98 protein-coding genes and 3 riboswitches (2 of these 101 only partly in view) are annotated in these 115343 nt (G+C 46.6%); of the genes, 42 read left to right on the forward strand and 56 right to left on the reverse strand.

What is annotated here, in order from left to right; genetic code table 11:
- The 4 genes from gltB to AC4EHJ_RS09080 form a co-directional block, all read right to left on the reverse strand.
- A protein-coding gene (gene gltB / locus AC4EHJ_RS09065; RefSeq protein WP_490975236.1) for a glutamate synthase large subunit crosses the window boundary here: on the reverse strand, positions 1-3176 show its 5' portion. Its footprint begins 1411 nt before the window's first position; 3176 of the gene's 4587 nt are visible here — the first part of the coding sequence; it begins with the start codon at positions 3174-3176; the stop codon falls past the left edge of the window.
- Positions 3177-3444: 268 nt separating this feature from the next.
- Positions 3445-5214: a DNA helicase RecQ gene (gene recQ, locus AC4EHJ_RS09070; RefSeq protein ID WP_490975237.1), complete on the reverse strand. Its 1770-nt coding sequence runs from the start codon at positions 5212-5214 to the stop codon at positions 3445-3447.
- 279 nt (positions 5215-5493) lie between these two features.
- Complete coding sequence (locus AC4EHJ_RS09075; protein WP_490975238.1) at positions 5494-6006, reverse strand: hypothetical protein; 513 nt, start codon at positions 6004-6006, stop codon at positions 5494-5496.
- A 244-nt stretch (positions 6007-6250) separates the two neighbouring features.
- The gene (locus AC4EHJ_RS09080; RefSeq protein WP_490975239.1) at positions 6251-6604 is read right to left on the reverse strand and encodes a helix-turn-helix domain-containing protein; all 354 of its coding nucleotides are present in this window, start codon (positions 6602-6604) and stop codon (positions 6251-6253) included.
- Positions 6605-7015: 411 nt separating this feature from the next.
- Between AC4EHJ_RS09080 and AC4EHJ_RS09085 the strand changes: the two genes are divergently transcribed.
- On the forward strand, positions 7016-8512 hold the full coding sequence (locus AC4EHJ_RS09085) for a peptide MFS transporter (protein ID WP_490975240.1): 1497 nt from the start codon (positions 7016-7018) through the stop codon (positions 8510-8512).
- Between the two features lie 50 nt (positions 8513-8562).
- On the opposite strand, the gene AC4EHJ_RS09090 is transcribed toward AC4EHJ_RS09085, so the two are convergent.
- The gene (locus tag AC4EHJ_RS09090) at positions 8563-9204 is read right to left on the reverse strand and encodes a pentapeptide repeat-containing protein (RefSeq protein ID WP_490975241.1); all 642 of its coding nucleotides are present in this window, start codon (positions 9202-9204) and stop codon (positions 8563-8565) included.
- A 68-nt stretch (positions 9205-9272) separates the two neighbouring features.
- Positions 9273-9962, reverse strand: a complete 690-nt coding sequence (locus AC4EHJ_RS09095; RefSeq protein WP_490975242.1) for a universal stress protein — start codon at positions 9960-9962, stop codon at positions 9273-9275.
- A gap of 273 nt (positions 9963-10235) precedes the next feature.
- Between AC4EHJ_RS09095 and AC4EHJ_RS09100 the strand changes: the two genes are divergently transcribed.
- The 11 genes from AC4EHJ_RS09100 to AC4EHJ_RS09150 all read left to right on the forward strand — a co-directional run bounded on the left by AC4EHJ_RS09100 (position 10236) and on the right by AC4EHJ_RS09150 (position 19744).
- The gene (locus AC4EHJ_RS09100; protein ID WP_490975243.1) at positions 10236-12638 is read left to right on the forward strand and encodes a Na+/H+ antiporter subunit A; all 2403 of its coding nucleotides are present in this window, start codon (positions 10236-10238) and stop codon (positions 12636-12638) included.
- Positions 12625-13047 (forward strand): Na(+)/H(+) antiporter subunit B, encoded by a 423-nt coding sequence (locus AC4EHJ_RS09105; protein ID WP_183736462.1) that lies wholly within the window; start codon positions 12625-12627, stop codon positions 13045-13047. The genes AC4EHJ_RS09100 and AC4EHJ_RS09105 overlap by 14 nt, the downstream gene beginning before the upstream one ends.
- 3 nt (positions 13048-13050) lie before the next feature.
- Positions 13051-13389 carry a Na(+)/H(+) antiporter subunit C gene (locus tag AC4EHJ_RS09110; protein ID WP_490975244.1) on the forward strand — a complete coding sequence of 113 codons (339 nt, stop codon included), beginning with the start codon at positions 13051-13053 and terminating at the stop codon, positions 13387-13389.
- On the forward strand, positions 13382-14869 hold the full coding sequence (locus AC4EHJ_RS09115) for a Na+/H+ antiporter subunit D (RefSeq protein WP_490975245.1): 1488 nt from the start codon (positions 13382-13384) through the stop codon (positions 14867-14869). The genes AC4EHJ_RS09110 and AC4EHJ_RS09115 overlap by 8 nt, the downstream gene beginning before the upstream one ends.
- 46 nt (positions 14870-14915) lie before the next feature.
- On the forward strand, positions 14916-15401 hold the full coding sequence (locus tag AC4EHJ_RS09120; RefSeq protein ID WP_490975246.1) for a Na+/H+ antiporter subunit E: 486 nt from the start codon (positions 14916-14918) through the stop codon (positions 15399-15401).
- On the forward strand, positions 15398-15682 hold the full coding sequence (locus AC4EHJ_RS09125) for a Na(+)/H(+) antiporter subunit F1 (RefSeq protein WP_490975247.1): 285 nt from the start codon (positions 15398-15400) through the stop codon (positions 15680-15682). The genes AC4EHJ_RS09120 and AC4EHJ_RS09125 overlap by 4 nt, the downstream gene beginning before the upstream one ends.
- Positions 15660-16028 (forward strand): Na+/H+ antiporter subunit G, encoded by a 369-nt coding sequence (locus tag AC4EHJ_RS09130; protein WP_490975248.1) that lies wholly within the window; start codon positions 15660-15662, stop codon positions 16026-16028. Before AC4EHJ_RS09125 ends, AC4EHJ_RS09130 begins: the two co-directional genes overlap by 23 nt.
- A 156-nt stretch (positions 16029-16184) precedes the next feature.
- Positions 16185-16880 (forward strand): DUF1538 domain-containing protein, encoded by a 696-nt coding sequence (locus tag AC4EHJ_RS09135; protein ID WP_490975249.1) that lies wholly within the window; start codon positions 16185-16187, stop codon positions 16878-16880.
- Positions 16877-17620, forward strand: coding sequence for a DUF1538 domain-containing protein (locus AC4EHJ_RS09140; protein ID WP_490975250.1), 744 nt, complete (start codon positions 16877-16879; stop codon positions 17618-17620). The genes AC4EHJ_RS09135 and AC4EHJ_RS09140 overlap by 4 nt, the downstream gene beginning before the upstream one ends.
- Complete coding sequence (locus AC4EHJ_RS09145; RefSeq protein ID WP_490975251.1) at positions 17604-18302, forward strand: P-II family nitrogen regulator; 699 nt, start codon at positions 17604-17606, stop codon at positions 18300-18302. The genes AC4EHJ_RS09140 and AC4EHJ_RS09145 overlap by 17 nt, the downstream gene beginning before the upstream one ends.
- A gap of 254 nt (positions 18303-18556) precedes the next feature.
- Positions 18557-19744: a CDP-glycerol glycerophosphotransferase family protein gene (locus AC4EHJ_RS09150; RefSeq protein WP_490975252.1), complete on the forward strand. Its 1188-nt coding sequence runs from the start codon at positions 18557-18559 to the stop codon at positions 19742-19744.
- Positions 19745-19953: 209 nt separating this feature from the next.
- On the opposite strand, the gene AC4EHJ_RS09155 is transcribed toward AC4EHJ_RS09150, so the two are convergent.
- The gene (locus tag AC4EHJ_RS09155; protein ID WP_490975253.1) at positions 19954-20709 is read right to left on the reverse strand and encodes an exodeoxyribonuclease III; all 756 of its coding nucleotides are present in this window, start codon (positions 20707-20709) and stop codon (positions 19954-19956) included.
- A 181-nt stretch (positions 20710-20890) separates the two neighbouring features.
- Here AC4EHJ_RS09155 and AC4EHJ_RS09160 point away from each other — a divergent pair, with 181 nt between their 5' ends.
- Positions 20891-22168, forward strand: a complete 1278-nt coding sequence (locus tag AC4EHJ_RS09160) for an MFS transporter (protein ID WP_490975254.1) — start codon at positions 20891-20893, stop codon at positions 22166-22168.
- Positions 22169-22221: 53 nt separating this feature from the next.
- On the opposite strand, the gene AC4EHJ_RS09165 is transcribed toward AC4EHJ_RS09160, so the two are convergent.
- The 3 genes from AC4EHJ_RS09165 to rlmN all read right to left on the reverse strand — a co-directional run bounded on the left by AC4EHJ_RS09165 (position 22222) and on the right by rlmN (position 25530).
- A complete protein-coding gene (locus tag AC4EHJ_RS09165; RefSeq protein ID WP_490975255.1) occupies positions 22222-23007 on the reverse strand; it encodes a YkuS family protein in 786 nt (261 codons plus the stop codon).
- 148 nt (positions 23008-23155) lie between these two features.
- Positions 23156-24292 (reverse strand): ABC transporter ATP-binding protein, encoded by a 1137-nt coding sequence (locus tag AC4EHJ_RS09170; protein WP_490975256.1) that lies wholly within the window; start codon positions 24290-24292, stop codon positions 23156-23158.
- A 167-nt stretch (positions 24293-24459) separates the two neighbouring features.
- A complete protein-coding gene (rlmN, locus tag AC4EHJ_RS09175; RefSeq protein WP_490975257.1) occupies positions 24460-25530 on the reverse strand; it encodes a dual-specificity RNA methyltransferase RlmN in 1071 nt (356 codons plus the stop codon).
- 160 nt (positions 25531-25690) lie between these two features.
- On the opposite strand from rlmN, the gene AC4EHJ_RS09180 reads away from it, so the two are divergent.
- Entirely contained in the window at positions 25691-26164 is a 474-nt protein-coding gene (locus tag AC4EHJ_RS09180; RefSeq protein WP_490975258.1) for a VOC family protein, read from the forward strand.
- A 52-nt stretch (positions 26165-26216) separates the two neighbouring features.
- On the opposite strand, the gene scpC is transcribed toward AC4EHJ_RS09180, so the two are convergent.
- Positions 26217-27731 (reverse strand): succinyl-CoA:acetate CoA-transferase ScpC, encoded by a 1515-nt coding sequence (gene scpC / locus AC4EHJ_RS09185; RefSeq protein ID WP_490975259.1) that lies wholly within the window; start codon positions 27729-27731, stop codon positions 26217-26219.
- A gap of 327 nt (positions 27732-28058) precedes the next feature.
- Between scpC and AC4EHJ_RS09190 the strand changes: the two genes are divergently transcribed.
- Positions 28059-29258: an MFS transporter gene (locus AC4EHJ_RS09190; RefSeq protein ID WP_490975260.1), complete on the forward strand. Its 1200-nt coding sequence runs from the start codon at positions 28059-28061 to the stop codon at positions 29256-29258.
- Positions 29259-29404: 146 nt separating this feature from the next.
- Complete coding sequence (locus tag AC4EHJ_RS09195; RefSeq protein WP_490975261.1) at positions 29405-30310, forward strand: MerR family transcriptional regulator; 906 nt, start codon at positions 29405-29407, stop codon at positions 30308-30310.
- Positions 30311-30443: 133 nt separating this feature from the next.
- Here the strand turns inward: AC4EHJ_RS09195 and AC4EHJ_RS09200 are convergent, their stop codons facing one another.
- Complete coding sequence (locus AC4EHJ_RS09200; protein WP_290212582.1) at positions 30444-30629, reverse strand: hypothetical protein; 186 nt, start codon at positions 30627-30629, stop codon at positions 30444-30446.
- 365 nt (positions 30630-30994) lie between these two features.
- Positions 30995-32290: an NCS2 family permease gene (locus tag AC4EHJ_RS09205; RefSeq protein ID WP_490975262.1), complete on the reverse strand. Its 1296-nt coding sequence runs from the start codon at positions 32288-32290 to the stop codon at positions 30995-30997.
- Between the two features lie 184 nt (positions 32291-32474).
- Between AC4EHJ_RS09205 and AC4EHJ_RS09210 the strand changes: the two genes are divergently transcribed.
- The gene (locus AC4EHJ_RS09210; RefSeq protein WP_490975263.1) at positions 32475-32621 is read left to right on the forward strand and encodes a hypothetical protein; all 147 of its coding nucleotides are present in this window, start codon (positions 32475-32477) and stop codon (positions 32619-32621) included.
- Between the two features lie 15 nt (positions 32622-32636).
- Here AC4EHJ_RS09210 and AC4EHJ_RS09215 read toward each other — a convergent pair whose 3' ends face one another.
- From AC4EHJ_RS09215 to AC4EHJ_RS09240, 6 genes are all read right to left on the reverse strand, one after another.
- Positions 32637-33848: a NupC/NupG family nucleoside CNT transporter gene (locus AC4EHJ_RS09215; protein WP_490975264.1), complete on the reverse strand. Its 1212-nt coding sequence runs from the start codon at positions 33846-33848 to the stop codon at positions 32637-32639.
- Positions 33849-34094: 246 nt separating this feature from the next.
- A complete protein-coding gene (locus AC4EHJ_RS09220; RefSeq protein WP_490975265.1) occupies positions 34095-37157 on the reverse strand; it encodes an efflux RND transporter permease subunit in 3063 nt (1020 codons plus the stop codon).
- 389 nt (positions 37158-37546) lie between these two features.
- On the reverse strand, positions 37547-37798 hold the full coding sequence (locus AC4EHJ_RS09225; protein WP_490975266.1) for a hypothetical protein: 252 nt from the start codon (positions 37796-37798) through the stop codon (positions 37547-37549).
- Positions 37799-37930: 132 nt separating this feature from the next.
- Positions 37931-39097, reverse strand: coding sequence for a TraB/GumN family protein (locus AC4EHJ_RS09230; RefSeq protein WP_490975267.1), 1167 nt, complete (start codon positions 39095-39097; stop codon positions 37931-37933).
- A 104-nt stretch (positions 39098-39201) separates the two neighbouring features.
- Entirely contained in the window at positions 39202-40050 is an 849-nt protein-coding gene (gene ypfJ, locus AC4EHJ_RS09235; protein ID WP_490975268.1) for a KPN_02809 family neutral zinc metallopeptidase, read from the reverse strand.
- A 67-nt stretch (positions 40051-40117) separates the two neighbouring features.
- A complete protein-coding gene (locus AC4EHJ_RS09240; protein WP_490975269.1) occupies positions 40118-40720 on the reverse strand; it encodes a class I SAM-dependent methyltransferase in 603 nt (200 codons plus the stop codon).
- A 105-nt stretch (positions 40721-40825) separates the two neighbouring features.
- Positions 40826-41004, forward strand: a riboswitch (Lysine riboswitch).
- Between the two features lie 157 nt (positions 41005-41161).
- Between AC4EHJ_RS09240 and dapA the strand changes: the two genes are divergently transcribed.
- Entirely contained in the window at positions 41162-42052 is an 891-nt protein-coding gene (gene dapA, locus AC4EHJ_RS09245) for a 4-hydroxy-tetrahydrodipicolinate synthase (RefSeq protein ID WP_490975270.1), read from the forward strand.
- A gap of 42 nt (positions 42053-42094) precedes the next feature.
- On the opposite strand, the gene AC4EHJ_RS09250 is transcribed toward dapA, so the two are convergent.
- The 4 genes from AC4EHJ_RS09250 to AC4EHJ_RS09265 all read right to left on the reverse strand — a co-directional run bounded on the left by AC4EHJ_RS09250 (position 42095) and on the right by AC4EHJ_RS09265 (position 44336).
- Positions 42095-42937, reverse strand: coding sequence for an STAS domain-containing protein (locus AC4EHJ_RS09250; RefSeq protein WP_490975271.1), 843 nt, complete (start codon positions 42935-42937; stop codon positions 42095-42097).
- A 119-nt stretch (positions 42938-43056) separates the two neighbouring features.
- Positions 43057-43371, reverse strand: coding sequence for a GGDEF domain-containing protein (locus tag AC4EHJ_RS09255; protein ID WP_490975272.1), 315 nt, complete (start codon positions 43369-43371; stop codon positions 43057-43059).
- A complete protein-coding gene (locus AC4EHJ_RS09260; protein ID WP_490975273.1) occupies positions 43329-43514 on the reverse strand; it encodes a hypothetical protein in 186 nt (61 codons plus the stop codon). The genes AC4EHJ_RS09255 and AC4EHJ_RS09260 overlap by 43 nt, the downstream gene beginning before the upstream one ends.
- A gap of 180 nt (positions 43515-43694) precedes the next feature.
- A complete protein-coding gene (locus tag AC4EHJ_RS09265; protein WP_490975274.1) occupies positions 43695-44336 on the reverse strand; it encodes a Yip1 family protein in 642 nt (213 codons plus the stop codon).
- A gap of 270 nt (positions 44337-44606) precedes the next feature.
- Between AC4EHJ_RS09265 and AC4EHJ_RS09270 the strand changes: the two genes are divergently transcribed.
- Entirely contained in the window at positions 44607-45500 is an 894-nt protein-coding gene (locus AC4EHJ_RS09270; RefSeq protein WP_490975275.1) for a DUF2382 domain-containing protein, read from the forward strand.
- A gap of 69 nt (positions 45501-45569) precedes the next feature.
- On the opposite strand, the gene AC4EHJ_RS09275 is transcribed toward AC4EHJ_RS09270, so the two are convergent.
- Complete coding sequence (locus AC4EHJ_RS09275; RefSeq protein ID WP_490975276.1) at positions 45570-47030, reverse strand: CoA-acylating methylmalonate-semialdehyde dehydrogenase; 1461 nt, start codon at positions 47028-47030, stop codon at positions 45570-45572.
- 12 nt (positions 47031-47042) lie between these two features.
- Entirely contained in the window at positions 47043-48245 is a 1203-nt protein-coding gene (locus tag AC4EHJ_RS09280; protein WP_490975644.1) for an iron-containing alcohol dehydrogenase, read from the reverse strand.
- Positions 48246-48592: 347 nt separating this feature from the next.
- On the opposite strand from AC4EHJ_RS09280, the gene AC4EHJ_RS09285 reads away from it, so the two are divergent.
- Positions 48593-49876 carry an ATP-binding protein gene (locus AC4EHJ_RS09285; RefSeq protein ID WP_490975277.1) on the forward strand — a complete coding sequence of 428 codons (1284 nt, stop codon included), beginning with the start codon at positions 48593-48595 and terminating at the stop codon, positions 49874-49876.
- A 331-nt stretch (positions 49877-50207) separates the two neighbouring features.
- Here the strand turns inward: AC4EHJ_RS09285 and AC4EHJ_RS09290 are convergent, their stop codons facing one another.
- The 4 genes from AC4EHJ_RS09290 to AC4EHJ_RS09305 all read right to left on the reverse strand — a co-directional run bounded on the left by AC4EHJ_RS09290 (position 50208) and on the right by AC4EHJ_RS09305 (position 55158).
- Positions 50208-51476, reverse strand: a complete 1269-nt coding sequence (locus AC4EHJ_RS09290; protein ID WP_490975278.1) for an ATP-binding protein — start codon at positions 51474-51476, stop codon at positions 50208-50210.
- An 11-nt stretch (positions 51477-51487) separates the two neighbouring features.
- Positions 51488-53392, reverse strand: a complete 1905-nt coding sequence (locus AC4EHJ_RS09295; protein ID WP_490975279.1) for a SpoIIE family protein phosphatase — start codon at positions 53390-53392, stop codon at positions 51488-51490.
- Positions 53393-53846: 454 nt separating this feature from the next.
- On the reverse strand, positions 53847-54599 hold the full coding sequence (locus AC4EHJ_RS09300) for an anti-sigma factor (RefSeq protein WP_490975280.1): 753 nt from the start codon (positions 54597-54599) through the stop codon (positions 53847-53849).
- Positions 54592-55158: an RNA polymerase sigma factor gene (locus tag AC4EHJ_RS09305; RefSeq protein ID WP_490975281.1), complete on the reverse strand. Its 567-nt coding sequence runs from the start codon at positions 55156-55158 to the stop codon at positions 54592-54594. Before AC4EHJ_RS09305 ends, AC4EHJ_RS09300 begins: the two co-directional genes overlap by 8 nt.
- 296 nt (positions 55159-55454) lie before the next feature.
- On the opposite strand from AC4EHJ_RS09305, the gene AC4EHJ_RS09310 reads away from it, so the two are divergent.
- Positions 55455-56786 carry a hypothetical protein gene (locus tag AC4EHJ_RS09310; RefSeq protein WP_490975282.1) on the forward strand — a complete coding sequence of 444 codons (1332 nt, stop codon included), beginning with the start codon at positions 55455-55457 and terminating at the stop codon, positions 56784-56786.
- A 54-nt stretch (positions 56787-56840) separates the two neighbouring features.
- Positions 56841-57794, forward strand: coding sequence for a class F sortase (locus AC4EHJ_RS09315; RefSeq protein WP_490975283.1), 954 nt, complete (start codon positions 56841-56843; stop codon positions 57792-57794).
- Between the two features lie 156 nt (positions 57795-57950).
- On the opposite strand, the gene AC4EHJ_RS09320 is transcribed toward AC4EHJ_RS09315, so the two are convergent.
- The 6 genes from AC4EHJ_RS09320 to AC4EHJ_RS09345 form a co-directional block, all read right to left on the reverse strand.
- Positions 57951-58283: a DUF1048 domain-containing protein gene (locus tag AC4EHJ_RS09320; RefSeq protein WP_490975284.1), complete on the reverse strand. Its 333-nt coding sequence runs from the start codon at positions 58281-58283 to the stop codon at positions 57951-57953.
- 76 nt (positions 58284-58359) lie between these two features.
- Positions 58360-58575 carry a DUF1048 domain-containing protein gene (locus AC4EHJ_RS09325; protein WP_490975645.1) on the reverse strand — a complete coding sequence of 72 codons (216 nt, stop codon included), beginning with the start codon at positions 58573-58575 and terminating at the stop codon, positions 58360-58362.
- Between the two features lie 313 nt (positions 58576-58888).
- The gene (locus tag AC4EHJ_RS09330) at positions 58889-59686 is read right to left on the reverse strand and encodes an SDR family NAD(P)-dependent oxidoreductase (protein WP_490975285.1); all 798 of its coding nucleotides are present in this window, start codon (positions 59684-59686) and stop codon (positions 58889-58891) included.
- A gap of 12 nt (positions 59687-59698) precedes the next feature.
- Positions 59699-60286, reverse strand: a complete 588-nt coding sequence (locus AC4EHJ_RS09335; protein ID WP_490975286.1) for a GNAT family N-acetyltransferase — start codon at positions 60284-60286, stop codon at positions 59699-59701.
- A gap of 54 nt (positions 60287-60340) precedes the next feature.
- On the reverse strand, positions 60341-61393 hold the full coding sequence (locus AC4EHJ_RS09340) for a GNAT family N-acetyltransferase (protein WP_490975287.1): 1053 nt from the start codon (positions 61391-61393) through the stop codon (positions 60341-60343).
- A gap of 895 nt (positions 61394-62288) precedes the next feature.
- On the reverse strand, positions 62289-63653 hold the full coding sequence (locus tag AC4EHJ_RS09345) for a copper amine oxidase (RefSeq protein WP_490975288.1): 1365 nt from the start codon (positions 63651-63653) through the stop codon (positions 62289-62291).
- A 281-nt stretch (positions 63654-63934) separates the two neighbouring features.
- A riboswitch (SAM riboswitch) is annotated at positions 63935-64042 on the forward strand.
- An 80-nt stretch (positions 64043-64122) separates the two neighbouring features.
- Between AC4EHJ_RS09345 and AC4EHJ_RS09350 the strand changes: the two genes are divergently transcribed.
- Positions 64123-64785 carry a sulfite oxidase-like oxidoreductase gene (locus tag AC4EHJ_RS09350; RefSeq protein ID WP_490975646.1) on the forward strand — a complete coding sequence of 221 codons (663 nt, stop codon included), beginning with the start codon at positions 64123-64125 and terminating at the stop codon, positions 64783-64785.
- Positions 64786-64837: 52 nt separating this feature from the next.
- Here the strand turns inward: AC4EHJ_RS09350 and AC4EHJ_RS09355 are convergent, their stop codons facing one another.
- Positions 64838-65896 carry an LLM class flavin-dependent oxidoreductase gene (locus tag AC4EHJ_RS09355; RefSeq protein ID WP_490975647.1) on the reverse strand — a complete coding sequence of 353 codons (1059 nt, stop codon included), beginning with the start codon at positions 65894-65896 and terminating at the stop codon, positions 64838-64840.
- A gap of 297 nt (positions 65897-66193) precedes the next feature.
- On the opposite strand from AC4EHJ_RS09355, the gene AC4EHJ_RS09360 reads away from it, so the two are divergent.
- Positions 66194-68548 carry a putative bifunctional diguanylate cyclase/phosphodiesterase gene (locus tag AC4EHJ_RS09360; RefSeq protein WP_490975289.1) on the forward strand — a complete coding sequence of 785 codons (2355 nt, stop codon included), beginning with the start codon at positions 66194-66196 and terminating at the stop codon, positions 68546-68548.
- A gap of 327 nt (positions 68549-68875) precedes the next feature.
- Positions 68876-70984: a sensor domain-containing protein gene (locus AC4EHJ_RS09365; protein ID WP_490975290.1), complete on the forward strand. Its 2109-nt coding sequence runs from the start codon at positions 68876-68878 to the stop codon at positions 70982-70984.
- A 127-nt stretch (positions 70985-71111) separates the two neighbouring features.
- Here AC4EHJ_RS09365 and AC4EHJ_RS09370 read toward each other — a convergent pair whose 3' ends face one another.
- A complete protein-coding gene (locus AC4EHJ_RS09370; RefSeq protein WP_490975291.1) occupies positions 71112-71831 on the reverse strand; it encodes a class I SAM-dependent methyltransferase in 720 nt (239 codons plus the stop codon).
- 18 nt (positions 71832-71849) lie between these two features.
- A complete protein-coding gene (locus AC4EHJ_RS09375) occupies positions 71850-72239 on the reverse strand; it encodes an RDD family protein (protein WP_490975292.1) in 390 nt (129 codons plus the stop codon).
- Between the two features lie 151 nt (positions 72240-72390).
- On the opposite strand from AC4EHJ_RS09375, the gene AC4EHJ_RS09380 reads away from it, so the two are divergent.
- Positions 72391-73014 carry a hypothetical protein gene (locus AC4EHJ_RS09380; protein WP_490975293.1) on the forward strand — a complete coding sequence of 208 codons (624 nt, stop codon included), beginning with the start codon at positions 72391-72393 and terminating at the stop codon, positions 73012-73014.
- A 70-nt stretch (positions 73015-73084) separates the two neighbouring features.
- Here AC4EHJ_RS09380 and AC4EHJ_RS09385 read toward each other — a convergent pair whose 3' ends face one another.
- The 4 genes from AC4EHJ_RS09385 to AC4EHJ_RS09400 all read right to left on the reverse strand — a co-directional run bounded on the left by AC4EHJ_RS09385 (position 73085) and on the right by AC4EHJ_RS09400 (position 75156).
- On the reverse strand, positions 73085-73504 hold the full coding sequence (locus AC4EHJ_RS09385) for a YybH family protein (RefSeq protein WP_490975294.1): 420 nt from the start codon (positions 73502-73504) through the stop codon (positions 73085-73087).
- Between the two features lie 137 nt (positions 73505-73641).
- Positions 73642-74319 (reverse strand): protein kinase family protein, encoded by a 678-nt coding sequence (locus AC4EHJ_RS09390; RefSeq protein ID WP_490975295.1) that lies wholly within the window; start codon positions 74317-74319, stop codon positions 73642-73644.
- A 77-nt stretch (positions 74320-74396) separates the two neighbouring features.
- On the reverse strand, positions 74397-74774 hold the full coding sequence (locus AC4EHJ_RS09395) for a DUF4181 domain-containing protein (RefSeq protein WP_490975296.1): 378 nt from the start codon (positions 74772-74774) through the stop codon (positions 74397-74399).
- Positions 74775-74811: 37 nt separating this feature from the next.
- Positions 74812-75156, reverse strand: coding sequence for a hypothetical protein (locus AC4EHJ_RS09400; protein WP_490975297.1), 345 nt, complete (start codon positions 75154-75156; stop codon positions 74812-74814).
- A gap of 223 nt (positions 75157-75379) precedes the next feature.
- Between AC4EHJ_RS09400 and AC4EHJ_RS09405 the strand changes: the two genes are divergently transcribed.
- The 3 genes from AC4EHJ_RS09405 to AC4EHJ_RS09415 all read left to right on the forward strand — a co-directional run bounded on the left by AC4EHJ_RS09405 (position 75380) and on the right by AC4EHJ_RS09415 (position 77226).
- Positions 75380-76246 carry a metallophosphoesterase family protein gene (locus AC4EHJ_RS09405; RefSeq protein WP_490975298.1) on the forward strand — a complete coding sequence of 289 codons (867 nt, stop codon included), beginning with the start codon at positions 75380-75382 and terminating at the stop codon, positions 76244-76246.
- A 216-nt stretch (positions 76247-76462) separates the two neighbouring features.
- Complete coding sequence (locus AC4EHJ_RS09410; RefSeq protein ID WP_490975299.1) at positions 76463-76825, forward strand: hypothetical protein; 363 nt, start codon at positions 76463-76465, stop codon at positions 76823-76825.
- Positions 76822-77226: a hypothetical protein gene (locus AC4EHJ_RS09415; RefSeq protein WP_490975300.1), complete on the forward strand. Its 405-nt coding sequence runs from the start codon at positions 76822-76824 to the stop codon at positions 77224-77226. The genes AC4EHJ_RS09410 and AC4EHJ_RS09415 overlap by 4 nt, the downstream gene beginning before the upstream one ends.
- 142 nt (positions 77227-77368) lie before the next feature.
- Here AC4EHJ_RS09415 and AC4EHJ_RS09420 read toward each other — a convergent pair whose 3' ends face one another.
- Positions 77369-78103 carry a glucose 1-dehydrogenase gene (locus AC4EHJ_RS09420; RefSeq protein WP_490975301.1) on the reverse strand — a complete coding sequence of 245 codons (735 nt, stop codon included), beginning with the start codon at positions 78101-78103 and terminating at the stop codon, positions 77369-77371.
- 144 nt (positions 78104-78247) lie between these two features.
- Between AC4EHJ_RS09420 and AC4EHJ_RS09425 the strand changes: the two genes are divergently transcribed.
- On the forward strand, positions 78248-78832 hold the full coding sequence (locus AC4EHJ_RS09425; protein ID WP_490975302.1) for a TetR/AcrR family transcriptional regulator: 585 nt from the start codon (positions 78248-78250) through the stop codon (positions 78830-78832).
- Between the two features lie 245 nt (positions 78833-79077).
- On the opposite strand, the gene AC4EHJ_RS09430 is transcribed toward AC4EHJ_RS09425, so the two are convergent.
- From AC4EHJ_RS09430 to AC4EHJ_RS09440, 3 genes are all read right to left on the reverse strand, one after another.
- The gene (locus AC4EHJ_RS09430; protein WP_490975303.1) at positions 79078-79527 is read right to left on the reverse strand and encodes a DUF4357 domain-containing protein; all 450 of its coding nucleotides are present in this window, start codon (positions 79525-79527) and stop codon (positions 79078-79080) included.
- A gap of 496 nt (positions 79528-80023) precedes the next feature.
- On the reverse strand, positions 80024-80881 hold the full coding sequence (locus tag AC4EHJ_RS09435) for a neutral zinc metallopeptidase (RefSeq protein ID WP_490975304.1): 858 nt from the start codon (positions 80879-80881) through the stop codon (positions 80024-80026).
- A 434-nt stretch (positions 80882-81315) separates the two neighbouring features.
- Positions 81316-82266, reverse strand: a complete 951-nt coding sequence (locus AC4EHJ_RS09440) for a ribose-phosphate diphosphokinase (RefSeq protein ID WP_490975305.1) — start codon at positions 82264-82266, stop codon at positions 81316-81318.
- A gap of 274 nt (positions 82267-82540) precedes the next feature.
- A riboswitch (cyclic di-GMP riboswitch) is annotated at positions 82541-82631 on the forward strand.
- A 46-nt stretch (positions 82632-82677) separates the two neighbouring features.
- On the opposite strand from AC4EHJ_RS09440, the gene AC4EHJ_RS09445 reads away from it, so the two are divergent.
- From AC4EHJ_RS09445 to AC4EHJ_RS09465, 5 genes are all read left to right on the forward strand, one after another.
- Positions 82678-83550: an amidase gene (locus AC4EHJ_RS09445; protein WP_490975306.1), complete on the forward strand. Its 873-nt coding sequence runs from the start codon at positions 82678-82680 to the stop codon at positions 83548-83550.
- A 251-nt stretch (positions 83551-83801) separates the two neighbouring features.
- On the forward strand, positions 83802-85406 hold the full coding sequence (locus AC4EHJ_RS09450; RefSeq protein WP_490975307.1) for a diguanylate cyclase: 1605 nt from the start codon (positions 83802-83804) through the stop codon (positions 85404-85406).
- Positions 85403-86455, forward strand: a complete 1053-nt coding sequence (locus tag AC4EHJ_RS09455; RefSeq protein ID WP_490975308.1) for a HEAT repeat domain-containing protein — start codon at positions 85403-85405, stop codon at positions 86453-86455. The genes AC4EHJ_RS09450 and AC4EHJ_RS09455 overlap by 4 nt, the downstream gene beginning before the upstream one ends.
- Complete coding sequence (locus AC4EHJ_RS09460; RefSeq protein WP_490975309.1) at positions 86455-87852, forward strand: glycosyltransferase family 2 protein; 1398 nt, start codon at positions 86455-86457, stop codon at positions 87850-87852. The genes AC4EHJ_RS09455 and AC4EHJ_RS09460 overlap by 1 nt, the downstream gene beginning before the upstream one ends.
- 17 nt (positions 87853-87869) lie before the next feature.
- The gene (locus AC4EHJ_RS09465) at positions 87870-88226 is read left to right on the forward strand and encodes a response regulator transcription factor (protein ID WP_490975310.1); all 357 of its coding nucleotides are present in this window, start codon (positions 87870-87872) and stop codon (positions 88224-88226) included.
- A gap of 73 nt (positions 88227-88299) precedes the next feature.
- Here the strand turns inward: AC4EHJ_RS09465 and AC4EHJ_RS09470 are convergent, their stop codons facing one another.
- From AC4EHJ_RS09470 to AC4EHJ_RS09505, 8 genes are all read right to left on the reverse strand, one after another.
- Positions 88300-91164, reverse strand: coding sequence for an ATP-binding protein (locus tag AC4EHJ_RS09470; protein ID WP_490975311.1), 2865 nt, complete (start codon positions 91162-91164; stop codon positions 88300-88302).
- Positions 91165-92668: 1504 nt separating this feature from the next.
- The gene (locus AC4EHJ_RS09475; protein WP_490975312.1) at positions 92669-95518 is read right to left on the reverse strand and encodes an endo-1,4-beta-xylanase; all 2850 of its coding nucleotides are present in this window, start codon (positions 95516-95518) and stop codon (positions 92669-92671) included.
- 482 nt (positions 95519-96000) lie between these two features.
- Entirely contained in the window at positions 96001-97002 is a 1002-nt protein-coding gene (locus AC4EHJ_RS09480) for a 2-hydroxyacid dehydrogenase (protein ID WP_490975313.1), read from the reverse strand.
- An 837-nt stretch (positions 97003-97839) separates the two neighbouring features.
- Entirely contained in the window at positions 97840-98151 is a 312-nt protein-coding gene (locus AC4EHJ_RS09485; RefSeq protein WP_490975314.1) for a hypothetical protein, read from the reverse strand.
- A 98-nt stretch (positions 98152-98249) separates the two neighbouring features.
- Positions 98250-99095 (reverse strand): LysM peptidoglycan-binding domain-containing protein, encoded by an 846-nt coding sequence (locus AC4EHJ_RS09490; protein ID WP_490975315.1) that lies wholly within the window; start codon positions 99093-99095, stop codon positions 98250-98252.
- A gap of 737 nt (positions 99096-99832) precedes the next feature.
- Positions 99833-100663, reverse strand: a complete 831-nt coding sequence (locus tag AC4EHJ_RS09495) for an STAS domain-containing protein (RefSeq protein WP_490975316.1) — start codon at positions 100661-100663, stop codon at positions 99833-99835.
- 537 nt (positions 100664-101200) lie between these two features.
- The gene (locus AC4EHJ_RS09500) at positions 101201-102376 is read right to left on the reverse strand and encodes a cytochrome P450 family protein (RefSeq protein WP_490975317.1); all 1176 of its coding nucleotides are present in this window, start codon (positions 102374-102376) and stop codon (positions 101201-101203) included.
- A gap of 455 nt (positions 102377-102831) precedes the next feature.
- Positions 102832-103449, reverse strand: a complete 618-nt coding sequence (locus AC4EHJ_RS09505; protein ID WP_490975318.1) for a cyclase family protein — start codon at positions 103447-103449, stop codon at positions 102832-102834.
- A 287-nt stretch (positions 103450-103736) separates the two neighbouring features.
- Between AC4EHJ_RS09505 and zwf the strand changes: the two genes are divergently transcribed.
- The gene (zwf, locus tag AC4EHJ_RS09510; protein WP_490975648.1) at positions 103737-105182 is read left to right on the forward strand and encodes a glucose-6-phosphate dehydrogenase; all 1446 of its coding nucleotides are present in this window, start codon (positions 103737-103739) and stop codon (positions 105180-105182) included.
- Positions 105183-105267: 85 nt separating this feature from the next.
- On the forward strand, positions 105268-106683 hold the full coding sequence (gene gnd, locus AC4EHJ_RS09515) for an NADP-dependent phosphogluconate dehydrogenase (RefSeq protein ID WP_490975319.1): 1416 nt from the start codon (positions 105268-105270) through the stop codon (positions 106681-106683).
- Positions 106684-106803: 120 nt separating this feature from the next.
- Here the strand turns inward: gnd and desB are convergent, their stop codons facing one another.
- Positions 106804-107889 carry a Delta(10) desaturase DesB gene (desB, locus tag AC4EHJ_RS09520; RefSeq protein WP_490975320.1) on the reverse strand — a complete coding sequence of 362 codons (1086 nt, stop codon included), beginning with the start codon at positions 107887-107889 and terminating at the stop codon, positions 106804-106806.
- 740 nt (positions 107890-108629) lie between these two features.
- On the opposite strand from desB, the gene AC4EHJ_RS09525 reads away from it, so the two are divergent.
- The 4 genes from AC4EHJ_RS09525 to AC4EHJ_RS09540 all read left to right on the forward strand — a co-directional run bounded on the left by AC4EHJ_RS09525 (position 108630) and on the right by AC4EHJ_RS09540 (position 113197).
- Positions 108630-110168, forward strand: coding sequence for a CehA/McbA family metallohydrolase domain-containing protein (locus AC4EHJ_RS09525; RefSeq protein WP_490975321.1), 1539 nt, complete (start codon positions 108630-108632; stop codon positions 110166-110168).
- A gap of 96 nt (positions 110169-110264) precedes the next feature.
- The gene (locus AC4EHJ_RS09530) at positions 110265-111317 is read left to right on the forward strand and encodes a HupE/UreJ family protein (RefSeq protein ID WP_490975322.1); all 1053 of its coding nucleotides are present in this window, start codon (positions 110265-110267) and stop codon (positions 111315-111317) included.
- 311 nt (positions 111318-111628) lie between these two features.
- Positions 111629-112438: a DUF5677 domain-containing protein gene (locus AC4EHJ_RS09535; RefSeq protein WP_490975323.1), complete on the forward strand. Its 810-nt coding sequence runs from the start codon at positions 111629-111631 to the stop codon at positions 112436-112438.
- 342 nt (positions 112439-112780) lie between these two features.
- Positions 112781-113197, forward strand: a complete 417-nt coding sequence (locus AC4EHJ_RS09540; RefSeq protein ID WP_490975324.1) for a hypothetical protein — start codon at positions 112781-112783, stop codon at positions 113195-113197.
- A gap of 284 nt (positions 113198-113481) precedes the next feature.
- Here AC4EHJ_RS09540 and AC4EHJ_RS09545 read toward each other — a convergent pair whose 3' ends face one another.
- A complete protein-coding gene (locus tag AC4EHJ_RS09545; RefSeq protein WP_490975325.1) occupies positions 113482-114738 on the reverse strand; it encodes a Y-family DNA polymerase in 1257 nt (418 codons plus the stop codon).
- 183 nt (positions 114739-114921) lie between these two features.
- Between AC4EHJ_RS09545 and AC4EHJ_RS09550 the strand changes: the two genes are divergently transcribed.
- Positions 114922-115343 carry the 5' portion of a ComEC/Rec2 family competence protein gene (locus tag AC4EHJ_RS09550; protein WP_490975649.1) on the forward strand. 397 nt of this gene lie beyond the right edge of the window, so only the first 422 of its 819 coding nucleotides appear in the window; the start codon lies at positions 114922-114924; the stop codon falls past the right edge of the window.

The raw sequence follows: 115343 nt of genomic DNA on the forward strand, positions 1-115343 counted from the left end.
CCGGTCCCGCCGTCGTATCCGCTGATGAGCACAACATCTGCTCGGCCTTTTGCAACACCGGCAGCTATCGTACCAACACCTACAGCAGAGACCAACTTCACACTGATGCGCGCTCGTGGGTTGGCATTTTTCAAATTAAAGATCAATTCCGCCAAATCTTCAATTGAATAGATATCGTGATGCGGAGGAGGCGAGATCAGTTCGACGCCAGGCGTTGAACCACGAACTTCTGCAACCCATGGATAAACTTTCTTGCCGGGCAGGTGGCCGCCTTCTCCAGGTTTTGCGCCTTGTGCCACTTTTATCTGAATTTCATCGGCATTAACTAAATAATGGCTTGTCACACCAAATCGGCCTGACGCAACCTGTTTGATTGCACTGCGTCGATTATCGCCATTTTCGTCCGGTGTAAAACGGGAAATTTGTTCGCCGCCTTCTCCTGAGTTGCTGCGACCGCCGATACGGTTCATCGCAATTGCCAGAGCTTCATGCGCTTCCTGGCTAATCGAGCCGAATGACATTGCGCCGGTCTTGAAGCGCGCGCAGATCTGTTCAATCGTTTCGACTTCGTCAATCGGCACTGGCGTCTGCTCCTTGAATTCCAGCAAGCCGCGAAGAGATTGCACATTCGACGTTTCAGCCGTCAGCAAGCCGCTGTATTTCTTGAACGTTTTGTAATTATTCGTCCGGCATGCCTGCTGCAGTGTATGGATGGTTACTGGATTGTATTGATGTGTTTCGCCGTTTGCACGGTATTGGTATTCGTCCCCCGGCTCGAGCGCGTGGTTCCCGCCTTCACGTTCCGGATAGGCTTGGGCATGGCGCATCAGCACTTCTTTCGTGATAATATCGAGGCCGATTCCGCCAAGGCGCGATGATGTACGGGTGAAGTAGCGATCGATGACATCCATGTGAATACCGACCGCTTCAAAAATTTGAGCGCCGCGGTAGCTTTGAATGGTTGAAATGCCCATTTTCGACAATACTTTAATGATGCCATCAGTCACCGCATTGATGTAGCCGGCTTCCGCCTCTTCATATGAAACACCGCCGATATCACCTGAAACTATTAGGTCGTCGATCGACTTGAACGCTAGATAGGGATTGATCCCTTCAGCACCATAGCCCAGCAAAGCAGCGAAATGATGCACTTCCCGCGGTTCACCTGACTCCAGGAGGATACTCATCCGTGTGCGTGTACCTTGGCGGATCAAATGGTGGTGAAGGCCGGATACGGCGAGCAGCGCCGGTATCGCTGCGTGTTGTATATCGACGCCGCGGTCGGATAAGATCAGCAATGTAGCGCCTGCGTCAAATGCCTCGTCCGCTTTGATGAAAAGCTCTTCCAGTTTCTGCTCGAGCGCTTGCGCTCCGCCTGCGGCTTCAAATAAAATCGACAGCGTCACTGCTTTGAATTCAGGCAGTTCCTGCTGGCGCAGCTTTTCCAACTGCCCATTCGTCAAGACAGGGGTTGCCAAGCGGATATGGCGGCAGCTTCCTGGGCCTGGTTGGACAAGATTGCCTTCCGCCCCGATTGTGGTCTGTGCTGCTGTAATGATATGTTCGCGGATTGCGTCAATCGGCGGATTCGTCACTTGAGCGAATAATTGCTTGAAATAGCTATATAAGAGCTGCGGTTTTTTCGACAACACCGCGAGAGGCGAATCGTATCCCATCGATCCCACCGGATCTTTGCCGTCTGTCGCGAGTGGTTTAATGATCTTTTGGACTTCTTCTGTCGTATAGCCGAATACCAATTGCTGTACGAGCAAGTCTTCCGTATCGGAATAGTTAGGCGCTGCAGATGGGTCAGGAATATCCGCCAGCTCCAGCATATTGTCTTCTATCCATGAACGGTAAGGCAGCTCAGCAGCTATTTGGAGTTTAATTTCTTCATCCGGGATTATTTTACCCGCCTCCAAATCGATCAATAACATTTTCCCTGGGCGCAAACGCTCTTTATAAACGATATCGTCCGCAAAAATATCAAGGGCACCAACTTCGGAACCAAGAACGATCATGCCGCTTTTGGTCACGTAATAACGCGCCGGGCGCAGGCCGTTGCGGTCCAGGCAGGCTGCAATCTGCTTGCCGTCGGTGAAGACTAGTGCAGCTGGGCCATCCCACGGTTCCATCAAAGTACTGTGATATTCGTAAAAATCACGTTTTTCCTGTTTAATCGTCGGATCATTAACCCAGGGCTCCGGAACCATCATCATGGCCGTATGGGCCAGCGAACGCCCTGATAAATGAAGGAATTCGAAGCAATTGTCGAACATGGATGAGTCGCTTCCGCTTTCATCGATGACAGGCAAAACTTTCTCTATATCTTTTTCCGTAAAATAAGGGGAGTCGCACAATACTTGCCGCGCGCGCATCCAATTGACGTTGCCGCGAAGTGTGTTAAATTCTCCGTTGTGGATAGAATAGCGGTTCGGATGCGACCGCTGCCAGCTCGGGAATGTATTCGTGCTGAAACGGGAGTGAACTAATGCCAGCGCCGATTTGAATTCGGGGTGGTTGAGGTCAATGTAAAACGAGTCAAGCTGTTCTGGAATAAGCATTCCTTTATAGACAATCGTGCCCGCTGACAAGCTGCTGAAATAGACATCGCTGTAATCAGGGTCACCTTCCATTTCCATTTCGATGCGCTTCCGGATAATGTATAATTTCCGCTCGAGCTCCATACGGTCTTCCAGCTCATCAGCCGCCTCGATAAACACTTGGCGGATAACTGGCTTAGTCTTGGCGGCTACTTTTCCGACAAACGAATCGTTTACCGGGACCGGGCGCCAGCCAAGGCACGTCTGTCCTTCTTCTTCGATGATTCGCTTGATGACACCTTTCGTCTGCATGCGCAAATCGTAATCCTGTGGCATAAAAACCATACCGATGCCATATCGGCCTTCAGCTGGCAGAGCGATTCCTTCTTTTTCGCATTGTTTATAGAAGAAACGGTGGGGAATCTGTGTCAGAATGCCGGCTCCATCGCCGGTACTGGTGTCAGAAGATTGTCCTCCACGGTGTTCAAGGTTACAAAGAATATTGATGGCATTCTGAACAATCGAATGCGATTTTTCTCCGTTGATATTTGCAATCATGCCGATTCCGCATGCTTCATGTTCTTGATCCGGATGATAAAGCCCTTGTGCGGCTGGATACTCTTTCTTTCTCATCAAATCGCCTCCTTTAACTCATTAGAGTGTCATAATATCAGAATATTATAGCATGGTTATTGAATATATATACGCTTTTATCAAATAAAATTAACGTCAGAATAATGAAAACGGTTTCATTAAAAGGCTTTGCACCTATGTATTTTCGATAAAATGCCGTTTTAAAGCCATTTTCACACTAAAAGTTATGCATAAAAAAATCAAAGTCTTTCTATTTAAATGAAATCAAAAAAGCTGCCGAGAATTTCTCGGCAGCTTGAACATTTATTCATTCAACATCTTTAAAGTCACGGACCGCAGTTAAGAACGCTTCTCCGTATTTCTCTAATTTGCTCGTTCCGACACCGTTCACTTCGAGGAACTCTTCCTCGGTCTTCGGTCTTCTCGAGCCCATATCCTGGAGCGTCTTATCGGAAAATATAACAAATGGCGGCACACCTGCTTCATCCGCAAGCTTTTTGCGGATTTTGCGCAGTTCTTCAAACAACGGATCGTTCTGGGTGATCTGCTTGGTTGCTACAGCGCCTTTGCGCAGAACCCGCCGCTTGCCTAGCAGCACATCCCGTCCGCCGTCCGGCACATAAATTGTCGGGAAAGAACCTTGCTCAACAGCAAGCAGTTCTTGGGAAATCATGAACTCGATCAAGTTGGATACTTCTTTGGCATTGTGATGCTTTAGTATACCGTACGTTGATAATTTATCAAATCCGAAATCGAGCACTTTTTTGTTTCGGGAACCTGTCAAAACTTGGGCCGTCATCATTTTGCCGAATTTTTGGCCCATACGGACGACGCACGACAATACCATCTGGACATCCGTAGTCACGTCGAGGCTTTCGCGGTCATCGCTGCAGCTGCTGCAATGCCCGCATGGTTCAGCCCCAGTGTCTCCAAAATAAAAGATGATGAATTGCTGCAGGCAATTTTCAGTATGGCAATAATCGACCATCCCCTGCAATTTGGCCAGCTCTCCCGGAATCCGCGCAGGATCTTGCGCTTGGTCTATCAGGAAACGCTGCGTTTGGACATCCTGTGAAGCGTAAAGGACGATGCATTCACTCGGAAGCCCGTCACGCCCCGCACGGCCTGCTTCCTGGTAATAGCTTTCCATATTTTTTGGCAATTGGTAGTGGATGACGTAGCGGATATTGGATTTGTCGATGCCCATGCCGAATGCGTTAGTAGCGACCATAACCGTCACTTCATCGTTTAAGAAACGCTCCTGGCCGCTTTTCCGCTCCTGGTCCGGCATGCCCGCGTGGTATTTGGCGGCTTTGACGCCTTTTTTAATCAGCATGTCATAAACCGAATCGACTGTCTTGCGCGTCGCCGCGTAAATGATGCCCGCTTCTTTTTCATTTTTTTGCACGTATTCTTTTACGTAGCGGTCCCGGTCTTGTCCGCGGATGACCGAAAACGACAAGTTGGCGCGTTCAAATCCGGTCATGACCGTATGTTCTTCTTCAATATCAAGGATGCGGCAAATATCTTCCCTGACCTGCGGCGTAGCAGTTGCTGTAAGGGCCAATACGGTCGGGTTATTCGGGAACAGCCCAGCCATGCGGCTGATCAGCCGATAGCTCGGGCGGAAATCGTGTCCCCATTGTGAAATACAATGCGCTTCATCGACCGCAATCAGCGGCACTTGAACGCCTTGCAATTCATTAAGGAACATTTCCGAATCCAGCCGTTCTGGCGCGATATACAATAATTTAATCGCCCCTCGCTGAACATCGTGCAAAGTTTCCCGTACTTCTTCAAAACCCAGCGAACTATTTATATAAGCAGCTGGGATGCCGGCTGCCAGCAACGCATCTACCTGATCTTTCATCAACGAAATCAACGGCGATACGACAATCGTCGTACCTTCCATGACCAAAGCGGGAATCTGATAACACATCGATTTACCGCCGCCTGTCGGCATGACGCAGATTGTATTTTGCCCTTCGAAAACCTGTGAAATCGCCTGTTCCTGCCCAGTCCGAAATGTCTCATAGCCAAAATACGTCTGCAGTAATTTCCTTGCTTCTTCCAACAAAATAAAACACTCCCAAAACTCGTCTCGTATCTAACAGCTTATCACATTCCATCGGGTTTTTTCTCTTTCCGAAATCACAGAAAACACTCTGCAACAAAAAACTGTTCCATCAGCCTACGCTTTTGGAACAGTTTCCCGAATTCCTGTATTTAAATTTCCATTCTCAGCGTTCCGCTTGGTTTTCATCTTCAAAGGAAGACCTTAAACCCTAGTGGTGAACCAAAAAAGCGGATTTTTCAAGCCACTTTTCAAACAATATTTGATAAGGTTTCTTCTATATTAATACCCCCATTCCTGAAAACTGAAATGCTGTGCAAAGCCAGCATATTTCGCCAAGCCGTTTTGCAGCTCCAGTTCATTTTTGGCCAGCATGCGTTCTCTCGTTTTTTTGCGTTTAAAGCGGCTGCTGTATGCTTGCTGGGCAGCTTCATTGCGGTGGGCAAGCTCTCTGAATTCCATCGCAACATCATCTTCAGGATCACTTAACAAAGATGCAAGCATCCCCGCCTTGCGGTACAGTTCCTTGGAATCGTATTGATCCCGGCGTTCATACAATAGTCCAGCTACGATACTACTTGGCAGCTCTTGGTCAACGCCTTTTGCAAGATCCGTCAGAAGTTCAAGCATGACGCGCCGATTGCTTGCGAGCGATAAAACGTAAAAAACATGCGGAATCTCTTCCACAGGGGTAGCCGTAATATAAAAGTCGATTTCCCGAATCAGCTCAGCAGGCTGGATCAAATCAATCAAAATAGCCAAACGGTATGTTTCATATAATATATATCTGTCCATCTGGGATCGCCTGCCTTACGGAAAAGTAGATTTGATAATTTTAACGAGCACCTCAATTATTGACAAAAATGACAACAACCAATCATTCGAATAGTATTTTAGTTCAATTATATCATTTTTTCTGAATATTTAGTTATTATAAGTAAATATTTATTTATCTTAAAATGCCTAATATTAACAAAAAGTCCACTCGGTAGAGAGTGGACTTTTTGAATGCTTTTGTAAAATAATGGTTTATCCCAGCTTAATTGGCTGCCCCATAGCTTCCCATGCGGCGTTTCACTTGGATGTAAGATGCTGCTTCCGCAATCTCGCTGTGATCGAGCGGTTTGTTATCGAGCATTAAATTATAATCACTTATAGTTGAAGCGTTTTGCAGGTCCAAGTCTATGACTTTTTCGGTGCGATCCAATAATCCGTCAACAGAAACTTCGAAGAAATCAGCTAAACGCGTTAAATGACTCACTGTAATTTGTTTCTTGCCGCTTTCATAAGCCCAAATTGCGCTTTTAGCAAATCCGATTTTTTCTGCCAACTGCTCCGGAGTCAATGCTTTCTCTTCGCGCAGGTCTTTGATTTTTCTTCCTAAATCGTTCATTAGTTTTCTACTCCTTTATATTAAATTCTAACTATTTAAAATATACAGTAACTTATAACATTATACAATATATTTCTATAATATTCGGATAAAAATGTGTACATTTGTTGACCTTTTTCGACAATTTTCGCGAAAATACCTAATAAATGGTTATTATGGTACATAAATGCTTACTATAATTTGTCGATTGCCTCGTTTGGCTAAAAATTTGTCATTCTAGGTGCATTTTTAGAAAAGTTCCATTTTTTTTAATTCATTTATTATTTTGATAAAACTTTTTTGACAGTATATATTAAATAGTCTTACGAAAAAGTTTAGATTCAGCGCCTATTTTACTAATTTACAAGTTTTTTTTGATTTTCAAACTTAAAGAAAGTATTATATTAGAATACGTAAAAAGGAGGTAGTAAGATGTCTGATAAATACAATCGCCAAGACATCGTAAACACAGTGCCACAAAAAGGTTTCTTCGGCCATCCAAAAGGATTGTTTACTTTATTCTTTACAGAATTTTGGGAGCGCTTTTCATATTATGGCATGAGAGCCATCCTGGTGTTTTACATGTACTACGAGCTTTCCGATGGCGGACTTGGCTTAGATCAAACAACGGCTCTTTCCATCATGTCCATTTACGGATCTCTTGTTTATATGTCCGGCGTAATCGGCGGCTGGTTGGCCGATCGAATATTCGGCACATCGAAAGCCGTCTTTTACGGCGGAATACTCATCATGTTCGGTCACATTGCTTTGGCCATTCCAGGCAGTCTGCCACTGTTCTTCGTTTCGATGGTGCTCATTGTCCTCGGTACCGGTTTACTGAAGCCGAATGTTTCGAGTGTCGTCGGCGAAATCTACGCCGAAAATGATAACCGCCGCGACGCCGGATTCAGCATTTTCTACATGGGGATTAATATGGGTGCATTTATTGCACCGTTGATCGTCGGTACAATCGGCATGAACATCAGCTTCCATCTCGGCTTTAGCATCGCCGCAGTCGGCATGTTCCTTGGGCTTGTCGTGTTCATGTTGACGAAAAAGAAAAACCTAGGCCTGGCTGGCACAATGGTAGCAAATCCGTTGTCCCCTTCCGAAAAATCAAAAACCATTAAAGTTTTCTCAATCGGCGCCATTGCCATTGCAGCCATCGTTTATTTCGGACTGCAAATCGGCTTCCTGACGTTCGACAGCTTTATCGCATCAGTCGGCATCCTTGGTATCCTGTTGCCGACAGCTTATTTTGTGGTCATGTACCGCAGCAGCAAAACGTCGGAAGTGGAACGTTCGCGCATCTTGGCTTATATTCCTTTGTTCATCGCATCCGTCATGTTTTGGGCAATCCAGGAGCAGGGATCGACTATCCTCGCAGCATATGCTGATACACGCACGGACCTTGAATTTGCGGGCATCACGATTTCTCCCGCTTGGTTCCAGTCATTGAACCCGCTGTTCATTATTTTGCTTGCTCCAGTGTTCGCATGGATGTGGGTTAAACTTGGCAGCCGCCAGCCTTCCATCCCGCAGAAGTTTTCACTCGGATTGCTGTTTGCCGGGATTTCGTTCCTGGTCATCCTGCTTCCTGCATACTTCGGCGGACCGGATACACTGGTGAATCCGTTATGGCTTGTACTGAGCTACCTAATCATCGTGTTAGGGGAACTTGCCTTGTCGCCAGTCGGATTGTCAGCAACCACCAAGCTTGCCCCTGCCGCTTTTTCAGCGCAGACGATGAGCCTATGGTTCTTGTCAAACGCAGCCGCGCAAGCGATCAACGCACAGCTCGTGAAATTTTACTCAGCTGAAAACGAAATGATGTACTTCGGTATCATCGGTGGAGCATCCATCGTTCTGAGTATTATCCTGTTCCTATTAGCACCAACCATCCAGCGCTTTATGAGAGGCGTACGATAAATAAATACCAAAAGGCCGGAAGCATTTTGCTTCCGGCCTTTTTTCGATGGTCAAACGTCTTTGATAACAAGCCCCATCTGGCGGGCGAAAGCCATCGCCTGCTCCGGCGATACTTTACAGCCAGCCAGTTTGTCGACGGTGACTTGGATGTTCTCAAATGAGTTGCTGCTGAGGTCGACGCCTTTCAGGCTCGCTTCAACAAAATTGATATCATTCATGTCGCATTTATCGAATTCGGTCTGCTTTAATTCCGCTTCGTAAAAATCCGCGTAGCGCAGACTTGAAGATTCAAAGCGCGCCGTATTGCACAGCGAAAAGCCGAATGTCGCGTAATTGAGCACGCAATCCTGGAACAAGGTATGGCGGACGCCGGCTTCCGCGAAGTTCGTGCCGACAAGCTTTGAATTTCGGAACTCCGTCCGGTGAAAGACGCAGCGGCTGAAATCCGCGTTCGACAAATCGCAGTTGATGAACAGTACATCGATAAATTCACTGCGTGGCCAGGCTGCTTCAAGGAAACTGACGTTCTCGAATATCACTTTATCGACACGAAGCCCTTCTTCCGGTTCAATGTCGATGGTTTCATGTAAGATTTTGCAATTGCTTATGTAATGGTCATCCAATGCGGAGGAAAAGGGTATGGTTTCCATATCATTAGATACTATTGGCGCCAAGCGTTTGGCTTTTTTCATCATGAATCCCCCTTTAATTAAATAAGCGGCCGCTTCCAACTGGGAAGTAGCCGCTTTGCTATAACAATTTATCCAACTGACGGCGCTTTATCTATGCAGGACCGGACAAGCATCGGATCCACGATGTGGTCGTCTTCCACTTCCACTTGGTAAAGTTTGCTGTTATGCATGAACTTGAAAATTCCATTATTGAAATCAGTGCCGATTTCTTTGAAGAAAATCCCTTCGTACTGGCATTCTTTCGTTTGGGTGAAACTGATTTTATAAGTGTCGGCGTCCTTCACTAAGTAGCAGCGAACGCCTTTTTCAAATTCTTCATGGTCGCTGCCTTTGATGGATCGTTCGACTGAAACAACATGAAAATCCGCAAAAGGGATTTCCCGCAGCAGTGAATTCAGGAATGATCCTTTCGTAATTTCCTCCCAGCGGCTTCTCGCCGTCTGGCCGATGATAATTTGGGTAATATTCAAATCATGCGAAACTTCCGCGATGACCTTTGCGGAGGGGCGGCTTTCATTATCCCGGATGATAAAGTCCTCAGCCCCGTATTCTTCAGCTAGTTCTTTCCATCGTTCAACATAAGCTGATTTTTCAGTATCAAATTCATCGAATGGCAGCGCATCAACCGTCAGTATATACAACGGGCAATCCAACATGCTCGCCAGCTTGTTTCCACGGTTGATCAGGCGTTCGCCATTGGGCCCGTAAAAAACGCAGACCAATATGCTTTCGTCCATACGTCCTCTGATTTTTTTCATCTTTTCACACCCCTCCAGTGGTTTTTCTGTTCAATTCTTCTGCACAACCCGAAAGTTCAAAACTATGATATTGTACTGCGTATTCCATTATAAATCAAGGCATGCCCCTGCTTATCTGTACCATAACGGAGTTCACAAGTGAAAACAAGCCGTTATTCCTGTATAATTTAACGTATATGCCAACAGCCCAACCCATATTCCATTCCATTCAGGCTTCTGTTTTCCGCCTTTTTTATTTTTCCGTTCCTAATCCCAACTTCAGGAGGTTTTGCAGTGCATTTTCTTATCCTCGCCATTTTAATCCCTTTTCTCGCAGCCGCTTGCATCCCATTCATACATAGGCGCATCGGGCTAATTAACATCGGCTGGCTCGCTCTTGCCGTTCCTTTAGCGCTTTTCGTCGTTTTTGTTTTTCAGATTCCCATCATCTCCTCTGGAAAAACCATTTCCGCATCTATCGATTGGATCCCTTCCCTCGGCATCAATTTTTCAGTTTTTGCAGACGGCCTGAGCCTGATTCTTGCTTTGCTGATTACCGGCATGGGAACCCTAGTTATTCTCTATTCCATCTATTATCTATCTCCAGGGGATTCACTTCCGCATTTTTACGCTTACTTGCTCTTGTTTATGGGAGCTATGCTGGGCGTTGTCCTCACTGACAACTTATTGGTCCTGTATGTTTTCTGGGAACTGACAAGCATTTCTTCGTTCCTATTGATCGCTTTTTGGTATCATCGAAAAAATTCCCGTGTCGGTGCCCAAAAATCTTTGCTGATCACGGTTTTCGGCGGCTTCGGCATGCTAGCGGGCTTCTTGATGCTGCATGTCATGACCGGCTCCTACAGCATCCGCGAAATCATATCCGTCATCGGACAGCATACAGACCACATCTTATATTATCCGGCTTTATTCCTGGTGCTTCTTGGAGCGTTCACGAAATCGGCCCAATTCCCTTTCCATATCTGGCTGCCTGATGCCATGGAAGCTCCGACTCCCGTCAGCGCCTACCTCCATTCGGCAACCATGGTCAAGGCTGGCATTTACCTGGTCGCCCGCTTCACACCGATTTTCGGCGGCACTGCTTCCTGGTTTTGGACGGTTACATTGGTAGGGCTCATCACTTTGTTCTGGGGAGCATTCTGCGCTGTCCGCCAAACCGATTTGAAGGCGCTGCTTGCCTATTCGACCGTCAGCCAGCTCGGCTTGATCATGAGCCTCTTCGGTATGGGATCGGCTGCCCTGCATTTCGGTGCTGAACCTGAAGGCGCGATATACGGGCTGGCCACGTTTGCCGCTCTTTTCCACTTGGTCAATCATTCCACCTTTAAAGGCGCATTATTCATGGTGGTCGGCATCATTGACCATCAAGTAGGAACGCGTGATATCCGTCGCCTCGGCGGCCTTATCGCATTTCTTCCAGTCACTCTTACGTTCGCGGTCATCGGCAGTTTTTCCATGGCCGGTTTGCCGTTTTTCAATGGTTTTCTAAGCAAAGAGATGTTTTTCACAGCTTCGATCAACGCGGCCGGCCTTCCGCTGTTTTCCGCTGTTACCTGGGGCTGGATTATTCCAGTCGTCGCCTGGACAGCAAGCGTATTGACATTCGCCTATTCCATGATTCTCGTATTCCAGACGTTTTTCGGCAATTACCATCCGAAAAAACTCGATAAAAAACCGAAAGAAGCTCCTTTGGGCATGCTGATTTCTCCAGCAATCCTGTCCATCTTGATCATCGGCATCTTTTTCGCGCCGAACTTGCTTGGAGACCATTTGCTGAAGCCGGCAATGGCCACTTTGCTCCCGGGTGTGGTTGGAGCAGCCCCACACATCTCAGCCTGGCATGGCATTAACGCAGAGTTGTTGATGACGCTTGGAGTTTTTGCTGTCGGTGCCATCTTGTATGCGTTCTTGCGCCAATGGAAAAAAATCTATGGCATTCTGCCTGAAAATTGGGCGTTTAATGTTTTATACACTAATTTCCTAAGCGGCCTTGAACGGAAATCGGCTCAAGTGACCTCCTCTTATATGACCGGACATTTGCCCCATTATTTCACTTATATTTTTATGTTCTTCATTGTAGCGGCTGGCGGGTCTTTGCTCTTGTCCGGCGGATTGACATTCGACTTTGCAAACGATGCACCGCTCCCGGCCTACGAAGTGTTGCTGGCAATTGTCATGATGATTGCCGCCATCGCCATAGTTTTTGCTCAATCCAGGCTCACTGCGATCTTGTTGAATGGTGTTCTCGGCTATTCCATCGCGATTTTCTTCGTGCTGTTCCGGGCTCCCGATTTGGCCCTTACCCAATTGGTCATTGAAACAGTGACAACTGCATTGTTCCTATTGAGCTTTTACCATCTGCCCGAGTGGCAAAAGGAAAAGTCGCCTAAAAAAACGAAAATCCGCAACGCTGTTATCGCCATTTTCGGAGGGCTCACCATCACGCTCATTGCGCTATCCGTGAACGGCACTCGGTTGTTCGATTCGATTTCCAGCTTTTATGAAGACTCCTATGAATTGACCGGTGGAAAAAACATGGTCAATGCCATTCTCGGCGATTTCCGCGCTTTTGACACATTGCTCGAATCGCTTGTCCTTTTTATCGCTGGCCTCGGCGTCTATACGCTAATCCGGCTTAAAGGCGGAAAGGAGACCCGTAAACATGGAGATCAATGACGTTATTTTAAAAACGGTAGCCAAAGCTGTAGTGCTAATCATTTTCACCTTCGGCATTTATTTATTTCTGTCGGGACATAATGAACCCGGAGGCGGCTTTATCGGCGGACTCGTCCTGGCATCGGCTTTTGTGCTGATGTTCCTGTCCTATGATTCCGAAACGGTCAGCGACGCCATTCCGATCGACTTCAAAAAACTTTCAGCGTTCGGTGTTCTGCTGGCTCTTTCAAGCGCAACCATTCCGATGTTTTTCGGACAAGCTTTTCTAAGCCAGTCTTTCGGCTATTTCGATCTGCCGATTTACGGCAAAACCGAACTGGCGACGGTGACCATTTTCGAAGCGGGCATCGCTTTGACGGTCATCGGAGTCGTGGTCAATATAATTTTGAGTATAAGTGAGGATGAATAGCCAATGGAAACCCTGATAATTTTATTGGTCGGTGTGCTGACTTCCGTCGCCATCTACCTTCTGCTCTCCAGAAGCTTGGTCCGGGTCATCCTCGGTACCGCAATCCTATCGCACGCTGTCCATTTATTGATCTTATCAATGGGCGGATTAAAAAAAGGCACCGTCCCACTCCTCGGCGAAGAATCCGGGAGCTATGTGGATGCATTGCCCCAAGCCCTGATCCTGACTGCGATCGTCATCAGTTTTGCTGTCACAGCTTTCATTCTGGTATTGGCTTACCGGGCCTATCAGGAACTGGGAACCGACGACCTCAAGGAAATGAGGGGTGTAAACGATGAATAATATCATTTTGCTCCCCATGCTGATTCCAATATTAATGGGCGTGATGCTGATTTTCCTGCGCACTTTCGGCCGCACACAAGCCTGGTTTAGCATCGGCTCTATAGCAGCAGTGGCAGGCATCTCATTTTATCTGTTAAACGCCGTCCAGGACCAAGGCATTTTGCGCCTGGACTTTGGCGGCTGGGTTCCGCCTTTCGGCATCCTTTTCGTGGCAGATTCGTTTGCGCTGCTCCTTGTGTTCGCGACAAGCATTGTCACGCTCGTTTGCCTACTGTATGCATTGTTCACGACTGGCAAACTGCTGGAGTCAATGTATTTTTATCCCACCGTGCTTTTTCTCATCGCAGGCGTCAACGGCTCATTCCTGACAGGCGACTTGTTCAATCTTTTTGTCTGCTTTGAAGTCATGCTTTTGTCTTCTTACGTTCTCCTTACGCTCGGTGGCACCAAGCGCCAGCTCCGGGAAGCTGTCAAATATGTCATCATCAATATCGTATCATCATGGTTCTTTTTAGTGGCGCTGGCCTATTTGTATGGAACGGTCGGAACCTTGAACATGGCACATGTTGCCGTGCGCGTCGCTGAAAATGGCCAAGGGCCGCTGCTCACGACGATCAGCCTCGTATTCCTTATCGTTTTCAGCCTAAAAGCCGGCTTGCTGCTGTATTATTGGCTGCCGGGTTCATACAGTACGCCGCCGACTGTCGTTTCAGCGCTGTTCGGAGCGCTCCTGACAAAAGTCGGAATCTACGCGTTGTTCCGTGTATTCTCTCTTATTTTCCATCACCAGCCGGAAATCACCCATACCATCATCGGCGTCATGGCTGCTGCAACGCTTATCGGCGGCAGTTTAGGCGCCATCGCTTTCAACGATATCCGGAAAATAGCGGCCTATAACATTGTCATCTCGGTCGGTTTCATCCTTGTCGCGCTCGCCGTTTCGACACCGAACGCCATCGAAGGCGCTGTTTATTATCTTGTCCACGACATGATTGTCAAAGCGCTGTTGTTCTTGTTGATTGGTACGCTCATATCACTGACGGACACCGTCCAGCTGAACCAAATGAGCGGCTTGATGAAAAACTATCCGCTGCTCGGCTGGTCGTTTTTCATCGCTATGCTGTCTCTTGCCGGCGTACCGCCATTCAGCGGATTCATCGGCAAGATCCTCATAGTTGAAGGTACGATTGACAACGGATCTTATGGACTGCTGGCACTCGCGCTGCTATCAAGCTTATTCGTCTTGTATTCCATGCTGCGCATCTTTAAAAACAGTTTCTGGGGCGAGACCATCATCAGCAAAGAAGAACAAGTCCCGCTGCACAGTAAATTCCTTTTCCCGAGCCTGCTGCTGGTCTTGCTGACGTTTGGAATGGGCATCGGCACTGAATGGCTTTCCGTCTATGTGACCGATGCTGCTGATACGCTGCTCCATCCGGAAATTTATATAGACGCCATTTTAGAAGAAGGCGTACAGTAATGGCTGTCCGCACAAATCTAATCCCTAACGAAAGGAGAGGCTTTTAATGCCGGCTCAGTTTCTGCTGAACATCACCATCGCCTTGCTATGGACTTTGCTCATGGATGAAGATGCCTTCTACTTACCCACTTTTTTAACCGGCTACCTGATCGGCATCGGCATTCTGTTTTTCATGCACCGATTTTTCGGCACGAAGTTCTACATGCTGCGCGTCTATTCCACTATTAAACTATTGTTCATCTTCACCTCTGAACTTGCCCAGTCGAGCCTGTTGATCATGAAGCAGATCCTCAGCCCGACATTGAAAATCAGGCCAGGCATCTTCACGTATGAACACAACATGAATGGCCCCTATGAACTGACGACGCTCGCATTGCTGTTGACGCTAACGCCGGGTTCGGTCGTCATGGAAGTATCGCCGGACGGGAAAACATTTTATATCCACGCCATGGACGTTGAAGAATCCAGGGATACCATTCTAAAATCAATCAAAACCTTTGAAAAAGCGATTATGGAGGTGACACGAGGATGATTGACACGATATTATCGATTGCGCTGTTCTTGTTCATTTTTGCCGTGCTGCTCGCTCTTTACCGCATCATCAAAGGACCTTCGATGCCCGACCGGGTTGTCGCACTCGACATGATCGGGGTCAACTTGATTTCAGGCGTAGCGGTATTTTCAGTGGTTCTGCAGACACATGCTTTTCTGGAAGTCATCCTGATTGTCGGCATCCTTGCTTTTATCAGCACAATCGCTTTGGCACGCTTTGTTGAGAGGGGGGATATCGTTGAGCATAAACGAAATCTTTGAATACATCGGAGCTTTCCTTATTTTGATCGGTTCCATTATGGCGGTTATCAGTGCAATCGGCATCTTGCGTTTGCCGGACGTTTATACCCGCTCGCATGCGGCAACCAAAAGCTCGACATTGGCGGTTCTGCTCTCCTTGACCGGAACGTTCATTTACTTTTGGGCGTCCGAGAACTTCATCAGCGTCCGCCTGCTTCTCGGTATCTTGTTCGTCTTTTTAACAGCACCGGTTGCGGGCCACTTGATAACGCGGGCAGCCTACCGCTCTCGCGTTAAAATGTCGGATTCCTCGACAGAAGATGCGCTGCACGACGCACTTTATGGAAAACAGAAAGATTCACAGTAATCAGTATTGAACCAACAGTTTCTCAGGCTGCCGGGAGTTTTCCGGCAGCCTTTTTTGCGGAATAACAAAATAGTGTTTTTTTATTAAAATGTCAAGTTTATGACTAACGGAAAAAGGGAATAACAGGAAAAAAAGCGGTGAAGGGGTTTATGGATGATGGGAAACGTCAGAGATACGTTGAAAGAAGTAGCCGCTGCCATCCTGCCGGTCACTGCCGTAGTCGTCGTCCTGCAAATCATCTTTATCCGCTTGCCTTTGGAAGCAATGCTGCAATTCCTGATCGGCGCCGCTTTTGTCGGTATTGGTTTTTTCCTGTTTCTCCTCGGGGTCACAGCCGGCCTCTTGCCTGTCGGTGAGATGATCGGCAAACGATTGCCGAAAACCAAAAACATTTTTACCATTGTCGGCACTGGCTTTTTGCTGGGGTTGGTGGTGACGATTGCCGAACCAGATGTCCGCGTGCTGGCAAAACAGATTGACCAAGTTTCCGACGGAGAAATCGGATCAGGAATTTTGGTATTGTCTGTCGCACTCGGCCTGGCTTTATTCGTCGCACTTGCCATGGTCCGGACCATTTTCAGCATTCCAATCCATATTCTGCTGATTGGCGGATATCTCCTGGTTTTCGCTTTGTCGTTTTTCGTACCCCATGACTATGTTGCCATCTCTTTCGACGCCGGGGGTGTCACTACCGGCCCGATGGCGGTACCGTTCATCCTTGCCCTTGGCGTCGGCGTAGCGTCCGTCCTGCGCTCTGGCTCATCAGCAGCAAGCGAAGGATTTGGCTTGATCGGCTTGGCGTCAATCGGACCGATTCTTGCGATCATGCTATTGGGGGTGTTATTCCAGTGAACCTTCATGTGTTCGAAGGGTTCGGGGACATCCTCATTGAAGTGAGCTACGCCCTGATCCCATTAATCCTCTTTTTTATCGCCTTCCAATTCTTCATGCTCAAACTGGATAAACAGCGGGTCCATCAAATCGTCCTAGGCTTTATCCTCACCTTTTTCGGACTTGCCTTTTTTTTGCAAGGCGTTCATATTGGCTTTTTCCCTGTTGGCCACATGATGGGGCAAGCGCTGGGCTCTGAAGAAAATACGTGGCTTCTCATGCCAATTGGTTTTGTGCTCGGTTTCGTGGCCACGTTTGCTGAGCCCGCTGTCAGCATTATGAACAGTGAAGTCGACAAAGTGACCGGCGGCTATATTTCAGAAAAAGTTATGCTTTACACAGTGTCCACTGGAGTGGGAATTTCAGTAGCGTTATCAATGTTCCGCATCCTTTACGGCATTTCACTTTGGTATTTCCTCATTCCTGGATATATAATTGCTTTAATCCTCGTATTTTTTTCCAATAAAACATTTATTGCCATCGCTTTTGATTGCGGCGGTGTCGCTACCGGACCTATGACGGTTACATTCATCTCAGCGATGGCGGTCGGAGCGGCTTCTGTAATTGAAGGCAGGCATCCGCTGACAGATGGTTTCGGCCTAATCGCGTTAGTGGCGTTGACGCCCATTATCGCAGTATTAATAGTTGGACTGATTTTCACAAGAAAAGGTGGCGATGCAAACGATGAACCTGAATCATAGACTGATGATTGCAATCGTCAAACGCGGCTTTTCCCGCGCCGTCATTGCAGAAGCGAAAAAAGCCGGTGCAGAAGGAGCAACTGTCATGTACGGCGAAGGCATCGGACGCAATGAAAAGCCGACATTCCTAGGCCTACCCGCTACCCATGAAAAAGACATCATTTTTATCGCCATTGACGGGTCACTAGAAAAACCGGTTGCTGAAGCGGTTTCCCGCTGCGCAAAATTGGGCCACCCTGGGCAAGGACTCGGCTTCACGCTCCATTTAAACAAATTGATCGGCGTGCCGCATTTATCGGATCGCCTTTACTTCACCAAACCGCAGAAAGGGGAACGTTCCATGAAGCCTTTGAAGGATCAGTTTCAATTGATTGTCACCATTGTCAATAGCGGCGATTCCGAAAAAGTGGTCGCTGCCGCTGCTGAAGCCGGTGCCGAGGGGGGCACCATCCTTACCGGCCGCGGCACTGGTGTAAACGAACAGACAAAGTTCATGAGTTTCACAATCGATCCTGAAAAAGATATTGTTTTTACATTGGTGCCGGAAAGTTTCGCCAATGCTGTTGTTAACCGCATCGAAAAAGCCATCGACCTTTACTCTCCAGGACAAGGCATCGCTTTTTTGATCGATGTCGAAGAAGTTTTCGGCGTCAACCATTCTTCATTAAGTAAAATTGAATGAAAATTGCTGCGATGATCTTATAAATAACTTAAAAAAACCGGAATCTATGGGATTCTGGTTTTTTAGTTGCGCAAATTCAGTCCTTCATTTACATAGTTGTTTGAAATGGCAGAGAAGAGCATTTCCCAAAAGTCTGAGAGACATATGTTTGTATTACTAACACCAGAATTATTAGTTTATTTATTCCAGATAGACAAAAAGGCTGGAATATGAAAAACTTGAAGGATAACGTTCTTTAGAAAGCAGGGTTTGGAATGAGTGTCGTATTAAAAGAAAAAGGGAGATGGGATCCTTTGAAGGTATTTGCAAAAGTAGCTGCCGCCTATTTGGTCTCAAAGATGTCTACCCGTAAAGAAAAAAGAAAGATTGCATTGATCGGCGGCAATCTTGGTGAAAAATATGAAGACAACGCCGCCGTTTTCCATAAATACGTAGTGACCAACCACGCGGACAAAGTGATGGCTTATTGGATGTATGATCCCAAGACAACTTATGCCCTCGACGGCAAAGTTGAAAATGCGGTACCTCTTGGAAGCTTCCGCAATTACGTCTTGTTTTTCCAAGCGGAATACACATTCCATGGGCACTCATTGCTTTATGACATCGTGCCGTCAGCGGATAAATTCCTTTTCCTCAACCACAAAACCATCATCACGCACGTCAGCCACGGCATTGAAGGCTTCAAAAAAATATTGATTCAAAAAGAAGATATTCCACTGTTGAGCCGAACAAATTATTTTAATTGCGCGTCAAAGTATGAAAAAGAACTAAAACGGAAAGAGTGGAAAATCCCGGAAGAAAAACTGATTGTCACCGGCTTTCCGCGATTTGACCGTTACGAAATACATGAACCCGCCAAAGAGATGAAAAATATCCTCATGATGATGACTTGGCGCGAATGGCTCTTCGATCTAACGGAAGAAGAATTCCTGGAAAGCGCTTATTTCCGCAACACGATCGGGTTGATTCAGCATCCAGGAATCCGTGAATTGATCAGTCAAAACGGTTTGCACATGCAGATTGCCTTGCATCCGTTCATGAAGAAGTTTGAAAAGCATTTCGTTGGGCTGGAAAATCCTGCCACTGGCATTGAATTTCTTGACGCCAATCACCACCCAATCGAGAAAGCGATTGAGGACAATGATATGCTGATCACTGATATCTCGAGCGTGTCGTGGGACTTTTTGTATTTAAATAAGCCCATCATTTTCAATATGTTCGACCGGGACGAATACATCGCTAAGCGCGGCAGTTATTTGGACCTGGAAAAAGATTTGTACGGCTACAAAGCTGATTCCATCAACGAAGTTTATACGTCATTGAAACGGATTGTTGAAGAAAACATCACCACTAATGAGTGGTATTCACAGGCACACCAATACATCGATTATTTCGATCATCAAAATTGCCTGCGCCTCGCTGAACGCGTGCTGGAAGTTTAAAGTATATGCACTTAAAATAGAAAGTCCCTTCGCTTCGCGCGAAGGGACTTTCTATTTTTGCAGTTGAATTCTGGCGGCCGTGCGGCGCTTAGTGCCGGTTAAAACTGAAAAAATGCATAATAAGCGCCCGCTAATACGTGTTAATTTTTTCGTAAGCCAAGTTGATTTTGAAAAGCTGCAGGTTAACGGGCGGAGCATTCTCATCCTCCTTATAAATCGAGTTCCAATTCAACGGGACAATGATCCGAACCAAGAACATTGGTATGGATTCTGGCCCCAGCCAATTTCGGCGCCAGGCTTTCTGACGTGATGAAATAGTCGATGCGCCACCCGATGTTGCGCGGCCGGCAATTGGTCCGGTATGACCACCATGTGTAGCTGCCGGGCTTTTCGGGGTAGAAAAAGCGGAATGTATCCACAAATCCGCTCGCCAGAAATTCGCTCATCTTGCCGCGTTCTGCCGGCGTAAAGCCGGAGTTTTTCAGGTTTGCTTTCGGGTTGCGCAAATCGATTTCCTCATGGGCGACATTGAGATCGCCGCACAGGATAACCGGCTTGACCTTATCCAAGTTTTTCACATGCGACAAAATTGCATCTTCCCATTGCAAGCGGTAGTCGAGCCGCAGCAGGCCATGCTGCGAATTTGGCGTATAGACGTTGACCATGTAAAAATCCTCGAATTCCAGCGTGATGATGCGCCCTTCTGCATCATGCTCTTCGCTGCCAAGCCCATAAAATACGGAAAGCGGCTCTTTTTTCGTAAAAATGGCCGTTCCTGAATAGCCTTTTTTCAAAGCGTAATTCCAGTATGTATGGTATCCCGGCAGCTCCAGATCAATCTGCCCTTCCTGCAATTTGATTTCCTGCAGGCAGAAAATATCGGCATTTTCAGCGTTAAAAAACTCCATAAAGCCTTTTTTCATCACAGCGCGAAGGCCATTGACGTTCCAAGATATCAATTTCAAAATAAGCAGCTCCCATCTCTCCTCTTCAGTCTACTGAAATTGCCGTCGCTTCTCAATTACAGTGCTTTTTAGCCAATCCCAATAAAATTATGTAAAATTTCAGTGAATTTATTAGATAATGCATCATTTTTCATTTTCATCAAGTACAATGAAATTATCTATAGCTTAAGGGGATTTAGCCATGAAAAAGTTTACGAAAGAAGAGAAAAGCTGGGCGTTGTACGATTGGGGCAGTTCCGCTTACTCGATCATCATTACGACCGCTGTGTTTCCACTTTATTACAAAGCGTCAGCGACAGAAGCAGGCGTCGATTTAGCTGACTCCACCGCTTATCTCGGCTATACAATTGCCATTTTCACGTTTATTTTGGCAATGATCGGCCCGATTCTTGGGACGATTGCCGATTACCAGGGATTGAAAAAGAAATTCTTTACCGCCTTTTTCCTGCTGGGCACTGTTTCCACCGCCGCATTGGCGTTTGTGCCAAGCGAAAACTGGCTTATGCTGTTAGCATGCTACACTTTTGCTGCGCTGGGTGCTACGGGTGCCAATGTATTCTACGATGCCTTTATCGTAGATGTAACAACCGCTAAGCGCATGAACAACGTCTCTGCATTCGGTTATGGATTGGGCTATATCGGCTCAACCATCCCATTCATCTTATCGATTGCCGTGATTCTGCTGGCTTCAAATGAAGTGATTCCGATTTCGACGACGACTGCCAGCCGGATTGCATTCCTGATTACGGCCGTCTGGTGGGCTGCTTTCTCTATACCGATGTTCAAACGGGTGCACCAGAATTATTACATCGAACGGGAACCGAAACCGATCCGGCAAAGCCTTAAGCGCCTCAGTAAAACAATTCGGGAAATCCGCCAATACCGTGCATTATTCCTTTTTCTTCTCGCATACTTCTTTTACATCGATGGCGTCGGGACGATCATCGCCTTATCGACTGCTTACGGCACAGACCTTGGCTTGTCGGCAACCAGCCTGTTGATTGTGTTATTTGTTACCCAAGCTGTAGCTGCGCCATTCGCCATCCTTTACGGCCGTTTGTCTGAACGCTTTACCGGCAAAAAGATGCTGTATGTCGGAATATGCGTTTACATCGTCGTCTGCATCTATGCCTTTTTCCTAGAGACCATCACCGACTTCTGGATTTTGGCGATGCTTGTGGCTACCAGCCAAGGTGGCATCCAAGCGCTCAGCCGCTCGTACTTCGCCAAATTGGTGCCAAAAGAGAATTCCAATGAATTTTTTGGCTTTTACAACATTTTCGGAAAATTCGCGGCAATCCTCGGACCGCTGCTGGTTGCTGTTACTTCGCAGGTTACCGGAAATTCCAGCATGGGCGTTTTCAGCCTGGTCATCCTATTCGTCATCGGGCTCGTTATCCTGTCACGTGTCCCTGAACCTGAAGAACACATTGCAGTAGATGAAGCCGCAATTGAATAAACAAAAATAAAGCGGTCCCGGAATATTCCGGGACCGCTTTATGGTGATCTGACTTATTTATCAGTTGTGTTTTTCGGCGTGATTGTTGCCGCGCCGGTGCTCGTCTTTTTGATTTCGGAATCTCCGAATTCAACGACTTCGATTCCGCCTTTTTCTTTATCGGCTTCTTTATCAGCTTTTTTGATTTCTTTTTCAACTTGTTTTTCAGCTTTTTCGTGCTCTTTCACTGCTTTTTCTTCAGCCTTGTCTTCGGCTTTCAATTCTTTTTGAACTTCTTTTTCCTGCTTTTTCAGTTCTTTTTCTTCTTTCTTTTCTTCACGCTTCGTTTTAAGCTCATCGACTTTGCCTTTTGTTTTATCAGTGACACCTGCTGCTTTTTCTTTCACAGTGCCGACTTTTTCTTTAACCTGCTCGACAGTGCCGCTCAATTTTTCTTTAGATCCAGCAGTTTTCTCTTTCAAGGTTTCTTGCATTTCCTTGCCGCTCTTCGGTGTCAATAGGAGTCCAGCCGCTGCTCCGACAATCGCACCAGTTACAGCGCCTTTCAGGAATCCACTGCCCGTGATGCCGCCTTCATCGGATGGTTCAGGAGCAGGGAGTTTTCCGCTGCGTACAAGGCGTTCTTCGACCTCTTCAACGATTTCGTACAATGTGCGCCCTTTAGCTTCAACTAAAGGAACGTTCATATGAAAGTCTGCTAAATCTTCTAAATCTCTTACAACGACACAGTCATAATCCACCGCATCTGTTTTATCTTTTAACATTTCCGCATTATATCCTTTTTTCTCAAGTGCATCTTTAACTGAAACAAACGGTTCTTCTACTGCAACTTTTACCATTTCTTTTCCACTCCCTTTTCCTTAATTGTGTATACTTGTTTATTTCCCCTCATTTCCCGCAAGATAAACGCATACTTGAAAATGAAATATTTTTAATATACCGTAAATTTTAAAAAAAGGAGCAGCGCAGACTGCTAGAAAGTCAGTTTTAAAGGGCTGCAGTTTCTTTATTGCCAATTGCTGCAACCTTTATAATCCGGTTTCCGCTTTCGGTGTCAAAGAAATGGACATGCGACATATCGAACGCCAGACGGGCAGTATGCCCAGGTTCAATGGCAGTATCCGCCTCAACGCGCGCAATAAATTCTTGGCCTGCGTAGACGGCATAAATAATGGTTTCTGCGCCAGTCAGTTCTGAAACCGTGATTGTGGCTTCAAAATCACTGACTGGCAAGTTCGATAGATCTTCACTATTGACATGAATGTGTTCAGGACGGATGCCAAGTGTGATGTCTTTGCCTTCATACCCTTGATTTTTTAAGAACGCCAGCTGTTCGGGCAAAATATCCACTGCTTTTTCGCCAAGCCTGAACGTGCCATTTTCCATATGCCCTTCGAAAAAATTCATCGCCGGCGAACCGATAAAGCCGCCGACAAAACGGTTATCTGGAAAATCATAAACTTCTTTCGGACTGCCGATCTGTTGAATGAGGCCGTCTTTCATAATTACGATCCGCGTTGCCATCGTCATGGCCTCGGTCTGGTCATGGGTCACGTAAATCGTTGTCGTTTTCAGCCGGTGGTGAAGTTTGGTGATTTCTGCACGCATCTGCACGCGAAGCTTGGCATCCAAATTGGACAACGGCTCATCCATCAAAAACACTTTCGCATCGCGGACAATCGCGCGCCCAAGCGCCACTCGCTGGCGCTGTCCACCAGACAACCCCCTCGGTTTGCGGTCGAGAAATTCTTCCAATCCTAAAATAGCCGCTGCGTCAGTGACGCGCTTGTGGATATCGTCCTTTTTCAACTTGCGCACCTTCAAGCCGAACGCTATGTTTTCATATACCGTCATATGCGGAAACAGTGCATAGTTCTGAAAGACCATCGCAATGTCCCGGTCTTTCGGCTGCACATCATTCATACGCTTGCCGTCTATGTAAAAGTCCCCTTGCGAGATTTCTTCTAGCCCTGCGATCATGCGAAGCGTTGTAGACTTCCCGCAGCCGGATGGGCCGACAAAAACGATGAATTCCTCATTCTGGATGTCCAAGTTGAAATCCGACACGGCAACGGCGCCGTTTTCATAAGTTTTCCCTAAGTTATGGATTTGTATTTCTGCCATCGTTTACCACCTCTTTTTTAATTTTGATTATATCACTTATCAGTATATTACGAAAAAAGAGGGCTGGATGTCTCATTTAAGCTTGTTCCGCTCAGTTTACGCGCGTTCAGCGCAATCAACGCAAAAAAGGCACCCTCTCAAGAGGATGCCTTCAATCTGCACTATTGTTAAATTGCAGCTGTTTTTTCTTTTTTGATTTGCTTGCTGCGCAATTGCCCGCAAGCTGCGTCGATGTCTGCGCCTTGTTCGTGGCGCACGCCGCAGTTGATGCCTTTTTTCTTCAAAGCGTCATAGAAAGCGCTGATCGCTTCGGGTGTGCTTTGCTGATACTGGTCATGTTCGCTGACCGAGTTGTACGGAATCAAGTTGACGTAGGATAGATGGCGCTTGTTTTCAAGCAGCTTCGCCAATTTATGCGCTTCTTCGACATGGTCGTTGACGTCGCGCAATAAAATATACTCAAATGTGATGCGGCGGTTGGATTTCTCCAAATAATAATCGATCGCATCCATCAATTTCTCGATCGGGTAGGCTTTGTTGATTTTCATAATGCGTGTGCGCAATTCGTTCGTTGGCGCGTGGATGGAAATCGCCAAGTTGACTTGCAGGCCTTCGTCCGCGTAATCGTAGATTTTCGGTACAATGCCGCTTGTCGATACGGTAATGTGGCGAGCACCGATGGCAAGCCCTTTTTGTGAGTTGACGACTGTCAGGAAGTCCATTAAATTCGTGTAATTATCGAACGGTTCGCCGATCCCCATGACAACGATATGGCTGACGCGCTCTTCTTTTTGCTGAGCGTCAAAGTGAGCTTGCACTTGCATAATCTGCTCAACGATTTCGCCCGCGTTTAAATCGCGGCTCTTTTTCAACAGGCCGCTGGCACAGAAACTGCAGCCGATGTTGCAGCCGACTTGGGTGGTCACACATACAGAGTTGCCGTATTTAAAGCGCATCAAAACCGTTTCGATCAAGTTGCCGTCCTGCAGACGGAAAAGGAATTTAATCGTACCGTCAGCTGATTCCTGTTTCACCGCTTCTTCAAGCGTGCGGATCGCGAAATTATCTTCAAGCAAGCTAATGACGTCTTTGCTCAAATTGTTCATGTGAGCAAATTCAGTGACGCGTTTAATATACAACCAGTCCCATACCTGCTCAGCACGGTATTTCTTCTGGCCATTTTCTAGAAACCATTCTTTTAATTGATCTATCGTCAAACCATAGATGGAATTTTTCATTAGTAGTACCCTCATTTCGGAATTTCACAATTGCTTATTATAATACTAAATTTCCTGCTTGACAACAACTATTTTCGTTTATACTGAAAAATCTGTTTTTTTAGATGAATTAAACCCTCCATTTTAGGGTAATAATTTAGATATAACAGGAGGCGATTAGATGAGCAGCGAAATTACACATGTCGGGCTGGCAGTACCGGATTTGGACCATGCTATGCAATGGTATTGCAGTGTGTTGGGCTTTTACATATTGTCAGGACCGACCGAGTTTGATGCGGACGAGGCAGAGGTTGAAAACATCACGCAAAACCTGCAGGGACCGGAAATCAAAAAAATGCGCAATGTCCATTTAATGTCGATGGGCGGCGTTGGCATCGAGTTGTTCGAGTTCCAGGAAGCGGACATCGATGAAGGGCCGCCGACTGCGCACCGTGGTTTTTTCCATATATGCCTGATTGTCGATAATGTGGTCGAAGCGATTGAACGCATTGTCCAGCAAGGCGGCAAACAGCGCAGCCGGATCCATCAGATGAACGAAGATAAAAATCATTACCTTGTTTATACAGAAGACCCTTTCGGCAACATTTTGGAACTCTCCAGCCGCAGCACCTCTGAAATGTACTGCAATAGATAATACAAAGAAGCCAGCCATTCCCAATGGGGATGGCTGGCTTCTGTTAAGTTTATCAGACTAATTGTTCTTTCTGGAGAAGCATTGAACCGTGCTGCGCCAGGTTCGCATGCCACGAAAACGCTTTTTCCAATATATGAGGTGTTTGGCCGCCGCGCGTCAATGCTTCTTCGTAATAGGCACGCATCTGGTTTTTATACATCGGATGCACACAGTTTTCAATAATCACTTCAACCCGTTCGCGGGGCGCAAGGCCGCGAAGGTCCGCATACCCTTGTTCAGTGACTACGACGTCGACATCGTGCTCCGTATGATCTGTGTGGGTAACAAACGGCACGACGCTTGAAATTTTGCCATCTTTGGCAATCGATTTTGTCACAAAAATAGCGAGGCGGGCATTGCGGGCAAAGTCGCCGGAGCCGCCGATGCCGTTCATCATTTTTGTACCGGAAACATGCGTGGAGTTGACATTGCCATAAATATCGAACTCAAGTGCAGTATTGATGGAAATCAGCCCCAAGCGGCGAATGATTTCCGGATGGTTTGAAATTTCCTGCGGCCGCAAAATGATTTTGTCGCGGTACTGCTCGAAATGAGCATACACGTGCTCCATCCGCTCCTGAGACAATGTAATGGAAGAACTGGAAGCGAAATCGACTTTACCAGCGTCCATCAAATCGAATACCGCGTCCTGCAGCACTTCTGAGTATAATTGCAAATCATGGAATTCCGAATCGATCAATCCGTGCAGGACCGCATTCGCTACCGAACCGATTCCTGACTGCAGAGGCGCCAGTTTAGGCGTCAGCCTGTTTGCCCGAACTTCCGAGCGCAGAAAGTCCAGCAAGTGATTGGCCATGATTTCCGTTTCTGCATCGGAAGGAACAATGGTAGAAGGAGAATCTTTCTGATGTGTGAAGACAATGCCCCGGACTTTTTCAAGGTCCACCGGAATGCCGATTGTGCCAATGCGGTCATCCGCTTTAGTCAACGGAATCGGCAGGCGCTCCCCTTGTTTCCCCGTGTCGTAAATATCGTGGATTCCTTCGAATAATTCCGGTTGAGCTGTATTGATTTCGACGATTACATTTTTTGCGTGCTTCACGAAAATGGCAGAGTTGCCGACGGAAGTTGACGGGATGATCATGCCGTCTTCCGTAATCGAAAGCGCTTCTATAACAGCGAAATCAATCGGCTCGATGACTCCTGCTTTGATCCATTCGGCGGTATGGGACAAATGATGGTCCGTAAACAGCATATCGCCTTCATTGATTTTTTTCCGCATCGCCGGGTCCGCCTGGAAAGGCAGGCGTTTCGCCACAATCCCGGCTTCTGCAAACAATTTATCGATATCGGAGCCTAGAGAAGCCCCGGTAAAAACATTCACTTTAAAATGTTCAGTTTCAGCGCGCTTAAGCAGTGCAAAAGGAATTGCTTTTGCGTCCCCTGCCCGTGTGAATCCGCTTAGCCCGAGCGTCATTCCATCTTGAATCCAAGAAGCTGCGACATCTGCATCTATAATCCGTTCCTGTAATTGAATGGCTTTAATTCGCTGAATGTGTTGTTCCATCTTCGTCACCTTTCGTCGCCAGAATGTGTTCCTTGCCTACTTTCAATTATAAAGGATGGCAGCCCCATTCTATAAAACTCCGTCTTGTTCACGCCATGTTTTTCTTACTCCCTTCACACTCCTGTAACAAATCCCGTATTATTTCCTCCGGTTTCAAGCAGTTTGTTTGAGCTTGTGCAAAAGAAGACTGAACAACTCCGAATCCTGAAGCTACATGAGGAATCCCCTCTATATGCTTTTTTATTGACAAGATGTGGAAGCGCCTCTAGTATTAAAAAGTTGAACAAATAAACTTCATTGTACTATATACAAGAAACGAGGCATTTCATGACTACAGACCAGCGCAAAAAAATATATATCTTGATGATTAATATGTTCATCGCCATTGCGAGCTTCGGAATCGTTATCCCAATCCTTCCTTCATACCTCGAATCCATCAATCAAGGCGGCATGGCAGCAGGCTTGATGATCGCCATTTTCGCAGGAGCTCAGTTCCTATTTTCGCCGATTGCCGGCAAATGGGCGGATCAGTACGGCCGCAGGCAAATGATCATCTACGGGCTTCTGGGCCTTACCATTTCCATGTTCGTCTTTTACCTGTCGAACGGCATCTGGGTCTTGTACCTGTCGCGCGTCATCGGCGGCATCGGAGCAGCGATGCTCATTCCGGCAATCTTCGCTTACATAGCGGACATAACTACACTCGATCAGCGCGCGAAAGGCACGAGCCTGGTATCTGCAGCGATGTCACTCGGCATCGTCGTGGGTCCTGGCATCGGCGGTTTCCTGGCAGATTTCAGCTTGAAATTGCCGTTCCTTGTGTCAGCATTGGTATCGCTTGCCGCTGTATTGTTCTCAGTCGCACTGTTGAAAGAACAGGATGCAATCGATGCGGATCCTGCCACCACAATGGACATGACGCAGAACGAGGCGATGCTGACGAAAATTTTCCGTTCCGTCAGCATGCCGTATTTCATTCCGCTTGTCATCACGCTCGTCATGAGCTTCGGGCTGCTGGCTTTTGAATCGGTCATCGGCCTGTATCTCGACAACCAGTTTAATTCGACCGCTAAGGACATTGCCTTTATGATCACGGCGACAGGCGTTGTCAGTGTGATTGTCCAATTGTTCATCGTTGACCGCATCGTCCGCCGTTTCGGCGAAGCCGTTATTCTTATCGCTTTCCTAGGCGTTGCCGCCGCCGGTTTTGTGATGGCGCTGTTCGCCGGAAGCTACGCGATGTTCTTCGTAGTAACGCTGATCATCTTCCTTGCGACGTCAATTTTGCGCCCGGTCCTCAATACGCTGATTTCCAAAATGGCTGAAGGTGAAGTCGGTTTTGCAATGGGCATGAACAATGCGTATATGAGCGTCGGAAACGTACTTGGGCCGCTTCTTGCAGGCGCTTTGTATGATATCGACATCTCGTATCCGTTTGTCTTAGGCCTCGTGATGCTCATGATCACTTGGACCATCACAGTCGCATGGCATCGCGGCCGCACCGCCAAAACACGCACCGCACACTGAAATTGCCAACCCCCTGCATCTTTTGCAAAAGATGCAGGGGGTTTTTATTGCCGATAAACGATATTGCAAAGGCTCTGGGCTTTACGGCGTCCGGAAATAAGTTGTATAATTATTATACAAAAATCTTAAGGAATGTAGGTAATGCTATGTACAACATCAAAGCAGCTGCCAAAATTTTAGATATGCCAAAAGTGACGATCCGGTCGTGGGAAACGCGCTACAGCGCCATCACGCCAGCCCGAACGGAAACCGGTCACCGCCTTTATTCAGACCAGAATCTGGAAGACTTGCAATGGCTGAAAATCCAAGTCCAGGAAAAAGGCATTAAAATTAGTGAGGCCGTAAAGCAACTGCATTCTTCCAAGAGAAAACCGTTTGAAAAAGTGGAAGTTCCGGGTGATTTTAATGCACATACCTACGACAAACAGATTTATGAATTGTATATGGCCGCGTCAGAATTAGATACAGAACGCTTTAATTACTTATTGGATTTGAACTTCTCGCTTTTCCATTACCGCACGGTGTTTTTTTCGATTGTCGTACCGTTGATGGTGAAAATCGGCATAGAATGGGAAAACGGCTCGATGCCAGTTGCCCATGAGCATTTAATCAGCCACCTCATCCAGCAGCGATTCACACAATTTTTCCGTGTGTTCCCGACTTCAACCGAGTTGCCTAAAGTCATGGCGTTATGCCCAAGCGGCGAGTTCCACCAGCTTGGCTTAATGCTTTTCACGCTTTTTCTGCGTGAAAACGGCTTCCCGGTCATGTTCTTTGGTGCCGACACACCGCTTGAAGGATTGGCGGAAATCGTCGAGCACCAAGACACCCGCATCGTTTGCATGGCCATTTCCGACCCCTCTTCCCGTCCTGTGGTCGAGCGCTACATTGCCGACATCGGAAAGGCTAATGACAGCATCCACTTTATGATTGGTGGACAAGGCATCGTTGAACCGTTGACAAGCGGCAATGTCTCCTACATCGGTCCAACTTATGAATTATGGCAGCAAGAATTGGCCCGGATCAAAGAACTCCCATTAAGCAATGCTTAATGGGAGTTTTTCTGTATAGCTTTTATAGCGTTAATGTAAAGTCAGCGATGATACAATAGAATCAATTATCTTTATTTTTTAGTAAAGCCAAACAAAAAAACGTTATTTCAAATGCAAAAAAAGACCCGGCTGCTTACAGCAGGTCAAGGTCTTGGTAATCTTTCTGGTATGGGCCATTGTCTGTGACTTCAGAATGGTACAGGGCCTTCAGCGCGAAGCCTTTTTCAAGCTCCATCTCTTTCATCAAAATTTTCAAGCGCTTTTTCAACTCTGGATGATCGCTGACGAGCTGTTCCATTTTCGATTTCGTGTATTTCATGGGAATTGCAACTCCTTTCCGGTGTTCTTTGTTCCATTATACCACCGCTCAATAAGAAAACGCTGTCGAGAAATTTTAAACAGCCACTTTCAGCTCTTGAATTTATTGCCTCGGATAGTGAGTTTTAAATTGTGAAGAAAAGGCAGCGTGATAAGAGGGGAATGGATGTATTTCACAAGCGACATGCGAAAAAGACGGGTGGAGCGGCGAAGAAAACGGGGTTATGCGCGTTCGTGAAGCTTTATGCGCGCTCAGGAGAATTTACGCGCGTTCAGCCAATGTTGAGTATCTTCCTGCCGAATTGATTCTAATTTAACTTCTCAAAAAACCCCGCATTTGCAAGGAGCAAATGCGGGGTTTGCGTTTCAAATATAATGCAGTACGAAGTTCATCAGGAACAAGCCTGAGATAACGTATAGCGGTACAGAAACTTCGCGCCATTTGCCGATTCCGATTTTGAGGATCGGGTACAGGATAAAGCCGATGGCAATGCCATCCGCGATGCTGTACGTAAACGGAATGAGCGCGATGATCAACAGCGCCGGGAACGTTTCGCTCATGTCTTTCATCTCGATGTTGCGAATTGTCTGCAGCATCAGCCCGCCGATAATGATCAGGATTGGTGCAATCGCACTGTCCGGAATCAGTTTGATGAGCGGAATGAAAAACACGGAAGCCAAAAACAGAACGCCGGCAGTGATAGCTGTCAAACCTGTACGGCCGCCTGCTGTCATGGCTGCGGCACTTTCGACAGAAGCCACTGTTGGGCTTGTGCCGAAAACGCCGGAAGCCATTGCCGACAGCGAAGTCGCCTGGAAGGCGCGCCCGAATTTTTCAGGCTGGTCGATGAAGTTGACTTGGCCATGGACGATTCCGATGTTTTCAAATACCATCACCATGGTCAGCGAGAAAACCGCGGCCCAAAATACCATCGAAAATGCACTGTCGAACGACATTGCGTCGAAGCCAGCGAAAGCTTCTTGCATATTAAGCGAAGAATCTCCCATGCTGCTCGTATCAATCAAGCCGAAAAATGACGCAATAACGGTACCCGCGATAATCGTGATGAGAAAATTCCCCGGCACATTGCGGATAAACAAAATGACCGCCAGGATTAGCGTCAATGCCGTTGCCATCACAGTTGGATCGCTAAGTGAACCAAGCGCCAGAATCGACACTTCTCCACGTATGACGAGCCCGCCTTTTTCAAGGCCCAGCAGCATCAGGAACAGGCCAAGGCCGACCGTAATCGCTTCTTTCAGCGAATGCGGCACAGCTGCGCTGATCACTTTCGCAAAGCGCGTGAAAGCGATCGCTACGAAAATCGCACCGGTGACAAAGACTACTGCAAGTGCTTCCTGCCACGTCAGGCCCATCGACTGCACCATCGTGTATGAAAACAGCGCATTGATGCCCATGCCAGGCACCAATAGGATTGGCGCATTACCCCAGAAGCCCATCACGAAAGCCCCGAACACCGAGGCGCCGATTGTTGCGATGATTGCCGCCTCGATCGGCATACCGCCTTCCGATAAGATCAACGAGTTGACTGCAATGATGTAAACGACTGTAAAGAAGCCGATTAATCCCGCCGTCATTTCGCGCTTTACCGTCGTACCGTTTTTTTGAAGACCGAAAAATCGGTCCATCCAATTAAACATATATTTCAACCTTCTATTAAATTAGCCCTCTCCCTACCCGCTCTGCCTATAAATTTTATAGGTAAGCCAAGACAAAATTGTAATCCGAAAATGCTTTAGTGTCAAGGGTTGGCGCTTGTCATCTTGTATGGTTTATTGGCATCAGTGATGCTATAATTCAGATACTTTACCCAGAGGTGATCGATTGGAGCGATTGACTGAAAACGAAGCATTGGAAACCTTGCTGCTGCGCCTTGCGGGGGAGCATCCGCAAAGGAAGCTAGCTCCCACCTACAAAAAAGAAAATTTACTTTCAAACAAAAAACCTCACCCGTGGATTACCCGCGGGTGAGGTTTTTATACTCTATTAAACGAACATGCCGGCGATTGCTGCACTTAGTAGTGAAGCAAGCATACCAGCCGCTACAGCACGCATGCCGAGGCGAGCGATGTCCGGACGGCGGTTCGGCGCAAGAGCACCCAATCCGCCTAGCAGGATAGCAAGCGAGCTCAAGTTAGCGAATCCGCACAACGCGAAGCTGATTACCAACACAGTTTTAGGTGACAAGTTTGCAATTTCCGGGGCAAATGCTGTGTAAGCGACAAATTCATTCAATACCAGTTTCTGGCCGATGAAACTGCCTGCCTGTACAGCTTCTTCCCATGGCACGCCGATTGCGAAAGCAAGCGGGGCGAAGACGAAGCCAAGGATGCCTTGGATTGTCAGGTTATCAGCTCCGAACCACGAGCCAATTCCGCCAAGCATCCCGTTCAGCATAGCGATCAAGGCGATGAACGCAAGAAGCATTGCACCGACATTCAGCGCAAGCTGCAAACCATCTGCTGCACCGCGTGCGGCAGCATCGACGACGTTGACCGATGACTGGTCTTTTTCCATGACGAATTCTTTTTCAACAATTTCTTCTGTTTCCGGCATCATGATTTTCGCCATGATCAAACCGGCAGGAGCGGCCATGAAGCTGGCGGCCAACAGGTATTCGAGAGGCACGCCCAAGAGCGCGTAACCCGCCAACGTAGAACCGGCTACTGAAGCCAGTCCGCCTGTCATAACTGCGAATAATTCCGACTTTGTCATGTTTGCGATGAACGGGCGGATAACGAGCGGTGCTTCCGTTTGGCCAACGAAGATGTTTGCCGCTGCGGAAACGGATTCCGCTTTGCTTGTTCCCAGCAATTTCGAAAGCGCGCCACCAAGAATTTTAATAAACCATTGCATGATTCCCAAATAATACAAAACCGAAATCAATGAAGAAAAGAAGATAATGATCGTCAAGACTTGGAACGCGAAAACGAAACCGAAGTTTGCTGCGTCTGCCGCTGGCCCAAATACGAAGTTGATCCCTTCTTTTGCGTAATTGATAACGTTTTGCACTTTATTTGAAAGCCATAATAAAGCGTTTCTGCCCAATTCCCATTGCAGCACCATGAACGCAAAAGTAATCTGTATTGCTAAACCGCCCAAAATGGTGCGCAGCTTAATTGATTTACGAGCACTTGACATTAAAAAGGCAAGTCCCAGGACGACGAATACACCGAATAAACCCCATAAGAAATTCACATTTTCACCTCATTGTTTTTTTCAATCTGAAACGCTTTCATTTCGGATTGGTTTTCCTTAAAGCTAGTCCTCTGTCGTCAGACATCTTATCAAATCTACGATGATAAGTAAATGCCTAACCTGTGACAAATCTTTAATAGAAAAATGTTTAAATGCAATGAAAATTCACATTATGGAACCTTTTTCAGCCGCCGTTCTTTCTTCTCCCACTTTATTACCCACTGAATCATTTAAAAAACGCGCAGCTTATCGCTGCGCGCTAACTTTATTTTTTCGGTGGCTAATCCGGTAAAACACAAGATAAAGTGCCGGAATCATCACCAAGGTGAAAAGGCTGGAGAACGTCAGCCCTGCAATGATCGTAATCGCCAATGCTTCGAAAAGCGGATCTCCCGTCAGCGCGACCGGAATCAACGCGACAATCGAAGTCACAGATGTCAAGACGATCGGCTTGATGCGGGCATAGCCGGATTCAATAATTGCTTCGTCAATGTTGAAGTTGCCGGACAGCCGGCGCATTTCAACAAAATCGATCAGCACGACGGCATTTCGAACGACAATCCCGGTCAATGAAACAATCCCCATAACGCCAAGGAAACTTAATGGCGTCTGCGTTAAGAACAAGCCAAGAATCGCACCCGATACGCCCAAGTATACGGCAATTAGGACCAGGAATGGCAAAGCGAACGATTTGAACTGGAACGCGATGACCAAGTAAACAAGCAGGATGACGACCAGGAACAAAACACCGATTTCAGTGAAGAATGCTTCCTGATCGGAATTTTCTCCGCCCGTCGACAATTCATAGCCGGACGCCAAGTCTTCTTTCTGCGCATCGACCACTTCAAGCATGCTGGCTTCAAAATCAGCAGCCTCGCCAAACGCTTTCAATGTAATCGCGCGTTCGGCCTCTTGATGCGGCACCTGAGCCAAAGCAGTCGTCTCCTCAGGTGTCAATAATTCATCTAAGCCCACTAAAGTCGGCGGCCCTGGCTGTGCTTGCGGTGAAGAGGCAGGCACTTGGAAATCAGCCAGATTAATGTCCTGGCCGTTCTCTATACCCGACTGCTTCAGTGTTACTTCATATGGCTTCTGCCCTTCGTAAATGCTGTAGAGCGGAACGCCTTGGGTCAAGAATTGCAGCTGCCCTGTCACCGTGCTGAGTGGAATGCGGTTTGCTTCGAGCGCTGCCTGGTTCGGCACGTATTCCACAGCCGGAACCGGATCTCCCAAATTATCTGTGACGACGTCTGCGCCATTTTCCAGCATCGCCGCTTTTAATTCATCGCGCAATGCAGTCAGTTCCTCAAGGTTCTCACCTTTAATGGTCACGATTACCGGTGCACCTGCTGGCGGACCTTGGATAATCGTATCCAGGAAAATTTCCGCTTCCGGGTACTGGTCGCGCAACACTGGCTGCCATTTCTCGATAAACTCGGCTGCAGTGGTTTGTTCCCGGTCGATCCGGAACGCCACTTGCCCTGTATTCGAGCCGGTATTATCCATCGAAGAGGCGAATAAATTCGGCAACCCTTCCCCAGTGAAAATCGCAATCTCTTCGACATTCGGGTCATCGCTCCTTAACCCTTCCGTTACGTCAGCGAGAAATGCATTGGTTTCTTCGATCGAAGTCCCTTCTGCGAGGCGTACGTTCATCGTCACCTCTTTGCGATCAGCAGCTGGGAAGAATTCGAATGGCGTGAAAAATGCCAATACCAGAAAGCCGGTAGCCAGCACCAATCCTCCAATGCCGATCCATAGCGGACGCTTTAATACGCCGCGCAGTACTTTTTCGGAATAAAACAACGCCAGCTTCTCAAGCGGCTTGCCCAGAAAACCAGGTGTGTCGGATATTTTTTTCGAGCGGCGTTTTGTCTTTAAAAACTGCATCATCGGCACTAAAGTAATCGAAAGTATCGTAGACGCGATGATTGTCGTGATGAGAATGCTCGGCAATGCTTTGATGAACGCGCCATTCCCCCCTGACAGCAGCAAGAGCGGAGAAAACGTCACGACAATTGCTAAACTGGAAGCGATGATTGAGGAAAAAACTTCTTTGACGCCATTGACAGCGCCGTCTAATGGGGCGTCACCCAGCTTGTAGCGGCGCTGAATGTTGTCATTGACGACGATGCTGTCATCGACCAAAATACCGATCGCAATGATTAAACCGATGACCGATATCTGATTCAAGTCGACGCCCATCGATGGAATCGGGATCATCCCGATCAATACCGAGGATAGAACCGTCACCGCAACTACAAATGCACCGAATAGCGTCAATCCGGCGGTCGTCACCACAAGCACGGCAAGTACGGCAATCAAGAGCGACACATACAATCCTTCAAAAATCGAGATGACATTTTCAGCCTGTGATTCGTAGCGTTCCGCCTCAACGCCAGCAGGCAAGTCTTCATTGAATGCGTCAATCACTTGGGATACGTTTTCATCCACGCCAGGCACGTCCTGGCCCGTTTGAAGAAATACCGTGTACGAAATGGCTCGTTCGCCTTCGAACGTGACAATGTCTTGGGTTTCGCCATCCACTGTTTCAATCACTGCAATGTCTTCAAGCGGCACTGCCGCAGAACCGACCTGCAGTTTTCTCAGTTTTTCGATGCCTTGCTCCTGCTGCACCGTCAAAACCACCCGTTCGTTGCCATTGTCATGGGTGCCGAGTGACAGCGGCTGATTAGCCTGTTGAAGCGATTGCAGCACTTCGAATGTCTGCAAGTTGTTCGCTGCCAATTGGTCTGCTTTCAGTTCAATAAGGATCTGCTGGCTGTTCAAGCCTTTGACAGCGGTGCCGGCCACTCCGTTCACCGATGCCACCTCTTCAGACAGTTCGGCTAATGCTTGCTCCATACCGCGGAGCTCCTCTTCATCACCGTAGAACATATACGATACAAGAGGGAATGTCAGGTCGAGCTTTTCTACTGACGGCTGTTGCGCCTGTTCAGGGAAGCTGCTCGATGCGCGCTGCACTTGTTGCTGCATTTCCGTCACCAGCTCATCCGGGTCGAAGCCGTCTTCCAGTTCAAGCGTGATGATGGAAGCGGAATTCGCTGATACCGATTGCAACGACGATATGCCATCCACTTTCTGCAATTCCTGTTCAATCGGGTTGGTGATGGCTGTTTCGATTTCCTCAGGGCCAGCGCCTGGCAAAATTGTTGACACCAGCACAAGGTTCGGCGGCGTCTCCGGAATTTCCCGCTGTGGCAGCGTGACAAAAACATATGCACCGATAACGGTGAAAATAAAAATCAAGAATATGAATAATTTGCTGCGATCCAATAGGTATTTCATGTAGTGCCTCCTCCGCTTCTATATTAGTTGAACCAATGAATTTCCATTATCGATATTCCGCAAAACAGCTGCGAAGCGCAAAGCGTTGCAATAGACTTCAATGTCTCGAAGCTAGCGCAGCGTTGCAACGGTTTTTCATGTCCCGAAGCTAGCGCAGCGCTGCAGGGACAGGGACAGGGACAGAGACAGGGGCAGGGGCAGAAACAATCGTCCTTGCACTGCCCAAAGCATCCGGAGCGAATTTCATTATGCTACTTCTTTAGTTCAACTTCATATATGTACTATTCTACTGTATAATTATTGTATAATATTTATATAAGAAAGGCCAAATTGGCAATCGAAAATTGCAGAAAAAGAGGACCGGAGATATCCGGTCCTTTTCCTTGCGCTCAATGCATATGCTGAGCCCTTTTGTTCTTCATGAAATATGCTGCCGCAAAAATTAACAGCGGTGGAACTATGCTCAACTTGAACCACATGCTTCCGCTTCCGTCGAAGGCGATAAGGCCCATCGGCAAAAGCAAAGCCGCGCCGCTCCAAGCGAGCGCTTTCCATGACCGTTTCCATAAACCGTAGACGAACAAGATGACCGATGCAATGACCAGCGACCAGAGCAGGATTCCCATAAGGAATAAGCCCATGATTTGTTCCTCCCCAACTGTAATGTCTTTCTCTCTGTATGTTTACTTCTCTATACCCGTTCTAAAACCCTTTCAATACATGCCATAAGAAAAAAAGCCGGGCGCACAAAGCGTCCGGACTTTCGAATTTAATTATAGGTTTTTCAGGAATAGGCGAATGACGTCTGCCCCGCCGATGATGTTCCCGGCGGAAGTGCCGATGTTTGTCAGCACGACGACAAGCAGGACACGCGTGACTTTATTGTCCCAAAAGCCTTTAAGGGTGAATACATCTTTGGACAAGGTTTCAAAATCGCCGACATTCGGGCGGCGGACATATGCCTGCATTAGACCGGAGAACCAGCCTGCGGCGAGCAATGGATGAAGTGCGCCGACAGGTCCTCCGACAAACGCAGTCAGGATGGCGAGCGGATGGCCAAGCGCCAACGCCGCTCCAATGGCGCCAAGTGACGCCGTCCAAAGCACCCAGCTGATCGTGCCGTCGATGCCCGCAGCGGGATTATTGTAGAATGTAATCGCCAAAAGGACGACCAGCAAAATCGGCAGTGCCCAGCCAAGAATCTTTGGCCATTTCGATTTCGGCGGCACTTCAGATAATTTCTCCAGGTCGTGTTCGCGGTGAATTTCTTTGGTGATGCCTGGTACGTGCGCCGCACCAAGCACCGCCACTATTTTCTGTCCTGGGGCGTCTTTGATTTTTTGGGCCAGGTATTGATCCCGTTCGTCGATAAGCGGTGTTTTCAGTTTCGGAAACGATTTGGTGAAATCGTTCAATACAGCGTTCAGCGTATCTTGCGATTTCATCTTTTCAAGGTCTTCCTCAGAAATCGTTTCGCTGCTGAAAATACTGTAAAATACGGAGGTTAACAGCTGCGCTTTTCCCATGAAGCCAATATTGCTCCAGATGCGGGAAAAAGTGACCTGGATGTTGCGGTCTGCAAGCACCAACTCTGCACCGGTGTCTTTGGCGGACTCAATGCCTTGCAGCATTTCCTGCCCCGGCTTGATGCCGAACTGGTCAGCCAGACGGTTCTGGAACGAGGAGATCGCCAAGTTCATCAGCAGCAAGCTGGATTTCTTTTCTTTGATGACTTTGAAAATATCGGTTTCTTTCCACTTGCTCTTATCAGTCACCGACTGGTAGCGCTGGGCGTCCAGCTCAATGCATACCGAATCCGGCCGCTCCGCTTCAATGACTTCTTTGACCTGCACCGCGCTTTGGCGCGAAACGTGTGCTGTACCGATGAGAATAATTTCCCGGCCGTCGATGTACAGGCGCGTTATATTTTCTTCATGCATGGATTTACTTCCTTCACAGAACCTAATTTCCCTCCGCCGCAAGGCGCAAAGACTGTCTATTTCAATAATGAATCACATCGCCGAAAATATCAACTATTGTCGCGTCATAACCCGGTTGCGTTGAACGTGTTGCCGTTGCGCAGATCGCCATGTTCAAAACCTCTATAGAACCAGCGCTTGCGCTGCTCCGAAGTGCCGTGCGTAAAGCTTTCCGGAACGACATAGCCGCGTGACCGTTGCTGGATGGTGTCATCGCCTACCGCACTGGCAGCCGTCAATGCCTCTTCCAGATCTCCTTCTTCAAGGAGGTCCATGCCTTCTGCGTGGTGCGCCCAGACACCCGAGTAGTAATCCGCCTGCAATTCAAGCTTCACTTGAAGCTCATTATAATCTTCCTCGCTCAGCTTATTGCGCATCGGCTGCACTTTGCCCATGGTACCAAGGAGGTTTTGTACGTGATGCCCCACTTCATGCGCAACGACGTAAGCCATCGCAAAATCGCCAGGTGCCTGGAATTGGGTCTGCAATTCTTCGTAGAAGCTCAAGTCAATGTAGAGTTTCTGGTCGCCGGGGCAATAAAACGGCCCAACCGACGCACCCGCTGTGCCGCATGCCGAATCAACGCTCTCTGTGTAAAGCACCAAGGTCGGCTCCTCATATTCCAAGCCCTCTTCCGCGAACACTTCAGTCCATACCTGTTCTGTATCCGCAAGAACGACTGACACGAATTCCGCCAATTCCTCTTCTTCTTGGGATGCCACATATGGTTCATTTGACTGCGATCCGCCGCCCATCGTATCCAACATCGCACCCGGATCCCCTCCAAGAAAAGATACCAACAAAACAATAAGCAAGCCGCCGATGCCGCCTCCGGCAATCAGGCCGCCGCCTCCGCCACCTCTTCCTCTTCTGTCTTCAACGTTGCCGCTGCCTGCTCTGCCCTTCCATTTCATCTATTTCCTCTCCTCGCCATTCACTTTTTATAAGCTATACCCCATTCGGTACCGCTTTTAATCCATTTCAATCGAGGCGGTAAATTAAAAATCGCTCTCTTAAATCGCCTTCCACTCCCGGCAGTTCAACTTCCTGGAACTGTTTAAATCCTGTGCTATGCTCCAAATAGCCGATGTAATCCTCTGACGGAAAGAATAAGATCAGCTCGACATTCCGCAGCGAACGTTCCACGGACTTCAGGATATTATTGATGACCGTGATGAAAATCTGAACAGAAAATGGGTTAAAAAAATAGAATTTATTGTCGTGGGGATGAATTCGGTATTGTTCAGCGAGTGTACAGACAAAACGGATCCGCCCTTTTGCCGCTGGCCGCTTTTGCACGTAGGACTCCAGGTTTTCACAGGCTTGTTGGTGAAGGCCCTGATCCATTTCGACCCCGGTCGATGCCGCGCCGAACAAATGGTGCACCAAAAAGTTGAGGCGCCCTTTGCCGGAGCCGAAATCGACGAACCTATCTTCCGGGGATAAAGGATAGCTATTGAAAAGTGTCTCGAGCAGTTCATATGGTGTCGGTTCGTAGCGATTGTAATGGAAGGTATCATGGAACCCCTGCTGTATGCCTGAAGTATGGATATTCAGGTCGTGATCGTATTGCCGTTCGTCCATCAAATCTCCTCGATTCTTATAAAATAGTGCCTTGCATACTTGCAATTAAAGCAGGAATTTGGTAAAGTCTAGCTAATTCAATAATTTCTTGCTCCGCTTTTTCGGAGTGAGGATAGAGGCGCAAAAACCATCAGTAGACAGCTCGAGGATGATGAGATCCGATGACAGCTGCTGAAAGGGGAATTTGCCGAAGTGGCCAGGCGCTCATTGCCGATGTTGCTGGGTCTGCATTAAACAAATGCAGGACTGTCATATAGGAGACTATATGGAGGGCTATCTGACGCATGGATTGAGCGCTTTACACGCTAATCCTATCGCAGCAACGAGACCCTTCGTTGCTGCTTTTTTGTTTTTCCGATACGCTTGCCGCCTCTGATTACGCACGATCAACGCAGCAGCAGACAATAGAACACACAAAAAAATGAGAAAAGGGTGGTATTTATGAATTTCGGACAAGTAGTGACAGCAATGGTGACGCCATTTGACGCAAGCGGTGACATCGATTTCCCCGCAACTGCAGCCCTAGTGGAACATTTAATTGAAACCGGGAGCGATGCATTGGTGGTAGCAGGCACTACCGGCGAATCGCCGACTTTATCGGAGGACGAAAAGATCGACCTCTTCAAGTTTGTCGTCGATACTGTCCAAGGCCGCATTCCAGTCATTGCAGGAACCGGCTCAAACAATACACGCGCTTCAATCACGTTGACGCACGGTGCAGAAGAAGCGGGCGTTGATGCCATTATGCTGGTGACACCATATTACAATAAACCTTCACAAGAAGGCATGTTCCAGCATTTCCAAGCGATTGCAGCCGCCACTCATCTGCCAGTCATGCTATATAATATTCCTGGGCGCAGCGTCGTCAATCTGTCAGTCGACACCATTGTGCGCTTAGCCGCAATCGACAATATCGTCTCCATCAAAGAAGCAAGCGGGAGCCTTGATGCCGCAGCCGAGATCATTGAACGCACACCCGATACGTTCAGTTTATACAGCGGCGATGACGGCTTGACCTTGCCGCTTCTTGCAATTGGCGGAACAGGCATCGTATCTGTAGCTGCCCATATCATCGGCCGTGAAATGCAAGTGATGATTTCCAGCTTTAAAGCCGGCGACACGGCAAAAGCCGCGCAGCTTCACCGCACACTTCTGCCGGTCATGAATTCGTTATTTGCTGCACCGAATCCAGTTCCTGTTAAATCAGCATTAAACTGGGCTGGTGTAGCAGTGGGCGGCGTACGCTTGCCGATGATTCCGTTGACGGAACAAGAAACACTGACGTTACAAGAAACTTTAGCGCCGGTAGTAAAAACGGCCGCTACACAATAATAAAAAACCCGCTGAAGCAAAGGCTTCAGCGGGTTTTTTGCATCAAGTTTCAGCAGTTAATTTTTTAAAGGCTTGTTTCAAGCTGCCGCCAAGTGCCAGCTGCCGGACATCGACACCTAAATGCGTAATCGTCTGGGCAATTTCTGGCCGGATACCGGTCAGAACAGCGTGCACACCGATCAATTTCAGCGACTCAGTCAACATGATAATTTGTTGTGCCACCATGGTATCTACTTTCACGACACCCGATAAATCGATGATCAACGTTGAAACGTCCAAATTGCCGACTGACATGAGCGTTTTCTCCAGAATGTGTTCTGCGCGGTCCACTTCGATTGCACCGACAAGAGGCAAGATCGCAATTTCGTCATTGACGGGCACAACTGGCGAAGACAGCTCCAAATACTCCGTGCGCGCTTCCTTAAGATTTTTTTGATACGAATTGATGTACGCGAAACTATAAGAATACGCCGCATGGTCAAGCAGGCTATGGAAAAATTCCATGACCTCGAAAAGCACTTCAAGTTCTATGCCTTTGTATACAGCTTCCGACTTGATAACTTTCCCGATATGCTTGCGGTAAATATTCGTTTCCGCTAAAGCGCTATCGAGCTGCATGCCTTCTTTCAGGAAATAATTCCCGGTGGCATGGCCCCATTCAGCAATCTCATCGTAAGCCTGTTGCGGATCAAGGAAATTCGTGATGGATTTGCCGATCAATCCAATCAGCCCTGAACGGAACTCGATAACCGCCTTCAGCAACTCTCCATAGCCTGCAACATCTGCCGGGCTGGCATCTTTTAATGCCTCTTCCTGGATCAATTGGGCGATTAAATATTTATCTTCTTCCACCCGTTGGCCGAGCAGTGTAACTTCCCTTTTCATGTGGTACCTCCCGAAGTAGCGTTTGTCATTCATTGTCTTTTATTATACCTGTCAGTCAACGATTTAGGATACTGAAAAATTCCTCTTATTTATTGCCCAGGAAATAATCGGTTTCCGCGTCATCCTGTTGTTACGCAATTGCAGCCACCATTCTTTGCAGCATAAAGCGCTTTATCTGCACGGGCGAACAGTTCCCTAGCAATGTCTCTCACTTGGTAGCTCGCCACTCCGATACTGACGGTGATAGGGACATGCCGCCAATCGGCCTTTTCGAGGCGCCCACACAACTTTTCACCAAATTCTTTTGCCGGTTGTATGGCATGCCCGGGCAGCAGAATGATGAATTCTTCTCCACCCATTCGTGCAACGATCGCTCCGCTTTTAATTTCGCTCAAGAGTTTATCAGCCAACTCCTGCAGGACGGCATCTCCCATGGGATGGCCAATTCCTCTTCAAAAGCAGGCGTGATCGCACTCCATACATCTTGGTCACAGCCCAAACCGTGCCCGAACACCAACGCTTTTTTCCCATTTCCAAGCAACTTTATGTTATTGCGTTGCATCGTCTGCTGTTGCACAAGCAGCTCCCCCTTTTGCCCCTAGCAATTCTCTGTCTCGTTTTTAACTTCTTATCATCCATAATATCATCAAAATTCACAATAAAAGCGTCCCAACCAAATTATCCTATTATTTGAAAGTTAGAGAGGTACAAAAACCCCCATCTACACTTTCATAATTATCCAGAACTTATAAGCTTCCTAATAGAATTGATTAAAAAACGAAGCGAAAATGACAAAGACAATAAGAAGCACTAATATCGTAATAACGATGCCTGGCAACACGACAATGAAAAACCCTTTCCAAGACGAGACATGGTGCGCTTCGCCCACCGCTTTGCAGACGATGATGAATGTCCAGACGGAAACAACCGCCAGCACTATAGACATGATTGCCACAATTGGATTTCCCGCCACATCTGCGCGGTCTGCAAAGAACGTTTCCGGAGATGCAAGCGCCCAAATGATCAGCAGCGGCAACAGCCAAATCTGCGGTATTTGCGCTGCAGGAAGCGCTTTAAACATTTCCTGATAAGTCGCCGTTCCTTTGAACAGCCGTCCTACAAGTGTCAATATAGCTGCTCCTAAGAAATAGCCTACAGCACTCCCTATCGGACCGGTGATCAATGCCTGAAGAATGGCCGCCCAAGGGGCCATGTCCGAACTGCGGGTATTCATCATCCCTAACAGGCCGGATGCGAATCCTGTCAGGACAATGAGCAAAATCATATATTTGGCCGATTTTCGTTCAATGACGAAACGCACTGTTTCACGCGTTCTCAGCCAAATATCGGTGAATGGATTCACCTCACGCTCTTTGCTTAATCGATCTTCTCTTACCATAATTCCCTCCTCCTTCCTCTCGGATATAAAGACGGACGGCAGCAGCATCGCATTTTTTTCTCTGATATTTTCTAATACCCTAATTAGGCTTTTATTAAATATATATTATAGGTAAAGACTGAGGAACTTTGATTTTCAGTTCCAGAAAAGTTCCTATTCTCAAGAATAATGTATATTTTGGATGTTTATAATACTGAAAAGGGTGGGTACACTACCTCTACCTTAACTTTTAGGTTCTACACCGAACCATATACTGAGGAGGAATTTATAATGACAAACCATGAAAACAAATTGATCGGCGCATATGACGTACAGGCAGAAGTATTAAATAAAATCACAGAGTTGAAATCACAGGGCTATAGCGAAGATGACATTTATGTCGTTGCGCAATACCACGACCAGGTGGCGATGGTTGAGCGGCAGACTCATGTGCATGTTGAAGCGGATTCAACAGAAGCGAACGGTACACCGCAACAAGAAGAAGGCTTCATGGGCAAATTCATCAACTTGCTGGCAGGCGAAGAAGCTTCAGGCGACGCATTCAACAGCATGAACTTAAATGAAAAAGATGCGGAACAATCCCGCCGGCAACTTGAAGAAGGCAAATTGCTGGTTTATGTCGACAGTGACTTTAACGAATCTTATAATTCATTCCACGAAAAACGCGGAACTTCTTCTTCCCGTGAAGGCTTTGCAGGCGGCAACACAAACGGTGGTTTTGCGGCTGGAAGCACAAATGGCGTATCATCTTCTAACGAAGAAGAGAAATTGCGCCTTCATGAAGAACGTTTGAATGTCGACAAAGAGCGTGTGCAAACCGGTGAAGTGAATGTCGGCAAACACGTTGTTGAAAACGAGCAGACAATCGAAGTTCCTGTTGAGCGCGAAGAAGTATACGTTGAGCGCCGCCCAGTGAACGATTCATCGACTTCAACGGATACGAATCATTCATTTGATTCTAAAGATGCTTATACAGAAGGCGACACAATCCGTGTGCCATTGACGGAAGAGCGTGTAGAAGTGACGAAAACAGACGTAGTTGCTGAAGAAATTGTCATCGGCAAACGCAAAGTCCAAGATACAGAGCAAGTGAAAGAAACAGTCCGTAAAGAAGTAGCAGACATTGACGGCGATGTGGAAGACAAAGACCGCAACCGCTTCTAATTCAACAAAAGTGATTATGAAAAAAGCCCCCCGGAATTCCATTTCCGAGGGGCTTTGCTATGTCACCGTTCAGCTCCAGCGGGCTGTCAGCATTTTTCGTCTTGTGTAGAATTCGACGCCGTCAGATCCGTTGGCGTGAAGGTCTCCATAGAATGAGTTTTTCCAACCTGAGAACGGGAAGAACGCCATCGGAGCAGGGACGCCCAAGTTGACGCCAAGCATGCCGACTTCGATGTTCTCACGGAAATAGCGCACACTGCGTCCACTTTCAGTAAAGAGGCAAGCTCCGTTGCCGAAATCCGATTTATTGGTCAGTTCAATCGCTTCTTCCAATGTAGCGGCACGGACAATGGACAAGACCGGCGCAAAAATCTCTTCTTTCCAAATGCGCATATCGGTCGTCACGTTATCGAAAATGGTCGGGCCGATGAAATAGCCATTGTCTTTCATGCATGCGTCTTCGCGCCCATCACGCAGCAACAGAGCGCCTTCCTGCTGGCCAACTTCAATATATTTAGCCGTTTTCGCTTTATGCTCGTCACGGATGACCGGCCCAAGGAAGACGCCTTCGTCCATGCCGTTGCCGACTTTCATGCTGTCTGCCGCTTCCATCAATTTTTCGACCAATGCATCCGCTACATCGCCTACTGCAATGACAACCGCGCATGCCATGCAGCGTTCGCCAGCAGAACCGTAAGCAGCTGAAACGATTTCTCTTACCGCCGGGTCAAGCTGCGCATCCGGCATGACAATCGAGTGGTTTTTCGCGCCGGCCAATGCCTGTACGCGTTTGCCGTGGCTAGTCCCTGTTTTATAGACATATTCCGCAACCGGCTGTGAACCGACAAAGGAAATGGCCGGGATGCCAGGATGTTCAAGAATGCTGTTAACGACTTCACGCCCGCCGTGGACGATATTAAAGACGCCTTTCGGCAATCCCGCTTCTTCGAATAATTCCGCCAGGCGATTCGCAAGCAATGGCGTTTTCTCTGAAGGCTTCAGGATGAATGTATTGCCGAGTGCAATCGCCAGCGGGAACATCCAGCACGGCACCATCATCGGGAAGTTAAAAGGCGTGATGCCGCCGACTACACCGACAGGATAGCGGTACATGCCGGATTCGATATCCGTTGCGATGTCTGGCAATTGCTTGCCCATCATCAAGGTAGGCGCCCCAGCCGCAAATTCAACACACTCGATGCCGCGCTGCACTTCCCCTTTGGCTTCGGCAAAGCTTTTGCCGTTTTCCACTGTGATCAATTCCGCCAGCTCGTCCCAATGATCGACCAGCAACTGCTGATATTTGAACAGGATGCGCGCGCGCCGCGGCACTGCTGTTTTGCTCCATAGTTTGTAAGCCGCTGCCGCTGCTTTTGCTGCGTCATCGACATCTTCCAATGTGGAAAGCGGCACTTGCGCAAGAATTTCTCCCGTCGCCGGATTCGGCACGTCATCGAATTCCGCTGTTTTCGCTTCCACCCATTCACCGTTGATATAGTTTTTCAATCTATCCTTTGTCATAGTTTCCATAATAGTTTCCTCCTAAAGGTTTGCTTTTGCCGCGCCGCTAGCTGTAAATTCATAATCGAAACAAACGCGGTAAAGCTCTTCGATTTCCTGCTGGTCCGGAATCCGCGGATTATTGCCCGGGCTGCCGCTGGCCAACGCATCCACTGCCATTTTAGCGATTGAACGGCTGAATTGGTCCGCATTGATGCCCCAGTCGCGCAAATTCGGAATTTCCAGATCCAGACATAGCCGCTTGACTTCATCCACTGCGAATTGCGCCGCTTCTTCTAGGGTCAGCACCGTTGTGTCTCCGGCGAAGACCCGCCCTAAATCAGCTAAACGCTCAGAGCAAGATTCTTTGCTGAATTCCAGCACTGCCGGCAGCAGCATGGCATTCGAAACACCATGCGGCACATGGAATAATGCACCAATCGGACGGGACATGCCGTGTACCAGACACACAGAAGCATTCGAGAACGCCATTCCCGCATACATTGATCCGGTCGACATTGCTTCACGCGCTGCAGTATCTTCTGAATCTGTGTAAGCTTTGCGCAAGTTCGGCACAATCAGTTTGATGGCAGCCATCGCGAGGACGTCGGTCATCGGATGCGCTTTTTTCGACAAATAAGCTTCCACTGCATGGCTCAGCGCGTCAACGCCGGTTGCCGCCGTGACTTTTTTCGGCGACGACATCGACAGCAACGGATCGACAATCGCCACAGCCGGCATAAATGCGGGTTGCTTGATCATCATCTTCACGTCATTTTCCGTATTTGTGATGATTGTGACATCCGTTACTTCCGACCCCGTGCCGGCAGTCGTCGGTATGGCCAGATGCGGAACGGGCGCTGCTGAAGCGACTTTCGCCATGCCCATATAATCGCCGATGAAACCGCCGTTCGCCGTCAGGACCGATACCGCTTTCGCTGTATCGATGCAGCTTCCGCCACCAAGCGAGATGATTAAATCACATCCGCTTTCGTTGAACAACGCTAAAGCTTCTGCGACATATGTATCTGTCGGTTCCGACTCCACTCCAGTATAAACTTCGCTTTCCACATTTTCCTTCTTGAGCAATTCAACGCAGCGGCTGACATTTCCAAGCGCTCCCATGATTCCGTCGCTGACGATGAGCGCCTTTTTCCCCCTTAAAGCCGCCTCCGTGCCTGTGCGCTCGAATGCGCCGCGCGCATAGACGATCAACTGCGGTGTTCTGAACGTTTCATATCCCATCAATGCCCTCACTCCCATCCTTTTTGCTATTCAATTAAACCGAACCGCTTTCTATTTTATCACGAATGGGCAGACTTTTCTGAAAATGGAGAACCACCTCTTTTTTGGAATAAAATCTGGCTAATGATAAGAACGCTTCAAATGATTAATAATTCAGATTATTAATTGACATTTAATATCGTGATTGATACCTTTATAGTAACTACGAATCATTAAATGACAGTCTTATTGTCATATTTATGACGTTATGGATAGGTAAGTTGAACTCCTTCCCCCATATTCTTTGCGGGTATTTGTCCACCGGTCAAGCGCCATTGAATTTCACCACAATAAAAGGAGGTATTTAAGTGAAAAGCACGAAGCAAAAAAAGATTTTAATTCTCAGTGGAATTATCCAAATGATCGATGTAGTGAAAACAGCGCAGAAACTAGGTTTGTACACCATTGTTACGGATCGGGATCCTGATTCGCCCGCCAAAAAGCATGCAGACAAATCTTATGATGTCAGCACTTCTGACACCCAGAAATTAAAAGAAATAGCCAAAGCTGAGGGCGTTGACGGTGTCTTCAATGCCTTTGATGACATTAACACATGGAATGCCCAGGCTTTATGCCAAGAATTGGGCTTGCCCTTCTACGCTACAATTCAACAATTGCAAATCTGCTCCGATAAGAATACATTCAAGGAGTATTGCCGCAAGTACGGTGCCCCTGTCATCGAGGAATTCGAGCTGGGCGGCGATTTAGCTGATGAAAACTTAAAAACTTTGAAATACCCGGTTATCGTAAAACCTGTAGACAGCTATGCCAGCCAGGGGATTACAGTGTGCCATTCGCCCGAAGAAGTGCGTGCCGGTTACGAGAAAGCGTTGAAATTCTCTAAATCGAAGAAAGTCATTGTGGAACGCTTCGTTGATGAAGCATATGGTGTGCAAAGTATCTATACAATCCAAAATGGTATTATTGTGCTGAACGGCGTCGCTGATCGTTATGTCCATAAGCATTCAAAAGAATTCCCGCCGCTGCCAATTGCCATGATTTTCTCTTCGCAGCACCGGGAACAATATATCGAGTCGGTGGACCCTTATATCAGAAAGCTGATCAAAGGCATCGGCATCCGCAACGGAGTCGTTTTCATCCAATCACTATTTGAGAATGATTCATTCTATATCTATGAGATGGGCTTCCGGCTTGGCGGTTCCCAGATGTATTCCATAATCGAAAAGCAGACAGGGATCAATCAAGTCGAGATCATGCTGGCACTGGCACTCGGAGAAAGCATCGATCATTTGGACATGAGTCCTTATGATAACGGCCATATGCCCCATCCTTCCTGTAACCTGCCAATTCTGCTCAGCGGGGGAATCATCGGCGAAGTGTCAGGCATCGAAGCCATCCGAGAACTCCCGGCTGTCATCCATACCGCTATCAATAAAACATCTGGCGACAAAGTCCTAGTTACCGGCTCATACACCCAGATGTTCGGCCGCTTCACGATTGTTGCAAACTCCATGGAAGAGTTGCACGAAACCATAGCCATCATTTATAAACACCTTAAAATTGTTTCTACCGAGGGCGAGGACATGATACTTGTGCGGTACCAGCCAAAAGCTTTACCCGTCTACGAATAAACGCAAAAAACCGGAGCCCCTTATTAAGGACTCCGGTTTTCTTATGTGTGCCGGCATTCTGCCTTGGCGGAATACACTTTTTCAATTAAAGGAGCCGTTTGCTGAAGCGAACGGTTTTTCCTATTGCTTTTTTGGACCTGGATCGTGGAGTGGTGCCTTTTTTTGCTAGTGCCGGTTAACTTCCGAATAGTTCATGTTAACTTCTCACTAAGTCATGTGGATTCTCCGGCACTTCATGTTAACCAAAAAATAGTGCATGTTAACGCGAGAACCTCCAACTCAACCCACAGATGGATGCCTTTTCTTCCTACCTCTATTGTTCGATTATAAGTTACCGGCCAATAATCTGAGAAGGCAACTTTAAACTCACCGTCGTGCCTTTTCCGATTTCGCTGGTAAAGGAGATGGCCCCATCCATTTCACGGATCAACTGCTGAGTGACTTTCAGTCCCCGGCCAATGATGGTGTTGCTATCTTCACGGTTGAAATCCAGCAAGGAAGCCAGCTGTTCGGGGGCAATGCCAATGCCTGTATCTTCAATGTAGATCAACAAATGGTGTCGTTTCATCAAAGTGGAAATTTGGACCTTGCCGCCGCGCGATGTAGCGTCTATTGCATTTTTTGTCACGTTCAACAAGATTTGTTTGATGCGCAAAATGTCTTTTTTCAGCACCAGCTGTGGATCGATGTCAAAAGCCGTTTCGATGCCTTTTTGTTCGATATACGGATTCAGCGTAGCCAGCACATCTTCCATTATTTTCTCTAAGGAAATGGTGTCTGGCTCCCTTTCCATTTCCGCAATGGTGAAATGCTGAGCGACAGCGTCTTTCAGCTTGCTGATTTCCAGCACAGCCGCTCGGGATTGTCCTCTGACGCCTGGATCTTGCGAATTGGCAAGCGGCTCCAGCTGCTTAACGGACCTATCCAGTCCTTGCGCAAGCTCCAGCGAAAGCAGATCATTGATTTCGGTGACGTAATTCAGCTTCTCCGACTTCAGTGCCTGGTCTTTCAAAGCCGAGTAGAACTTGATCGACTCAGAGAAATAAACATACAAGCTGGTCGACAGCACATACAAAAGCAGCATTACGCCGAAAATCGGCAAACTATTATGCCATAGCCAGTCTGCTGCACCGGTCATGTAGAAATGCACACTGATGGCGCTGACCACGATTAGCCACGTCAAAACGCTGAAAGCAATCCCTCTTTTGAGTTTATTGCCAAAAGGCTGATGGATGAAATGCCGCCCCAAAAAGAAGAACAGTAGTAGGATGAGCACGGCTACCAGCAAGACGTTGAGCGATCCGAGCATGCCGCCAAGTGTGAAGCGGTAAATTACCAGCATCGTTGCCGTTATGCCGCCGCTTAATAAGCCGCCGTAGAGCAGGGATACCAGGAGGGCAATCCACCGCAAATCCCATACGAAGCCAGCCCCCGAAATGACCGGGAATGTCATACATAAAATCGCTGACAGCCCAAGTATGCCGCCTAAGTAGAACTTGGCATGCAGCTTCGAGTAATCTGACAGGATGAATTGGAAAAAGTAAAGCGGGGTCAGAATCAGAAAAAAATTAAGCAGAAAATCTTCTATTGCAAAGGCCATTTATGTTCCCCCTATATTTTCAGGATGATCAAGGTCTGATCATCTTCAATGGCGTATGGTTCCAAAGCATTGACCCGTGCGAAGATCTCCTGCGCCAAAGTCGTGGCATCAAGTGATAAATCCGCTTGAAGGATCGCTTCACGCAATAGCACATTCGTATCTTCCGTATTTTTTTTCCTTTCAAGCAGACCATCCGTAAAGAGCACGACCAGGTCACCATCTTCCAACTGGATGGAGTCGGACTTGAATTCCAACCCTTCTGCAATGCCTAGGACTGGCCCTGTCGGATCTAATTCACGGAAGTGCTGAGTCGCTGGCCGGTAGACAAGAATCGGTTCATGTCCGCCCGAAGCGTATTGAAGCGTCTTTGTCGCTAAGTCGATGTAGCTGCAGAACATCGTGATGAAGCTGGCCTGTTCCATATAATGCGCTGAAAATTTATTGATCCGCGCCAAAACGGTCGCGGGAGATTCTTTCTGGTCCATTGCGAACTTCATCATCGTCATCTGGATGGCCGCCGGAATGCCCTTGCCGCTGACATCTGCAATCGATACGAAGACACCTTCTGCATCCGGAACTAGCGTATAGAAATCACCGTTCAATTCTTTGAACGGAATGCTGACAACACCCGTGTCGAAAGCCATCGGCAGCGTATTCGTCGACTTCAGCAATGCTTCCTGCACTGTGACCGCCAGCGCCACTTCATACTGAATGTTCTCATGCTGAATTTCCAGGCGCTTCAGCTTCTCGCTTTCCGTAATGTCCTTGAACGTCACCAGCGTGCCCACTGCCTCTTCACTGACAAGGGGCTGCGTGAAATATTCCACAGGAAAGCTCGTGCCATCTTTGCGCCAGAACACCTCGTCCGTCACAAACGAATAATCGTTTGTTTCGACGGCGATGCAAATCGTGCATTCCTCCATGAAATAAGGGCTGCCGTTTGTCTTCGTATGGTGGATGATCGGGTGGCCGACCCTTCCAACGAGTTCATCTCGCCGGAAGCCGAGCATTTCCACCGCAGAATCGTTGATGAAAGTGATTTTGCCATGAAAATCAATGCCATAAATCCCTTCGCCGACAGAATTCAGGAACCGTTCATACGTATTTGAAATTTCCTCGACTTCCTTGAATGGCCGCTGACCGTAGCGCACAAAAATCAGTACGAATAAAAACCCGTATCCCGCCACTTTGAAGACGTGTGAGACCGTAGCGCTCCAATCGGTGATGGCTGTGAAAGAATAAACCAAAGTCGAAAACAGCAGGAAAATGGAAGCCGGTGCGATAAAGCCGACTTCGACGGAACTTGTTTTCCCTTTCTTCTCGAGCAGAAACAAGTACAGCAGAATTCCGAGATGGACAACCGTCGAAAGCGCCATCCCGACGTTAAATAGCAGCGTCGGCCTGCCGTCCACGACCAACAGCGGCAGCTCGTTTTGCAGCAAGAGGATGAAAATGGAGATCGATGCTACGTAAAAAACTGACAACACCGCCGCCATCGACTTTAATCCTCTCAGCTTCAGCGGCGAATCCAGCTCCACCATCAGAATGATGAACAATATGGTCTCCGTGATCCGCGCCATCAACCAGAACCAGCCGCTCAATGAAGGCTCTCCCATCAACGAACCAGGCATGCCCGCTACCGTCAGGATGTGCAGGACGTCAAACACACCGACCGCAAAAAACAAACTGGAGAAAACCAACTGCTTGTAATTGTCGCCGATGCGGGTAAAAAGCCAGCCTTGGACGGCAATACTGATGGCAATGAAGATGCTCGTCATTTCTAGGATAATGTGCGTCATCAGAAACGCTGGATCGCTGAAATCCGAAAAGCCCACTCGCTCATCGATGAAAATCGTCAAGTAGAACAGGACGCTGACAACGATGGATATTTGAATTAAACGGTTAGCTGAAGTCATAAGTAATCACTCTCGAATCTGTAAAGGAATGGATGCGCACAAAGCATACGCGCTTTTGGCAGACAGGTGGATGGTAGTATAGTGGGAAATTCTAGATAGTTCTTTTCATTTCGCTCTTGGCGAACGCTTTCGCCTTTATTTAATGGTGTATCTTAATAGCGAATCATATCATTTATTGAAGAAAAGATATACTTCCTATAGTTTCTCAATAATATTTTTGGGTTCGAAGAGCAGGTTTTCCCGTTAACAAGGGTTAAATAAACCGCAGCATGTGTTGCGGAGGAATCAACAGGCGTTGGCGAGCGGTTAACAGGCAATGCCTGGAAATTAACTGGTGTTGGCGCAAAAGATTCACGCCGAATAAAAACTTAACCAGTGCACAAGAATATTTTTTTCCACAAAAAAACAAGGAAGGCTCTGTGTAAATCCGAGAACCTTCCTTGCTCTTCATATGCTATAGTCCGGAACTCAGCACAATTTCGCCTTCCGGCAATTCGTTGCCCGCTTCTGGTTCAAGCGTGATAGCGATTGTATCCCATTCTTCCGTATTCTGTTCAAGTTGGTAAAACGCTGCGCCTTGGCCATCTGCATCCGCTTCGAATGCACCCGCCGGTATCGGCTTGCCGTCTTTCAACAGCCAGATCTGGTAGACCTCGCTGCCTGACAGCTCCTGCAGCCCTTCACCTTGGACAACCACTTCAAGTGAATCGCCTTCGCTTACTAAGGCTGCTTTGGCACTGCCGGCGAAGCTTTCGCTTGCTTGCAAGTCGATCGACTGGAATGCGGCTTCTGTCTGCCCTCCGCCATCATCTGATAACTTCATGAATGCGTAGGCGTTGCCGAGCAGCGACAGCAGTAATACTGCCGCGATCAGCGGACGCCACCAAATCCGTTCTTTAGGCGGCTTCGCCATCGGCACCACTTTTGGCGCCGGCTTCGATGCAGGCTGCACAGCTTCTAGAGCTGGTTCTTGTTTTTTGATTGGTTCTTCTTGATCACTCTCATCAAAAACATTTGCCAGGATGCGCTCTTTCATGCCTGCCGGCGGTTCCGCCGATTCAGCCAGGTAAGGGAGTTCGCCTACTGCTTCAACAAGTTCACGGCAATCTTCGCAATTGTTCAAATGCAGTTGGAATTCATGCATTTCTTCTGCTGTTAGCGTACCGTTCAAATAATCGATGACATGGTCACAATTCATCTTAGTCATCAATGGCTCCCCCTTCCTGCACACCGTGCAATGATTTTTTCAGTTTGCTGAGCGCCAGCCTGATCCTGCTTTTCACTGTACCCAGCGGCAAATCACAGATTTCCGCAATCGCCTCGTGGGTATGCCCCTTAAAGTAAAAGAGCTGGATCATTTCTTGCTGTTCCGTAGACAGCCGCTCAACTGCGGTTTGAATCTGGTCTTTCTGTTCCTGCCATTCGGCCTTGTCTTCCACTGACGAGTCCCCATCAGCCATATCGCTGATTTCATCGAGCGGAACCGTCGGCTTTTTGCGTTTCCGTATCAAATCTATCGCGGAATTCCGCGACATTGTAAACAACCAAGAAGTGAATTTCCCCTTGCTTTCATCGTATTCCCCACTACCCCGCCAAATTTTAATGAAGACTTCCTGCAGGGCTTCTTCAGCCAACGCACGATCTTCCGTCATTTTCAGCAAAAATGAGAAAAGGATCTTCTCGTAGCGGTCATACAATTGTTCCAGTGCATCTTTATCCTTGTCCTGAATCTGCCTGTAAAGCATAAAGTCTGAGCTATTCTCCATCCACGTACCCCTTTTTTCATATTTCGTCTTTCAAGCATACTACAATGCCTGCTGCAGATGCATTGACTAGCTTAAAAAACTGCAATTTAGAGAGTGGGATCATTATTGAATTCTATATACCAAACGTGAGAACATGCGTTTTAGATCACTTTTTCCCCTTGACAATATTGCTTCCTTATATATAAATTCACATCTTTCGCTGTTTTTAACTTTTTTTATTTTCCACCTCCAGAAGTGATCTATTCTCCCCCTTTTTGCGTTAGGTATGCAAGAAGATCAAACAGAGGAGTGTTTTTATGAAATGGAGAAAAGTATTGGCACCGGTCCTTGGTGCAGCATTATTGATCCCCGGAATGGGGACGGCTTTCGCAGATGAAATGCCGAAGGCAGACACGACAGGAGTTGAGCTGCGTGCGACACTGGATTCGTTATTGTCCGAGCATTACGCACTGGCGGTCGATTCCATGATGAAAACCTATGACGGCGACAAAGGCGCAGAAGCGGCAGCCGCTGCACTGGCCGAAAATGCCGCTGACATGGAGCCGGTAATCGCTTCTGTTTACGGTGAAGAAGGCGGCGCGGCTTTCGAAGAAATTTTTGCAAAGCACAATATGGGCACCACTGAATACGCACAAGCAATCAAAGATGGCGACGAAGCGCTGGAACAGGAAGCATTAGAGCAAATCCAGTCTTTTGTTGACGATATGGGTGCATTCCTGGCCACAGCAACTGAAGGCAATTTGCCTGAAGATGGCGCAGTAGACGCACTTCGCCAGCACGAAGATTTTGTCCAAAACACATTTGACCTTTATGCAGCCGGTGATTACGTGGAGTCTTACACCACGTACCTTGAAGGCTTCAAGCAGATCTTTGGCGCAGGCAGTGCCATCAGCGGAGCGATTTCCACTCAGTTCCCTGATAAATTCTCTGATCCGAACACAGCAGCAGGCGACTTCCGTTCAACCGTCAACCGCATTGCAGCAGAACATTTTGCTTTGGCGCAGTTGAGCCTGACAAAAGGTTTTAACGGCTCAGCCGATTTTGATTTCGCTGATTGGGCCCAAGACCAGAACACAGAAGAATTCCGTGCAGCCATTGCTTCCCTTTATGGTGAAGAAGCTGCAACCCAATTTGCACAGATCTGGAACAATGAACACATTTCCGTACAAGGTGATTTGTCCGGCGCCACTGCTGCAGAAGACCAAGCTGCCATTGACGAAGCAAAAAAAGCGTTGACTGGCACATTTGCCACTGACCTGGGCACATTCCTTAGCACAGCAACCGAAGACCGTATGCCGCTTGATGAAACAATCGCCGGCGTAGCCGCACACGAAGAATCTGTCATCGGTACATTTGAGCAATACGTGGCTGGCGATTTTGAAGCTTCATACAGCACGTACCGTGAGGGCTATGCTATCATGTTCGATATCGGAAAAGGATTGAGCGGCGCAATTGTCGACCAATTCCCTGAAGAATTCCAAAACACGGCACCTGAAAAAATGCCGAAAACCGGAATGGGCGGCACAGCAACCGAGTCCAATAGCATGATGCTGTGGATCGTTTCAAGCATGTTGCTGATTGTTGCAGCCGGAACTATCACGTACCGTCAGAAAACGAAACAGCAATAAACTCTTGAGGGAGCCAAGCGTTCCCTCTATTCCTATGGAAAGGGAGGATGGACTATGAAGACCTATGCTCCAATGGGCATCGCAGTGCTTCTTTCTGCGATCCTGTTCTTTATTATGAAACCGTACGAAGATGGCTCAAAGACTGTCACTGAAGCTGAACCTCCGTCCGAATTGGCGGCGGAAACCAAAACCGTAACGGCGGAAAAGACCGACAAAATCGCAGAGTTCCCCATCCTTCCTGCCCAACGGGAGAAGCTGGAGACACTGCAACGTGAGCGCCAGGAAAGCATCCGAGGCATGGAACCTGCTCGGATTGAAATTCCATCGATAGGCGTTGACACAGCGATTGAGCCGACCGGCATCCTTGAAAACGGTGAGATGGGCGTCCCTGAAGACGTCGACCAGGTGGGATGGTTCGAGCCTGGCTACAAGACCGGTGCCAAAGGGCATTCCGTTCTTGCCGGACACGTTGACAGTTTGACTGGCCCTGCTGTTTTCTACGAATTGCAGAATGTGAAAATCGGTGAAACCGTAGCCGTCACAGACAAAGATGGACGGAAAATGGTTTTCGAGATAAAAGAAAAAGTGAGTTATCAGACCGACAAAGCGCCGATTGAAGAAATCTTCGGACCTTCGGATAAGCGCATGATCAATTTGATTACGTGTACTGGCGACTTTAACCGATCGATCGGATCACACGAAGAGCGTCTTGTCGTTTCCGCAGAACTTGTTTCCGATTCTGCTGTTGTCCAGAAAGCGCCCCAAGCACCGACAAACGTCGAGGCGACTTCGTTCAGCCTTTCTTGGCACGCAGTGCGCGACGATGCCATTATCGGCTATCGCGTCTACGAGGAAGACATCGAAACAGGCGAAAGCAAAAAAATTGCCACTGTGTCGTTGTTCGACCGCAAGAATATCGAAATCGAACAGGATCCCAACAAGCGCTACTACGTAACAGCGGTTGATGTGGACTTGAAAGAGTCCGAAAAAACAGAAGCACAGCAATAGGCAGAATCCCGGGAAACCGGCGGTCCTGCTGTTTTTTCGTTTAAAATGCTTCATCACTTTCTTCTCCAGCTGGTTTCGAGCAAGACAGAAGGCAAAATAATGCAGTCACAAAACCTCATCCGTCCCGTTCTTTTTCCCATTAGAAGTGCGGTATATTTAAATAGAATCGTTCCCTCTCCCGAGTTTCCCCATCATGTCACGGTTAAGTTTTTCGCGAAAGTTATCAGTCCACTTTTTCATGTCGCTCAAAAAATCGTCGCAGAAGCCTGCAACGTCTTCACCTATTACGTCGAGAACGTGCTTGCCGTCTAGATCGCTAGCTTCAAACAACCCAAGCATTTCGTGCTGCGTTTTCAACATGTCAGGTCCGTCTCCTCTCGCTAAGCTACACATATATCCTTGGATTTTTTTAAACACGAACCGGTAGTCTTCAGGCGACGCTTCCACCCTGGCCAGCTGCGGCCTGTACTCTTTTTTGTCACCTATCATTTTTTTAATAAGCCCCGCATCATTATTGCCCCTTCCTATTAAATTTTTCCATGAACTCTTTGTTTAACTTGTCCCGCTAATTTTCAGTACCGGTAGCTGCTGCACGCATAAATTCATCACAAAATTCATCGACATCCTTGCCTAAGAAGTCAAGAACCTTTTTGTCCTCTGCCGCGCTTGTTTCAAGTAAATTCACTAAATCCGTAAATATCGCCATGTCACTACCAGGAGGGCCGACGCTAAACATAGTATGTTGAATTTTGCGAAATGCAAACCGATAATCTTCCGGCAGAGCAGTCCGGTTCTACATGAATGAATGATTATTATTATTGAAATCATTCTTAAGAGCCAACGGGATTTCAGCAAAGAAAAAAGCCCTCCAATAGAGGGCTTTTTTCTGGATGTTGAATGGAATTTTGCAAACTTGGACACCGAAGTCCTTCGAACTATTTCGGACCGTAGGGTAAATGCTTAAGATGAGATTATTCCCAAGCCAGTTTCCGAATGAATGCCGCGGCCATTTCGTATGGAGAACGCTGATCTAATAGTTACTATCTAGATAGAAATTATTTTTCATCACTTCGCCATCGAATTAACGGGTTTATTCAGCGCGCTCCCATGCCCCCGTCTATTCGGTACTGGCTTCCAGTAATGAACTTAGAATCATCACTAGCCAAAAACAAAACTAGCTTAGAAACTTCCTCCATACTTCCATAGCGACCCAGTGGAATGCGCGACGAAATGTTGTTTCTAACGGCTGAAGGGTCGTCAGCGTTCAGTGCTTCTTCAATCGCCTTCATCATAGCTGAATCCAAAGGCGCAGGGTGGATGGAATTAACACGGACCGAATCTTTGGCTACTTCCAGTGCCGCAGTTTTAGTAAGGCCGACAACGGCATGTTTGGAAGCCGAATAAAGAGAATTGCCGCTGCTGCCCATAAGGCCGGAAACGGAAGAAGTGTTGATGACACTGCCACTTTTTTGAGCGGACATAATAGGTAATATATGCTTTAGCCCTAAAAACACGCCGCGCACATTAATATTGATAACCGCTTCAAAATCTTCTATTGTCTGCTCAATCAGCGGCGCAATTTTTCCGATGATGCCAGCGTTGTTCAAAAACACATCGATTCTTCCCCATTTTTCGATGACTTGCTGTACATAAAGCGCGACTTCCTGTTCATCGCTTAAATTCGATGCCAAGCCGAGCACCTCTCCTTTGGAGCTCAGGCTTTCGACCACTGCGTCCAGAGCCTTTTGGTTAATGTCGACTAACGCCACCTTAGCTCCCTCCCGCAGTAGAAGTTCCGCGGTATTTCTTCCAAGCGCGCCCGCTCCGCCAGTGATTACAGCTACTTTTCCCTCAAGTTTTCCGGCCATGAATTTTCCCCGCCCTTTCAGCATCGTTGCTCCGCTTCAGCGATTTACTGGCTGTCCACTTTCTTCTTCCATCCAGTAATTGCTTTGCCCACAAAGTTCTTCATATTCACTTTTTAGGATGCCCACGATAATCCGATCGTAGTACCGGTTGTTCCTATAGGCATGCTCACGTATTCTGCCTTCTTCCCGCCATCCGCATTTTTGGACGTAGAGATTATAAGATGGGACATTATGTTCGACAATATCTCCATCCAAACGGTGCAGCTGCAGTTCTTCGAATGCATATTTCATGGTCGCCATCACTGTATCCCGTCCGTATCCGTGGCCCTGCATATTCTTTTTTCCAATCAGGATGCCATGGTAAGCGGAACGGTTTTTGAAATCGATGTTCGTTATGGTTGAAATGCCGATAAAGCCATCGCTGGGGGTATCGATTGCAAAACGCAAGTGATGGCCGTCAAATGCTAGGCTGTCAAACCACTTGTTCTGCTGGTCCGACGAAATGGGGTGGGACCACCCTCCAAGCAAATAACCGATATCCGGATCGTTATGAAAACTTCTCAAACTCTCCATATCGGATTTTTCCAAAGCCCGCAGCGTCACTTTTTTCCCTTGAATGTTCATACCTGCCACCTCTTCCCAAGTATTATCAAGCTTGACCAATCATCTTGCTCACTCTCAAATGCTCCGATATAACGGGAAATAGCCGTCTACTGAGAGGGACCGGCTTGCTGTCATGGCTACTAATTCAGCATAAATCTCCGGATTATAAATATTTGTCCCCAAAAAATATTTGTAATTATTGCCATTGGTGAAAGATGTTTTATATTGGAACAAACTATCTCCTTCCCGGTAACCACCGCCTAAGTGCAATAATTTGCACTTCATTTTTTTGGATAATATCACCATGAAGTTGAAGAGCAAATTATTTGGCCGCAGATCTAAATAGTTTTTGTCCGAAGCACCCAAATGGTAATGGGCAAAATATTTTGTGGCCAAGAGGATGGCTGCAGCTATGACTTTTTTCCCTAAGTATACAAATAAGAGATATGATTTGGAGACGAGGGTATCTACAAGCTGTTTTTGGATAGCCGAAAAGCAATAATAATAACTATCGGCTGCCTCTTTGCGCTTCATAGTTGCATTATATAAGTTCAAGAAAATTTCAATATTTTCGTCGCTCTTATCAACTTTTTTGCAATAGAGATCGTTGGATAAAGCCTTTTTAATATTCCGCTTAGTCATTTGGCTGTATTGTTGCTGGATTTGCAATAAACTTCCTGATAAATCGACAGCAGTGGTCTTGCGGATGTAATTTAAATTGCAGTAACCGCTTAGGTAACTGGCATTATTCAAGAGAGGGTGCAGCCTAACGATTTCTGAAACAATATCTTTTTCCAAGCAATACGCATGGAATCGGCTAGTGAATTCTTCCACAACTTTCGCATTCCCAAAAATCAACGGTCCCCCATATCCGTATGGAGTGGTGATATCGTAGATTGGTTTTGCTGTATAATGGTTAATCTCTCGCAGGATAAAAGGATAAATGACCCTTCCTAGATTATTTTCAAAGAATACGAGCTTTGCCTGTCCATTCTCTTTTTCTGCATTCCATTCGCAATATTCATAAGTATAGTAAACATCCTTCACAGGAAATTCATTTACTACCTTATCCCAGTGATCTTTCGTTTCAATGATAGTGATGTTTGAAGCTTGGATGTCAATCATCATAATAAACGCCCCTCTCTTTAGATGCGAAATTATGTAAATAACTAACAGTTGATAAGTTTATTATTACTGCTCAAAGTTAAAAGTAGGTTAAATCAATATAATTTTTCATCAGATTTTCAGAGATGAGTGAAATGTTGCTTTGTGCTGGTTTGATAGGAAATTAATAGTGGGAAATTAAAGCAGCATGCGTTGAAGCTTATGCTTCCAAAAGAATTTTAATACACAAAAAAGCTAGCCGATTAAGCTAGCTTTTTCAAGCGTTCGAGTTATTCCTGTCTCCCTTTGCGAATGCTGATAATTGTTTTCAAACGTTCAAACATCAAGTTTTCTCCATTAAATGCCCATCTTTTCTTGAACCGGATGAAACTTAATAATAAGTGATTTTTTCAATTTCCTTTCACATTCACGTTGCTGGATGTTCAGTTTTGCAAAATTTCCAAAACCAAGGCATTAAGTTATATCCTTATCAGGATAACAAAGAGTAAGTAAAAAACCTTTGAATCTCTTATCCCATAAGTTTTTATTTTTCTAGTATAGAAAAATCGGAATAATTATTCCTTAAACTAAAGCATTAATAATGAAGGCTGAAAAATACTTATGCTTTTCTTTTTGAGAAAAAATTTTTATTGATTTTCATTGTTAAAGACAATGAACCGGCTTTAAACGAATACGGGATGAACCTGAAAGCTGCCGTTTATTCTCTTGATAATGATTAGGCTGCTGACACTTTTAATGAGAATATTAAATTAGATGACTTAGTTTGGTTAATGGCATGTACCCCGTAGTCAACAGGTGCATGCTTTTTTACTTCTCTGCTTCATCGATCCATATAGAAATCACTAGTATAAAACAAAAAAAGCTAGCCGATTAAGGCTAGCTTTTTCAAATGCTGCGATTACTGTTGTTTGCGTGTGCGTAATGCGATCGTAGTTGTCAATCCAGCAAGCATTAATCCTGCAAGGATCCACATGAATGGCAATGTTGATGACTCAGTGCCGCCCATTCCTGTTTTAGGCATTTCAGATGGCATTGCTGCTTCACCGAATTGCTCAGGGAATTGGTCAACGATTGCTGCTGATAGACCAGCTGCAGGCATTGTCATGTGCGCGTATGCTTCACGCATAGAGCTGTATGCTGCGTCATAGTCGCCAGCTACATAAGAATCGAATGATGCTAGCAATTGGCTTACGTGTGCAGTCAAACCTTCTTCAAGTGCTGCAGCAGGTACACGGCCTTCAGTTGCGCCATCAAGAAGTGCTGCTTGTTCAACGATGTACTCGTCAAGTTCAGCTTTTGCTTTTTCTTGCCCTTCAGCATTGTCTTCACCTGTTGCTACTACGTAATCTACAAAGTAACCGATGTGTGATTTCCATGTTTCGTCGAATGCTGCTCCAGCTTCTTCGCCGTAAACGGATGTTACTGCAGCAGTTAAGTCGTCAGCATTTGCCAATAAAGAAGCAGCTGCCGTGTCGAAGCTTTCAGCGCCATCAGCACCGTCTTGCATTGCCATTACCGCTAATCCAGCATGCTCAGTGAACGTTGTGTTCAAAGAAGCGCGTAGATCGATTGCCGGTGTGTCCGGGTTTGTGTTTTCAAATTTATCAGCGAATTGGTCAGTGATTGCGATTGAAAGAGTTTCAGCGAACATGCTCATGTGCTGGATTGATTCGCGTTCAAGAGCATATGAAGTTTCAAAGTCTCCCGCAACGTAAGCGTCAAACGATTTGATCAACTGGTCAATGTGCATATCCAAGCCTTCGCTCACAGCTGCTGCTGGCAAACGTCCTTCAGTTGCTGTATCGAAGAATTCAGATTGTGTTGTTTTGTATTCTTCAAGTTCAGCCAAAGCCTGGTCTTTTCCAGCTTGATCGTCATTTGCTGTTGCTGTTACGTAATCCACGAAATAGCCGATATGCGATTTCCAGATCTCGTCGAATTGAGCTGCGCCTTCTTCACCGTATACAGAAGCGACTGCCGCTTTCAAATCGTCAGCGTTTGCCAACAATGCGCCAGATGCCTGGTCGAAGTCTTCTGCTCCGTCAACGCCTTTTCTCATTGCTTCTACTGCTAAGAATGCATGCTCCGTTAAAACTGTATCAAGTGCGATGCGAAGTTCGCCCGCTGGTGTTGCTGTTCCTGCTCCAACTTCGCTAGACGCTGGAGTTGAATGTGATGATCCGTGGCTGTCAGCCAATGCCGCTGTCGGCACCAATAGGGCTAGTGTAAGTGGAAGAGCTACTAATAATTTGTTGACTTTCATAAATGAACATCTCCTTTTTCTCTGTGTTTTATTTGATTCTGACTACAAAACGCACGTGGTTCATTTTTAGATCACTCTTTTTTAAAAAAACTTAAAATTCTTTTTTTCTGCCCTGTGATCCGTCCACCTGCCCAATTTTCTTTATATAGAAGAAAGCCGTTTTTTTCTATCTGAACGGCGTTCTAAAAAGTTTTATTCGAATAAATTCTTCAACATCATTGTCATCCCGTGGCCAATTGGATAGAATAAGTCTTATCAGAAAAATTACATAAAACTACGTAACCTTATCAAGAGAGGCAGAGGGACTGGCCCTATGACGCCCGGCAACCGCTAGTTTGACTAGTATGGTGCCAAATCCAACAAAGCAGCGATGCTTTGAGAGATGAGGGAGAGTCTGTTCTTGCTTTTGCGCCTAACTCTTCCTCTCGCGAGGGGGAGTTTTTTTGTGTGGAGGAGTGATTAGATGAAGTTGAACAAAGCAGACCGCATCAAACGGACCCGCGTGCCGGTGGCCGATCCGGCACTCGCTGACCGCTTGCCGCCCGGGCAAGTGCTGACCGAGCGCTTTCCAGTTTTGCACGAAGGCGAAGTGCCCGAATACAATATGGACGACTGGACACTGAAAATCTATGGCCGCGTCGAGCAGGAAGTGACGCTGTCGTATAACGATATTTTGGAGCTCCCGCAAACGACGGTGCAGCGCGACATCCATTGCGTGACGCGCTGGTCGCGCTTTGATAATTCCTTTACTGGCGTGAAGTTTCAGGACTTGATGAAAGCGCTCGGCGTTACGCCAAACAGCCAATATGTCATGCTCCACGGCGATTACGATTACACGACGAATGTCGCGCTCAGCGATTTGGACCGCGAAGATGTGCTGCTCGCCCATTCACTGGACGGCGAACCGCTGACGGCCAAGCACGGCTATCCGCTGCGCTTTGTCGTGCCGCATCTGTATTTCTGGAAAAGCGTCAAATGGGTGCGCGGCATCGAGTTTGTCGACGAGAACCATCCTGGATTCTGGGAGCAGAACGGCTTCCACCTGAACGGCGACCCGTTCAAAGAAGAACGGTTTTCAGGAGAAGACCTGGAGATTCCGGATGATGAATGGGAAAAGAAAGAATTCGATTGAACGCGAAAAAACGGCTCATCCCCTGCGGATGAGCCGTTTTTAGGTTTTGTAGTTATTTTATGGCGGTGAATTTTTTCACAGCTGGCAAAATTTCGGTCGCAATCAGCTCGATGTTGCGCTCGATCCGGCCGAACGGTACGCCACCGAAATCCATTTGGGCGATATAACGCTGGTGGCCGAACACTTCGTGCTGGTAGAGAATCTTTTCGATGATCTGCTGCGGGCTGCCGATATTCATCACATGATGGGGATGCGCGCCTTGCATGAAATGAGGCTGTGGAAAACCTCGGCCGTTGGTGCGCATCATGCCTTTATCCACATGTGGGTAACTTTCTTCGAATGCCTGCTGCGTCGTTTCGGCCGCGTTGAAAAAGCCGGCAGTTGCGACCGGGAACTCAGCGGGATCGAAGCCGTTTTCAGCTAATGCTTCGCGGTAAACATCAATCGAATGCCCGAAACTTTCAGCCGGCCCGCCAAGTGTGGCGAGCATCATCGGCACGCCTGCCTGTCCGGCCTTTATGGCGCTCGACGGATGGCCACCGACTGCCCGCCAAATCGGCAATGACCCATTGTGCGGGCGCGGGATGACCTCGGCGTCGCGCAGCGATGCGCGGAATTTTCCGCTCCAATTGACCTTTTCCTGCCGGTTGATCTCCAGCAGAAGATTGAATTTCTCTTCGTACAATTCTTCGTAATCATGGACATTATAGCCGAGCAGTTCAAAAAGCCCGATGCGCGAAGCGCGTCCCGCAATGATTTCCGCACGTCCGTCCGAAATCAAATCGATCGTCGAGAAATCCTCGTATACCCTTACCGGATCGGATGTGCTGATGATCGTCGATGAACTTCCCACCTTGATGTTCTTCGTTGCTTGCGCAATCGCACTCAGCACGACGGTATGCGCTTGTGTGGCGAAAAATTCCTGATGGCTTTCGCCGACGCTGAAGAAATCCAGCCCGGCTTGGTCCGCGAGCTTTGCCATTTCGATGATTTCCTTGATCCGTTGCCCCGCAGTAATGCGGTTGCCCGTGTGCGGATCCGGCAAATGGTCGCCAAGCGTATAAATGCCGAACTCCATCCCTTTGCTTTGGTCAATGCGGTATTTCTCCATCTTCATCCGTCCCTTCCGTATGTACTTTAAATGCCCTAGCATCAGTATATCTTCCATCCGGCGTAGATGTTACTAATCCGCTTGCCGCTTTTATCCTTGGCTTTTCAGGCTTAATAAAGGAATAAAAACCCATTCTTTTGTTTTCCAAATGCGAATAAACTTATTCCATTTTAAGGAATAATTAACTATAATAAGGAAAAATATACTTTCAAAACAATTTTTTATTCCTAGCCATTTCATTTCAAAAAAATAAGGAGGTGAAACGCCATTACCAGTTTATCCATCAAAAATGCTTTCATGCTGTACATAGTCCTGCACATCGGCGTTTTCTATTACTTGGTGCTGCACAGTACAGCCAATGACCCGGCCACTTTGCTGGCGATCAATTTGGTTTCCGCTTTCGCGCCCTTAGTTGCAGCTGCCGTCTTGTTCGCTGTTTACCGAAAGATTTCCGGCAAGGAAAAAGTTTTCTGGCTGCTGGTTTCTCTCGGCTGCTTAAGCTACGTGATAGCGGAAGGCCTGTGGATTTACACAGAAAACGTCCTCGGGAAAGAAATACAATACCCGGGATGGACCGACCTGTTCTATTTTCTGCAAGTCGCTTTTTATCTGGCCGCGATTTTGTACCATCTTTGGCAGGTACGGAGAAATCTGCAGCCGTTAAAAGTCATCTTTGACATGGGCATCATTATGGCCGTGTTCACTGCGCTCAGCTGGCATTTCATCATTCGTGACCTCATAATCGGACCGGCTTCTGTTTTAGCGCTTATCGTTTCCGCCAGCTATCCCATCGGCAGCCTAATGCTGCTGTTCGGCCTGATCAGCTTTTACACAGGCTCTTTCCCGCTTTTCTCCCGCAATGTTCTGAATTTGATAGCAGCCAGCTTGTTAATCCAGATTGCCGCTGACAGCATCTACCTTTACACAACAGCAACCGGCAGCTACTTTTCCGGGACCATCTATGATCCGCTATGGTCGCTCGCACTGCTGCTGATGGCACTTGCCGGCCTGTTTGCGCTTGAAGAACAAGTAATATCTTCACCGGCTCCGCCGCTCGACAAAATAAGTTCTGGCGTTGAACTGCTGTTGCCCTATTTGAGCATGGCGATTTTATTTGTGGTCATGATCTTCGAACAAAAAAATGGCATGAACGGTTTGATTGCCGGTGCTGCAGTTTTAATCCTGTTGATCATTGCCCGCCAGGTTTTAACGCTCACCGAAAACCGGAGACTGCTCGATCAATACCATGGGCTAAATGAAAAGCTCGAGCAGAAAATCGGCCAGCGCACATCCGAGCTCAGCGTCAAAAACGAACAATTGTACGAAGCGATGCATCAGATGAAGCATATGGCGTACCATGATGTTTTAAGCGGATTGCCGAACCGCCGCCTTTTCCTTGATAAGCTAACAGTTGCCATGGCCGAAGCGCGGCTCCATTCCCACAAGGTAGCCGTCGTTTTCGTCGATTTAGACCGTTTCAAGAACGTTAACGATACGTATGGGCATGAATTCGGCGACATGCTTCTGAAAAGCTTTTCCAAAAAAATTACGGAGGTCCTCCGTAAAGAAGATACCGTTTCCCGCCAAGGCGGCGATGAATTCACTCTCATTCTGAACAAGATCTCTGAAGAAGAAAACATCGTTCCGCTCATCAGCCGCATCCAGGCCGTCGTCGAACAGCCCGTCACCGTCAATGGGCAAGACTTGAATATTTCTATGAGCATTGGCGTTGCCGTCTTTCCCGAAGATGGGCGGACGACCGAGGAATTGATGAAAAACGCCGATATTGCCATGTATCACGCAAAAGAACAGGGACGGAACAATTTCCAGTTTTTCTCGGAAGACATGAATGCTACGCTGAGCCGCAAGATCCAACTGGAAAACGGGCTGCGCAGGGCATTGCTCCACGAGGAATTCTTTCTCCATTACCAGCCGCAAGTCAATGCGGCGACCGGTGCGGTGACCGGCATGGAAACACTAATCCGCTGGCAATCCGCTGACGGCGCTATCGTCTCTCCTGGCGAATTCATCCCGCTTGCAGAAGAAACGCGCTTGATTTTGCCGATTGGCGAATGGGTGCTCACTACCGCTTGTCGGCAAGCCAAACTTTGGCATGACAATGGACATCGCCATTTGAAATTAGCCGTAAACTTGTCGCCTCTGCAATTTCTGGATAACAGCCTTTTGGATATCGTCGGGACGGCATTGGAAAAAACCGGTTTTCCCGCTTCTTCTTTAGAACTTGAAATTACAGAAGGGGTCGCAGTCTACGATGCCGAAGCAGCCATTGCTAAAATGGAGGCGCTGCAGAAACTGGGCATTGGCATCGCGATTGATGATTTCGGCACCGGCTATTCTTCTCTGATGTACCTGAAACGTTTTCCTGTCTCAAATTTAAAAATTGCGCAGCCGTTTGTCCAGGACATAGAAAATAGCCACGCTGACAAAGCGCTTGTCGCTACAATAATTTCCATGGCTCACAGCATGGACATGTCTGTGATTGCAGAAGGCGTCGAGACGGCTTCCCAGTTGGCGGCGCTGCAGAAACTCGACTGCGATGAAATTCAAGGCTATTTGTTCAGCCGGCCGCTGTCGGCGGAGCAGTTTACACTTATGCTGAAAACCGGCCTGCCTCAACCCGGATTCGTTTAACTCCAAAAAATCCTCGACAGGCTGGCATTGCCTTCTGGCGGGGATTTTCTTTATTGCCCCGTTTTGCTTTAGGTCCGTACATCAAAACGCTTAGCGCTGTTTTTTATGCATTCTACATTGTCGTTTCAAGGGCATTTGACGTATAATCAACTTTAAATAGGAAGAAATTTTAGTGAATTCACTTTTTTTATTTACATTTATAGTAAATAATTTTCTTCCATCCAAATCCGTCTCAACCCGTTTCCGTGAATCTAATCCCAAAAGCGGCTCACAGAATAGATCCATTCCTATTTACCCGTAAATTTTTACCGCCAGGAGGCAATGCTCATGAAAAAGACGAACAGCAATACAAGGTCTAGCGAAGAATCTTTTGCGTTTGATCCTTATCATAAAGAAATGTTTGATGCGATGATCCAGAACTCACCGGTGGCCATGTATATTTTAGACGGTCCTTCTTTCTCCTATGTAAACCAGCAGCTCTGCGATCTCAACGGCTATACAGAAGAGGAAATGATGGGCGGCGGAGTATCATTATCTGATTTGATTCACCCCGAAGATTTGCACATTGTCAAAGCCAGTGTCAATGAACGGCTCAATGGGAGCGCTAAAGAAGACCGCTACCGTGTGAGGTCGCTTAGAAAAGACGGTACTTTGCAGTATGTAGAAGTGCATGCTTCAAAAATGCTCCAGAACGGCCGGACGCTGACATGCGGCACAATCATTGATGTCACGGAACAGGTGGCCGCTCAAATCCAGCTGCAGGAAAACCAGGAACGCTTCGAGTCGCTTTTCTATAACAATCCCGATGCTATTTTTAAATTTGACCTGGAGGGCAAATTTATCGACGTCAATCCAAGCTGCACCGAATTGGTCGGATACAGCGCAGATGAGTTGCTGGAAATGTCATTTGCACCCATCGTCGTTCCAGAAGACCTGCAAATCGCTTTCAGCCATTTCCAGCTGGCGGCAGAAGGCATTTCGTCCCGTTATGAACTGGCGGTCATGCACTTAGATGGACAGCGGAGAAGTTTGGAAGTCACCGCCTTTCCGATAAAACAACGCGGGGAAATCACCGGGGTGTACGGCATTGCCAAAGACATCACCGAAAAAATCGAGCACCAGAAGCTAATGGAAGACATGGTCTATTTTGATCCGCTGACCAAGCTGCCCAACCGGAAATTATTCGAAGACCGGCTGAACCAAGTGCTGAACCTATCAAAAACCAATGAAAATCTGGTTGCTGTCCTGTTTCTGGATGTCGACCGCTTTAAGTTCATCAATGATTCTTTGGGACATCACGTAGGAGATGAATTCCTGAAAATCGCGGCACAGCGGCTGCAAAACCAAATCCGGTCAACTGATACGGTCGGAAGGTTCGCAGGAGATGAATTCGCCATTCTGATGCCCAATGCCAATGAGGAAGATGCGGTTTCATTAGCCCAGCGTCTCAATGCAGCCTTAGCTGAACCTTTTGATGTCACCGGCCATTCCCTGTCGGTCTCCGCGAGCATCGGAATCGCCTTTAACAGCGCGACAGAGGAAAGCGTCGATAGCTTGCTCAAAAAAGCGGACACAGCGATGTACTACACAAAAAAATGCGGCAAAAACAATTACACCGTCTATGCCGCGGAACTGGATAAAGAAAGCGCCTTTAAACTTGTTGTTGAGAAAGGCTTGAAATCTGCCATCCAGAATGATGAATTTGTTTTGCATTATCAGCCGATCATGGACTTGAAAACCGGCAAAATCAGCTCTATGGAGGCGTTGATCCGCTGGCACCATCCGGAACTGGGGCTGGTGCCGCCAGACCGCTTCATCACGGTTTCTGAAGAAAGCGGGCACATCGTTCCCATCGGCGAATGGGTCCTCCGTACAGCTTGCGTACAGAACAACGCATGGCAAAAAGCCGGATACGGGCCTTTCAAAATCAGCATCAACGTTTCCACCATCCAATTGCAGCAGCAGAACTTTGTCCAGACAGTCGCCGCTATCTTAGAAGAGACCGGCCTCGATGCAAAATGGGTTGAGCTCGAAGTGACTGAAACCATCTTGATGCAAAACACCCAGATGATTAAAAGCTGCTTGAAGAACTTAAAAGCACTCGGCGTATCTATCGCCATCGATGATTTCGGCACCGGCTATACCTCTCTCAGGTATTTGCGGGAATTCGAGTTCGACCGCGTCAAAATCGACCGCAGCTTTATTGCGGACATCAGCAACGATTTGAACGGCAAGGCGATTACGTCCACCATTATCTCGCTAGCCCATAAACTGAACATGGGTGTCGTCGCTGAAGGCATTGAGGACGCTGCCCAATTGTCCTTCCTGCGGGATGAACTATGCGACGAAGGGCAAGGCTATTACTTCAGCCGCCCGATGCCTGCTGAACTTCATCAGCTCGCGCTTGCGCGGCAAAATTCCGGCGCAGGAGACTGAACTTTTTTCTCTTTTCATCATCCAAACACAAAATAAGCCCGCTTCCTTGTTGAGAGGAAACGGGCTTTTCAGTTTATCGCTATCACATTTCCTTTTAGATATTAAATCATTTTAATTACGGATTCTTTCATATCAGCTTCGCCACGATCGCAAAATAATTGCCAGGTTCGGACGAATACGCGACACGTTCAAATTCTGCCTGAAAACCTGCCTGCTCAAGCAGTGTTTGCCATTCTGGCATGGAAAACAAGCCGGAACGTGCACTGTCATGCTCTCGCGTAATATCTCCGCTGTCTTTCAGGATGTATAGGTATTCCGTTTCAGTCACATGATCGAGTGGATCGCTGTCGAATGTCCATTCCAAATAGCGCATGCCGCGATACCCGTCGTCGGTGCCGCCGTGGTTCGTCGTGGGCTGAAACGTTTCAGTGAACTGGTCAGTCATGATGAACAAAATGCCATCATCATTCAGATGCCTTCTAGCGTTTTCCATCACCGCAAGCAGATCCGCTGTTTCCGTGAAATACATGATGGCGTCGTGGATGAACACCAGGTCGTAGCCGGTGCCTGCGTCGATAGTGCGCATATCGCCTTGGAGATGCGGCAGCTCTGGGTTCAGTTTCCGGCTTACCGCGAGCATGTCTTGGGACAAATCGCTGAGCGTCATAGCGAAATGCCGTTTCAGGTAAAAAGCATTGCTGCCGCCTCCCGAGCCAAATTCCACTGCTTTTTCCACAGACGGATGATGGCGCCTGATGATTTCCAGGTACAATGACGCCTCTTCCTCGTATTCTGTATGCGGCGACATGAGCGGCCACCAGCCAGCCAATTCCTTGTACAGTTTCATGGCGCGTCTCCCCTTTGCCTAGAGTTCTTTGACGAGCGTCCCGGCGTAGCGGTCATGCGGATACACAGCTCCACCATTTGCTTCGAATCCTTTGCGATCTTTCAAATACCTGATGCTGCTGAGCGAATCCCGGTGCATCGCACGTTTCAACAACTGCCCCGTTGTCGGTTTGGCGCCGCCTGTTGTGACAATCTTGATGCCCATCGCTTTCTGGCCGAGCGTCTGCCCGGCAAGGCCGATTTCCGCCGCTTCCAAGCTCCATAACACAACGGATGGCATGATGACGTTAGGGACAAAACCGCTTTTCACTTTCGTTTTCACCAGCGGCTCTAATGCAGCAGACACTGCAGATGATACAGCCATGTCAATCAGCATCGCTTTCAGTCTTTTCTTCGTTAAATGGTTCATTTTTCTTCCTCCTCTGTTTTGCGTTATCCACTAGTTCGACAACGTCCCTTTGAATTCCTAGGTCTTTGCGGTATTTTCTCATTTCCTGCCCCACATAGCGGCTTTTGGCCTGGTCCTGTATGATGAAATTAAAAAAGAGGTGATGACCGTGATGTTCTTTGCCATTTGGCTAGCGTTGATCGGCTATGCTGTATTCCTCGCCCCTGGCGGCGACAGCGACCCGGTGCTGTCCCAAATCTTCAGTGGGCAATTGGCGGATATTGATCCGCTCGTCCTCGCGGTGTTCAATTCCCTGGGACTGTTTCCGGCAGTTTTTTTGACGCTGCTCCTGCTCAATGACCGCCAGCGCTGGCCCGCATGGCCGGCAGCGATTGCATCATTCGTTATCGGCGCTTTCGCCTTGCTGCCGTATTTTGCATTCGGCGCAAAGCCTCCGCAAAAAAAGCTGCGGACACCTAAATGGCTCGTGCGTTTTTTGTCTTCGCGCATCTGGCTCAGCGCATTGATTTTGCTTTGGGCGGGCAATCTTCTTACACTGCTCCAGGGCTTCTCGCTGGCAGCTTACCGCGAAGCCTTTTTCGCCTCCAGCCTGGTATCGGTCATGAGCGTGGACTGGTTCGTGCTGTGGGGGCTGTCGGTCTATACTGTCTACCGTTTTTATCCGGACACGCATAATAAAGTGTTAGCCTGGATTCCGATCCTTGGCCCGGTATTGGTGCTGTTTGGCAACCGGCAGCTGCTTCATCCGGATGAAGGACGAGAGAACTTTCAATGAAAAACGCCTTGGGCCGAATTTCAACGGGCCAAAGGCGTTTTTCTGTTCTTTCCGAAAACTAGACTTGCGTTCATCCAAAAATCGCTTTGCCGTCTTCTGTGCTGATCGGCAGCGATGAATGTTCGTGGATGATGCGCCAAGAACCATCGACTTTTTCCAGCATGAACGTAAAGCGGTTGACCATCTTCCGCAGTTCCTGGCCTTCCCCGTCCACTGCAGCAAAACTCATGCTGCCCTGCACGTGTGCAAGTTCTGCGTTTTCTTTGCGGGATTCATCAAACAATTCCGTTCGCAGCAATATACCTTCTTCCAGACCGCTGAACCATTCCGTAACGGCAGCCTTCCATTCTTCAACACCGTTATATTCCCAACTGTTCCAGCAATCGTAGAGATGGACATCCGGTGCATAGCCGGAAAGAAATTTCTCGACATCTTTTTCAAACACCGCATCCGCGTAATTTTTGAACACGCCACTAACTTCTGCAAACATGGACTGCCTCCTTTTTTTAAATTGCTATTGAGTATTGTTCGCCAAAAGACGCTAAACTTCCTGCATGCTGCCTTTTTGCTCACCAACGCAAAAAACGGACCTTGCCCAAATGGCAGGATCCGTTCCTATTGACGCTTTTATTTCCGGTAATTGACCTGCTTCGAGACGATGCGCATAAACTCATCGAACGACGGCGCGATTTTGGTCCACTGGTTGTACCATTTTCGAATCGTATCGAGCAGCCAGAACGGCATCGGGGTGCCGTCGATGAGCCGGTAATACTCGCGGTAGGCCCTGGAAAGATGCTCCCAGCGGAAATCGTTGCCGGGCTTGATGTATTCCGAGACATCGAGCAGCTTGGCGCGGCCGTTCTGCAAAAGGATATTCTTCAAGTGGATGTCCCGCGGGTTCAGCCCTTTTTCCCTTACGTACGCCCTTGCGCTTTCGACATCCTTGATCACCTGTTCCGGGACGCGAACGCCCTGCAGCAGGCAATCGAACAGCGTCAGCCCTTCCTCGAACTTCAGCACCAGCAGGCGATCCGTTGCGCCGTAGCATTCCGAAAAATACGGCGACGAGCCGAGCTTGTTGTAAACTTCCGCTTCCGCTTCGAGCTTGTCTTTCTTGCCTTCTGCGTAGATTTTGAACGCATAGCCCGGAACCGTCAGCGACTGGAACACTGCGGCATCCGTGCCGACGCCGATGCAGCTGAATCCATCCACCGCCCCTTCGATTGTGACCGGCTCGTTATTGGGATTTGCCGTCACCGTGATGCGGTCAAGTGCTTGCGCCGTTCCTAGCCATTTCTGTTCCATGCCGAGTCCCCCTTTCCGCCATTATAAATGAACAACAGATAGAACCGACAGCGTCTTGCACTTGGCAGTTTCTGGCATCAATCAGAAGAGTTCTCACCCCAAAACGCGATAAGCAATAAAAATGTGATGACGAAAGGCAAAAAAACCAATGTCATTATGTATTCCTTTGATTCTTTGGCGTATTTCCATTGTAAAAATGCCTGAAAAAAGCTGAAGACGATCCAATAAATGATCCAAAACCAAAGCATATGCCAAGGACTCCCACTTAATGCAAAAGGCAGAAAACATAAGCCCACGACCAAGATAAGGCCACTTCCCCAACGTTCAATATTTTTCCCTTCTGTTTCAGACAACTTCACTTTTTCGATCTTCAGCCATTTTTTCAAAACAAATTCAAGGCCAAGAAAAATGGCCATACCTCCAGCTAAAAAGAGCACGAATGCTGTAAGCCCCATCCTGATTCCCCTCCCTTTCTCTTGTGCATTGACTTCATTAACGGATACTCAGCATGGCCAGAATGGCGAGCATGAAAAGCCCATATGACACAAGACTCATTTGGTATTTTTTCGACCCTTTCAATAGCTTCCATTCAAAATAAACTTCCGCCACGGTAATCACCGTATAGACCATAAGCAACCAAAAAATATAGGCGTCTCCGCCCTGAACCATAAGCGGGTAAAGGGCAAGCAAGGCGATCACCATCGACCACTTGGTCCAGCTCTTTATCTTTTTCGCAGGCGTACTTTGAAGCACTTTCTCATCAATCGCAAACCATTTTTTAATCACCCAGTCCAAGACAAAAAGAATGCCCAAAATACCGGCCAACTGTAACAACAAGCTGGAGAACCCCATCCCCTTCACCCTTTCCCCGAACACCACTAAAACAACTTGCCTGTTTCTGTTCCCGTCGTCTCTTCTTTCCTAATTATACGGACAACTTGAAGAATAGTTCCTTTAATTCCGGAATATTCCGACACATAAACTTTACAAACATTTACGTCCCCTTTACAGCCGCTCAGCAATCACCTGCCATACTGAATACAGAAACTACTGAGAGGGGATGGAGACGAATATGAGGATTGCCGTCATGGGAGATTTGCATTATCCAGCGCTTGAAGAGGGCTCTGCCCATATCGCAGAAGATCGCGATGTGTTTTACGCACGCTTCCTGGAACAATTCTTTTCGATACCGGCAGATCTGTACGTATCCATTGGCGACTTGACGAATTTTGGCTGGCGCCATGAGTTCGAGGAAGTCTACGCCATCATCAGCGGCCACCAAAAACCGTTCGTCCAGGTCCTTGGCAACCACGACGCCTATGCCATGCCGCGCCGCGAAGTTTTGGCTGCAACCGGACAGCCGCGCTTCCAGCTCATTGAAACCGACACCGCTGCCTTGGCATTCCTCGACACGGCAAGAGAACAGGATTTCACCGACTGGGGCGGTACACTCGATGCTGAGCAGCTCGAGTGGCTCGAAACCACCGTCGCCAATACAAGCGACAAGCCGCTCATCGTCTTTGGCCACCATCCTGTCCACGGCACCACGGCCAATTCCACGCGCGACAAACGCAGCATCCCACCAAATATCCCCATCTGGGACATCCTGAGCAAAAAAGCCGGCAGCGGACTCTACGTCAACGGCCATAACCACGTAAACTCCACCGCCGCGCGTGAGCAATGGCATTTCCTGCAGCTCGCCGCCGTTCTCGATGAACAAGCCGTGCGCCTCATCGAAATCTCGGAGAATTCGATGACCATCGACTTTATCGACCTGCACGACCCGGAGCTCAATAAACGCGCCGAAACCATCGGCAACGCGATCAGCCATTTCGAACTGAAGCGCGAATCGGCCGTGGAAACAGCAGGCACGAATCACGTGATTCCGCTCTTGAAACAGGTATCCACAAGCGGCAAGAACTTATAGAAATAAAATAAAAATCCGCTCTTCGAAAAATCGAAGAGCGGATTTTTTATGTATGCTGCTGAGTACTAATAGGATACGCAATCAATCACTTAAAATAAAATATTTATCCACTAAACAAAAACATCCCTTAATTGGATATTTATGTTAAAGTTTAATAAAACTTATTGAACGATTAAACTCCTACTTAAATTACTGTTCCATTCAACGGAGGCTTTTATGAAAATTTTATGGCTGATCCTGTCTCTGCTGCCTGCAGCTTTCTTCTTTCATTTTTACGAATTTGGGCAACATGTCCAGGGTGAAGATGCTTCTTTTTTATTTATCGGTTCTGTGCTGTTTATTGTGGCAACAGGAATTTTCTCCAGGTGCATTAAAATTGCTTACATTATCTTGGTTAACGTTATTGCCGGCTCCTTTTCATTAATTTTGGCTATGTATTTCATCCCTGATGACGGTTGGTTTAAGCCAGTCGGCAGAGATGGCGCAGTCATATTTACAGCAGTTGTTTTCCTTCTAGGACAATTACTGATAAGAAGCTTTTCAAAGCCAATTTTGAGGAAAAAGGAGATACGTTCATGAAAAAATGGGTGTTGGCAATGGTCGGCATAGCGGTTTTATTGCTTGGCGGGTATGCCTATCTGTCGAATGGGTTTTCCAATATCGAAAACATCAAAGTGCAGGCCTTTGACAGCAGCACCGATGAATATGGCGAAGCAAAAATCATCACCGATGAGGCAACGGTCAAGAAAGTTACGAAGATGCTTAACCGGGCAAACCGTGAAACCAATGTTCATTACGACATGAGCAGACGCGAGGATTACAAGATTACGGTTTATTATGAGAATGGCATGTCTGACGGTTTTCTTGCTTGGAATCATCCAGGGCTGAACGTTTTTTTAGTTTGGCCGGCTGAAAATTCCGTGTTACGAGTCGCTAAGAAGAGCCACCGGACTGAGTTTCTTGAAATACTGGACAACTAAAAATTTCTTTTCAGCCTAATTTCAGATTGTTTATTTCTTCAACTCTTTTCAAGTCCATTCGTCTTTTATGCAAATACCAGAACAACCCCGCCGATCGATTTGATCGGCGGGGTTGTTCTATATAATTCCTTTGTCATATCGGTTACTGCGCCGTCATGCCGCCGTCCACCACAAATTCAGAACCGGTCGAGTAGCTGGCTTCGTCCGACGCCAGGAACAGCACCATGTTCGAAACTTCCTCCGATTGGGCGACGCGTTTCAGCGGGATGTGTTTCGCAAACGCCTCCACTGCCGCTTTCGTGTCTTCCTGTACCACCATTGGAGTCGCAATAACGCCCGGGTGCACGGAATTCACGCGGATGCCGTAGTTTGCGCATTCCATCGCAGCCGCTTTGGTCATGCCCCGCACTGCGAATTTCGTATCGGTATAGCCGATTGCGCCAGCCACAAGCCCGTTCATCGACGAGATGTTGACGATCGATCCGCCGCCAGCTTTCTGCATGGAGGGAATGACCGCTTTCATGCCCAAGAATACGGATACCTGATTGATGTCGACGATTCGGCGGTACTCTTCTTCCGTCATTTGCAGAATCGATTTGGCCATCGTAATGCCTGCGTTGTTGACAAGCACATCCACCGGGCCGAACGCTCTTTCGGCTTGTGACACGACAGTTTCCCAGTCGGCCGCGCTTGTAACGTTATGCTTGATGAACGAGGCTCTTTCGCCAAGCTCCGCCGCAAACGCCTTGCCTTTTTCTTCATTCAAATCGGTCAAAACGACCTTTGCGCCTTCTTCGATAAACTTTTTCGCATGTGCGGCTCCCATGCCTTGCGCCGCTCCGGTAATGATAGCGATTTTTCCTTCTAAACGTGCCATGGTTAATTCCTCCTCAGATTCTCACGAACAAATAAACTACATCTGTAAATTTACAGATAAATATCATGCTTGTCTACTTAATTGAAGAGATGTCATAATAAGTTCATAGATCCATTCTTTTTCGGACCCACAGGAGGCTCCCACATGACAACTAGCGAAGACCGCCGTATTATACGCACACAGAAAAAACTGAAGACGGCATTGCTTGCGCTGCTGCAGGAAAAAGAGCTGCACGAACTGTCGATCACAGAAGTCACGCAGCGCGCCGGATGCAACCGCGTGACGTTCTACGCGCATTTCACCGATTTGAACGCCTTGCTCCATGCCATTGCCGGCGATTACCTGCAGGAGCTGCAGGCTTATTTCCGCAAGAGCTTTGAAAACAAGGAGCGCTTCTCATCCACCGATGTCGAACGCCATCTTCCCATTTTTGAATTCCTTTACGAGAATCAGTTTCTCTCTGCTCTTATCATCCGGGGGGAAACGCTGCCGGGGTCGCAAAACCATTTTTGCGAAAGCCTGGTCGAAATCTCCGCCAACGAATTGCGGCTGGAGGAAGCGAGCACCGTGGCAATCCCGGCCCTCAATTACTTCATGGTTTACGGCAGCCTTGGCTTTTTCATCCACTGGGTCAAAGAGGATTTTAAGGAATCCCCCTACGCCATGGCAGAAAAACTGGCCGAGTTGCATGGCAGGATGTATGCAGGCGCGGTTGTCGTAGAGGACTAAACGCGCCAGCGTATTTACGCATAAAAAAATCCGCAGCCCCATCGTCAGTTGTTCTGACAATGGAGCTGCGGTCTACTTACTAACGGATTCTTGCATATGTGGATAGATCCAGCCAGAACCGGGGATAACTTTCCCGTTACGGGATACTTCGCCCCCTTATCCACAAGTGGATAACTCATGTCCGAAAATAATTGCAGGCTTTTCCACAGGTTTCGGCTGAAAAACCGATTCTCTCTTCTTGCTCTTCACTTTTTCCTGAGCTTTTTCCAGTCATGAGCGCCTCTTACCCAGCCGCCGATCGCCGCGCCCATCGCCGACATCGGACTGTCGAACTCGATGTCTTCCATCACCAGCAGCCGGCCATGCAGCGGAATGAGCAACTTGCTGAGCAGCAGCTCTTCTCGCAAGCGCACGTATTTCTTCGGGCATTTCGGTGAAGTCGAGGCCGCGAACTTCGACCCCAACTTGACGACAAAATGCTCCCCCTTATAAAAGCCCTCCGCTTCCGCACCGCGTTTTGACGTGATATACAGCAGTTCCGGCGCTGGTTCTAACGGCACCACCCGCTGCAGCAAACCCGATTCATAGGGATCCACCGCCTCCTGCGTCCCGGCCTCCGCATCGACCGCCAAAAACTGATACACCTCCCCATAAATTTCATGCGCCACTTTCCGGATTACGTATTCCTGAGCCATTTTCCCTCCCCCTCCTCTTATCCATGCCGCAGGGTGGAATCGCCCATGCAGTCACTTTCTATATAGAGGAAAACAACGCAAACAGCCCCTTTTCATGCAAATAAAAAACGTCTCTTCCGCAATAAACGGAAGAGACATCCCTTTCAATTCATTCTTCGAGCAGGCTGTTAGTCCATGGCGCCTTCCCAAGAAGACATGCCTTGGGCTGCGTTGACGAACTTAGCGACAGGATGTCACCAGAAAAATTCCGCAGGTAATAGATAGCGCTGGTCGATGGCGGATTTGTAGACATGAAAGTGCAGAAATAACAAATAACCACCCAAGAAAAATGAGCTCACAATCCTGTGGGCTCATTTTCTTTGTTTGTCTGCCTCTTTTCTGATGCATTCTGGTTTTCATTATGATTTTGAGAATGCATTATTTTAAAGACAGCTGCAAAATGATAAAAAAGGAACCTCAAACTGCCTCAGAAGAATTAAGGACCTCAATCTTTTCTTCATTGTTCCGGTGCATCGCCGCTTTGAAGATACGAATCACAGCTATTTGCCATTCCGCTTTCGAATCCGGTCATGAAAGCGGCCGTGCGCTCGGCTGGCATGCCATGATCTTTGTCCTCGGACAAATCATGTTGTATAGCACCGGATAAGGTTTCCATCGCGCTTTCAACAGCACCGGCTTCCAACATGTCACCGGCATACGCAGATTGTGCCCACACTCCTGTCAGGCATTCCGCATTGAGTTCCGTTCTTTCAACGGGTACGAGCCTTTCCTGATCCGCTTGAGCGGGCAGCCACCCCCATTCACCTTGAAGCGAATGCGCGTATATATGGGCCAAGGCAGCCGCTACCGCAAAATTCCCGGCGGCAGCGCCGGCTTCCGGATTCTCGTTCGATGCCACTTCACTTTCCCATATATTCATAGCCCGTTCATTCGCAAAAACAATTAAATCTTCCTCAGCACAATAGAAGGCGTCGTCCGGACCTGTAGAGCCCGTAGAAGTGCAATTGGTTGCCTCCGTATCACCTGCATACGGCAGAATGTAATCGACAAACGGCATATCGTGGCCTCCCTGAACCATCAGCTCCGCCCAAAAGTTATGGACATCATTGAGCGCCAGTTCTAGAAAACTGGTCATTGCCCCACTGCTTTTATCTGCCGTAAAACCGTAGTCCACTGTTTCTCCAGGTTCGGCACTCCGCGCTTTTGGCAGTTCGATCATGTTAAGCTCTCCGCTTTCCTCAACCGCTTGTTTTTCGGCAGGTTCGGCAGTGGAGGTTTCCTGTTCCGGCCCGCATGCCCCCAGCAATAAAACCAACAATACAGCTAAAAGGATGTTGCCATGCAGTTTAGTCACGTTAACTGCTCCTTTCTATAACTGGTCTTACTCCGTTCATCTACAAGTTTTCACCTCCATCGCGTGCCGCCCGGATTTTAATGAAACGCCATGCACTCTTTCTTGTTACCTCAGACATATAGCTTCTATGTAGAGAAAACCCATTTTCTTTCCAGTATATCATATTTATCTGATTTTTCAGATAAATATATCATTTTCAAAGATACTATTCAGCCCTCTTATATACTTCAGAGAAACTTTGCACTTTCATCTTCGAGTATACCCGGTAAAAGAAATGCGGTTGATAGCCTAGAAAGTGCAACGATGCTAAATAAAAGACAAAGGAAATGAGCTCACAACTCTGTGAGCTCATTTTCTTTGTCTGCTATATCATTTTTAAAGCGAGTTCTTTTTCTTTGATCATTTTCTATCATACAAACGGCAACTCTCTGGAATTACTCAAATAAAGGAGTTACCGGTTTTTCGTTGTGGACATGCTCAATCGCTTCCGCCAATAAAGGCGCCACGGAAAGAATCGTAAGTTTCGGAATGCGTTTCTCTTCAGGGATACGGATGGTATTGGTGACAACCAGTTCCGTGATGGCCGACTCTTCGATCCGTTGAACCGCCTGGCCTGAAAGAACGGCATGCGTGCAGCAGGCATAGACGGCTTTCGCGCCTCTTTCAACGAGAACGTTGGCAGCCAAAGCGATCGTGGATGCCGTATCGATGATATCGACGATGATGATGACGTTTTTGCCTTGGATGTCCCCGACGATGTTGACCGTTTCGGGCTCGCCCGGATTCATCCGGCGCTTGTCGATAAAACCAATCGGGACGTCCAAATCGCTTGCCAGTTTACGGGCTCTTCCCAATCCACCGTTATCCGGCGCGACAACGATAACATCTTTTAATCCTTTTTCCAGGAAATGCGCCGCTAAAATCGTTTCACCCAATAGCTGGTCCACCGGCATATCGAAAAAGCCCTGGAGCTGCGGAGCATGGAGATCCATCGTAATGATACGGGTCGCTCCAGCAGTTTCCAGCATATTGGCGACCAGTTTTGCCGTGATCGGCTCACGCGAACTCGCTTTCCGGTCCTGGCGTGCATAACCGTAATAAGGGATGACCACATTAATCGTTTCCGCGGATGCCCGCTTTAACGCATCGATCATGATCAACAATTCCATGACATGCTCATTGCTTGGCTGGGATGTCGATTGCACGAGGTAAACTTCCGCTCCTCGTACACTTTCTTCCAAGTGAATCTGGACTTCCCCGTCACTGAAACGTGTGATGGAGCTTTTGCCAAGTTCGCAGCCGAGCAAATCCGCGATTTCCTTCGTTAATTCGGGATTTGAATTCAAGGAGAACAGTTTGAAGTTTCTTTTCAATTGATAAGGCAATGTCGAATCCCCCTCCGCACAAAATTAGTTTTAAAAGCTGATTTTTCAGCCGAAAATGCCGCACTTCAGCAACAGCCCTGCAATTCACAGCAGTTGCTTTCATAATACCTGTTTGACAGGGTTTTAGCCAACTTCCAGAGGCTCATTTTCTTGCAAAAGACTGCAGCACTCCCCACTTTTCTTTTGTAAAAAAAGAATTTCAAATAAATCCTTATTTTTAGTTCTATTTTCATTGGACTAAAGTCATTAGTAGGCGTACAATAAAATAAAAATAATCTGAAAAAGGCAAACTTATCGAAAGGTAAGGACGCAAAGCTATGAGCCTACACACTGATCACTCAGTGCACGGTAGTCAAGCTGCCAGGCTTCCCTTCTGTGGGCCTCGGCTGACAGAATGGAGGAACACAGAAAATGTTGAAAAAAATGGTGGTGATTGTCATGGCATTCGTTACATTGATGGCCTTTACTAGCCCGGGCCATGCCGAAGCAAGCGAAGCTTCCCGTGCTACATGGCTATGGAATCCCTGGATGTTCGTAAGTGACGAAGCCGGCACATTGGCTTTCCTAGAAAGCAAACAACTGAACAAAGTGTATGTTCAAATCGACCAGGACATTCCAAAAGCCGCCTACGGCAGTTTCATCGGCAAAGCGAAAGCGTTGGGAATCAGCGTTTACGCGCTCGACGGAGCCCCTTCATGGGTCGCGCCGAAGGGCTATGTAAACCAAGACCGGCTCATGGCTTGGCTGGCTGATTACCAAAGCCAGGCTACGGCAAATGCTCGCTTTGCCGGTGTCCATTTGGACGTTGAACCTTATTTATACAGCGGCTGGAACACAAACCGGGCAGCAACCGTAAAAGCGTTTCAATCGCTTGTCCAAAGAGCCCACACAAGCACCGCAAAACTGGCCCTTCCCTTAGAAGCCGATATGCCATTTTGGTTTGATGAGATCAAATACAAAAACACGTACGGTACGGGCCTACTCGCTGAATGGGTCATCGCCAATACGGCTGGCGTCACCATCATGGCTTACCGTGATTCAGCACCGATGATTATCGACGTTGTCAAAAACGAAATGGCCATGGCTCAACGCCATGGCAAAAGCATTGTTGTCGGCGTAGAAACCGATGTTACGAATGAAGGCAGCATCATCACCTTTGCAGAAGAAGGCGAAGCCTTTATGGAACAGGAACTTTCCAAAGTCGCTGCCCATTACGCAGGAAATCCGGCGTACAAAGGAAATGCCATACACCACGTCGGCAGCTGGATGACGCTGCAGCCATAAACACGCAAGACCTGTTGATGCATGCCATCAACAGGTCTTTTTTTGTTGGCCATTCGGCAATTTACGTTCCTTCACCCGGTAAAGAATTACAGCAATAAGCCGAACAAAAGCCAGATTCTCTGAAATTTATGAAATAAAAAATTTTCTTTTTATACAGAACTTTACATATTATGGTTGAGTTTTATTATATTACACGAGCCAATATAGTATAATAGGAGACAGTGAAATCTTTTTTAAGTAGGTGAATTGGGATGTCCCCAATAAATTATAAAGCAATGCTTGCCAATCGGATGGAGCAGGATTTTTCCAAATGGACGGCACAGCAACACGTTCAAGAACGGGAAATTTACCGGTTTTTACATACGATGAAAGGCACGGCCGGTACAATCGGCCTCATGGAGCTGTCCCAGTTTTGCGGCGCGCAAATGGCGTTTTTTGCAGAAGACAGCACTACCTTGCTGCCGGTCGTTTCGTTGAACTCTTTCATGGCCTCGCTGACCGCGTTTTTCACCGAGGAAGAGCCCGACTTGCCAGCAGCAGCGAACTTCGATCAAGACCCTAAGGTAAAAGAGTCGTTTGTCTTAATCATTGACGCGGACGCAGAATTCGCCTCTTCCATAAAAGAATCCCTAGAAGAAAAAGGCATTCCGGTCGTTATTGCACTTACCGGCAAAAAAGGCATGGAGTTTGTTTATACCCTACAGCCGCAGATGGTCATTGTGGATCTGCAATTGCCTGATGTTGATGGATTTGACCTGGCTTCCCGCATTTCCGAAGCGGCCAAAAGCCGCTACCTGCCGATTGCTGTAATCAGTGCCGATGATCGCATCGAAAACCGGATCCGCACTATGGAAATCGGGGCAACCGATTTTCTTGCCAAGCCAATGAACATGCCTTTTTTTACAGCTTATGTCATCAATCGTCTGCAAAACCAAGAAGCGATTTCAAAAGGGACGCTTTTCGATGAACTGACAGGCGCAGGCAACCGGAAGTATTTCAATAATGTCTTGGCGCACATGACGACTTTAGCGGAGCGGACCCGAAGCACCTTTACGCTCGTCTTGATGGATCTGGACCATTTCAAGAAAGTCAACGATACCTATGGCCACCCGGTTGGGGATAAAGTGCTGCAGACATTCAGCCAGCTCGTATTGAACATGAAACGGGAATCGGATTATTTCTTCCGGTACGGAGGAGAAGAATTCGCGTTGATCCTTCCGGACACAAAAGCACAGGCTGCCGTCATTTTAGTCGAGCGCATTCGTGCTGCTTTTGCTGAAAGCGATTTTTCAATTGTCGCCTTCGAGCCGTTCCAAGTGACCTTTTCCGCTGGCATCAGTGAATACCGCCTTAAACACGATACCTTGGTGAGCATGGCAGACCAATCTCTGTACAAAGCGAAAAAGAATGGGCGAAACCAAACAATCGTCTACGAACTGGCGAACGATGACCTGCGCCGCCACCTTAACATCATCATCATCGACGACGATTCACTTGTGCGTAAATTGGTTTCGAGGCAATTTTCCAGCTGGAAGCCGGACGATTTCGACATTTATATAGAGGAATATGCGGACGGCGCCAGTTTCGTTGAATCCGAGTGGTATAAACCGGACGACAATTACATGATTTTACTCGACGGCGTCATGCCAAAAATGGATGGCCTGGAAGTGTTGAACCAAGTGCGCAGCAAGTACCCGCATGAAAATATCGTCATTTCCATGCTGACTTCGCGCAACAGCGAATCCGACATTGTACTGGCTTTAAAAAGCGGTGCAGACGATTACATCCTCAAACCATTTTATGCACAGGAAATCGTGGCACGCGTTCAGCGGCTTACTATGAGGATGTTCAATTGACTATTTATTCTTTTTGGATACTGAATGTCTTCCTATTCCTAAGCCAGCTCGTCCTTTTGCTTGTGTTAGCTTTGCGCAAACAAAAGCTATCGGCAAAAGAACGAACGATCAACCAGCAATACGATGCCTTAACCGATGCCTTCAGCTCTTATATGATGGATCCTGCCGATGACCGGTTCCTCCAGGAAATCAGCACCACCTCTCACCAGACAGTCGTTCTTCAGCGGTTGCTGAATGGCTACGTTTCGGTGACAAAAGGGAGCACCACTTCCCCGCTTGTCGCCAAACTGTCTGAAGATTTCTTGAAAGAGCGCTACGCCAAACAGCTGACGCAGAGAAGCTGGGCGATCCGGATGAATACACTGTACTATATAGAAGATTTCCATATGCAGTCGATGACGCCCATGCTGAAAGAAAAACTTTACAAAACCACTCGATTGGACCAGGAAACGCAGCAACTCCTTCGAACCTTGGCTTCTTTGAATGAGCCCGAAACCCTTGCTGTCTTGGCGCAATATCCCGACGCGCCCGTCCGCCTTTACTTGGATATCTTCAAGCGCCTGGAAAAGCACACAAGATCAAAAGAGCTCAGTGCTGCTTTGCGAAATGAAACAAACAACAAGACATTGAAGCACGCAGCCATTTCTTATATGGGCATGACCGGATTAATAGCGTTTCTTCCGCGCATTGAAAGCGAGCTGCAAAACAATGACGCCGAGATGCGCATTCAGGCATTAAAAGCCATTTTCCATTTGCAATATCTAAGTGATCCCAGCTTATTGCTGCCATTTTTCCAGTCATCTTCCTGGCAAGAGCGGATGTTTGCTTCCCGAATTGCCGGCAGGCTGCAGTTGTCCCGCTTTAAAGAAACGCTTAGCGAGCTGCTTGGCGATTCTGTTTGGTGGGTCAGATATTCCTCTGCCGAAGCGCTGGTGCAGTTTGCGGATGGAGATATCCTCCTTGCCCATCTATCCGCCACCCATTCGGACCGCTTTGCCCGGGACATGGCAACCCAGTGGAAATCGTCCCTCTTAGGAAGTGAAAAATAATGCATACCCTTTTTCAAATAGCAGCTTACGTCATTATTGCTTATATGCTTTTTTCAAGCTTGAGCTATCTGCTCCTTTTTTTGCTGGCATTCCGAAAAGTAAAAAGAGAAGACAAACTCGATCGAAGAGAATCCACAGAAGATTTCCTGGGGAACCAGAATACATACCCCGTCTCGATCTTGGTTCCTGCCTATAATGAAGAAGTTGGTGTGGTCAGCACCGTACGCTCGTTGTTAGCACTGGAATATCCTGAAAAAGAAGTCATCGTCATCGATGACGGTTCGAAAGACAAAACATCCGAGCGCATGATTGAAGCGTTTAATATGAAACAGATCCCTTTTGCTGTCCGCACCCACATCGAAACAGCCGAAATCGTGTCCATTTACCAATCGACCATATTCCCGTATATTCGCTTGATCAAAAAAGCCAATGGCGGAAAAGCGGATGCCCTAAACGCAGGCGTCAATTTATCTTCCTACCCTTATTTTTGCGCCATTGACGGCGATTCGATCCTGGAAAATGACGGCTTACTGAAAACGATGAAACCCATCATCGAGTCGGATGGCCAAATCATCGTCACCGGCGGCTCTGTGCGGATTGCCAATGGCTCCACCATTTCGCGCAGCAAAGTGGAAGTTATCGACCTGCCAAAGCATCCAATTGTCCTGATGCAGATCATCGAGTATTTTCGCGCCTTTTTAATCGGCCGGCTCGCTTTAAGCCATTTAAACATTTTGCTCATTGTATCCGGCGCTTTCGGCGTTTTCAACAAAGAACGCGTAATCCAAGCCGGCGGCTACAATAAAAATACCGTTGGCGAAGACATGGAATTGGTGGTCAGGCTGCACCGCCTGCTGCGGGAAGAAAAGTCCAAGCAGCGCATTGAATATATTCCAGATCCCGTTTGCTGGACCGAAGCACCCGAATCGCTCGAAGTTCTTCGGTCGCAGCGGATACGCTGGCAGCGCGGGTTATTCGAAACGCTTTGGGCCCATAAAAAAATGATGTTGAATCCGAAATACGGCGCCATTGGATTGGTTTCCATGCCCTACTTCCTGTTTGTGGAACTTCTCGGCGCCGTGTTCGAGTTTACCGGTTACTTCATCATCTTCGGCGGCTTTTTCTTCTCGCTCGTCGACCCGAATACGGCAGGCGTGCTCTTTTTAGTGACCATATTCTACGGCTCGCTCATTTCAGCACTGGCCGTTCTGCTGGAAGAATTGACGCTTCATAAATACCCGAAAGTGTCCCATCTCGCGCGCCTCTATTTCTGGGCGCTGACCGAGGCTTTTTGGTACCGCCCGCTGATGGTTCTATGGCGCGTCCAAGGGATTTTCGCCGCGTTTCAGAAAAAAGCACATTGGGGCGACATGAAGCGCAAAGGTATTTCATCTTAGTTTAAGGAGGCACACCTATGAAAAAAATATTAGTGGCAGATGACGAAGACATTTTGCGCATCCTGATCACCGATACGCTCGAAGACGATTTTAAGATCGAAGAAGCGGAAGACGGCAAAGAAGCGCTGCAAAAAATCAGGGAAAACGATTACGACCTAATTGTCCTTGATTATATGATGCCTTACTTGACCGGCATCGAAGTGCTCGAAGAAGTCAGGAAAGACCAAAACAACACCCGTGTGCTGATGCTGACAGCCAAAGCGCAAGACGCAGACCGTGAACAAGCTATACTCAAAGGGGCGGACTATTTCATGTCCAAGCCGTTCAGCCCGATGGAATTGCTGACACTTGTAGAGAAAATACTCGCTTCCTAAAAAAAAACGAACAAGCCCCCACTGGGAGGCTGTTCGTTTTTTTCGTTGTATTTTCGTTGAAATTTGTTGGTATTCAGTCCTTTTCGCCTGGCACCGTTTCTTTTTCCGGGTAAAAAATAACGCCGGTTTGATGCTGGCCATTCAGCAGCCTTTTCATCACTTGCGATAAATCGATCGGTGCGTACGGCTTCGTCAAATAATGGCTGATTTTCGTTATTTTCTGAACGTCCGCAATCGGGTCCAGGGCCGATGAAATGACAATCGGAATATCGTTTGTTGTTGCGTCTTTTTTCATCATGTCGACCAGGTCCCAGCCGCTCAATTCTTCGCCTAGCATAATGTCGATCACGGCCCCGACGAGCGGTGTCCGTTTCGCTTCTTTAAACGCTTCTTCAGGGCTCGTGTGGTAAATCACTTTGAAGCCGTTCAACTTCAATTCCTCCGACAGCAACAAGGCGAGGCTCATATCATCTTCCACAATCATCACCGGTGGGTTTTCTTCCGCCCCTTCATGAGTGGCGTATTCGACCGTTTCAGACAGCAGCGGCAGCTCAAAATGGATTGCCGTGCCAAGCCCTTCTTGCGACTCGATCCAGATTTTGCCGTCGTGTTTCAGGATGATTTCCTGGCAAATCGCCAGGCCGAGGCCGGTGCCGCCTATTTTGCGCCGCGAACTATTGTCGATGCGCTGGAATTTCGAGAACAGTTTCGGAATGTCTTCAGCCGGAATGCCGATTCCTTGATCTTGAATCGTTACCTGCAAGTTTTTCAAGTCGTTTTTCATCGAAATTGTCACATTCCCGCCCTGCGGTGAAAACTTGATGGCATTGCCGATCAAATTCATCAATACTTGCGCCAGGCGCTCGCGGTCGCCTTCGACATTGACATCGGAAGCATCATCGATAAAGACGATCGGGTGCAAGTTTTGTGTACGGAATTTCTCAGCCGTCTCGATGATCATTTCGCTCATCGACAATTTGCCCATTCGGTAGACCTGATTGCCGGATTCCATTCGCTGCAAGTCCAAAAAGTCGTTGATCAAATTGGTCAGGCGTTTCGCTTCTTTGTAAATCGTTTTTAAATAGCGTTCCTGTTTTTCCGGTTTCAGCTGCTTGTTCAGCAGCAATTCCGTAAATCCGAGCACACTCGACAGCGGCGTACGGAGTTCGTGGCTGACGGTGCTGACTAGTTCAGATTTCATCTTGTCCACTTCGTGCTCGCGCGTCACGTCACGGTGCACAAAAATGGTCCCTGTTTTCTCTTTGTCGACGATAACCGATGTGCTGTAGACATCGATTACGCGCTCATACGGTTTTTTAACGGTGTATTGGAAGGTATTCGACGTCGAATCTTTTTCATCGATGCATTTGCGCAAGAATTCATGCATCTGTTCAGGCGTCGTCGTTTGTTTGGACATGGCCTGGATCCATACCTCTTGGTCGACACTTGCATCGAGCGGCATGTCGCCGCAATTCAGCATCGTGCACATCGTGTCGTTGTGCTGCACCATATTGCCATTTTTTGAAATGAATTGAATGCCTTCATTGATGTTGTTGATAATGCGTTCGTTTAACATCCGTTCATGGATCGCCGCATCGTATAATTGAATGCGGTCGATGGCGAGATGCGTCTGGTTTAAGAGGCCGCTGATGTCCTGCTCTTCTTCTTTCGAGAAAGGCCGGCCCACTCTCGATAAGCCGATCAGTGCGATGTCGTCTTTTTCTTCGTTTTTCACCGAGGCGTATAAATCGTATACATAGACTTTATCCATCGCAAAACCTTTTTCATGCTGCGCTTCCCGCTTCATCGTGAACGATTCGCGGTCCTTTAACCGGTCCGTGAGATACGGCATGCGCTCTTCCTGGAATTGCTGGAACATCACGGCGGTAACTCCCGTCAATGCGAATTCGCCCGACTTCGGAAGCCACAGCACACCGGTGTCGATGTCATACACGTCATTGAAATATTGAATCGTCGCATTCGCCAGTTTTTGTTTGTCTAAAGTAAAAGACAGCACGTGATTTAAATCGTTGAAGCGAATCAAACGATCTTTTGTTTTCTCTGTTTCTTCAAGCGATTCCTCAAGCTTGCTTTGCTTTTCCTGCAATTCCCCTCGATTCAGCAGCAAGGCCTGGTTTTGTGCAGTCAGCTCTTCCTGGTTGCCTTGGATGGTCTTGATCATGTTGTGAAACGTCATCGACAACACGCCCAGTTCATCCGAGCGGTCAAGCGGCTTGTAGGATACTTCCTCACCGCTGACAAAGCCCTCGATCGACTTCCGCATTCCTTCCACCGGCTTGACGATATCATTCAACGCCCGCAAAATGATCATCGCGATAATGACGAACAACAGGAGAAACAACAGCGTCAGCAAAAAGGCGAAATTCTCGGCTTGCTTTAAAATATCCTGGTTCAATTGCTGCAGCGCATTTTCAGAATCCCTCTCGTTGTCAGCCGCAAACGCCACAAAGGCATTCACCGTCGAGTTAGTGCCATTACGCGACAATTCCCGTAGCAGCGCATAATCATTCGCCCGCACAGCCGCAATGGAATTCGGGAACACTTCGTTTTCATATTCGACCAAAAACTCGCTCAAATCTGCGATCGGTCCCCGTTCTTCCGCGGTCAAGTTCAGCGTGTTCATCTGTTTAATGGTATTTTTCAAGCTTTCCAGTTCAACATAGGCAAGTTCCAGTTCCCGCTCGTTTTGAAACGCATAAAAGCCCCGGACCCGAAAAAACAGCTGATTCAACGACTGAGAAAGCTTTTTCAGCTTTTCCCGCTTGTCGATCAATTCGTTGTATTCAGCTTCTTGTGCCTGCTGCTGCGCGTTGATGTAAAAGTAAATGCCGGTGATCAGAACCGAACAAATTAACAACGACGAAATGGTTAACCGTAAATATTTATGCCTGATCCCTTTTTCTGCTGATTTCCGCATGCACGTGCCTCCTGGATTCTATTTCTATGGTTCATATAAAAATACTATTAATACCGCTCAAGACGCTTTGGGTAGAGCAAAGACGATTGTTTTTGCATCGCTTCGCTAGCTAGCTTCAAAACATGAAAGTGCGTTGCTTCTGCGCAAGCTCATCGCAAAGAAGTTGCCAAAAGTTTTGGCACCTCCTTGGTTCATATAATGAGCCGAGAAGAACACTCGTCTCAATACTAAAAACCTCCTGCTTCTGCATCGCTGCGCTAGCTTCGAAGCAAAGGAAATGGTCCAAATTTCATTTGGCCATCTCCTTGCCTAGCCCCTTGCCGCACTTTCGCTGGATAATTCTCTTAAAAAAATTTTTATATTTTTTTATTTTACACAGCCTCAATAAAAAGATTCCATAGTTCAATATCTAAGTATTAGGTTTCAAAAAAAGAATGCTTTAACCTCTTTCTTCCATCTTATACAAACCATCTTTTGCAAATATTGCTTGAGGATTTGTACTAAGTATAATCTATTACAACTTCCATATATATGCTTTTTTATTTTTTATAATGAATGATAATTCCAAAAAGCACGATGAAATTTCCAGTAAAAAATGCCGATTCGTCTGGAACAGATTCACATTAAAAGAGGGAGTGTGGATTCATTTTTTTCTCAAATTACCGATTAATCGAAAAAGATTTTGAAATTTCATTTGTTTTTTCATCTGTGCATAATTAGAGGCTGATTTCCCACAATCTCTTTTGCAACTCTGGATCCAATATTTCCTTATTTTCTTTAATTTCTATAAAGCTATTGTTTTCCGTGTAATAATTTCCCCTGATTTTTAAGGCTTTCTTGTTGGATTTCAGTAAAGAAAGGAGCCATGATTTTACCGCATTCTTCTATTGTGATGAATTTTCCATAGAGCTTCATTAGAGTTTCCATAACTTCCATATATCTGGGAATAATATTGACTTAGAAAGCGCTTTGCGTAATTTTGAACGATTACTTTAATTTAGAAGGCTCTCTTTTACTTCTTCTTTCTCTTAATACCGCAAAAGGCCCTTTACATTTTAAATCATTTTTTAAAAAGGCATTAGAGAGAAAAAAGAACAGGAAATTTTCACTGTTTAAACCGCAGTCACATTCGACCACTCAAATCAATTAACATAAAAAGGCTGCACCTCCACTGTTAGATTGGTTTCTAACGGTAGAGATGCAGCTGGGACCAAATGTATTAACAGAACCAAGCTTCTGAACATCGAGCAGGTAGGCTTTCTGACTAATAAATATAGCCATTTTTACAATTATGAACGTATTCATCTTTTTTTAAAAGCTGACACAGCCTGAAATCGGCGTTCCGCTTCTTAATTCCACAATGGTCTCTTTTCTTTCTGTCTATTTTTCCGAATTCACTTTATCCCCGCAAGCCAAGCTTTTTTGCAAGCACTGTTGTTAGGTGCTTGCAAAGGGAACTGGCTAACTGATTATCATCATCAGATGTCGCTTCATGTGTCGGTGATTATTCCTCTACAATATAGCATTCACGGACTTGCTTGCCTTTAGTGTCCACATAAACTTTATATGGTCCCACCTGATAGGTGTCAGCCGCGTTATTGCTGATTCGTATCTCTTCAGTGAAAGCCTCTTCCGTCGAACCGTCGGAATATGATTCTGTAACGCTAACTGTCAGCTTATTCTGGTTCCCCTTGAGTTTCTCTACCGCAGCTGTCGGCGTTGCATTGTCAACAGTGACTACCGGAAGAATCTTCGCGCCAAGGATCTCGGAACCATCATAGATAACAACTGCATAATTTGCGCCGGCGTCAACATCGCTGCCGTTAACATCGATCACCGCTCGGCCGTCTGCGAATGTCGCGGAAGCCACTGAAACGCCATCCTTTTTCAACACGGCTTCAGAACCGTCTGGGACATCCGCCGTGACAGGGATATTGGCCTCACGTCCACTAACGATACGCTCCACCGGGGAGAGGCTTATTTCTAAGCCCAGACTCGTTAAGTCTTCGTATAAAGAGTTGGACACGTACTCATACAGCTTAACACGAAGGCCTGCATCGTCCTCCGGTGAGTCAACTTTTTGAGTCACGAAACCGTATTCGTTTCCGTACAGTGCATAAGTTTGATCGCTGGAACCCGTATGTGAAAACAGCGTCGTCTCGCCTGTTTCAGGATCTATGCCGGTGTTAAACCATACCGCTCGATCTAATGCACTATTTGTAATAGTTGAGTCTGTACGTAAAGCGGCCGTATTGTCGCTGCCCAAATCCCGGTACATAATAGAAGGGGCGACAAGGCCGCCATGAACCAAGCTTAACATGGTGTATCCAGTATATCCGTTCGCGCTTGTGTATGGTCCCGGATCGGGGCTGGATTGCTCATTAAAGATGAACCTCATATTGTCCTGGATCAGCTCCGGCTCTATAATAATGTCGTCATCTATGACGACCGGACTGCCTGCAAGCCCGCGTTTGCCAGTAGGCTCAACAGAACTTACGCTTTTATTGGTTAGAGCCAGACTTGAGTCGACAGGGACAACAATATACGTATTACCAGATTCTATATTTTTGGCCAATCTATAATAATTTTCCGGCGTATTAAAATCTGTAATACGTGTCGGAATAATCGGGGCCCAATTCTGATCCCATAGAGATTTTTTCAGCGTCAATGTTTTCAAATAATCATCGTCTATGCTGCTTTCTGTACGAATGGTGAGCGTGCCGCTTGTATGTTTTGGCAAGGGCTGGAATTCCTTGCTGTTGAGTATTGCCAGTTTACCGTCGTCCGTATTATTGAATTCCTGAAACAGTTTCGGTTCGGTTTCACCGTCGCTGAAGCGGATATTAACCGATGAGCGGTAGCCCGTATCCGGATAGTTTTGATCCTGCTCCCATTCGGCCGTCATATGTCCAAAGTTTATCGTATACGTCGTCGATATATCCGGAGATTCCTTCCAGGCTATTTCCACCGTCGCCACGGCCGGCTTGCCGGCGCTCACTGCACCGCTTTCCGGATTGAGCGTAACGTTGACGTCAACATCATCAGCAGGGTATTCGTATGCGACGTCCGCGGCAGAGAAGTCAATGTTTGATACGTCTTTTGGCACGTTAACATCAAATTCGGTTTTGCCTGCGACATTGAAATCATCGCCTTCGAAGTCAAACGACGTGAGCTCCGGCGGTGACTCTTCGAGCCCCAGATAGGCTTCCGGGTTTATGATTGCCCAATATGCTTCTTTTGGTGCACGATTGGAGTCGAATGGCAATGGGTGACCCGCTCTGCGCCAGCTGTTGTTATCGGCCAGGCCCCAGAATGTGACGCGTTCTATAGAATCGGAATACTTCTTGTAAAGCATGAACAGCTTGGCGTACACTACCGCCTGCTCCTTCAATTGCGCCTCGGTAGGGAGAACGTTGGCTGAAGTGCCGTTGAGTTGTACGTCGAGTTCGGTAATGCTGATCTCAGCACCGGTTTCACTATATATCTTTAAAACTTCGTCTAAATTTTCTACTTTGAGTCGTGTGTTGTAATGCGCTTGTATCCCGATGCCCTCGATCAGTTTCCTGCCGTTTGCCTCAGGGTGTTCATTTGCATATTTTTCGTTAAGCTCCTTGACCATTGAGGCAATCGCGATTGCTTTGTTGGAGAGCTCTTCGTCGTTAAAGTCATTGTAATACAGTGTGGCATCCGGAGCAGCCTCACGCGCAAACAAGAAGGCATCATAGATATAATCCCAGCCGTTTCCACCGTTAGCGTAAGCTTCAAACCATCTGGCCGGCCGTTCCACTGGATTAACGCCGGAGCGAAGCGCGTTCCGCCAGTCGGTCGGGTTTTCTGGATTATCCCTGAATGCTTCGTTAACTACGTCCCAGGCGTCGAGCTTATTATTACCATCGCTAAAGTGCCCAGCGACTGTTGAGACATACCTTTCCAAGCTGGTTCTTGCCTCTTCATAATTCAGGCCGCTCGGCGGCCAGCCAGTCGACTGATTATGCCACGCCAATGTATGCCCTAAGGTATAAAAACCGTCGGCATTGACTTGAGTTAACATGCTGTCAGCTGATGTGAAATTCGGTTCATCAGTCGAATTAAGCCATAAGGAGTTTGGCTTCGTAGCGTTTTCAGGTGTTAACGCGTTATAGTGGAACTTCATAAAATCATACTTCGCTGTATTGGTTAAGTCGCCTGGGCTGACAACATTGCCGACCAGGAAATGGTCCTTATAGACTTCTTTCAGCGGCACAATTTCTGCCGCTGAAGCTTTGTTGCCCGACATTGCGGTACCGGTAAACGAGACCAGGATTAAAATCAGCGCTAAACAATACGTCAATAAATTTCCAGCTTTTTTCTTCAATAAACTTCATTCCTTCCATCACTTTGATTTTTATTTTTTGTGTAATTCGTTTATTTTTATGGCACATTATTAATTGATACAATAACTAATTCCGATCATCGCTTTTCGGACTCTACGTATACTCTGGTTGATTGTATAGTTAAACACACCATGATACCGCTTACATTATTGTACTTATGTACCCCCTTTTCCAAAAAAAATTTCCAGTATCACCCCCTTCCATACACACCCCCTTTCAAGTTTAAGCAGCGCTTCCATTTCTAAACGAGTTATCACTTAAAACCTTTATTCCACCAGCTTTCACTAGGAGTTATATATCTACTGGTTTATCAAAAATTTATCTGAAGCCTGAAACTTAGCAATTGTTTCAAGCTGCCTATTATCGGTGTTTCATCGTATAAAAAATGGTTTATTCCTTAATATTTTGTTGCAGAAAGCGGCATAATTCATAAAATTTCTGGTATGGAAGTGTGGGCCGCACACTATAGCATTCGATTTCCCTTTTCTACAAGGTGCTGCAATTCCTTTACGACATTCTCCGGAACCTGTCCGGTGACGCCAGCCACTAAATTTTCTGCCGCTTTCATCGCCATCGCTTCACGTGTGTTTTCTGTAGCCGATCCGATATGCGGAAGTGCTACGACCTGCTCCATTTTCAGTAAATGATTGTCTTTTTCAACCGGTTCTTTTTCAAAAACATCCAGTCCTGCTCCGCGTATTGTCCCGTCTTGCAGCGCTTTGATCAAAGCTTGCTCATCAACCACCGGTCCTCTTGCACAATTGATCAAAATCGCCTCCGGTTTCATCTGCTTGAGCTGTTTTTCTCCAATCATGTGGCGGGTTGATGGCGTCAACGGCAAAATCAAGACGACAAAATCGGATTTTTCCAGCAAACCGTCCAGATCGCTATAGACGATTCCATACTTTTCTTCCAGTTCGGGTTTTGGCGTATTGCTATTGTATAGAACGTTCATCTCAAAACCGAAAACGGCTCTTCTGGCAATTTTCTCGCCGATTCGGCCCATTCCGACGATGCCCATCGTTGCGTGGTGGACATCCACACCGAATATTTGATGAGTTTCAGTCGTTTTGCTCCATTTTCCTTGTTTCGTAAAATTATTCAGCTCCGGAACTCTTCTTGCAGTCGCCAATACCAGGCTAAAAACAAGATCTGCCACAGTTTCATCAAGCACATAAGGCGTATGTGTCCCCAGAACCCCATGCTTTCTCATCGCTTCCAAGTCGAAAGAATCGTATCCTACCGCCGTATTGCAGATAATATTTAAATGCGGCACCTGGGCGAGGAACTCTTCCGTTACTGTAGCATTTTGAATTAGAATCCCTTCCGCATTTTTCGCTTCTTCCAAGAGCACCTCATGGGGAATCGGCTCTTTCTTGTTCCAAATTTTATACTCGCAATGCTCCGCTATATAATCTTCCACTTTTTTCGATACCGGACGCGCGATAAACACTTTCGGTTTCATGCAATTCCTCCTCTTATTTTTTGAAAGGAGATTTCCAAAGCTGAAAATCTCCTTTTTTATTTTTTTGCTGTCTTAAATGAAAATCGTTTTGATAGCGGGATAAAGTTCTTTAGCCGCTTCCCTTGCTCCCATGAACTTGAACCTTTCATGCCGTCGAAAGGCACTTGAAGTTCCACCCCTGCACTTTCAGCGTTGATGCCTTGAATTTTGATTTCGATGCGGCAGTGTTCGTTCAATATAAAGCCGTTCGGCGGTACAGTGCATATACCTTTAAACAGTGCATTGCCGTCAAAAATATTGTGATCAAGCGCCTGTGTTATTAATAATCATGGATAAGAAGATCAAATGAATTGAAACCGCTTCCATAATATTTCGCATTTAAGAAGCTGTTGTATCATTTTTTTGTTACTGGTATGTACTCCTCTTTGAATTCATTGATAAACTTTTTAAAATTCCTTTCCCTTTTTTAATTAGTTTCCATTTTTTGGACCTAGCACTTTTTCAAACTAACTGAAAAAGTTTTATATTATAGCACTCGGTTTTTATTATTATTGTCACCTCAATACTAATAGTTACTTTTTTTGTTGTCAAACATTTTTTTGAATATTTAAAATTTTTCATTCTTAATAAAATAATGACTAAAGTGCTGAAAATACATTAAAATTCACTGCGCTTGTGCAATATATAAGGTTTTAACAAAACAAAAACCAGCAAGCATCTATCGTGAGCCAATAAAACGAGACAAGGAAAAACACCCCCAGCATGCATGCAGCAACAACGACATGATGGAGGTGTTTTCTAGCTGAATTCAAAAAAGGATCAACGAAACAATTGTATCTAGAGAAAATTATCAAGGATGGGTTTTCCCGCCTCTACATCGGTGAGGAAAACAGAGGGGATGACATCTATCAAGCCCTCAATGATATAGAGATCAAAATAAAATATGGCCAGTGATAGAATCAGGGCTCCGAAACTATACAATGCCGGCGTGATCCAGATTTTTTCTTTGAGGATATAAGAAATGGGCTTTATTTGTACATTTGCTTTCGGGTTTTCGTTTGCTCCTATTTTTCCTCCCCCGGACAAAACCAGGGTTGATAAAAGGGCTTGGCTAAAGCAGCCAAATAGTGGCCCATTGCCTATGGCCATTTTTCTTGAGCTTACGATAAAAAACGGTTGGTCTCCTCTTCTGCAGAAAAAAAACCGCAGCTTAATCTGCTGCAGTTCAAAAACTAAATTAACTTTTTTTATTCCAGTTCTTGCACGGCATAAGAAACCATCTCATATCGCGGTCCTACACGAACCACCGTGAACGTTAAGCGAAGATCATTCCGATTTGCCAAATGCTCGATTGGAGCGTTTCCTTGATACAGATTGATCGCATAGTAATCATTGCCCACTTTCACTTCAATCACGCGGCCATCTGCTAATCCGAAAGGTTCCTCTGTGGTGATTTCCAGTACTTCACCTGTGACTTTAAGCTCTTGAAGCACCTGCAATGTACCACCTGGCAAAGCGATTGTGTTCCCGAACTTGCTTCGTAACGTGTATTTGGTATCGCCTGACTTCACGAAGTACGAGGCAGAAGTTCGATGTATGACCCCAGTGTCCGGATAAAGCGTCAAGATTTGCCCGATTTTAATGATGTCTGATGTTAAGCGATTAAGTCTCTTGATGCTGTCGATTGAAACACCGGTCCGTTTCGAGATGGAGTACAAGGTATCCCCTTTTACCACCCGATAATTTCTGTTATCCAGATTTTCCTGGTTTCCAGACCACGGCTGGTTTTTGTGCGGAATGGCGATTTTTTGCCCGACTATTATTTTGGTGCTTGTGGTGAAGTTTGCTGCCATCAGCTGTTCAACTACCAGACCGTACTTTTTCGCAATGCTGTAGAATGTGTCCCCTTTTTTGACAATGTAATAACTGGCCACTTCAGTAGCTGCGCTTGGTGTACTTACTGGGACAGCAAGTGCAGTTGACGACACTAACGCAAACGACAAGAGAATTTTGGCCATTCGTTTCTTTCCTTCTAACGATTGCGGCTCTTCCTTTTTGGCTTGAGGGACGGGTTTCAAATTAAATTTTATCATCTTACCCCCCTACTTTCCGTTTTTTTTTCACTGCTCTTAGTCCTTAAGTTCCCCATATCGAAGATTAATAATCATTTTTTGTTATTTTTCTGATAATTTTACAAATTATTTTTCTTGATTGGGAGCGGAACAATTTCCAAATAATTTATAAGCTTGTATAAACCAACAATCTACCGTTAGAAACATTAATTTTATCGATCAGCAGATGAATAACGTATAAAATGTCGTGTATAGCCAGAATCATTCCAAATTGTTTCTTTCCCAGGGAAGCTAGATTATCCACTTATTTATAATTTTTTTTGGAATCGCACCTTGATCTTGTTATTACCGTGAACTACGGACTGACAATATGAAAAGAGGATGACTCACTGTCGCTGCTACTTAGCAGATCTGTAAGTCATCCTCTTCTTTTTTCAAGAAGTAACCGCTTTTTTCACTCCACGGTGCGCTTCTTGTAATAAGAACGCAGCAATGCGCTCGATTCCGCGCTTGCTTCAACTCCGCTTTTTTCAGCACCCGAATTGAAGCTGTGTTTTCCGGTGAGCAAGTAGCGGTTATCTTCCTGATACCGAATGCTCTAGCCCCAGTTTTTCCTGCTTACTATTCTACTGTTGCTAAACTCTTCCTCATTCCGTTCCGCGGCCATCTATGGACATAATAGGAAAGGCGCTGCTCCAATGGAGAATAACCACAAACTGCTGAATCCATTTTTCATCAATAAAAAAAATCCATTCAAGTCAATGGATTTCCTGCTGATATTCCTGTTCCTTTAAAAACTGTTGAACCGTTGCATAGGTCTGTAAATCCTTCGTATCGATTCCTACACTCACTGCAGCCTGCGCAATAGAAGGTCTTACCCCTGTAATAACCGGTTGAATTCCAAGGAATTGCAGAACTTCTCTGATCTGAAAAATTTTTCGGGCTGTATACGCGTCGAAATCTTCCACTCCTGAAAAATCAATAATGAGCATTTGGATATCCATATCAACTACTCTGGGAATGACACGAGTTGAAATGTAAGAAGCCCGTAATTCACTGAATCTGCCGATAAGCGGCAAAACAGCCACTCCATTTTTAATGGCCACAATCGGGGCTGCCAATTCCAAGATTTCCCGTTCAATCCTCTCGATTACTTTCACGTTTTCCAGATTGAATTTCTTTGTTGTGTTTCGAATGGCATCATCAAAAATGTAGATAATCAGATGGTAAAGCCGAGACAAATCCCGTGCATCGCTCGTCCCTATTAAACCTCTTTGCTGAATTTCGTGAAAAAGCGATAAACGGAATGTGCTAATAATTTCTATCGTGTCCTTTAGTAACGCCCCATCATAATAAAAGAAGTTGTCAATGTCATATTCCAGTTCCAGGTCTTTTGTTTCTCGCTCAGTGCTAAGCAGACCTGTTGCCACATTATCCAGCAAAACTTCCAGTAAGCTTTTGTGCTTGGCAACCTGTTCATCCGTCAGGTCCAAATTTAAGTGGCCGATCGTCTGGGTTAAAAGATCTTCTGTCAGGGATTTGTTTTCTTCTCTCATGAAGGCGGCTACTTTTTGAAGTATAACGTCCATTCCTCTCTCCTACTTATAGACAATATAAATTGTCTGTTTTCCAATTATATTTAAAAATCATACCATATTGCAGGCTTCTACTACCAGTCCAATCCCTAAATCTACTAAGAGACCGGAGGCATTCATTGTCTCTAAATCCCTTTCTTATTCTATTATTTTAATAACTGAGTGGTACGCTTATATACAGACATTCTGATTGAGCATATGTTGCAATGATTAAATATAGACAATCTACTATTGTGGACACTCATTCCATTAAAATGCTAAAGCCGAGCCAACTGCGCTCGGCTTTTTTCATTTATTTTTATGGCCATCAACCAATTTCGTTCTGGCAACCGCCGTTCGATCCTCAGTCCTCGAGACTGCCCGGTAACCGGCTTGCAGATGCAATGCTCATGGAACAGTGCCTGGCATATCCAGTAGATTTGCATCGTCTCATTCGTCGCCCTATAAAACGAACGCGAACGGGAAAAGCCGCAGCCGAATGTGTTTTGCTGCAGCACCGATGCCCAGCTAGATTGTACAGACGCTTAAAGATCACAAAGAAACAGGAAGTTCTTTAACCCCGCGCACAATCATGCCAGGACGCCATGCCAACTCGCTTTCATCGACTGTAAGCTGTATGTTTCCGAAACGGGACAGCAAGCTCGATATGGCGATTTCGCCTTCCAGGCGTGCAAGCGGCGCACCGAGGCAAAAATGGATGCCCATGCCAAATGCCAGATGCGGATTTTTTTCGCGCGAAAGATCGAAGCGCTCCGGCTCTTCGAATTTATTGGGGTCATGGTTCGCCGCGTTCAGCGCAACCACAACGACATCGCCGCGGTGGATTTTCTTTCCGCGGAAGTCCATGTCCTCGCTTGCCCAACGGGACGTGCTGAATTCAACCGGGCCATTGAAACGGAGCGACTCTTCGATTGCCTGCGGAACGAGTTCCGGCTGTTCTCTTAAGGTCTCTTGCTGTTCTGGATGTGAAATGAGGGCAAGCACCGTGTTGCCGATCAGATTTACAGTTGTTTCATGTCCTGCAATAATCAGCAGCGAGACGAGGCCGTATAATTCTTTTTCGGACAGCCGGTCCCCTTCTTCTTCCGTTTCGATCAGTTTGCTGATCAAGCCGTCATCCGGATTGTCGCGTACCTGCTGGAACCATTGCCCGAGGTACTGGATAAACTGGTTCATGTGCTGATACACACTGACGCCAACTTCTCCGCTCGTTCCTTCAATCATCGAGTTGGACCACAAGCGGAATTTATCGCGGTCTTCCGAAGGAACCCCCAAAATTTCGCAGATGACGACGATTGGGAGCGGAAAGGCAAATTCATCGATCAGATCCACCTTCCCCTTCCCTTCCAGGCCATCGAGCAGCTCGTCCGTCAGTTCCTGGATGCGGCCGCGCATGCCGGAAATCATTTTTGGCGTAAACGCTTTTTGTGCGAGTCCGCGCAGGCGTTTGTGGTCCGGCGGGTCGGAGAACAGCATATTCTGGGTGAAGACGGACATCTCTCCCATGCTGCCGCCGTAGAGCTTCGAATAATCTTTGATGAAACGGGCATCCTTCAGAACAGCTGCCCCGTCTTCAAAACCGGTCACGAGCCAGCCCCGCTGCCCATCTGGAAAGTGGACATAATGGATCGGATCCATTTCCCGCAACTTTGAATAGGCCGGATAAGGATTTTGTATGAATGATGATGAAAACAAGTCTTCGTTCATGTTCTTCATCTCCTTTTGTATCCTATACCCGCTCCGCACAAAAACTTCTCGATCTTTCGGTTTTATTTCAACTTGGAGCTTCTTTTAAATTTGCGGCTGCTGTATACAGAACAGGCCATTGCCTCTCTCGTGTGGCACAGCTCCTAAACAATTTTGATTAAAATAAAAAATTTACAGCAATTAATATTGATTTCGAATAGAAAGAAGCTTCTCCTTAACCTCAGGAGAAGCTTCTTCCGTTCATTGTATAGCTCGGGATGGATAAAGAATTTCTTTGCATTAGATTTGCTTGTCGCAGAATCCGATTTATCCACATGTGGATAAATTTTTAAGCTGCTTTTGTGATTATCCACAAAAGAGAAAAATATGTACCGGGCCATCATTAGCTTCCTTACCGTTGCAATAAATCGAGAGACTTCTACAATCTAAATACTGCTGAGCAGAAACAGATAGGTTTATTCTAGTCCTTCAAACAGCAATACTCGGGCAGGTGAAGCATCCGTGCCGATTAATTTTAAAGGAGCTGCAACCATAAAGTAGCCGCCTTGTTCAATTTCCTTTAAACGCAGCCCTTCTATAATAATGATATCGTTTGCGAACAGGGCTTTATGCGTCGGATGCCCTTCCTGGCTTCTTTCGATTCCAAGAGAATCAATGCCAACCCCTCGAATTCCGACCTCAGCCAGATAGTCTGCGCCGTCTTTCGCCAAGTAAACAAAATCAAAATCAAAAGCTTCCTCAAATGAATTTCTAGTTTTGAATAAAACAAAGTCATCCTTTTCGAGCCCGAATCCTTCCAGGTCCGCTTTTGAAACAGCATCCTCCACTTTCGTCAGATCCAGCACTTTGCATTGCCCAACCAATTTATCCAGTGGTACCGATTCGAATGTTTCTCCTTCAACCATCATATGAAGCGGTGCATCGATATGCGTGCCGGTATGGACATCCAATTCCATACGCGTTTCAGTGACATAGCCGTTTGTCAGCTGATTGAGTTTCGGCTGTTTCTCCGGCTTGTCTTTGTAAACGGTCATGCCTTCATAAATCGAACCTGTGATATCGTACATTTTCATCAAATCAACCCTCTCATTATGGATAATTGTATTATCACCTTCGCATGTTTTTGATCAAGCTGTCCAGTGAAATATTTTTTTAAAAAACGCTAGTGTGTATAATAGTAGTTTTTATGTTTCTTACTAACATAAAAGCGCATAAATCATTATACTAAAACTGTTGCTATACTTAGTCATGGTAAAATCAGAACGATGAAATTAGGAGGATTTAATGTATGAACACTGAAAGTCCTAAAGCAGGATCCAATCCGGAAGATGATTTCATCGGATTTCAAAACGATTGGTCCATGGAAGACATGACCTTTATTTTATTCGGCGCGACGGGAGATCTGGCGCAGCGAAAATTATTTCCTGCTTTGTATAATTTGTATCTTGATGGCAAATTGCCTGACACGGTCTCAATCATCGGTTTGGGCAGAAAATATTCTTCAGACGAGGCATTTCAATCGAAAGTGGAAAAAGCGCTTCACGCCTATTCCAGAAGAAGCGTTCAACTTTCAAATTTGCAGGAGTTTTTAACAAAGTTCCGTTATTTCACTTTTGACGCGACAATTAAAGAATCTTACAAGAGCCTGCTCGAATTGGTTGAAACACGAGAAAATGAGCTGGGGATTCCGCAGAATCGGCTGTTCTATTTGTCAGTGGCGCCAAGTTTAGTGGGTGTCATCACGTCCAACCTCCACTCTAGCGGCCTGGACCAAAACCAAGGCTGGAAGCGCCTCATTATTGAAAAACCATTTGGAAGCAATGTGGAAACTGCCAGACAATTAAATCAAGAATTACTGAAAACATTCAGCGACGATGAAATTTACCGAATTGATCACTACCTGGGGAAACCGATGGTGCAAAGCCTCAATACCTTGATTTTAGCCAATCCGGTGTTGGACTCATTGCTGGACCAAAAACTGATTTCCAACGTCCAGATTACAGCAAGTGAAATTGTAGGGGTGGAAACCCGGGCTGATTATTACGATAAAGCAGGCGCTATCCGGGATATGGTGCAGAACCATCTTCTTCAACTTGTCATGATGACAGCCCTCTACCTGCCGGAGAACTTAACGGAGAATAAGATTCGGGCCAAGAAAACAGAAATCATCGAGTCTCTTCGGCCGATCCGGAAAGAAGAAGCGCATCAGCATGTTGTCCGCGGCCAGTATGAAGCCGGCGAGATCGATGATACCCCGGCCATCGGCTATAAAGAGGAACCCGGGGTCGACGCTTCCTCTAAAAATGACACTTATTTCGCGGCACGCTTGTCGATTGACCACCCAGCTTGGGAGGGAATCCCTTTTTATATACGCACCGGGAAACGGATGAACAAGAAGTCCACACAGATTGTGGTCGAATTTAAGCACAAGATGGTCGTTTCCGATAGATTGCAAGGAACTTCTCCAAATTTACTGGTGCTTGAAATCAGTCCAAACGATAGCATTTCGCTGCGCGTCAACTTAAAAGAACCCTCCGGCAATCAGTTTAAGCCGGTGTGGATCGACTTCTCCACCAGTTCGGAAAATCATCCTGAAGCCTATGAACTTTTGCTGTTTGATGCCATCCTCGGCGATTCAACGTTCTTCGCCCATTGGAGAGAAGTCGAGCTTTCCTGGGAATGGATCGAGCCATTATTAAACGCGTATCAGGAAGATCTGCTGCCTTTGCATTCTTACCGCGCAGGTTCAACAGGTCCCGAAGCTGCAGAAGAGCTGCTGCAGAAAGATCAACACAAATGGTGGTAATATAAGCTTTCAGCACAGAAGGATTTAAAAAGAAACACAGGAAAATCGGTGTTTAACTTATCATAAAAGAATGGAGCAGCATACTATGAAACAGCAAATCGGCGTTATCGGTTTAGGCGTAATGGGCACGAACCTCGCATTGAATATGGAAAGCAAAGGTTATTCGGTAGCCGTCTATGACTATTGGACAGAGCGGGTCGATGAGCTGTCCGCTAAAGAAGCCCAGGGAAAAAACATCCAAGGCGCATACAGCATCGAAGAGTTTGTCTCTTCCTTGGAAACACCCCGCAAGATTTTAATGATGGTCCAGGCCGGCAACACGACCGATTCGGTTATCGAATCGCTCATTCCCCATCTTCAAAAAGGGGATATCCTGATGGACGGAGGAAATTCGTTCTTTAAAGACACAAACAGACGGACAGCGGCAATCGAAGCGGCAGGCCTGCATTTTATCGGGGCAGGCATTTCCGGCGGCGAGGAAGGCGCCCGCAACGGCCCTTCCATCATGCCAGGCGGATCGAAAGAAGCCTACGAACACGTCCAACCGATACTCGATGCCATTTCAGCGAAAGTGGACGGGATTCCGTGCAGCACGTACATGGGCCCTGACGGTGCTGGCCATTATGTGAAAATGGTCCATAACGGCATCGAGTACGGCGATATGCAGCTGATTTCCGAAGCGTATTTCATCATGAAACAGGCATTCGGACTTAGCGCCGAGGAAATGCATGGCATATTTGCGGAATGGAACAAAGGGGAACTTGACAGTTACCTCATCGAAATAACCGCAGACATTTTGGCCAAAAAAGATGACGAAACCGGCAATCCGCTCCTCGACCAGGTGCTGGATGCGGCAGAACAAAAAGGGACAGGGAAATGGACAAGCCAAAACGCATTGGACTTAGGCGTCTCCCTGCCGATCGTCACAGAATCTGTCTTTGCCCGGTTCATATCTTCTATCAAGGAAGAGCGCGTGGCGGCAAGCACGTTATTGAAAGGCCCTGAACCCCACATTCCTGCAGGCGATTTTCAGGAGTCTATCGAAGCCATCCGCAAAGCACTGTACATGAGCAAAATCTGTTCTTACGCTCAAGGCTTCGCCCAAATGCGCGCAGCTTCCCTTGAATACGGCTGGAACATCCCTTACGGCGATGTCGCCATGATTTTCCGCGGAGGATGCATCATCCGTGCTCAGTTCCTGCACAACATCAAAGAGGCTTTCGACCGCAATCCCGAACTGCCTAACCTGTTAGTAGATCCGTACTTCCAGGAAACTATCGAAGAATACCAGTCCTCCCTCCGCCAAGTACTGGCGTTGGCCATCCAGCAAGGAATTCCAGCACCCGCTTTTTCAAGCGCCTTAGCTTACTTTGACAGCTACCGCTCTGCGGTATTGCCAGCGAACCTGATCCAGGCACAACGGGATTATTTTGGCGCCCATACTTACAAGCGCATAGACAAAGAAGGCATTTTCCATACGGATTGGTCATCTAAATCATAGAGAAAACGAATTGAGTGAAAATAGTAACCAACAAATTAAAATTCGTCCCATAGAAAAAAAGCCGGTTCATCATGAACCGGCTTTTTACATTCATTAAATTCTTTCTGAACCAAGCTTACTTTAAGCCTGTTTTATTCTATCTTTAGTGTCGCTGTAATTCATCGGCCGCGGCTCAATGGCTTCGGGATTCAGACCATTCCCGAGTGACCCATAGGCCAACTGGGCCTGAGGATCAATCAAGTCTTTTCCGTTGTAATACACTCGAGGAGTCTTCCATAACGCTTTCAAAGCACTCGACATCGGCATCTCATGGTAGCGGCTCGGCCAGTTATCCTTTATATGTTCTTTTACCAAAGGATAATACTTCGAGCTCATGCTCGGAAATATATGATGCTCTGTGTGATAAGAAAAATTGAAATGCAAAAAGTCAACCCACCGAGGAACCGTCACCGATAAGGTATTGGCTAACGGATCATTCACCGGAACAAGTGGATTCAATCGATGATTAGTCGAAATATAGCCCATTACAATTGCATTCGCAATTAAATGAGGGATTAAAAACATAAATAGCCAGTTTGTGATTCCGACAAAGAAGATCAAACCTAGCCAAGCAACCCATGGCAACAAGAACTGGAACCAAACTGCCGGTCGTTTTTCAGGCTTAAACTCCTTGATATAAGCGAAAAATATTTTAGTCGAGTGCATGGTGAAGGTAAAACTCAAAGCGAAAAACTCCAGAAATGCACGGACTGAAAACGGCAATCGATAGATAATTTTCAGCGCAGGATTTTTGTCTAAATCTTCTTTTGACAACCACGTATCCGGATCTTTCTCTTCATGTTGAGTGTGAACATGATGCGTCATATTATGCCATTTGCGCCAAAGTTTTGGTCCCGTAAGAAGCGGAAAAAAGAAAACAGCTCCCAGAAAATCACGCAGCCAAACTTTTTTCACTACCGTTCCGTGCAAAATTTCATGCCCCAGGAATCCCATCGCGGCAAAACTTGTTCCAATGACAAAGGCAATGGCTATGTTCGCAAGAAAGGGTAGATCATATATACCAATAGCAAGCATTCCTGCAATTGTAATAAGTAAATAAGCCAGGCCGCCAAGCAAACGTGCTGGAACCGGTTTATATGCATTTTTGGGCAGATGCGGCGATACTTTAGATGCATACCAGCCAAATGAGTGAAATTCTTTATCCAAAATTATTTCCTCCAATTAATATAGAATATCTTTTTCTTTTCTAACAATGAGGTATGATCAAAAAACTGGTGCCGTATGGCTCAAATAAATAATCACACTTCAATTTACATCCTCTATAGGTCGAACAAAACAGCTTAACGATGTGATCCGTATTACGTGGATTAAATAAATACTGTAGATCATATTGAACCAGCATTCGGTTTAGTGGAGCCAGGAACAGTGCTCCGGCGTGTAAACCAGCGGAACTAAAGTATCAAGTTATGATTTTAAGTTTTAATCCCTGCTTTACTATAAAGGTTAATGTTACAAATTCCTAATGATTTGATAAGCTTTTATTAAGTTTTCGTTATAATGTTGCTGCTAAAATCCCCGTTGCCTCTTGTATTTCTTTTACACGCTTTCTTTGAGAATGGCAGAGAGCCATCGCTTGATTCAGCTGATTTACTTTTGGTCTCCTACGCCGTCTCCCCCTGGCACGTGCTGCTTTCAATCCACCTCTACGAAGTAACTCGCCAATTTCAATCAATTGTTTTGTTGCCCCCGTTAACCGATCGAGTTCTCATTTACACCGAGGCTCGATTTAACAACCCAAAATTGTATAGAGAAAAGCCATTTTTAACTTACAAAATATAGATAATAAATTAAAAAATTTACAAAATTTTTACATTAAATTCATTCGCCAACAACAACGCCTCTTTATCATTACATGAGTAATCAAAAAATGTTAGGAGGAATAAAACATGGGATTTCGCGTAAAAAAGAACACATTTCCAATCATCGCTACAACGGTTTTGGCCGCTACTTCCTTTACAGCTCAAACTTTTCTCACTGCCGACAGTGGACAGAAAGTGGAAGCAAACGAAGTGTCTAAAGAAGAGGGAAAGCGGAATAATGCCACTTGGCTAGCTGGCGACCATCACATTCACAGCGAATGGAGCGTCGGCTGGGACAATTCCACAAACCCACCAACGCCAATCCGTGCCGGAGATGCCATTTACCCAACGGTAAAAAATGCAGAAAACGCTAAAAAGTATGGACTTGATTGGATGGTCACAACAGATCACGGCGGCCCAAACCATTCCAAAGTTAACTTGGAGCAGGCTTATCCTGAATTGCTGAAGTCCCGCGAAGCCATTCCTGACGTTCTCCAGTTTTATGGGATGGAATTTGATACGCCAGCCGCTGACCACAGCTCGCTGATTATTCCGAAAGGCGATCAGGAATCACAGGTCCTTTATAACATCGAAAGCAAATTCAATAAGCGCGAACCTTTCCCGAACGACGGCAGCAGGGATACGGAGTCCACGATGATCGAAGCGCTCAATTACATGAAACAATTGGATGAAGGCGAGCAACCGATCCATATTGCGCACCACCCTTCCCGTTCAGCAAAAGGTGACGGCGCATGGGGCCAAGATACACCGGAAGAATTCCGCAATTGGAACGATCTGGCACCGAATATCTCCATCGGAATGGAAGGGGCTCCTGGCCACCAGGCTGCCGCGTTGGCCCCGGATGGCACGCTGGATGATGGCGCACGAGGCGGTTACGGCAATTACCCGACGCTTGGCGGCTTTGACCAGATGACGGCGAAGGTTGGCGGACTGTGGGATTCGATGCTGGGTGAAGGAAGACATTGGTGGATCACTGCGACTTCTGATTCGCATGTCAATTGGCGCGAGGGCGGCAGTGATTTCTGGCCGGGCGAGTACTCGAAAACTTACGTAAAAGCCGAAAAAGATTACGAGGACATCATGGAAAGCCTGCGCAACGGCAATGTTTTCGTGTCAACGGGCGACCTTGTCTCGGAACTTGATATGAAAGTTCAAGCAAACGCCAAATCGCCGTTGTTCGCGAAATCCAAAGGGAATTCAGCTACTATCGGCGAAACGTTAACATTGAATGGCAAAAAGGCCAAAGATGCAACCGTGACGATTCGTTTGAAAGACCCCAATGCGGCGAATGCCAACGGCGACAAGCCTTCAGTTGACCATATCGATTTGATCATGGGAGAAGTCAACGGAAAAGTAGAAGACCGTTCAACCGCATCAAACCCGACGACGAAAGTCATCAAAACGTTCACCGAAAAAGATTGGACGCAAAAAGGGGAATATATTGAAATCTCGTATACATTGAAAGATGTAGAGAAAGACAGCTATATCCGCTTGCGCGGCACCAATACGCAACAGACAGAACCGGAAATCGACCCACGCGGTGAAGATCCATGGACTGACCTTTGGTTCTACTCGAACCCGGTTTTTCTCAAGACAAGCAAGTAAATTCTTGTACTGCTAGATGGCGGGGAGATTCCTATCTCCCCGTCTTTCCTTATTTTTTACCCTACATACATAATATTAAAAATTGGAGTGGATTTTGTGAGAAAGCTTTGTTTATTTCTGTTGCTGATTATTTCGATGACTTCTATTCTATCTCCTACCGCATCTGCACATACGAACAATAGTGTAGGATACTCCCTCATTGATGTGAATGGCGACACCCTGGATTATGAATTGAAACTGGACCTGACAGAACTGGGCCATTCCATGAATAAAGAAATGGATGAAGGGTCCCTATTCGATGAACAAACCGTTCAGGATTATATCAATACCCATATTGAACTTTATGCAGACAGCGAAAAAATAGAAGGAACCATCCAAAGCACCAGCGTGGAAACAATGGAAGAACGCCAATTTGCTGTCATCAACTTAAGTTATCAACTGGACCATAAACCGGAAAAATTGAGCTTGGTCTACAATGTATTCCTGGATGATTCCGATCCAAGCCATGCCAACTATGCAACGGTCAATTTAGATGGCGAACAGCAAGAAGGCATTCTTTCTTACGAATCACGAGAGCTTGAAATCGGAGAAATGGGCTTGGTTCAAAGCGCGAAGCAGTTTCTATTGCTTGGCTTGGAGCATATCTTTACTGGATATGACCATATCCTGTTCGTTATTAGCTTATTATTTGGAGCAAGGACCATCAAACACATTCTCGGATTGGTCACGGCTTTTACAATCGCTCACAGTATCACGTTGATTCTTGCCACATTGGAGATTGTGCAGTTGCCTGGAAAACTTGTGGAATCCGCTATTGCGTTGAGCATTATCTACATCGCGCTCCTGAATATTTTCAATCCCAACTCCAAACACAAGCCATGGCTCGCCTTTGGATTCGGGCTGATCCATGGATTCGGCTTTGCGGGAATCCTTTCCGAAATGCGGCTTGATGGAAGCCAGCTGGTCACATCACTGTTGTCGTTTAATATTGGAATAGAAATAGGCCAGCTGCTAATCGTGTGCTTGGCATTCCCCGTCATCTTATGGCTCAAGAAACTCACATTCAAACCGGCCAAATGGGTCATCCCAGGAACATCAACAGCCATTTTAGCATTTGGATTAATTTGGTTTGTGGAAAGAGCTTTTTAATTTAAAGAATATGACACGAGTGAATTAACAGATGAATTCTAGGTAGACTAAGAAAGTTTATTAAAATATAAAAACTGAGCTCTCAAAAGAGAACTCAGTTTTCGGATTTTATAAGTTATATAGAAGAAACTTTTCAAACCCTTCCTCTGCATATACGGTACAGAGTATTCTTGACGTGTTTTCTTAAAGCAAATTTCCCCAGCGATTTAAGGCTTTCAGTAATTACAATCTCTTTGTCCATTAGTAAAAGTATCGTGGTAAATTTCTTTGAATACCTAGTGATATAATATTTATATGCAAAGGGGGATGTTATGAAAACCAACACTGAAATTGACGCTATCCATAAAGAATTACAAGAATCTGTCTGTAATGTTTATGAGGCAATGACTTTTATTGAGAAAAGCGCAGAATTTCAACGTCACGATCCACATTTGAAACAATACTTTTATCACCTACACGTTAAAGCAATTAGAAACTTTCAAGCCATCAACGTGTTAATCAGTAGTAAGGATTTACAAAATGGTTACGTTGAAGCAACTGTATTATTAAGGGTAATGACTGAAAGCTACTTACATCTCTGCTACTTAATGCAAACCTCTAAAGAACAAATCTTAAAAGAATATAAGGAATTAAACGATCTAAAGATAAAGCAAACGCTAGATTTAGAAAATCCTGCTAATACATTCAAAATAAGAAATAAAACTGAAGAAGATTATTTTGAAAACTTGAGATTCGAGTATAGTAATAAGAAAATAAAAGTACCTATACACCTTAGAAATATGTCCGTGTTAGCTGATACAACTCATAATAAAATTGTTTATCATGCTATTTATGAAATGTTTAATACATATGTTCACTTCAACCCTTCAACTTATATTTCTTATGGAACTGAAAAGGAAGACGGCAGTTTTACTTACAATTCTTTTGAACGGAAACCTTATCTTGAAGCACGAATTCTTTTCTTCGCCGTAAATATTCAAATGATTTTAGCACATAAATTAATTCTATATTTTAAAATTACAATAGCACCGACAAGTGTACTAGAGGGTTTCAGTCGTTGGGTCAAATTTGCAGAAGAAAAGAAATCTGCAATATTCCATGACACGGACGATTATATATAAGAAGGTCAGTCATAACCAGATTAAGGTTTTCTATCACTAAATACGTTAACAAAACAAGAAAGGCTTCTCTATCTTCAGCAGCCCATTCTTTTTTTTAGGTTCTCAACTTATTGCCAGTCTATCCTATTCCTATAGATATTTATCTAAGGTTATCTCAGATACTGTCAAATAGTGCTGATTTAACGTTTCAAGTGATTGATGGCCGGTTTGCTGCGCGATAGTCGGTAAATCTGCGCCTGCCGCGTGCATGGCCACCACTTGGCTTTCCTGTAATCTTCAACAAACGGACCGAATTATGAAACAACAAAATGCTAATAAAGGACTGAGACTATGGAAGTACATATGAATTTAGATCAAGCAACTTTTCATGTAGAAAAAACGAAATCACTGAAACTAAAAGAAGTGAATTTTAAGATTAAACCTGACATTAAAGAACACAAACGATTGTTTAGAACCCCAATATATAAATTAACAATTATCGCAGAAGTAAATAATCAAGTGTATGAATTTGAAGGTTATAATCTCAACCATATGTTGATTTCACAGCTAGAAAAAGACCCTTCAAGATTTTTAGTTGGAGCAGAGCCACCATTTTTGTGTGGAACTAACTGGCCGGCTAGTGGAATATCTGAAGTTGTAGAGGCAAATAATGTACCTTTGGATTCCCTGATCATAACAGATGGAAATAATGTCATTGCTACAGTTTATAATGATGAGATACCTATATTGACTAACTGGTTTAAAAATTTAATCAATTAATAGTAGTAATGTCGGAGGGATTTTTTTAGTTACCAATACCTTAGTGAATACTATTGCTAACTTCTTTTTAAATGGAAAACCTTCCGTAATGATTAGTTTATCTGACATGCTATACGAACTTTATTTTGAAGAATCTATTAAAGAAAACGCATTGAATTCTTATGGAAATCTCAATGCTAACAAATCTGTAAAAGCTAATAATAAAATTTAAAATATTTAATTCCACTAATTTAAATACACTTCTTTGTTTAGATCTGAGCAAACTTTGCTCGGCTTTTTTTCGTTCATTTCTTATGCCCACCAATCAATTTAGTTCTGGCAACCGCCGTCCCCGCCTCCGTGCCAGACACTGCCCGATAGATGGCTGCATACCCGTAACGATTCCGTATGTTGTCCATCGCTGCCCCCAGCTTCCGGTTCTCCCATTTACGGTCCTCGAACAAACTTAGCTGCATGGAAGACTCCTCTTCCAGATTGTGGATGGACAACGAAATCTGACGGACCGGCTTGCCAATATAATGCTCATGGAACAGCGCCTGGCATACGCGGTAGATTCGCATCGTCTCATTCGTCGCATCGTCCATCGAACGCGAACGGGAAAAGCCACCACCGAAAGCCGTCTTGCTGTAGCCGACGCCTAACTGAATCGTGCGCCCTGCCCGCCCCGCCTGGCGCGCCCGCATAGCCACAGCCTCACACATTTCCAGAATGATCGTCATGATGTCTTCCACTTCGATGTAATCGCGGTAGAGGATCTGTCCCTTACCATAGCTGACTTGCCCTTCCACAAGCGGAGCACCGAGTTCCGACAGATCAATGCCGTTAGCATGCTGATAAAGCTGGTGGCCCAGGATGCCGAACTGCGCTTCAAGCCGGCTCACATCCGCGCAGGCAAGGTCCCCGACCGAGAAGATGCCCATGTTGTTCAGGTTGTACTCGGTCCGGGAACCGATGCCCCACATTTTGCTGAGAGGCGTAACCGGCCAGAGCTTTTTCGGTACGTCGTCGTAGCCCCATTTGGCAAAGCCGGTCTTCTTCGCTTCCAAATCAAGCGCAAGCTTCGCCAGCAGCATATTCGGCCCGACACCTACGGCAGATGGCAACCCGAACTGTCGTATGATGGCATCCTGGATGTGCGTGATCAGAACGTCTGGCTTCCCCCATAACTTTTGGACATCGGTAAAATCGATAAAACTCTCATCTACGCTGTAGACGTGGATACACTCCGTTGGAACAAACTTCCCCAGCAATTCCGTAATCGCCATCGACACCTTGAGGAAAAACTCCATCTTCGGTTCCAAGAGTCGAATCCGCGAATCACCTGGTATTTCGAAAAGTCGCGTTCCGGTGCGGACGCCGAATTCCTTTTTCATCCTGGGAGAAGCAGCCAGCACAACGCTGCCTTTACGCTCCTGATTGCCTACCACTGCAATATACGCCTCCATCGGATCTAACCCGGCCTCGATGGCTGCACAGCTGGCATAGAAACTGCGCATATCGATGCAGGCAATGATGCGTTCGGGCAATTCCTCTGTTTTCATATCAACCACTCCTTAAAACAAGAACATTTGTTCTTATTCTATACCACGAAATGTCCGGGAACAATCCACTCTCATTCGGTCTAAAGAATTATATTGTTGAAACACCATCTATGACTTATGATGAGGGTATATATAACTTACAGGAAAGAAGGAGATTAGTTGAAAAATATTACGAGCATTTTTATGGCACTGGTTCTCTTGGTTGGGATTGTTTCCGTACCGTCACCTTCCATCGCAGCAACGCCTACAATGAAAGTCCATTTCATCAACGTTGGGCAAGGAGACGCTACCTATATCAAGATGCCTGGTGGAGAAGATGTGTTGATAGACGGTGGACGCCAAGGGCAAGGCGATGAAGTCATCGCCTACCTGAAGAAAATGAAAGTGGACGACATCGAAATCATGATCTCCACGCATCCCGATGCCGATCACTTAGGTGGCTTGGATGAAGTCTTGAAAGCTTACCGGGTGGAATCAGTCTACGCACCTAAGGTAGCGCATACCACTGATGCTTATGCCAACTTCTTGAAAGCCGTGAAGGCAGAGAAACTAACAATCAAAACGGCAAAAGTGGGTGTGAAGCTACCACTAAAGACAGTTACCGC

Source organism: Planococcus sp. TJ-301 (genome assembly GCF_058268475.1).

What these genes read in the sequence shown, in the direction of transcription:
- AC4EHJ_RS09470 (WP_490975311.1), bottom strand. Translation starts at nt 91,164, where the DNA reads ATGCGGAAATCAGCAGAAAAAGGGATCAGGCATAAATATTTACGGTTA.
- AC4EHJ_RS09315 (WP_490975283.1), top strand. Translation starts at nt 56,841, where the DNA reads ATGAAGACCTATGCTCCAATGGGCATCGCAGTGCTTCTTTCTGCGATC.
- AC4EHJ_RS09195 (WP_490975261.1), top strand. Translation starts at nt 29,405, where the DNA reads ATGTACAACATCAAAGCAGCTGCCAAAATTTTAGATATGCCAAAAGTG.
- AC4EHJ_RS09095 (WP_490975242.1), bottom strand. Translation starts at nt 9,962, where the DNA reads ATGAAAAAAATCAGAGGACGTATGGACGAAAGCATATTGGTCTGCGTT.
- AC4EHJ_RS09525 (WP_490975321.1), top strand. Translation starts at nt 108,630, where the DNA reads ATGGGATTTCGCGTAAAAAAGAACACATTTCCAATCATCGCTACAACG.
- AC4EHJ_RS09485 (WP_490975314.1), bottom strand. Translation starts at nt 98,151, where the DNA reads ATGGCCATAGGCAATGGGCCACTATTTGGCTGCTTTAGCCAAGCCCTT.
- AC4EHJ_RS09320 (WP_490975284.1), bottom strand. Translation starts at nt 58,283, where the DNA reads ATGATAGGTGACAAAAAAGAGTACAGGCCGCAGCTGGCCAGGGTGGAA.
- AC4EHJ_RS09190 (WP_490975260.1), top strand. Translation starts at nt 28,059, where the DNA reads ATGACTACAGACCAGCGCAAAAAAATATATATCTTGATGATTAATATG.
- AC4EHJ_RS09410 (WP_490975299.1), top strand. Translation starts at nt 76,463, where the DNA reads ATGAAAATTTTATGGCTGATCCTGTCTCTGCTGCCTGCAGCTTTCTTC.
- AC4EHJ_RS09230 (WP_490975267.1), bottom strand. Translation starts at nt 39,097, where the DNA reads ATGCATGAAGAAAATATAACGCGCCTGTACATCGACGGCCGGGAAATT.
- AC4EHJ_RS09370 (WP_490975291.1), bottom strand. Translation starts at nt 71,831, where the DNA reads ATGAAACTGTACAAGGAATTGGCTGGCTGGTGGCCGCTCATGTCGCCG.
- AC4EHJ_RS09300 (WP_490975280.1), bottom strand. Translation starts at nt 54,599, where the DNA reads ATGACTAAGATGAATTGTGACCATGTCATCGATTATTTGAACGGTACG.
- AC4EHJ_RS09425 (WP_490975302.1), top strand. Translation starts at nt 78,248, where the DNA reads ATGACAACTAGCGAAGACCGCCGTATTATACGCACACAGAAAAAACTG.
- AC4EHJ_RS09125 (WP_490975247.1), top strand. Translation starts at nt 15,398, where the DNA reads ATGATTGACACGATATTATCGATTGCGCTGTTCTTGTTCATTTTTGCC.
- AC4EHJ_RS09115 (WP_490975245.1), top strand. Translation starts at nt 13,382, where the DNA reads ATGAATAATATCATTTTGCTCCCCATGCTGATTCCAATATTAATGGGC.
- AC4EHJ_RS09265 (WP_490975274.1), bottom strand. Translation starts at nt 44,336, where the DNA reads ATGGTAAGAGAAGATCGATTAAGCAAAGAGCGTGAGGTGAATCCATTC.
- AC4EHJ_RS09165 (WP_490975255.1), bottom strand. Translation starts at nt 23,007, where the DNA reads ATGGTAAAAGTTGCAGTAGAAGAACCGTTTGTTTCAGTTAAAGATGCA.
- AC4EHJ_RS09200 (WP_290212582.1), bottom strand. Translation starts at nt 30,629, where the DNA reads ATGAAATACACGAAATCGAAAATGGAACAGCTCGTCAGCGATCATCCA.
- zwf (WP_490975648.1), top strand. Translation starts at nt 103,737, where the DNA reads ATGGAAGACATGACCTTTATTTTATTCGGCGCGACGGGAGATCTGGCG.
- AC4EHJ_RS09270 (WP_490975275.1), top strand. Translation starts at nt 44,607, where the DNA reads ATGACAAACCATGAAAACAAATTGATCGGCGCATATGACGTACAGGCA.
- AC4EHJ_RS09305 (WP_490975281.1), bottom strand. Translation starts at nt 55,158, where the DNA reads ATGGAGAATAGCTCAGACTTTATGCTTTACAGGCAGATTCAGGACAAG.
- AC4EHJ_RS09500 (WP_490975317.1), bottom strand. Translation starts at nt 102,376, where the DNA reads ATGAACGAAGACTTGTTTTCATCATCATTCATACAAAATCCTTATCCG.
- AC4EHJ_RS09090 (WP_490975241.1), bottom strand. Translation starts at nt 9,204, where the DNA reads ATGAAAAAAGCCAAACGCTTGGCGCCAATAGTATCTAATGATATGGAA.
- AC4EHJ_RS09135 (WP_490975249.1), top strand. Translation starts at nt 16,185, where the DNA reads ATGGGAAACGTCAGAGATACGTTGAAAGAAGTAGCCGCTGCCATCCTG.
- AC4EHJ_RS09275 (WP_490975276.1), bottom strand. Translation starts at nt 47,030, where the DNA reads ATGGAAACTATGACAAAGGATAGATTGAAAAACTATATCAACGGTGAA.
- scpC (WP_490975259.1), bottom strand. Translation starts at nt 27,731, where the DNA reads ATGGAACAACACATTCAGCGAATTAAAGCCATTCAATTACAGGAACGG.
- AC4EHJ_RS09535 (WP_490975323.1), top strand. Translation starts at nt 111,629, where the DNA reads ATGAAAACCAACACTGAAATTGACGCTATCCATAAAGAATTACAAGAA.
- AC4EHJ_RS09505 (WP_490975318.1), bottom strand. Translation starts at nt 103,449, where the DNA reads ATGAAAATGTACGATATCACAGGTTCGATTTATGAAGGCATGACCGTT.
- AC4EHJ_RS09345 (WP_490975288.1), bottom strand. Translation starts at nt 63,653, where the DNA reads ATGAAAGTCAACAAATTATTAGTAGCTCTTCCACTTACACTAGCCCTA.
- AC4EHJ_RS09340 (WP_490975287.1), bottom strand. Translation starts at nt 61,393, where the DNA reads ATGATGATTGACATCCAAGCTTCAAACATCACTATCATTGAAACGAAA.
- AC4EHJ_RS09255 (WP_490975272.1), bottom strand. Translation starts at nt 43,371, where the DNA reads ATGGGAGATGCCGTCCTGCAGGAGTTGGCTGATAAACTCTTGAGCGAA.
- AC4EHJ_RS09355 (WP_490975647.1), bottom strand. Translation starts at nt 65,896, where the DNA reads ATGGAGAAATACCGCATTGACCAAAGCAAAGGGATGGAGTTCGGCATT.
- AC4EHJ_RS09225 (WP_490975266.1), bottom strand. Translation starts at nt 37,798, where the DNA reads ATGGGCTTATTCCTTATGGGAATCCTGCTCTGGTCGCTGGTCATTGCA.
- AC4EHJ_RS09490 (WP_490975315.1), bottom strand. Translation starts at nt 99,095, where the DNA reads ATGATAAAATTTAATTTGAAACCCGTCCCTCAAGCCAAAAAGGAAGAG.
- AC4EHJ_RS09180 (WP_490975258.1), top strand. Translation starts at nt 25,691, where the DNA reads ATGAGCAGCGAAATTACACATGTCGGGCTGGCAGTACCGGATTTGGAC.
- AC4EHJ_RS09330 (WP_490975285.1), bottom strand. Translation starts at nt 59,686, where the DNA reads ATGCTGAAAGGGCGGGGAAAATTCATGGCCGGAAAACTTGAGGGAAAA.
- AC4EHJ_RS09405 (WP_490975298.1), top strand. Translation starts at nt 75,380, where the DNA reads ATGGAGACGAATATGAGGATTGCCGTCATGGGAGATTTGCATTATCCA.
- AC4EHJ_RS09105 (WP_183736462.1), top strand. Translation starts at nt 12,625, where the DNA reads ATGGAGATCAATGACGTTATTTTAAAAACGGTAGCCAAAGCTGTAGTG.
- AC4EHJ_RS09360 (WP_490975289.1), top strand. Translation starts at nt 66,194, where the DNA reads ATGCTGTACATAGTCCTGCACATCGGCGTTTTCTATTACTTGGTGCTG.
- AC4EHJ_RS09420 (WP_490975301.1), bottom strand. Translation starts at nt 78,103, where the DNA reads ATGGCACGTTTAGAAGGAAAAATCGCTATCATTACCGGAGCGGCGCAA.
- AC4EHJ_RS09385 (WP_490975294.1), bottom strand. Translation starts at nt 73,504, where the DNA reads ATGTTTGCAGAAGTTAGTGGCGTGTTCAAAAATTACGCGGATGCGGTG.
- AC4EHJ_RS09365 (WP_490975290.1), top strand. Translation starts at nt 68,876, where the DNA reads ATGAAAAAGACGAACAGCAATACAAGGTCTAGCGAAGAATCTTTTGCG.
- ypfJ (WP_490975268.1), bottom strand. Translation starts at nt 40,050, where the DNA reads ATGAAATGGAAGGGCAGAGCAGGCAGCGGCAACGTTGAAGACAGAAGA.
- AC4EHJ_RS09390 (WP_490975295.1), bottom strand. Translation starts at nt 74,319, where the DNA reads ATGGAACAGAAATGGCTAGGAACGGCGCAAGCACTTGACCGCATCACG.
- AC4EHJ_RS09310 (WP_490975282.1), top strand. Translation starts at nt 55,455, where the DNA reads ATGAAATGGAGAAAAGTATTGGCACCGGTCCTTGGTGCAGCATTATTG.
- rlmN (WP_490975257.1), bottom strand. Translation starts at nt 25,530, where the DNA reads ATGAAAAATTCCATCTATGGTTTGACGATAGATCAATTAAAAGAATGG.
- AC4EHJ_RS09430 (WP_490975303.1), bottom strand. Translation starts at nt 79,527, where the DNA reads ATGGCTCAGGAATACGTAATCCGGAAAGTGGCGCATGAAATTTATGGG.
- AC4EHJ_RS09540 (WP_490975324.1), top strand. Translation starts at nt 112,781, where the DNA reads ATGAATTTAGATCAAGCAACTTTTCATGTAGAAAAAACGAAATCACTG.
- AC4EHJ_RS09280 (WP_490975644.1), bottom strand. Translation starts at nt 48,245, where the DNA reads ATGGGATATGAAACGTTCAGAACACCGCAGTTGATCGTCTATGCGCGC.
- AC4EHJ_RS09495 (WP_490975316.1), bottom strand. Translation starts at nt 100,663, where the DNA reads ATGGACGTTATACTTCAAAAAGTAGCCGCCTTCATGAGAGAAGAAAAC.
- AC4EHJ_RS09375 (WP_490975292.1), bottom strand. Translation starts at nt 72,239, where the DNA reads ATGAACCATTTAACGAAGAAAAGACTGAAAGCGATGCTGATTGACATG.
- AC4EHJ_RS09395 (WP_490975296.1), bottom strand. Translation starts at nt 74,774, where the DNA reads ATGGGGCTTACAGCATTCGTGCTCTTTTTAGCTGGAGGTATGGCCATT.
- AC4EHJ_RS09465 (WP_490975310.1), top strand. Translation starts at nt 87,870, where the DNA reads ATGAAAAAAATATTAGTGGCAGATGACGAAGACATTTTGCGCATCCTG.
- AC4EHJ_RS09220 (WP_490975265.1), bottom strand. Translation starts at nt 37,157, where the DNA reads ATGAAATACCTATTGGATCGCAGCAAATTATTCATATTCTTGATTTTT.
- AC4EHJ_RS09205 (WP_490975262.1), bottom strand. Translation starts at nt 32,290, where the DNA reads ATGTTTAATTGGATGGACCGATTTTTCGGTCTTCAAAAAAACGGTACG.
- AC4EHJ_RS09445 (WP_490975306.1), top strand. Translation starts at nt 82,678, where the DNA reads ATGTTGAAAAAAATGGTGGTGATTGTCATGGCATTCGTTACATTGATG.
- AC4EHJ_RS09160 (WP_490975254.1), top strand. Translation starts at nt 20,891, where the DNA reads ATGAAAAAGTTTACGAAAGAAGAGAAAAGCTGGGCGTTGTACGATTGG.
- AC4EHJ_RS09110 (WP_490975244.1), top strand. Translation starts at nt 13,051, where the DNA reads ATGGAAACCCTGATAATTTTATTGGTCGGTGTGCTGACTTCCGTCGCC.
- AC4EHJ_RS09335 (WP_490975286.1), bottom strand. Translation starts at nt 60,286, where the DNA reads ATGAACATTCAAGGGAAAAAAGTGACGCTGCGGGCTTTGGAAAAATCC.
- AC4EHJ_RS09450 (WP_490975307.1), top strand. Translation starts at nt 83,802, where the DNA reads ATGTCCCCAATAAATTATAAAGCAATGCTTGCCAATCGGATGGAGCAG.
- AC4EHJ_RS09145 (WP_490975251.1), top strand. Translation starts at nt 17,604, where the DNA reads ATGAACCTGAATCATAGACTGATGATTGCAATCGTCAAACGCGGCTTT.
- AC4EHJ_RS09170 (WP_490975256.1), bottom strand. Translation starts at nt 24,292, where the DNA reads ATGGCAGAAATACAAATCCATAACTTAGGGAAAACTTATGAAAACGGC.
- AC4EHJ_RS09075 (WP_490975238.1), bottom strand. Translation starts at nt 6,006, where the DNA reads ATGGACAGATATATATTATATGAAACATACCGTTTGGCTATTTTGATT.
- AC4EHJ_RS09150 (WP_490975252.1), top strand. Translation starts at nt 18,557, where the DNA reads ATGAGTGTCGTATTAAAAGAAAAAGGGAGATGGGATCCTTTGAAGGTA.
- AC4EHJ_RS09295 (WP_490975279.1), bottom strand. Translation starts at nt 53,392, where the DNA reads ATGACTTCAGCTAACCGTTTAATTCAAATATCCATCGTTGTCAGCGTC.
- AC4EHJ_RS09290 (WP_490975278.1), bottom strand. Translation starts at nt 51,476, where the DNA reads ATGGCCTTTGCAATAGAAGATTTTCTGCTTAATTTTTTTCTGATTCTG.
- AC4EHJ_RS09415 (WP_490975300.1), top strand. Translation starts at nt 76,822, where the DNA reads ATGAAAAAATGGGTGTTGGCAATGGTCGGCATAGCGGTTTTATTGCTT.
- dapA (WP_490975270.1), top strand. Translation starts at nt 41,162, where the DNA reads ATGAATTTCGGACAAGTAGTGACAGCAATGGTGACGCCATTTGACGCA.
- AC4EHJ_RS09240 (WP_490975269.1), bottom strand. Translation starts at nt 40,720, where the DNA reads ATGGACGAACGGCAATACGATCACGACCTGAATATCCATACTTCAGGC.
- AC4EHJ_RS09250 (WP_490975271.1), bottom strand. Translation starts at nt 42,937, where the DNA reads ATGAAAAGGGAAGTTACACTGCTCGGCCAACGGGTGGAAGAAGATAAA.
- AC4EHJ_RS09460 (WP_490975309.1), top strand. Translation starts at nt 86,455, where the DNA reads ATGCATACCCTTTTTCAAATAGCAGCTTACGTCATTATTGCTTATATG.
- AC4EHJ_RS09480 (WP_490975313.1), bottom strand. Translation starts at nt 97,002, where the DNA reads ATGAAACCGAAAGTGTTTATCGCGCGTCCGGTATCGAAAAAAGTGGAA.
- AC4EHJ_RS09080 (WP_490975239.1), bottom strand. Translation starts at nt 6,604, where the DNA reads ATGAACGATTTAGGAAGAAAAATCAAAGACCTGCGCGAAGAGAAAGCA.
- AC4EHJ_RS09380 (WP_490975293.1), top strand. Translation starts at nt 72,391, where the DNA reads ATGTTCTTTGCCATTTGGCTAGCGTTGATCGGCTATGCTGTATTCCTC.
- AC4EHJ_RS09545 (WP_490975325.1), bottom strand. Translation starts at nt 114,738, where the DNA reads ATGAAAACAGAGGAATTGCCCGAACGCATCATTGCCTGCATCGATATG.
- AC4EHJ_RS09120 (WP_490975246.1), top strand. Translation starts at nt 14,916, where the DNA reads ATGCCGGCTCAGTTTCTGCTGAACATCACCATCGCCTTGCTATGGACT.
- gnd (WP_490975319.1), top strand. Translation starts at nt 105,268, where the DNA reads ATGAAACAGCAAATCGGCGTTATCGGTTTAGGCGTAATGGGCACGAAC.
- AC4EHJ_RS09085 (WP_490975240.1), top strand. Translation starts at nt 7,016, where the DNA reads ATGTCTGATAAATACAATCGCCAAGACATCGTAAACACAGTGCCACAA.